Raw genomic sequence first — 113,130 nt, forward strand, 5'->3', positions numbered from 1 at the left:
ATGCGGGGCCTCCGTCAGGGCAGCAGGGTGGCGCGAAGGGGAGCACGAAAGGAGGTGCGAAAGGGGCGGGAAGCGGGCGCATTCTGGCGGGCCGAAAAGTATTTGTGAAATACTTAGTCAAGCTAGTTGCTAGCTGCATTGCATATAGCCATGGAATTCCGACAGCTGCGCTACTTCATCGGCGTGGTCGAGGCCGGCAGCCTGCTGCAGGCCTCCACCCGGCTGCATGTCGCGCAGCCGGCGCTGGGCCAGCAGATCGCCGCCCTCGAGCACGGCCTGGGCGCGCAGCTGTTCGAGCGCTCCAGCCGCGGCATGAGCCTTACCGAGGCCGGCCGCATCTTCCTGGAGCACGCCCGCGTCGTGCTGGCCGATGCCGACCGGGCGCGCGAGGCCGTGCGCAGCTCGAAGGCGGCACCCAGTGGCGCCGTGAGCCTGGGCCTGCCCACCACCGTGGGACTGGTGGCCACCGTGCCCCTGCTGAGCGCCTGCCGCGAGCGCTACCCGCAGATCAGGCTGCGCGTGGTCGAGGGCTACAGCGGCTTTCTGCGCGAATGGCTGCAAGCCGGCCGCCTGGACCTCAGCCTGCTCTACGGCGACGCCATCGACGCCGCACTCGCCAAACGGCCGCTGCTCGATGACCGCCTGGCACTCGTCACGTCAGCCGCCGGCAAGGCCCCGCCGCGCCGGCCCACGCTGCACGACCTGGCGCGCTGGCCCCTGGTGCTGCCCGGCCCCGACCACGGCCTGCGGCGCATCATCGACGACGCCTGCGGCCCGCTGGGCATCGCGCTCGATGTCGTGGCCGAGATCGAATCGCTGAGCAGCGTGAAGCGGGCCGTCGAGGCGGGGCTGGGCGCCACCATCCTGCCCAAGGGCTCGGTGGCCGAAGAGATCGCAGCCGGCCGGCTGCGCGCCAGCGACATCGCCAGCCCCGGCATGAGCCGCCGCGTGGTCTGTGCCACCAGCGTCACGCGCCCGGGCACGACGGCGGGCACGGCGGTGATGAACCTGGTCAGCGAGGTGCTGCGCCAGATGGTCGACGACGGCAGCTGGCCGGCGCGCTGGATAGGTGGGAAGACTGGCTGAATGCGGCCCGCCGCCTGCGCGCGCCCGCGCCCTTCCTTGCCTGTCCAATGCGGCCAGCCCCGCCACGAACTGGATCTCTGCAATACATGCGCTTCCGGGTTCGGGCGGCGCCTTGCGGCGGCAGCGCTCCAGCGCTGCGCGCCTCTCACGTTGCCGCAGCCTTTCCACCGCCAGGCAATCGCGGCCAGGAGGCCCGCCACTGGCTCATCCCATTCGAGCCAATTTCGGCCCCGCGTCCTTGAGTCGATGAGGGCGGCGGGCAGCCTCCTGGCATTTCACCCGGCATGCCCTCCCCCCGGCGACGACGCGAGGCCGCTTCGAGGCCTGTCAACCGGCATGCGCAACCGGATGTCGGCGGCATCCGATCGCGCTAGAGTCGCCGCTGATCGCAGCTTGGCGGCCAGGGCTGCAGTGACCAAGACGAGGATGCGCATGAAGCAGGCGGTGATCCGGTGTTCGGCGCGCTCGTCCCTTGCCGCCCTGACGGCCCTGTGCCTGCTGACCAGCGGCCCGGCGGCGGCGCAGACCGGCACCGAGCGCACGCAGGGCCTGCGCGACAACACGCCGCGCTGGCATGCCATTACGCAGGCGCGGCTGGTGCTGGCGCCGGGGCGTGTGGTCGAGGACGGTACGCTGGTGATGAAGGACGGCGTCATCGTGGCCGCCGGGGCTGGCGTGGCGGTGCCCGCCGGAGCGCGCGTCTGGGCGCTTGCCGGCCGCACCGTCTACGCCGGATTCATCGATCTGGCCAGCCCGCTGGGCCTGCCCGCGGCGCTCAGGCCCGCGGCATCCGCGCGCCCCGGCTTCGGCCCGTTCGCGGCTCTGCTACCGCCCGTGGGGCCGCGCCCGGCCGCACCGGCACCAACGGCCCGCGGCCTGGCCGCACGCAACGCAAGGGTGCGCGCCGAGCAGGACGTGGCGCAGCAGATCGACTGGAAGGCCGACGAGGTGCGCGCGGCGCGCGAACTCGGCTTCACCACCGTGCTGTCGGCGCCGGCCAACGGCGTGTTCCGCGGCCAGAGCGCGCTGCTGGCACTGGGCGCGCCCGACAGCGACGACCCGAAATCGCAGGTCATCGCGTCGCGCGTGGCCCAGCACCTGGCGTTTGAATCAGGTGGCGGGCGCGAAACCTATCCCACTTCGTTGATGGGTGCCATCGCCCTCCAGCGGCAGACCCTGCTGGACGCCCATTGGCAGGGCCGAGCCACGCTGGCCGCTGCGGCGGGATCTGCGGGAGCGGCGGGCGAGCGCATCGAGCCCAATGCCACGCTGCAGGCGCTGCTGCCGGTGCTGGACGGCCGCCAGCCGGTGATCCATGTCGCCGATGACGAGCAGGACTACCTGCGCATCGCCCGCCTGCGCGACGAGTTCAAGCTGCGCAGCGTGGTGCAGGGCAACGGGTATGAATACCGGCGCGCGGCGCAGCTGAGGGCGCTGGCCCTGCCGGTGATCGTGCCGCTGGCCTACCCGGCGCGACCCGAGATCGACAACCCCGACAGCGCGCTGGACGTCTCGTTGGCCGCGCTGCAGCACTGGGAGCAGGCGCCGTCCAACCTGGCGCTGATCGAACGCGCCGGCGTCAGCTTCGCCGTCACGGCTGCCGGCCTGCGCGACGCCCGGCGCGAGTTCTGGCCGCGCCTGCGCCAGGCCGTGCGACGCGGCCTGCCGGCCGAGCGGGCGCTGGCCGGGCTGACCACCGTGCCGGCCGGCCTGGTGGGCGAGGCCGCGCGCCTGGGCACGCTGGAGCCCGGGCGCATGGCCCACCTGGTGGTGGCGCGCGGCGACCTGTTCACCAGCGACGAAGCCGAGATCGAGCTGACCTTTGTCGACGGTCGCCCGCTGCCCACCGAAGCGGCCGAGCGCGCCGACCCGCGCGGCAGCTGGGCGGTGGACGGCAGCGCCGAGTTGTTGCAGATCAGCGGCACGCGCGCCGCACCGCGCCTGCAGCGCGACGGTAACCCGTGCGAGCTGGCCCCGCGCGGCAGCGACTGGGTGCTGCGCCTGCCCTGCGGCAGGCCCGAGGCACCCGGCGCACCGGGCGCCGGCCCGTCATCCACCATCGTTGCGCAGTTGCGCGGCGAGCGCTGGTCGGGCACGGTGCAGGTCGGCGATGGCCCGTTGCAGCCCTGGTCCGCCCGGCGCACAGCGGCCGCGGCGCCTGCGCCGGCGGCATCGGCGGCCGTGGCCCTGGCGGCGGCCGACGCGGCCGTCAAGCCGCCGGCCGCCCACTGGCCGGCCGGTGCCCTGGGTACCACGCTGCCAGAGCAGCCCGCGGTGGTGGTGCTGCGCAACGCCACGGTCTGGACCGTCGGCCCGGCCGGCACGCTGGCGCGCGCCGACGTGTTGCTGCGCGCGGGCAAGGTGGCCGCGGTGGGGCCGGACCTGGCCGCGCCACCCGGTGTACGGGTGATCGATGCCACCGGCAAGCACATCACGCCCGGCCTCATCGACGCCCACTCGCACATCGCGATGGCGCGCGGCATCAACGAGTCCAGCCACTCGGTGACGGCCGAGGTGCGCGTGGCCGATGTCGTCGATGCCACCGACATGACGATCTACCGCCAGCTGGCCGGCGGCACCACGGCTGCCAACGTGCTGCACGGCTCGGCCAACACCATCGGCGGGCAGAACCAGGTCATCAAGCTGCGCTGGGGCGGCGACGCCGCACTGCTGGCCTTCGAAGGCGCGCAGCCGGGCATCAAGTTTGCGCTGGGCGAGAACGTCAAGCGCTCGAACTTCGGCCCGGGCACGCGCTACCCCGGCACGCGCATGGGCGTGGAGCAGGTGCTGCGCGACGCCTTCGCGGCCGCCGAGGAATACGCCGCCGAATGGAAGGCGTTCCGCGCCGCCAGGGGCGGTGCCAGGCTGGAACCGCGGCGCGATCTCCAGCTCGAGACCCTGGTGGAGTTGCTGGAGCGCCGGCGCGCCATCCACGTCCATTCCTACCGCGCCGACGAGATCCTGATGTTCGCGCGCTTCGCCAAGGATAGGAAGCTCGAGGTGGCGGCCTTCCAGCATGTGCTGGAAGGCTACAAGGTGGCCGACGAGATGGCGGCCATCGGCGCGGGCGGTTCGACCTTCAGCGACTGGTGGGCCTACAAGATGGAGGTGGCCGATGCGATCCCGCACAACGCCGCATTGATGAGCCGCGCCGGCGTGCTGACCACGCTGAACAGCGACAGCAACGAACTGGGCCGGCGCATGAACACGGAGGCTGCCAAGGCGGTGAAGTACGGGGGCCTGGAGCCTGGGCAGGCGCTGGCGCTGGTGACGCTGAACGCCGCCCGGCAACTTGGCGTGGCCGCGCGCACCGGCTCGCTGGAGCCGGGCAAGGACGCCGACCTGGTGGTGTGGAGCGGGCCGCCGATGGCCACCACCAGCCGCGTCGAGCAGACCTGGATCGACGGCCGCCGCTACTTTGACCTGGCCAGCGACGCCAGCCTGCGCGAACGCGATGCGGCCGAGCGCGCTCGGCTGGTCACCGCGGCGCTGCGCACGCCGCGGCCACCCACCGGGGCGGCGGGCGAAAGGGGCGCAGGGGGAGGCGCCGCGCCTCCCGGCGCGGCCGCGCCGGCGCGGCCCACCTTCACCGACGGCCTGGCCTGGTTTCGCCTGTTCGACCAGGCCCGCGCCTTCCGCCACAGCTATGCCGACCAGGGCGCCTGGCACGAATGCACGGAGGACGCGCCATGAAGGGCCTCGGACATCGAGCATCGGCCTTCGGGCGCGCGCTGCCGCCTTTCGCGGCCAGCCTTGCGGTCCTGGTGCTGATCGGCAGCGGAGCGGCGCGTGCCGCAGACCATGTGCCGCCGCCGCCGCAGCGCCTGCCCCTGCTCGTCACCAACGCCGTGCTGCATCCGGTCAGCGGCCCGGTCATCGAGGGTGGCCGCATGCTGGTGGAACGCGGGCGCATCGTCGCGCTGGCCGGGCCCGGTCAACCGCTGCCCGCGCCCAGCTCACCGCCACAGGTGCTCGACCTGGGTGGACGCCATGTCTATCCCGGCTTCGTCGCGGCCAACACCGCGCTGGGGCTGGCCGAGGTCAGCTCGGTGGCGGCCACCGTCGATCTGCGCGAGGTCGGTCCGCTCAACCCCAACGCGCGGGCCCTGGTTGCCGTCAACCCCGACAGCGAACTGCTGCCGGTGGCGCGCAGCAACGGCGTGCTGGCCGCGCTGGCGGTGCCGGAAGGCGCGGCCGGCGGCGGCTTCTCGGGCACTTCGGCGCTCCTGCAGATGGACGGCTGGACCTGGGATGACATGGCCGTGCAGCGCGAGGTGGCGGTACACCTGGAACTGCCCTCGCTGCGCCTGGGCAGCGAGGTTCTGCGCGGGGCGCTGGAGCCCTTGGCCGAGGAGTTGCGCCGCTTCACCGCCCAGCGCCTGAAGCTCATCGACGAGGCCTTCGAGTCGGCCGCCGCCTATGGCCGCGCACGCGGCGCCGACCCGGCCCACCCGGCCGACCTGCGCTGGGAGGCCCTGCTGCCGGTGCTGCGCGGCGAACGGCCGCTGTTCGTGCAGGCCAACGAGCTGGCGCAGATCCGCCACGCGCTGGCGCTGGCCGAACGGCACGGCTTCAAGCTGGTCATCGTCGGGGGCGCGGACGCCTGGCGCATCGCCAGCGTGCTGCGCCAACGGCAGGTGGCGGTGGTCATCGCCGGCGTACACCGGCTGCCCCTGCGCCGCGACGAAGCCTACGACGAACCCTACCGGCTGGCGGCGCGGCTGGCCGAGGCCGGAGTCACCTACTGCATCGGCCGCACCGGCGGCGCCTTTGCGGCAGCGAACGAGCGCAACCTGCCCTACGAGGCCGGTACCGCGGTGGCCCACGGCCTGGCGCCCGATGAGGCGCTGAAGGCCATCACCCTGTACCCGGCGCAGATCCTGGGCGTGGCCGACCGGCTGGGCTCGCTCGCACCGGGCCGGCTGGCCAGCTTCATCGTCACCGACGGCGACCCGCTGCAGACCGAGACCCAGGTGTTGCGCGCCTTCATACAGGGCCGCGAGGTCGAGATCGGCAACCGGCAGACGCGACTGGCGGACAAGTACCGGCAGAAGTACGAGCAGCTGAAATCGCGCTGAGCCCGAAGCGCCCGCACCTGCGGCGCGTGCGCCAGGCCGGGCCGATATTCCAGTTCATCGCCAGCCCCGATGGCGCGCTCACTGCTGCGGCAAGCCCGCCTCGCCGAGCGTGTCGAGCAACTGCTCCAACTGACCGATGCAGGCCGGATCGAAGCTGCGTGCGAGGGTCACGCGCACGGCCTGCAGGCTGCAGAAGGCGGGGTGCTGGCGCAGCGCGATGACCCACTCATGCGCCTGCTCCAGCGCGCCCAGGCGCCAGGCGGCAACCGCGCCGACCATGTACAGCTGCCCGTACGAGGGGTTGACCGCCATGCCACGCTGCGCCTCCTGCAAGGCCGCCTGCGGGTCGCCGGTGGTCAGGTGGGCTTCAGCCCTCACGAAGTGCCAGATCACGCGCAGGGGCTCCAACGGGCTCAGCCCGAAGGCCTTGTCGCAGTGGGCCCGGGCCTCGTCGTGCCGCCCTTGCCGCTCCAGGGATTGGGCCAGCAGCCCATACGCGGGCGCGTAGGACGACGACAGCCGCAGGCAATGGCGCAAGGCCTCGTCGGCACGCTGCCGCTGCCCGCGGAAATGGCGGGCGGCCAAGGACAGCACATAGTGGGCATCGGGGTCGCGCGGATCGATTGCCACCGCGCGTTCGGCCTCGGCCAGGGCGCGCGCCAGTTGCTCGTCGCGCGGCTCGTCGCTCCAGCGGTAGTGGCCGGCGCGCCAGTCGGCATAGGCCAGGCACATCCAGCCCTGGCTCAGCTCGGGCGCCAGCGCCACGGCCGAGCGCGCCAGCCGCGTGGCGCGCTGGTTGGTGTCGGGCGTCTGCGCGCGGGCAAAGAGCTGCACCCAGGCCTGGGCGGCAAAGGCACGCGCCTGCACCTGGGCATCGCTGGCGGCCAAGGCAGCCTCCTGGCTGGCCAGGTCGTTGAGCTCGAAGCGCAGCGCACGCGCAAGTCGGCCCGCCACCCCCTGGGCCGTGGCATGCCAGGCATGGGTGGGCAGGGTCAGTTCATCGGCCCAGGTCTGCGTGCCGCGCCGGCCATCGACCACCTGTACGCCCACATGCAGCATGTCGCCGTGCTGCTCGAGCTGGCCGTCCACCACATAGCGAACGCCCAGGTCGCGGGCCAGTTGCTGCGGCGGCGGATGCCGCTGTCCGAAGGTCAGCATGGTGCCCAGGGCCACCACCACCAGACCCGGCTGGCGCGAGAGCTCGGAGATCAAGGCGCCGGTGAGGCTTTCGCTGAGAAACGAGAGCGGCTCGGGCAGGCCCCGCATCACGAACGGCAGCACGGCCACCGAGCGCGGGCCCAGCCGGGGCTCCGCCGCTTCCGCGGGCAGGATGCTGGTGCGCGCAGCCATCGCTGGCGCCGCTTCGGGCGTCACCGCCGTGGCCAGGCGGTAGCCCTTGCGGGGCACCGTGGCAATGTGATCGGCTCCCAGTACCTTGCGCAGCAGCGCCACGGCGTCGTAGAGCGAACTGGGTGTGACGATCAGGCCCGGCCACACGGCCTCCAGCAGGCGATCTGGCGGGACCACCTCCCCGCCAGCCTGTGCCAGCACCGTCAACAGCCGCATGGCGCGCGGCTCGAGCTTGTGGACCTGGCCGAGCCCCGCCACTTCGTCGCGCGAGGTGTGTACCTGCCACGGGCCGACGCTGAATCGATCAGCCAGGGGATAGCGAGGAAGATGCGCCACCGTCGGAACTATAGGCGCCAGTTCAGGCTCGAGGCTCGAGGTTCGAGGCCCCGCCTGAGAGAACCCCGAGAAATCCTTGAGGCCCGGCTCAGCCCAAGCAGGGCGCCGCACGCCACCATGGCCTCACCCCAAAATTGGAGAACGACATGCACCGCCGAACCCACCTGTTGCTGGCCGCCGCCCTGGCGCTGGCCACCGGCCCCGGCCTGGCCGCGGCGCAAGTCCCGGCCCCGGGCACCTACCCCAGCAGGCCCGTCCGCCTGGTCGTGCCTTTCCCGGCCGGCACGGCGCCCGATGTGCTGGCCCGGCTGATCGTCCCGGCCCTGGCCGAATCGATGTCGGCCACCGTGGTGGTGGAGAACGTGCCCGGCGCGGGCGGCACCATCGGCGTGGACCGCGTCGCCAAGTCGGCCCCCGACGGCCACACCTTGCTGCTGTCCGGCGACGCCGCGCTGGTGCTGGCCGGTGGTGCCTACGGCATGAAGCCGCCCTACGAGACGCTGCGCGACCTCGCGCCCATCGCGCAACTCATCATCACGCCCAACGTGCTGGTGGTGGCCAACGACGTACCGGCGCGCAATGTGGCCGAGTTGGTGGCGCTGGTGCGCAGCCAGCCGGGCAAGTTCAGCTATTCGTCGGCAGGCATAGGCCTGTCGCAACACCGCGCCGGCGAGCTGATGAACAGCATGGCCGGCCTGGACATGGTGCATGTGCCCAACCCCGGCAACCCCTGGATGGAGGTGCTGGCCGGGCGCACGCAGCTCATGTTCGGCAACATCGCGGTGGCACTGCCGTTCATCAGGGACGGCAAGCTGCGCGGCCTGGCAGTGACCTCCACCACGCGCGCCGCCGCGGCGCCCGAGCTGCCCACGGTCAGCGAGAGCGGGCTGCCCGGCTTCGAATCGCTGTCCTGGTTCGGCGTGCTGGCGCCAGCCGGTACGCCACCCGCCGTGCTGCAGCGGCTGGAGGCGGAACTGCAGCAGGCCATGGCCACGCCGGCCATGAGGGACCGCCTGGCGTCCATGGGGGCAATGCCCGGGGTCCAGAACGCGGCCGGCTTCACCGAGGTGATCAAGAACGAGATCAAGCGCTGGGCGCCGAAGCCGGGGGCGGCCGGAGCGGCGGCCGCCCCGACATCTGCGGCCCCTTCCACCATCGCCCAGAAGCCCTGAGCGCGGCGGGCCGGGCCATGCTGCTCTCACTGGGCCATGTCACGGTGCGCAGCGCCGACTTCGAACGCACCGAGCGCTTCTATGGCGATCTGCTGGGCCTGCGCATCGGCCCCCGCCCGGCCATTGCGGTGCCCGGTCGCTGGTTCTACATCGGCGACCGGGCGGTGCTGCATGTGCTGCCTCGCGCGGCCGGGGCGGCAGCGGGTACCGGGGGCGCCATCGATCACTTCGCCTTCGAAGCCGATGAGCTTCCCACGTTCCAGCGCAGGCTCGAAGCCGCCGGCCAGGCCTTTGAGGGCAGCCTTCTGGCGGACAGCCACATATGGCAGGTCTTTCTCACCGACCCCGACGGCGCCCGCGTCGAGATCAGCTTCAGGATGCCGGCGCACTAGAGGCCTGGCGATGTGCGCCCGCGGCCGGCAGGGGCCTGGCAAGCGGGTCGCCACGACAGCGGCTTCATCACAGGGTCGAGGCCGATGCCCGTAGCCGCGGGCGGGCGGGCCGGCCGCTTCGCGCCGCACTTCGCGCGTCGGGCAGCGGCCCCCACTCCCGCCTTCTTGAGTACTGCTTTGGTACTCTGTTGGCAGCACCAAGAAAAAAGCACCTGGCGTTGCCGCCAGGTGCCTGTTTTCTCTACCGGATTTGGTAGGCGCGAATGGACTCGAACCATCGACCCCCACCATGTCAAGGTGGTGCTCTAACCAGCTGAGCTACGCGCCTGCAGAACCCAGGACTATACACAAGTTTTAGCGGCCCTCATTTGCGGCGGACGTGACGAACTCCCGCCACGCGTGCGATCTGGGCCAGCACCTGGGCCAGGCGGGCGACGTCCGGGGCCTCCACCGTGAGCGTCATCCAGGCCGTGCTGCGGTCGCGCGCCGATTCGGTGTGGGCGCCGGTGACATTCATCTTCTCGCGCGCAAAGACCTCGCTGATGTCGCGCAGCAGGCCGGGCCGGTCGGCGGCCTCGATCAGCACGTCCAGCGGGTAGACGCTCGTGCGGTCGCGCTCGGCCGTGCCCCAGCCGACCTCGATGACGCGGTCGGGCGAGACCTCGGCCATGTGGCGGAAATTGCTGCAGTCGCGCCGGTGCACGGCCACGCCGCGGCCGCGCGTGACGAAGCCGCCGATGGCATCGGGCGGGGCCGGGCGGCAGCAGCGCGCCAGCGTCGTGAGCAGCGAATCGATGCCCACCACCAGCACGCCGCCGCGCCCGCCGCCGGCCTCGGCCTTGGACTTGTGCAGCGCGATGCCGGGCTCGGCCGGCGCGGCCTCGGGCGGGCGCAACAGGTTCTCGATGTGGCGCAGCGAATACTCGTCCTTGCCCACCACCTCGAACAGCGCATCGGCACTGTCGAAGCCGAGCTGGGCGGCCAGCGCATCGCGCTCCATGGCCGTGCGGCCCTCGCGTTGCAACAGCTTCTCTACCGCCTCGCGGCCGCGGGCGATGGTCTGCTTCTCGGCCTGGGCGTTGAACCAGGCGCGCACCTTGGCGCGCGCCCGCGGGCTGGCCAGATAGCCCAGTTCGGCGTTGAGCCAGTCCAGCGAGGGCCCGCCCTCCTTGGCCGCCACCACCTCGACGGTCTGGCCCGACTTGAGCGCGGTGTTCAGCGGCACCATGGCGCCATCGACGTGCGCGCCGCGGCAGCGGTGGCCGAGATCGGTGTGCAGCGCGTAGGCAAAGTCCACCGGCGTGCCGCCCACGGGCAGGTCGATGATGGTGGCCTGGGGCGTGAAGACATAGATGCGGTCGCTCGCCGCAACCTGCTGGGCCGGAGCGCCAGGGCCGGAGGCCGCGCCGGCATCGGCCTGGGCGCCCGAGAAATCGCGCTCCCAGGCCAGCAGCTCGCGCAGCACGGCCAGCCGCGCCTGGGCGACGCGGTCCTCGAAGTCGCCGGCGGCGCTGACGCCCGCATAGCCCCGCACGCCGGCCTCCTTGTACATCCAGTGCGCGGCGACGCCATGCTCGGCGTGCTCGTGCATTTGGCGCGTGCGGATCTGCACCTCGATGGGCCGGCCGTCGACGCCCAGTACCACCGTGTGCAGGCTCTGGTAGCCGTTGGGCTTGGGGCGCGCGATGTAGTCGTCGAACTCGCCGTCCACCGGCTTCCAGGCCTCGTGGACACGCGCCAGCGCCGCATAGCAGGCGGGCACGTCGGCCACTACCACGCGCAGCGCGCGTGCGTCGAAGACGCGCGCAAAGGCGAGGTTCTTGCCCTGCATCTTTTTCCAGATGCTGTAGAGGTGCTTGGGCCGGCCCTGCACATCGGCTCCGATGTCGGCCGCCGCCAGCAGCGTGGCCAACTCGACGCGCGCCGCCACCACGCTGCGCTCGCGCTCGGCCCGCTTCTCGTCGACCAGGCGCGCCATGCGCAGGTATTCATCGGGCTGCAGGAAGCGGAACGAGAGGTCTTCCATCTCCCACTTGATCTGCCAGATGCCCAGGCGGTTGGCCAGCGGCGCGAAGACCTGCAGCGATTCGGTGGCCAGCTCGCGCGGACAGGGCCGCTTGGTGGCGGCATACCAGCGCAGCGTCTGCAGCCGGCTGGCCAGGCGCAGCAGCACCACGCGCAGATCGCGCGAGAAGGCCAGCAGCATCTTGCGCACGCGCTCGGTCTGGCCGGCGCGCTCGGCCACGCCCACCTGGGCGGCGCGGGCGGCGCGCTGGATCTGCACCAGCTTTCGGGTCAGAGCCACCAGGCTGGCATAGCTCTCGCCGAAGGCCTTGCGCACCACGTCTTCGGGGCGCTGCAGGTAGTCGCCGGCGTAGACCAGATAGGCGGCAGCGCAAAGCGTGGGCGCGGCACCGATGCCGCGCAGCACGGCGGCCGTGCCGTCGGCATGGCCCAACGCGTCCTCGCCGGTGTCCAGCGGCTGGCCGGCCAGCAGCGGCTCGGCAAAGGCGCGCGCACGCTGCACCGGGTCGGGCTCGGCCAGCGTGCCCGGCGGCGCCACCTCGGCCAGATGGACGATGGCGGCCGTGCCGTCGCCAGCGGCCTCGTCCAGCGCGGTCTTCATGGCCTCAGCCTCTCATCAGCCCGGCGCGCGCAGGAAGTCGACCACCAGCGCTACCTGGTCGGGCGCCACCAGGGTGGGCGCGTGGCCGATGCCGGCCAGCTCAACCAGGCTGGCGCGCGGACCGCGCTCGGTCATCTCGCGCGCCGTGGCCTCCGACAACACGTCGGACTCGGTGCCCCGCAGCAGCAGCGTGGGTGCCGCGATGCGGTCGTAGCCGGCCCAGAGGATGGCCTCGCCGGCGGCCGCGATCTCGGGCGTCAGCGTGCGCACCGGCTCGGCAATGGCGGGGTCGTAGTGCAGCTTGAAGCCGTCGCCATCGGGCACCAGCATGGGCGCGGTGAGCGCCAGCCACTGCTCGCGCGTGTGCGGGCCGAAGCCGGGCGAGATGGCCCACAGCGCGTCGGCCGCTTCCTCCAGCGTGTACCAGTGCGCCGGCTGGCCGAGGTAGCGCTTGAGCCGGTCGAGGAAGCGGGTCTCGACGCGCGGGCCCACGTCGTTGAGCACCAGGCGCCGCACCAGGCGCTGGCCGGCGCCGTCGGCCAGGCTTGCCAGCACCATGCCGATGAGGCCGCCCATCGAGGTGCCGACCCAGTCGACCTGGGCCACGCCCAGGCGGGCCAGCAGCGTCACCATGTCGGCCACATAGGTGGGCAGGCCGTAGGCGCGCGGGTCGGCCAGGCGCTCGCTGCGGCCGCGGCCGACGACGTCGGGGCAAACCACGCGGTAGTCACCTTGCAGCGCACGCGCCAAGGTGTCGAAGTCGCGGCCCTGGCGCGACATGCCGTGTACGCAGACCAGCACGCGCGGATTGGCCGCGTCGCCCCATTCCCAGTACGCCATGCGGTGCAGGCCGCGGGCGTCGATGCAGGCGATGTGGTTCAGGCGCGGTTCTGACATGGTGGGCTCGGGCACGGGGCAATCGCGGCATGGTATCAACCGCGGCCGGGTTCATTTCCGGTTGCGGCCGGCGCCGAAAGACATGTAACAGATGGTCAAGAATCCGGGGTCGACAGTGAAACCGCGGCCCACAATGCGGCTGTTACATTTTCGGAGCCCTCCTCTATGACAGCCACCGTCAACGCCCGGCCCGACCGCATCGTCGTGGTCGATGACGATGCGCGCATCCGCGACCTGCTGCGCCGCTATCTTTCCCAGGAAGGCTTCGACGTGCTGCTGGCCGAGGACGCCAAGGCGCTGAACCGCGTGCTCACGCGCGACACCGTCGACCTCATCGTGCTCGACCTCATGCTGCCGGGCGAGGACGGCCTGTCGATCTGCCGCCGCCTGCGCGCCGCCAACGACCAGACGCCCATCATCATGCTCACGGCCAAGGTCGAGGATGTCGACCGCATCGTCGGCCTCGAGGTCGGCGCCGACGACTACCTGCCCAAGCCCTTCAACCCGCGCGAACTGCTGGCGCGCATCCACGCCGTGCTGCGCCGCCGCCCGGCGCCCGAGGCCCCCGGCGCACCCAGCAAGGAGGCGCAGATCGTCAACTTCGGGCCCTTCGAGTTCGATCTCTCGCTGCGCAAGCTCAGCAAGAACGGCGAGCAGATCGCCCTCACCACCGGCGAGTTCAGCATGCTCAAGGCCCTGGTGCGCCACCCGCGCCAGCCGCTTTCTCGCGACAAGCTGGCGCAGCTGGCGCGCGGGCGCGAGTTCGAGCCCTTTGATCGCAGCCTGGACGTGCAGATCTCGCGCCTGCGCAAGATGCTCGAGCCCGACCCGGCGCAGCCGCGCTACATCCAGACAGTGTGGGGCGTAGGCTATGTCTTCGTTCCGGACGGCACCAACTAAGCGCTCGCGGTGCCTCGCCGGCTCTTCCTCGGCCTGAGCCTCTTCTGGCGCACCTTCTTCCTGCTGGCCATGCTGCTGGCAGGGGGCATCGTCGCCTGGGTGACGACCTTGCGCGCGCTCGAGCTCGAGCCGCGGGCGGTGCAGTCCGCGCAGCAGACGGCGGCGCTGGTCAACGTGGCCCGCGCCGCGCTCAAGCAGAGCGACGGCATCAACCGCGTCGCCCTGCTCAAGAGCCTGGGCTCGCAGCAGGCGGTGCGCGTGGCGCCGCGCGAACCCAGCGACGAGTGGGAGCCCTACGAGATCGACCGCTTCACGCGCCGCGTCGCCGCCGAGTTGCGCGCCGTGCTGGGGCCGGGCACGGTGGTGGCGCGCAGCGTCAACGGCCGCACCGCCATGTGGGTGGGCTTCATCATCGAGCGCGATGCCTACTGGCTGCAGGCCGACGCCGCCGCCGCACCCATCAGCGGCGGCACCTGGATGGTCTGGATCGGCACGGCGCTGCTGGCCACGCTGCTGGGCGCCGCGGTCAGCTCGCGCCTCATCAACAAGCCGCTCAAGCAGCTGTCCTTCGCGGCCAGCCGCGTGCGCGAGGGCGACCTGGATTCCCAGCTCGACGAGAACACGCTGACGAGCGAGATCCGCGAGGTCAACCGCGGCTTCAACCGCATGGCGCGCGAACTGGCGCGGGTGGAGGAAGACCGCGCCGTGATGCTGGCCGGCATCAGCCACGACCTGCGCACGCCGCTGGCACGCCTGCGCCTGGAAGCCGAAATGAGCGTGCATGACGAGGAAGCCAAGAAGAACATGGCGCTCGACATCGACCAGCTCGACGCCATCATCGACAAGTTCATGGACTATGCGCGGCCGGGCGAGTCGCTGCTGCGCCCGGTCAACGTGGCCCAGCTGATCGAACGCGAGGCCTCGGCCTTCCGCGACCCCTCGCAGATCCGCATCGTCATCCGCGTCGCGCCCGACCTCGACGTGCTGGCCGACGAGACCGAGCTCGGCCGCGTCTTCCTCAACCTGTTCGAGAACGCGCGCCGCTACGGCCGCGGCACCTACACCGGCATCGCCGACGTGCTGGTGACCCAGGGTAGGACCGGGCCCTGGGCCATCATCAGCGTGCGCGACCAGGGCCCCGGCGTGGCGCCCGAGAAGCTGCCCCAGCTCACCACACCCTTTTTCCGCGGCGACGCGGCACGCACCGCGGCCACCGGCGCCGGCCTGGGCCTGGCCATCGTCGAGAAGGCCATGCACCGCATGGGTGGCACGCTGGAGCTGGCCAACGCACCCGACGGCGGCCTGGTGGCCCATCTGCGGCTGCAACGCGTCGATTGAGCACGCCGACGATGGCGGCGGCGCGGCGCATCCGCTAAGCTGGCGCGATGCCTGTCCTGCTGCCCCCTGCCTGCCTGGACTACGCCCTCTGTGCCGTGGGCGCGGCGGACGATGGCGAGGGCTACGAGCCGCTGCCGGGCCCCTGGGATGCCGCTGGCGTGGCGCGAACGCTGGCGCCGGCCCTGCTCGATGCCCGGCTGCTGGCCGAATTGCGCCACTTGGCCTGGGCCCATGGCAACGGCACCGACTTGTCGCGCGTCGATGACCACCGGCTGCTGGCGCTGATTGCCGCGGCGGTGGCGGGCGGACGCCTGCAGCTGTGCCGCCGCGTCGAGGCCATGGCCGAGGCCGGCATTGCCGCCGAGGCCGGCATCGGCGGCGGTGGCGGCAAGGCCATCGCGCCGCCGCCCGGCACCGAGTCGGCGCCGCCGCCCCCCAGCCGCGCCCCCGCGGCGCCGCCGCGTCCACCGCCACCACCCGCCCCGGCCCCGCCAGCGCCGCCGGCCGTCGAAGTGGAAATCGCCATCGATGAAGCCGCCCAGGCCGCCGTGCTGCGCGAGGCGTCGCGCGACGGCGTGCCCTTCTGCGCCGAATGCGAGAAGCGCCGCCTCGAGCAGGAAGCGGCCCTGGCCTGACGATGGACACCGCCATCCGCGAACGCCTGCAACAGGCGCTGTTTCCCAGCGGCAGTTCTCTCGGCACGACGCGCTCCCTCAGCGTCTGGGCCGTGCTCGACGGCGCCCGCGACCCCGCCATCCACCGCGCCCTTTTTGAGTCGCGCCTGGAGCACCGCTGCCTGTTCACCGGCCGCGGCGGCCTCCTCTCGCGCGAGCTGGAACTGGCGGCGCCGCAGCTGGTCGAGCTGCCGCCAGGCCACGCGCTGGGCCTGCGCCTGCTGGACGAAGGCTGGGGCCAAAGCTGGGGCATCTGGCTGCGCATTGCCGACCCGTCCAACCTGCGCCACCACCTGCGCACCCTGCTGCGCGTGCAGGACGAGGACGGACAGCGCATGCTGTTTCGCTGGTACGACCCGCGCGTGCTGCGCCTGTACCTGCCGACCTGCACGCCCGACGAGTTGCGCCAGTTCTTCGGCCCGATCGACAGCCTGATGCTGGAGGCCGAGGGCGGCGCCGGGCTGATCGAATACCGGCGCCACAACGGCCTGCTGCAGCAGCGGCGGCTGAGTCTGGCCGAGGCGGCGGAGCCTGATCGCGCCTGAGCCGGGCAGATCGGGCCTTGTCAGCCCAGCTCCGGCTCCAGCCGCAGCAGCAGGCACACCGCACGCGCCTCGATGGCGCGGCCCTCGCCCACCGGGCCCATCTTCTCGGCCGTCTTGGCCTTCACGTTCACCGCATCGGCGGCCAGCCCCAGGGCCTGGGCGATGCTCTGACGCATGGCCGGGATGTGGGGCGCCAGGCGCGGCGCCTGGGCGATGACGGTGCTGTCGATGTTGATCAGCCGGTAGCCGGCGGCGACCACGCGGCGCGCCGCCTCCTGCAGCAACTGGCGCGAATCGGCGCCGCGAAAGGCGGGGTCGGTGTCGGGGAAGTGGCCGCCGATGTCGCCCAGTCCGGCGGCGCCGAGCAGGGCATCGGTGATGGCGTGCAGCAGCGCGTCGGCGTCGGAGTGGCCGAGCAGGCCATGCGTGTGCGGGATGGTCACGCCGCCCAGCACCAAAGGGCGGCCGGCGACGAGCTGGTGGGTGTCCCAGCCCTCGCCGATGCGCAGTGAGGCCAGGTTCATCGTCTTGTCTCCAGCAGGCGGGCGGCGAGCGCGAAATCGGCCGGCCAGGTGAGTTTGAGGTTTTCCAGCTCGCCGGCCACCAGCTTGGGCGCCAGGCCCAAGGCCTCGATGGCGCTGGCCTCGTCGGTGACCTCGGCCGTTGCACCATCCAGCGCCCGCTGCAGCAGGCCAAGGCGGAACATCTGCGGCGTCTGCGCCGCCCATTTGCCGGCGCGCGGCACGGTGGCGACGGCGCGGCACTCGGATTCCTGCTTGAGGGTGTCGGCCAGCGGCAGCGCCAGCAAGCCGCCCACGCCATCGTCACGGCAGGCCGCGATCAGGCGCTGCACCCAGGCCGGCCGCAGCAGGCAGCGCGCGGCGTCATGCACCAGCACCCAGTCGTCGTCGTGTACGCCGCGGCGCTGCAGTTCGGCCAGGCCGGCAGCCACGGTGGCGGCTCTCGAGGCACCGCCGCAGCGCGCCACCCAGGCACGTTCGCCGTTGAAGGCCTGCACGGCGGCTTCGAAAAAGGTGTCGTCCGGCGCCAGCACCACCAGCGTGGCGGCCAGTTCCGGCACCGCGGCCAGGGCCTGCAGCGTGTGCGCCACCACCGGCTGGCCGCACAGGCACTCGTACTGCTTGGGCCCGGCCGTGCCGGCGCGCTGGCCCACGCCGGCGCAGGGCACGAGGGCATAGAAGAGCGGGGCGCGGTCCATGGGAGGGCGGATTCTAGAATCCGTGCCTCCACGCCCCGCCGCGCCCATGCCAACCCCGGCCGGGGCGGCAGGGGCTTGCTGCAAGTCCGCCACCGATGCACCTGCCTTCCATCGCGCCCGGCAAGCGCTACACGCTGCCACGCCCCGTGGGTTCGGGCGACGCGCTGCTGCTGGCGCGGCTGGCGCGCAGCCATGCCGACGCCCAGCGCCTGCTCGCCGTCTTCACCGCCGAACCGGCCGACGCGCCGCGCCTGGCCGATGAACTGCCCTTCTTCGAGCCCGGGCTGCGCGTGGCCGTCTTCCCCGACTGGGAGACCCTGCCCTACGACAACTTCAGCCCGCACCAAGACCTCATCAGCGAGCGCCTGGCCACGCTGTGGCGCATCCACAGCGGCGAGGTCGATGTCGTGCTGCTGCCGGCCAGCACCGCGCTTACCCGGCTGGCGCCGCCCGCCTTCCTGGCCGGCACCACCTTCCACTTTCGTCAGAAGAGCCGCCTCGACGAGGCCAGGCTCAAGGCCCAGCTCACGCTGGCCGGCTACCAGCATGTGAGCCAGGTGGTGTCGCCGGGCGAGTACGCGGTGCGCGGCGGCCTGATCGACCTGTTTCCGATGGGCTCGCCCCAGCCCTACCGCGTCGACCTCTTCGACGACGAGGTTGACAGCATCCGCACCTTCGATCCCGACAGCCAGCGCAGCCTCTACCCGGTGCCCGAAGTGCGCCTGCTGCCCGGACGCGAGTTTCCGATGGACGAGGCGGCGCGCACGGCCTTCCGCGCCCGTTGGCGCGAGAAGATCGAGGGTGACCCGACACGCGCCCGCGTCTACAAGGACATCGCCAGCGGCATCGCCAGCGGCGGCATCGAGTACTACCTGCCGCTGTTCTTCGACGAGACGGCGACGATCTTCGACTACCTCGGCGCCGGTGGCAGCCACCCGGCAGCCCTGGTGCTGCACGGCAAGGTGGACGAGGCGCTGGAGCGCTGGTGGGCCGACACGCGCGAGCGCCACCGCTTCCTGCAGCACGACCCCGAGCGCCCGCTGCTGCCACCGGCCGCCGTCTTCATGCCGGCCGAGGAATTCTTCGGCCGCACCCAGGGCCACGCCACGCTGTCGCTGCGCGGCTCTGACGCCACCGGCGCCAAGGAGCCAGACGCGCCGCTGGCCTGGGCCCGCCCGCTGCCCGATCTCTCGCTTGAGCGCGGCGGCACCGACCCGATGGGCGCGCTGGAAAAGCACCTGGCCGCCACCGCCCACCGCGTGCTGCTGCTGGCCGAGAGCGAGGGCCGGCGCGAGAGCCTGCTCGAACTGCTGCGCGACCGCGGCATCCGGCTGCCCACCACGGCCACGCTGGCCGAGTTCATGGCCGGCGACGAGAAGCAGGCCATCGCCGCGGCGCCGCTTGCCGAGGGCTTTCACTGGTTCGAGCCCGAAGCCGGCATCTCGATCCAGTTTGTCACCGAGACCGAGCTCTTCGCGACCACGCCGCAGACGCGGCGCCGGCGCAAGCAGGAGCAGGTCAGCAATGTCGACGCGCTGATCAAGGACTTGTCGGAGCTGAAGGTGGGCGACCCGGTGGTCCACCTCAACCACGGCATAGGCCGCTATCAGGGCCTGGTCAACATCGACATCGGCGAAGGGGCGAGCGAGTTCCTGCACCTCGAATACGCCGACAAGGCCACGCTTTACGTGCCGGTGGCCCAGCTCCACCTGATCAGCCGCTACACCGGCGTCAGCGCTGACGAGGCGCCGCTGCACAAGCTGGGTTCGCCGCAGTGGGACAAGGCGCGGCGCAAGGCCGCCGAGCAGGTGCGCGACACCGCCGCCGAACTGCTCAACCTCTATGCCCGCCGCGCCGCACGCGAGGGCTTTGCCCACCGCTTCAGCCCGCAGGACTACGAGGCCTTTGCGACTTCCTTCGGCTTCGAGGAAACCGCCGACCAGCGCGCCGCCATCCACGCCGTGATCCAGGACATGGTGAGCCCGCGGCCGATGGACCGCCTGGTGTGCGGCGACGTCGGCTTCGGCAAGACCGAGGTGGCGCTGCGCGCCGCCTTCGTGGCGGTACACGGCGGCAAGCAGGTGGCCATCCTGGCGCCGACCACGCTGCTGGCCGAACAGCACTGCCAGACCCTGGTCGACCGCTTCGGCAAGTGGCCGGTGAAGATCGCCGAGTTGTCGCGCTTTCGCAGCCCCAAGGAAGTGAAGACCGCGCTCGAAGGCATCGCCGACGGCAGCGTCGACATCGTGGTCGGCACGCACAAGCTGCTGTCGAGCGACGTCAAGTTCGCGCGCCTGGGGCTGCTCGTCATCGACGAGGAACACCGCTTCGGCGTGCGCCACAAAGAGGCGATGAAGGCGCTGCGCGCCGAGGTCGACGTGCTCACCCTCACCGCCACGCCGATACCGCGCACGCTGGGCATGGCGCTCGAAGGCCTGCGCGACCTGAGCGTCATCGCCACCGCGCCACAGCGGCGACTGGCCATCAAGACCTTTGTGCGCAATGAGGGCAGCGGCGTCATCCGCGAGGCCGTGCTGCGCGAGTTGAAGCGCGGCGGCCAGGTCTACTTCCTGCACAACGAGGTCGAGACCATCGAGAACCGGCGCCAGAAGCTGGCCGAGCTGCTGCCCGAGGCGCGCATCGCCGTCGCCCACGGCCAGATGCCCGAGCGCGAACTCGAGCGCGTGATGCGCGACTTCGTCGCCCAGCGCCACAACCTGCTCTTGTGCAGCACCATCATCGAGACCGGCATCGACGTGCCCAGCGCCAACACCATCGTGATGAGCCGGGCCGACAAGTTCGGCCTGGCACAGCTGCACCAGTTGCGCGGGCGCGTCGGCCGCAGCCACCACCAGGCCTATGCCTACCTGCTGGTGCCCGACGTCGAGGGCCTCACCAAGCAGGCGGCGCTGCGCCTGCAGGCCATCCAGGAGATGGAAGAGCTGGGCAGCGGCTTCTACCTGGCCATGCACGACCTCGAGATCCGCGGTGCCGGCGAAGTGCTGGGCGAGCACCAGAGCGGCAACATGATGGAAGTGGGCTTCCAGCTCTACAACGACATGCTGGCCGAAGCGGTGCGCTCGCTCAAGGCCGGCCGCGAGCCCGACCTGCTCAACCCGATGGCGGCCACCACCGAGATCAACCTGCACGCACCGGCCCTGCTGCCCGACGCCTATTGCGGCGACGTCCACACCCGGCTCAACCTCTACAAGCGCCTGGCCTCGGCCGAGAAGCCCGAGCAGATCGATCTGCTGCTCGAGGAGATCACCGACCGCTTCGGCAAGCTGCCCACCCAGGGCCAGACCCTCTTCGACACCCACCGCCTGCGCGTGCTGGCCAGGCCCTATGGCGTGGTCAAGATCGACGCCGGCCCCAGGTTGATGAACGTGACCTTCCGCCCGCAACCGCCCATCGACGCGCGCCGCATCATCGAGCTGGTGCAGAAGAACCGCGCCATCAAGCTGGCCGGCAACGACAAGCTGCGCATCGAGCGCGAGATCGCCACGCCGGCCGAGCGAGCCCACTTCATGCGTGATTTGTTGCGCAGCCTGGGTCCGCCTGTGGCGACGGCCGGGGGCTGACCCCCGCGGCTCGGGGCTTCAGGAAAGACCCTGCAGCGCTTAGGGTGCAGCCTCGATCCTTTCGCACCTGGGCACCCCATGCACCTCCGTTCGATCAAGTCGCTGGCCGCACTGGCCCTGACCCTCGCCGCCCCGTGGGCCAACGCCGGCATGCTGGGCAGCCTGGCCACCATCGGCTACCACTACGAGAGCACGCATTACACCGACAGCCTGCTCGTCGGCGCGGGTGCCGAGGTCACCTGCCCCACCGGCGCGTTCTCGATGTGCTCGGCGCTGATCGCGGCCACGCAGACGGTGGATGTGGGTGAGAACTATCTCGCCTACAACTTCACCAGCACCACCGGCAACACGTCGGGCTTCAACGACGTCACTCCCAGCTACTTCGTCTTCGACGACCTGCAGCCGGGTGGCGACATCACGGGTTTCACGCTGTCGACCAACATCGCCGGCCTGGACGCGGCAAGGGTGAGCTACACGGTGAACGGCGTGCATGTCGACATGCACGGCCTGCCCCTGGGCATGGCGGGCAGTTTCCGCATCGAGCTGGTCACCGCCGGGCAGGCCCTGCCCGAGCCGGCTTCGGCGGCGTTGGCGGCGCTGGCGCTGGGTGGGCTGGCCCTGACGCGCCGCCGCCGCTGACGCGCTGCGGCCAGCCGCCGGCGCGGCGGGATAATCGGGCCACCCCGACCCGACCCCGCCCGCCCTTGCCCCAAGAAGTTGCCCCTGGCCTGTTCGTGCGCGGCTTCGCGCCGCCGCTGAATCTGGCCGATTTCGCCCTCGTCGCCTTCGACATGGACTCGACGCTGATCAGCATCGAGTGCATCGACGAGATCGCCGCCGCGGCCGGCCGCAAGGCCGAGGTCGCGGCCATCACCGAAGCCGCGATGCGGGGCGAGATCACCGACTACCGCGACAGCCTGATGCGCCGCCTGGCCCTGCTGCGCGGCGTCCACGAGGAAGCGCTGGCTGCCGTCTACGAGCAGCGGCTGCGCCTGAACCCGGGCGTGGAGGCCTTTGTCGCCGCCTGCCAGGCCGCGGGCCTGCGCACGCTGCTGGTCTCGGGCGGCTTCACGTATTTCAGCGAGCGCGTGCGCCGGCGCCTGGGCCTGGACTTCGCGCGGGCCAACCACCTGGAGATCGACGACGGCCGCCTCACCGGCCGCCTGGTTGCACGGCCGTGGGGCGACGTGGTCGACGGCGCCGAGAAGCGGCGCACCTTGCTGGAAGTGGCCGAGTTGATGGGCATAGCCACCGAGCGCGTCATCGCCGTCGGCGACGGCGCCAACGACCTGCCGATGATGGCCGTAGCCGGCCTGTCCATCGCCTACCACCCCAAGCCCGCGGTGCGCGCGCAGGCCATGATCAGCATCGACAGCGGCGGCATGGACCGCGCACTGGAACTGCTGCGCTGATTGACGCCGGGGCGCGGGCCGCGCCTCTAGGGGTTGAAGACCAGCAGCACGCGGTGTGTGCGCTCGGCCGGCAGCGGGTCGTAGCGCCACTGCTGCAGCGCCTCCACCACATAGCGCTGGATCTGGCGGGGCACCGGCGGCAACAGGGTCACGGTGGCCACGCTGCCGTCGGTGCGTATCGTCAGATCGGCCTGGACATCGGGAAGCCGCCCCAGCTCGCCCTGCACACGCACCGGGATGATGGGTTCGACCATGATCACCAGTTGGGGCCTGGCCTCCGGCATCGGGGCCGGTATGGGTGCCGCCGCCTGGGGCAGCGCCGGCAGGTCGGCCACGGCCGGCGCGGGCGCCACCCGGCTGGCCAGGGCCGGCACCGGCGTCGCCGTTGCATGGCCTTGCAGCGCCGGGTCGCTGAGCGTGGCCTCGTTGACCGGCGGCGCAGCAGGTGGCGCCGGTCGTGGGCTGGCGGCGGCGGTGGCGGGCACGGCGGCGGCGGTGGCGGGCACGGCGGCGGCCACGACCGGCACGGTGGCAGGCGCGGCACCCGGTGCAGGTGCGGGCTGGGCCCGCGCGGCCGGGGCGGCGGCGCCTGGCGCGGCCTCGTTGTCGCGGCCCTTGGGACGCGCCTTGCCGGCCTCGAGGATCACGCGCATCGGATTGGCGGCCTGCCGTTGGGCGCGTGCCATCGCGGCCGAGGCCGCCTCGGCCGCGGCGTCGGCGCGCGCCGGTGCGGTCTGGGCATGCAGCGCCGGCACCAGAAGCAGCAGCGCAGCCGCAAGCGCCAACAACGCGAACGGCGCACAACAGGACGCGGCGCCCGCGGCAGGCATGGCACGCGCGGCACAACGGACAAGGACGGTACTGCTGGGACTCATGGCGGCTCTGGAGCAATGCCTGGGTGAGAGGGCCGCGGCCGGGCGGAAGGGTGAGGGCGCCACGATTCTAGGGAGCGCACCCGGACAAACCAGCTAACGCCGGCCCTGGCGCGTTTCTACGATGCCACGGGTCCAACCCCCACCCAGACAAGGAAAACCATGACCCAGCCGACCAAGTACCTGCTCGACGAGAGCCGGATGCCCACCCATTGGTACAACATTGCCGCCGACCTGCCGACGCCGCTGGCGCCGCCGCTGCACCCGGGCACGTTGCAGCCGCTGGGGCCCGACGACCTGGCGCCGTTGTTCCCGATGGAACTCATCCTGCAGGAGGTGAGCACCGAGCGCGAGATCGCCATTCCCGAGCCGGTGCGCGAGGTCTTCAAGCTCTGGCGGCCGGCGCCCCTGGTGCGCGCCCACCGGCTCGAGAAGGCCCTGGGCACGCCGGCCAAGATCTACTACAAGTACGAAGGCGTCTCGCCGGCCGGCTCGCACAAGCCCAATACCGCCATCCCCCAGGCTTGGTACAACGCCCAGGCCGGCGTGAAGAAGCTCACCACCGAGACCGGCGCCGGCCAGTGGGGCTCGTCGCTGGCCTTTGCCGGTGCGCTGTTCGACATCGAGGTGCAGATCTTCCAGGTGCGCGTCAGCTACGACCAGAAGCCCTACCGGCGCGCGCTGATGGAGACCTATGGCGCGACCTGCATCGCCTCGCCTTCGAACCTGACCCACTCCGGCCGCGCCATCCTGGCAGCCCATCCCGACCACCCCGGTTCACTGGGCATCGCCATCAGCGAGGCGGTAGAAGTGGCCGCCACCCACGCCGACACCAATTACGCGCTGGGCTCGGTGCTCAACCATGTGCTGATGCACCAGACCATCATTGGCCAGGAAGCGATGTTGCAGCTGGAGATGGCCGGCGACGACCCCGATGTCATCGTCGGCTGCACCGGCGGCGGCAGCAATTTCGCCGGCATCGCCTTCCCCTTCCTGGGCCAGCAGCTGCGCGGTGGCGGCAAGACCAAGCAGCGGCGCATCGTCGCGGTGGAGCCAGCGGCCTGCCCCAGCCTGACACGCGGCAGGTTCGCCTATGACTTCGGCGACACCGCCCACCTGACGCCGCTGACCAAGATGCACACCCTGGGCAGCACCTTCACGCCGCCGGGCTTCCACGCCGGCGGCCTGCGTTACCACGGCATGGCACCTCAGGTGAGCCACCTCAAGGACCTGGGCCTGATCGAGGCCGTGGCCTACCCGCAGAACGCCTGCTTCGAGGCCGGCGTGCTGTTCGCCCGCGCCGAAGGCATCGTGCCCGCGCCCGAGGCCAACCACGCGGTCAAGGGCGCCATCGCCGAGGCGCTGCGCTGCAAGGCCGAGGGCCGCAGCGAGGTGATTCTCTTCAACCTCTGCGGCCACGGCCACTTCGACATGAGCGCCTACAGCAACTACCACGCCGGCAAGTTGGTCGACCAGCCCTACGACGAGGCCGAGCTTGCAATGGCACTGGCCGGGCTGCCCTCGGTGCCGGCCTGATGCCCTGCCCCCGCTGACGCTGGCGGGGCCGCGCCCCGTCAGCGCAGTTGGCGGGCCAGGAAGGCCTCGAGCCGGCGTGCAAAGTCGAGCCGCGTCTCGAGCTTGAGCCAGCCGTGGCCCTCGTCGGGGTATTCCACCCACTCCGGTGGCCGGCCGGCGCTGGTGAGCGCATCGCGCATGCGCTTGCCGTGGACCGGCGCCACCCGCCAGTCCGAGCCACCGATGGCCATGAACAGCGGCGCCTTGATGCGCTCGGCGTGCAGCACCGGCGTCACGCTCTCCAGCATCGCCAGATCCTTGACCGGGTCGCCGATGAGGACCGGGAATGAATACTCGCGCGACTCGTCGGTGAAATCGTGGTCAACCCGCCACTGGAACATCAGCCGCGGGTCGGTGACCGCCACCCAGGCGGCACCACAGCGATAAAGCTCGGGGTGGCGAATCAGGCCCATCAGCGTGGCATAGCCGCCGTAGCTGGCGCCGGCAATGCACACGCGCTTCGGGTCGGCCAGGCCCTTGGCCACTGCCCACTGCAGGGCATCGGCCACGTCGTCCTGCATCGCCTGCCCCCATTGCCTGAAGCCGGCACGGTGGTGGGCCGAGCCGTAGCCGGTGCTGCCACGAAACTCGGGCTCGATGACGAGGTAGCCGCGCGAGGCCAGGAACTGCGCGTCGTCGTTCCATTCCCAGCTGCGCCCGCGCACCCAGGGGCCGCCATGCACCAGCATCACGGTGGGCAGTGGCGCCTTGGCATTGCCCTGCGGGCGCGTCAGCCAGATCGGCAGTTCCAGGCCGTCGCGGGCGGCGATGCGTTCGAAATCGGTCTGCGCCATGCGTGCCGGGTCGATGCCCATGCGCACGTCGATGACCTTGTCCCAGCGGCCACTGGCGGCATGGTGTACCCAGAGCTGGCCAGGGTCGGTGTCGGACCAGGCCCGCGCCAGCGTCACGCGGTCGGGTCGGTCGCAGCGGCGGCAGTTCAGCCTCACCACCCGCCCCGGCAGGCGCTTTTCGGCCTCGGCCTGCAGCGCGGCCATGCCGGGATCGAACCAGACGGTGGACTCGGCATCGGTGAGCACGCGCACGCCCAGGGCCTTGCCGCCCAGCGTCTCGCTGACGATGTAACCGTTGAAGTCGAAGCCCTTGGTGCGCACCAGGGGTTCGGGCCGCGGCTTGCCGGTCTCGAAGTCGAAGGTGGTGAGCACCGTGGTGCCGGCCTTGCCCTCGGGCCGCGAGACGTAGAGCTTGCCCTCGCTGTCGATGAAGCGCGGCCGGAACGGGGCCGTCAAGCTGTCGTACTCGGCGATGCGCCGCCAGGCCGCGTCCGGCGCATCGCGCCAGTGCAGCGCGGTGCGGCCCTGGTGCTCGGTCTGCACCAGGCGCGGCTCGCCGCGGGCATCGAAAAGCCAGCGCCTTGCATGGTCGGGGGCACCCAGGGCCAGCGACGAGGTTCTGCGCGTGGTGACGTTCAGGCGCAGCGGCAGCACGGTGGCGCGTGAGCCCGCCGCGCCCCAGACGCTGCGGCCGACGACGACCTCGTCGCCGCCGCCGTCGGGCACATGCAAAAGGCCGTGGCTGGTGTCCAGCGGCTCGCGCCCGGGGCGGGCACCCTCGGTGACGAAGGCCAGCGAAGACTTGACCAGCAGGTTCAGGTCTTCGCCGGTGCGCTTGACGCTGAAGAGGCCGGGGCCGAAGCGCTGGTCGCCGCTGCCACGCTGGCTGTCGACGAGGTCGAAGACCAGGCGCTCGTCGTTGACCCAGTAGAAATCATCGACGTCGGCGTCGATGAACTTGGCCGCCATGCCCACGGCCTTGAGCGTTTCGAGATCGATGACGGCCAGCCCGATGCGCGAGGCGCCATAGCCGGTGGAAATGGCCAGCCAGCGCCCCGAGGGCGAGAGCTGAGCCCGGTTGACATCGGGCGCGCGGTAGAAGACCTCAGCGGGGATGAGACCCGTGGCCGCAGTCGCGGGCGCCGCATCGGCGGCGAATGCAGGCGCCGCCGCCGCCGTCAAGAACGTGGCCGCTGCAACCCATTGCCGAATTCGCCTCATGCTCGCCTCCCCGGCCTCTGTGCGGGCCAGGCGCATTCTTGATCAGCCCGGCCGCTGAGGCATCAGCCGAATGCGCAAGGGGAGTCTTCAGCCCGCCAGCTGGGCCCAGACCTTGTGGCTACGGCGTGACATGCCCTTCGGGCAAATGTCAGCCTGCGCCGAAAACTTTGGGGTCAGGCAGAGAGTTGAGCCCAAAGTTTTTCAAGCCGCTTCACGCTCACCGGCTGCGGCGTGCGCAGTTCCTGGGCGAACAGGCTCACGCGCAGCTCTTCCAGCAGCCAGCGGTATTCGTCCATGCGCGCGTGGCCGGCACCCTTGAGCTCGGCCGTGCGGCGCAGCCAGCGCTGCTCCAGCGGGCGCAGCTCGGCCAGGCGGGCGGCGTCGCGCGCCGGGTCGGCGCGCAGCTTGTCCAGGCGCAGCACGACGCCCTTCAAATAGCGCGGCAGGTGCTGCAAGGCCGCCCACGGCGTGGTGGCCAGGAAGCGCTTGCCGACCAGGCGCTGCAGCTGGGCCTGCACGTCGTCGGCCACCTCGCGCGGCGCCTTGGCGTCCTTGAGCTTGCGCTGGGCAGCTGCATATTCCAGCAGCACGGCCTGGGTCTGGCGCGCCACCTCCTGGGCGATCAGCGCCATGCGGGCGCGGCCTTCGTCGATGCGGCGGCGGAAGGCGGCCTCGTCGGCGGGCAGCGGCTCGGCCAGGAAGGCGCGGTCCAGTGCCACATCGATGATCTGCTCGCGCAATTCCTCCATCGTGCCCAGGCCCATGTAGGCCGCGGCCATCTTCTGCAGCTCGGGGATGTTCTTTTCGAGGTACTTGAGCGGCTCGCGCAGCTGTAGCGCCACCAGCCGGCGCAGGCCCGCACGGTGGCGGGTGGCGGCTGCCTCGGGCTCGTCGAAGACCTCGATCTCGACGTGACTGCCACGGTCCAGCAGCGCCGGGAAGCCCACCAGCACCTGGCTGCCACGGCGGATTTCCATCAGCTCGGGCAGTTCGCCAAAGGTCCAGGCGGTGTAGCGCGCCGCCTCGGCGGGCGCGGCCGGGGCCGGCGGGGTGACGATCTGGGCGCTGACGCCGCGGCCGGATGAGGGCGTGGCGGCGGGCGCCGGCGCTGCGGCCGGAACCGCCGTCGTCTGCGCCAGCTTGAGCACCGCGAGCGCCTGGAAGGCGCTGCGCGCCTGCGCGCCCAGCTCGGCCTTGAGCCCGGCCAGGTCACGCCCCATCCCGAGCTGGCGCCCGTGCTCGTCGACGATGCGGAAATTCATGAACAGGTGCGGCTGCAGCTGGTCGAGCTTGAAGTCGTTGCGCTGCACCGCCAGCTGCGTGCGCTCGCGCACCGCCTTGAGCAAGGCCTCCATCAGGCTGCCCTGGGCGAAGGGCACGGTGGCGCAGAACTCGGCCGCGTAGTCGGGCAGCGGCACCAGGCGCGAGCGCGGGCGCTGGTGCAGGCTCTTCACCAGGGCCAGCACCTTGCCCTGCAGCATGCCGGGCACCAGCCATTCGCAGCGCTCCTCGCTGGCCTGGTTGAGGGCGTAGATGGGCAGGCTGACCGTGACGCCGTCCTTGGCGTCACCCGGCTCGTGCAGGTAGGCGGCGGCGCAGTCGATGCCGCCCAGCCGGATGCTGCGCGGAAAGGCGTCGGTGGTAATGCCGGCGGCCTCGTGCCGCATCAGCTCGTCGCGCGTCAGCTGCAGCAGCTGCGGCTGCTTCTTCACTTCCTCGCGGTACCAGCGCTCCAGCAGCGGACCGCTGCAGACCTCGGCCGGCAGCTGCTGGTTGTAGAAGGCGTGGATGAGGTCGTCGTCGATCAGCACGTCCTGGCGGCGCGCCTTGTGCTCGAGCTCCTCGACCTGGGCGATGAGCTTGCGGTTGTGCGCCAGAAAGGGCAGGCGCGTCTCCCACTCGCCGCCCACCAGGGCCTCGCGGATGAAGATCTGGCGCGCCGCCGCGGGGTCGACGCGGCCGAAGTTGACGCGCTTGTTGTTGTAGACGACCACGCCATACAGCGTGGCGCGCTCCAGCGCCACCACCTCGCCGGCCTTCTTCTCCCAGTGCGGCTCGAGCAGCTGGGTCTTCAGCAGGTGGCCGGCCACGGCCGGCAGCCATTGCGGCTCGATCGCCGCGATGCCGCGGCCGAACAGGCGCGTGGTCTCCACCAGCTCGGCGGCGATGATCCAGCGCCCCGGCTTCTTGCTCAGGTTGGCACCCGGGTGGCGCCAGAACTTGATGCCGCGCGCCCCCAGGTACCAGTCCTCGTCGTCGCTCTTGCAGCCGATATTGCCCAGCAGGCCGGCCAGCAGCGACAAATGCACCTGCTCGTAGGTGGCGGGCGCGCCGTTAAGGCGCCAGCCCTGCTCGGCCACCACCGTCATCAGCTGGCTGTGGATGTCGCGCCACTCACGCACGCGGCGCGGGCTGATGAAGGCATCGCGCAGGCGCTGCTCCTGCTGGCGGTTGGTGAGCTTGTGGCTGTCGACGCGGGCCTCCTTCTGCGGCCGTCCTTCTGGAGGATGACCATGCACGCCGCGGCCTTCCTCGATCCACTTCCAGAGCTTGAGCGTGCCCATGAACTCGGACTTCTCGTCGTCGAAGGGCTTGTGCTTCTCGTCGGCGGCGGGGGCCCTGTCGAGCGGGCGGTCGCGCACGTCCTGGCCGCTCAACGCGGCGGCGATCACCAGCACCTCAGTGAGCGCCAGGTGCTTGCGCGCCTCGAGGATCATGCGGCCCACGCGCGGGTCCAGCGGCAGCCGCGCCAGCTCCTTGCCGATGGGCGTCAGCTCGTTGGCCTCGTCCACCGCACCCAGTTCGGCCAGCAGCGCGTAGCCGTCGGCAACGGCCTTGCCCGGCGGCGCCTCGACGAAGGGAAAGTCCTCCACCGTGCCCAGGTGCAGCGCCTTCATGCGCAGGATCACCGCGGCCAGGCTGCTGCGCAGGATCTCGGGGTCGGTGAAGCGCGGCCGCGCGGCGAACTCGTCCTCGCCGTAGAGGCGGATGCAGATGCCGTTGGCGACGCGCCCGCAACGCCCGGCACGCTGCTGCGCCGCGGCCTGGCTGACGGCTTCCACCTGCAACTGCTCGACCTTGTTGCGCCAGCTGTAGCGCTTGACGCGCGCCAGGCCGGCGTCGATGACGTAGCGGATGCCGGGCACCGTGAGCGAGGTCTCGGCCACGTTCGTCGCCAGCACGATGCGGCGACCGTTGCCGGCCTCGAACACGCGGTCCTGCTCGGCCTGGCTCAGGCGCGCGAATAGCGGCAGGATCTCCGGCTGCGGCCCGCCGCGGCCGTGCGCCTGCTGCAGCAGGTGGCGGCGCAGGTGATCGGCGGTGTCGCGGATCTCGCGCTCGCCGGGCAGGAAGACGAGGATGTCGCCGGCCCCCTCGCGCCACAACTCGTCCACCGCGTCGGCGATGGCCTCGTCGAGGCCGTAGTCGCGCTTCTCTTCAAAGGGGCGCCAGCGCTGCTCCACCGGGAACAGCCGCCCCGAGACCATGATCACCGGCGCCGGCCCGCGCGCCGACTCGAAATGGCGCGCAAAGCGGTCGGCGTCGATGGTGGCCGAGGTGACCACCACCTTCAGGTCCGGCCGCCGCGGCAGCAACTGCTTGAGGTAGCCGAGCAGGAAATCGATGTTGAGGCTGCGCTCGTGCGCCTCGTCGATGATCAGCGTGTCGTAGGCGCGCAGCAGCGGGTCGCGCTCGGTCTCGGCGAGCAGGATGCCGTCGGTCATCAGCTTGACGCTGGCGCCGGGCTGAAAGCGGTCCTGGAAGCGCACCTTGTAGCCGACCACCTCGCCCAGCGGCGAATTCAGCTCGTCGGCGATGCGCTTGGCCACGCTGCTGGCGGCAATGCGCCGCGGCTGGGTGTGGCCGATCAGGCCGCGCCCGCCGGCCCCCAGGCCGCGGCCGAGTTCGAGCGCGATCTTGGGCAACTGGGTCGTCTTGCCCGAGCCGGTCTCGCCACAGACGATGATCACCGGGTGCTCGCGCAGCGCACGCGCGATCTCTTCGCGCCGGGCCGAGACCGGCAGCGCTTCAGGGTAGGTGATCGGCGGGACGGGGTGGGCCGGAGGCGCTGCGCGCGGGGCCCGGGTTTCGCTCACGGGGGGCGGATTATCTCCGCCCCGGGCATCACATCGAATAGGCCATGATGCTCAGCACCGCGCCCTGCGGGTCCTGCAGCACCGCCATGCGGCCGACGCCGGGGACATCCATCGCCGGCACCAGGGTCTTGCCGCCCAGAGCGGCGCACTTCTCGAGCACCGGCTCGACCTTGTCGACCGTGACATAGCAACCCCAGTGCGGCGGCATCGGGGGCGCACCGGGCGGCATGGCCATGATGCCGCCGACGGCGGTCTCGCCAACGTTGACGACGCGGTAGCCGCCCATGGCCTCGCCCATGTCCTTGGCCGTCCAGCCGAAGAGCTGGCTGTAGAAGCCCGCGGCGGCCGCGGGATCGGTGGTGACCAGTTCGCTCCAGCTGAAGGCGCCGTGGGTCTTGAAAACGTCCATTGCTGTCTCCGTCCTGTGGGGCCGCGATGTTGCGACAGCGGCCCCACAGCGTCAACGACACCGACGTGACACGGCACAATCGCAGCCCGATGAGCCTCGTGTTTCCCCACACCTTCGTGCCCTGGTTCCGCGCCGTGGCGCCCTACATCCACGCCTACCGGGGCAAGACCTTCGTCGTCGCGCTGGCGGGCGAGGCCATCGCCGCGGGCAAGCTCAACACCTTCGTGCAGGATCTGTCCATCCTGCACGCCATGGGCCTGAAGCTGGTGCTGGTACACGGCTTTCGCCCCCAGGTCACCGAGCAACTGGCGGCCAAGGGCCATGTCTCGCGCTATGCGCGGGGCATCCGCATCACCGACCCGGTGGCGCTTGACGCGGCGCAAGAGGCCGCCGGCCAGCTGCGCTTCGAGATCGAGGCCGCCTTCTCGCAGGGCCTGCCCAACACGCCGATGGCCAATTCCACCGTGCGCGTGGTGTCCGGCAATTTCCTCACCGCACGGCCCGTGGGTATCGTCGACGGCGTCGATTTCATGAACAGCGGGCTTGTGCGCCGCGTCGACCAGTTCGCGATCCGCCGCGCCATCGAATCGGGTGCGCTGGTGCTGCTCAGCCCCTTCGGTTTCTCGCCCACCGGCGAGGCTTTCAATCTGACCATGGAAGACGTGGCCACTGCCACCGCGGTGGCGCTGCAGGCCGACAAGCTGGTCTTCATGACCGAGATTGCCGGCATCCGCGAAAACCAGGACGACCCCGAGAGCGCCATCGACACCGAAATGGCGCTGGCCGACGCACGCCGCCTGCTCGAAACCCTGCCCACGCCGACCCAGCCCAGCGACACCGCTTTCTATCTGCGTTATTGCGTCAAGGCCTGCGAGAGCGGCGTCGAGCGTTCGCACATCCTGCCCTATGCCACCGACGGCGCGCTGCTGCTCGAGGTTTTCACCCATGACGGCGTCGGCACCATGGTCGTCGACGAGAAACTCGAGAGCCTGCGCGAGGCCGGTTCCGACGACGTTGGTGGCATCCTGCAATTGATCGAACCCTTCGAGCGCGACGGCACCCTGGTGCGGCGCGAGCGCAAGGAAATCGAGCGCGATATCGAGTACTACAGCGTCGTCGAGCACGACGGCATCATTTTCGGCTGCGCCGCGCTCTACCCTTATCCCGAGGCGCGCACCGCCGAAATGGCCGCGCTCACGGTGTCGCCGCTGAGCCAGGGCCAGGGCGACGGCGAGCGCCTGCTCAAGCGCATCGAGCAACGCGCCCGCGCCGCCGGCCACGAAAGCCTGTTCGTGCTGACCACGCGCACGATGCACTGGTTCATCAAGCGCGGCTTCGTTCCGGTCGATCCGGAATGGCTGCCCGAGGCGCGCAAGCGCAAATACAACTGGGACCGGCGCTCGCAGGTGCTGGTCAAACGTCTGATATCAGCCTGAGAGGAATCGCCATGGCACGTATGGTTCAGTGTACTTATCTCAAGAAGGAAGCCGAGGGGCTCGGGTTTTCTCCCTATCCTGGTGAACTCGGCAAGCGCATCTATGACCACATCAGCAAGGAGGCCTTCGAGATGTGGAAAAAGCACCAGACCATGCTTGTCAACGAGAACCGCCTCAATCTCGCCGATGCGCGCGCCCGCCAGTATCTGGCGCGGCAGATGGAGCAATTTCTGTTCGGCGGCGATGCCGACAAGCCTGCAGGGTTTGTGCCACCAGCGGCCTGAGGCTAACCTCTGAACTCCGGCGGGTTACCCAACAATCCCGGCATCGCCACTACGGCGGATCGGCAGTTTCCAGCCGCGCCGCACCCGGACTAACCCGCAGCAACCGGCACCACAAAGTAACGATTTGTCGGCAGCCGACTGGAAGATACTCGAATCCAGGTTATAGTTACTGGGTACATAACCTTCAAGGAGTTTTCCACATGTCCCAGCCCACCATCGCCGAACTGCTGGCCCAGAAGGCCGCCCTCGAAAAGCAGATTGCCGATGCCCAGCGCAACGAGCGCGCCGACGCCGTTGCCAAGGTGCGCGCGCTGATGGCCGAATATGGCCTCACGCTGGCCGATATCGGCAGCAAGGCCGCGCCGGCACCGAAGGCCGCCGGCAAGAAGGTCGCCGCCAAGTACCGTAATCCCGCCTCCGGCGACACCTGGTCGGGCCGTGGCCTGCAGCCCAAGTGGCTGAAGTCGGCGCTCGCCGGCGGCCGTTCGCTGGCCGATTTCGCGGTCTGATTCCCCGCTGCACCGGGCCTCGCAGTCCAAGCCCGGAGCAGGCACGATGGAAACCCCGGCCCCAGGGCGCAGCCGCATCGAGCAGCTGAACCACGCCAGCCGCCTGACGATGCGGGCCGCCCTGGTCGGCCTCGCGGCCCTTGTGCTTTCCTACGCCGGGCAACTCGGCCTGGCCATGAGCCCCTGGAACGCCATCGCGCTGCCCGCCGGCCTGGCCATAGGTGCTGGCTGGCGCTGGGGCCGCTGGATGCTGCCGGCCGCCGCCGCCGGCGTTGCTCTGGCCCTGCTGGGCACCGGCGCGCCCTGGGGCGCCGCGGGGCTGGCTGCCGTCATCGTGGGCGGCGCTCCACTGCTGGTGAACCTGCTGCTGCAGCAGTTCGGCTTCGACGCCCACCTCGAACGCCCCATCGATCTGCTGCTGGTGGCCACCGTCGTGCCGCTGGCCGGCGCCCTGCCCTCGGCCCTGCTGGCCGCCTCCTGGGCCACCGCAGCCACCGGCCGCTCGCCGCTGGTGAGCGTCGTCACGGGCTTTTTCATTCTCGGTGTCGGCATGGTCGGCGTGGCACTCGCCACGTTGGCCGCCGACCGCAGCGCGCTGCAGCATCTGCAGCCTGGTGCGCCACGCCGCGCCGCCGCGCTTGGTGTGTTGTCCGTGCTGGCGATGCTGGCGTTGCTGGCGCTGGCGCCCATGGCCCGCTCGCCAGTGGCCGCGCTCGCGCTCTTCGCGCCCCATGTGGTGCTGGCGGCGCTGGCGCTGCGGGGGCAGCTGGTCATCGCCGCCGCCGGCCTCATCCTGGCCGGCCTGATGGGCGCCGGACAGGCCCGCACCGGCCTGTCGCTGTGGTCCACCGACGGCAGCGTGCAGGCGGCGCTGGCGGCCTGGATAGGCTCGGCGCTGGCCGTGCTGCTCCTGTGCCACGCCGCCCGTGTCGACTGGCGCGGGCGCAGCCAGCGCTGGGAATGGGCGCTCGACGGCTCGCGCCTGGGCGTCGCCGACTGGCATCTGCAGCGCAACGAGAACTTCGCCTCGGGCGCCTGGCGCACCCTCACCGGCCATGGCGACCGCCAATGGACGCCGCAGCTGTGGCAGCAGCAGGTACACGCCGACGACCGGCCGCGCCTGGCCGAGGCCATTGCCTCGCTCGCCAGCGGCGCCGCCGGCCGCGGCCAGTTCGAGTTGCGCATGGCCGACGCCAGCGGCTGGCGCTGGCTCGAGGCCACGCTGATGGTGATCGAGCGCGACGGCAGCGGCGAGCCGGTGCGCCTGCTTGCCACCCTGGCCGACGCCCACGAGCGACATGTCGCGCAAGAGCGCCAGCTGATGTCGGTGAGCCTGTTCCAGCATCTGCATGAAGGCCTCCTGATCACCGACGCCGACCTGCGCGCGCTGGACGCCAACCCGGCCTACACCCAGATCCTGGGCGTGCCGCGCGAAGAGCTGCTGGGCAGCGTGCCCTCGCTGCTGCGCCCGGCGCCGGCCGACCCGGTGGCGCGCCAGCAGCGCGCCGCGATGTGGGCCGGCCTGCGCGACAACGGCAGCTGGCGCGGCGAACTGCTGGAACGCCGCCGCAGCGGCGAGTTCTGCACCCTGCAGGCCACCATTTCCACCGTGCTCGGGCCCCAGCTCGACCTGCGCTACCACGTCCTGGTGATTTCCGACATCACCCAGCAGCAGCAGCAGCGCGAACAGCTCGAGCGCCAGGCCCATTTCGACGAACTCACCCGCCTGCCCAATCGCGCCCGGTTGTCCCAGCTGCTCGACGACGCCATGCGCGCCGCCGACCGCGACGGCTACCTGCTCGTCGTCTGCTACCTTGACCTCGACCGCTTCAAGCCCGTCAACGACCGCTTCGGCCACGCCGCCGGCGACCGCCTGCTGGCCGAGCTGGCCGGCCGCATGCGCAGCGCACTGCGCAGCCGCGACAGCTGGGCCGACACCGCGGCCCGCCTGGGTGGCGACGAGTTCGTGCTGCTGCTGCGCGCCGGCACGCTCGAAGAAGCGCGCCTGGCCGTCGACCGCGTGCTGCGCGTGGTCTGCCAGCCCTATGTCGTCGACCCCGAGCACGACCCGGTGCAGGTCACGGCGAGCATGGGCGCCACCATCTACCCGCTGGACCGCAGCGACGCCGACACCCTGCTGCGCCACGCCGACCACGCGATGTACGGTGCCAAGCAGGCCGGCCGCAACTGCTGTCACTTCTTCGACCCCGAGCACCGCCGCCGCAACGAAGAACGCGTGATGGCCATAGGCCGCGTGCAGGAGGCGCTGGACAAGCAGGAGTTCGTGCTCTTCTACCAGCCCAAGGTCGACATGAAGAGCGGGCTCGTGCTCGGCTTCGAGGCCCTGCTGCGCTGGGACCACCCGCAGCACGGCCTGGTCGCGCCGATGCAGTTCCTGCCCCTGATTGAGCACACCGGCCTGTCGTCGCGCATCGGCGACTGGGTGCTGGCGCAGGCGCTCGAACACCTCTCGCAATGGCGGCGCAACGGCCTCGATATCTCGGTCAGCGTCAACATCTCGGCCCGCCACCTGCAGGAGCCCGATTTCGCGCTGCGCCTGTCCGAGTTGCTGGCCCGCCACGAAGACCCGCTGGCCGAACACCTCGAGCTGGAAATGCTGGAAACGGCGGCCCACGAGGACATCGACGCCACCTCGGCCCTGGTGGCGCGCTGCCAGAGCATAGGCGTGCGCTTCGCGCTCGACGATTTCGGCACCGGCTACTCCACCCTCACCTACCTCAAGCGGCTGCCGGTGGACGTGCTCAAGATCGACCGCAGCTTCGTCCATCACATGCTCGACGACGCGCAAGACCGCGCCATCGTCGAGGGCGTGATCGGCCTGGCACGCACCTTCGGCTGCACCGTGGTGGCCGAGGGCGTCGAATCGCCGGCGCAGGCGCGCACCCTGCTCGACCTGGGCTGCCAGATCGGCCAGGGCACGGGCATTGCCGCGCCCATGCCCTCGGCCCTGGTGGCCGGCTGGGTACACGACTACCGCGGCGTCTTCACGCTGGCGCCGGCCGCCGGCGCCGAGCCCGGAGCGGCGGCCAGGGCCTAGCCTAGACTTCGCCGGTGATTCCACCGGGCTTCGTACAAGAACTGCTGTCGCGCGTCGACGTCGTCGACGTCGTCGGCCGCCATGTCGAACTGAAGCGCGGCGGCGCCAACCTGATGGGGTTGTGCCCCTTCCATGCCGAGAAATCGCCCAGCTTTTCGGTCAATCCGGCCAAGCAGTTCTATTACTGCTTCGGCTGCGGCGCCGGCGGCGACGCCATCCGCTTCCTCACCGAGCACCTGGGCCTGAGCTTCGTCGAGGCGGTGCGCGACCTCGCCCAGGGCGCGGGCATGCAGGTGCCCGAGGAAGAGGTGAGCCCGGCCGAGCGCGAGCGCCGCGACACGTTGCGCCAGCGCCGCCACACCATGGGCGAGCTGCTCGAGCGCGCCGCCGTCTTCTACCGCGGCCAGTTGCGCGGTGCCGCCGGCGCGGTGGACTACCTCAAGCGGCGCGGCCTCACCGGCGCCATCGCGGCGCGCTTCGGCCTCGGCTATGCGCCACCGGGCTGGCACACGCTGGCTGGCGTCTTCGCAAACTATGACGACCCGCTGCTCGAAGAGGCCGGCCTGGTGCGCGCCCGCGAGGACGATGGCGAGGCGCCGGCCAAGGACCGCAGCCGCTGGGACTGGTTCCGCGACCGCATCATCTTTCCCATCCGCGGCGTCGGCGGCGAGGTCATCGGCTTCGGCGGGCGGGTGCTCGACGACGGCAAGCCCAAGTACATCAACTCGCCCGAGACGCCGCTGTTCAGCAAGGGGCGCGAGCTCTACGGCCTTTTTGAGGCGCGCCAGGCAGTGCGCGAGAAGGGCTGCGTGCTCGTCGTTGAAGGCTATATGGACGTGGTGGCGCTGGCGCAGAACGGCTTTGCCAATGCGGTGGCCACGCTGGGCACGGCCTGCACGGCGGACCATGTGCAGAAGCTTTTCCGCTTCACCGACGCCGTGGTCTTCAGCTTCGACGGCGACGCTGCCGGCCGCCGCGCTGCCGGCCGCGCGCTCGAGGCGGCGCTGCCCCACGCCAGCGATCTGCGCTCGGTGCGCTTCCTCTTCCTGCCACCCGAGCACGACCCCGACAGCTATGTGCGCGAACTCGGCGCCGCCGCCTTCGAGCAGGCCCTGGCCGAGGCCGTGCCTCTGTCGCTGCAGCTCATCGAGCAGGCCGCCGAAGGCGCCGACCTCGCCACCGCCGAGGGCCGCGCACGCATGCTGGCCCAAGCCAAGCCGCTGTGGCAGGCCCTGCCCGACGGCGCGCTCAAGCGCCAGCTGCTGCCCGAGCTGGCACGCCGCGCCCAGCTGGAGCTGAGCGACCTGCAGGCGCTGTGGGGCGAAAAGCCGGCCCCGGTCAAGCCCCCCGAGCGCCAAGGCCCGCTGCGGCTGATCCGGCGCGGATCGCTACGCATGGCGCCGGCCGGGCCGGCCGACATCGCGGTGCGCCTGCTGCTGCAGCATGCGGACTGGTGGGATCAGCTCGACGGCGACGACCGCCAGATGCTGCATGAGCTCGGCGGAGTCCACGGCGACATCGTGCGCTGGCTCGAGCGCGACATCGAGGACCACGGCCCCCGGACCTGGGCCACGCTGAACACGGCCCTGGAGGACGAACCGTTCGCCGACCCCGCGCGGGCCTGGGTGCGCGCCGGCCTGGGCGACGAGGACTACAAGCTCGACGGGCTGCAGCAAGTCGTCGCCGAACTGTGGCGCGAACTGCTCAAGCAGGAGGCCGACGCCATCGCCGCCGCCGCGCCCACGGCCGAGGATCTGCAGCGCTACAAGGCCATCATGGAACAGATTGCGGCGATCAAGACGACCCGCCTGCACCGGCCGCGATAGGCCCCGCAGCCGTGGTGCGCGGTATAATCCGCGGTTTATCGCAGCGGCAAGAGTGACAGCAGCAAGTCCTTCGAGATATTCGGGCCCCGACCACCCTCGCCAAGGGTTCTACAGGTCAAGCCAACCCGAGATCGACTCGCAAGGGCTGCCCATCGGATGAGTTCACGCGAACTTGCCAGCTCGACATGTGCGAGCCATCGCGCAGCGCCCTCGCCGGGCCGTGCGTCATGGCTGAAAGTTCCCGCCATTGTGGCCGGCTCCTTGCAGAGCCGGGCTGGTCGGGTTGTTTCCGGCGCATGTCGACACTCGCCCCTCTTATTGCAAGGACTCGCATGACCGCCAAGAAGCCCGCCGCCCCGACCGCCGCCGAGCCCACCGCCCAACCGGACGCCAAGCCTTCGGAAGCCAAGACCAAGCAGCCGGTCGAGCCCAAGGCCGCCAAGGCGGCCAAGCCCGCAGCGGCCGAGAAGGACACCAAGCCCGCGGCCAAGGCACCGGCCAAGACCGCCGCAAAGACTGCCCCCAAGGCGGCCGAAGGCGCAGAACCGGCCAAGGCTGCCAAGACGGCGAAGGCCGCGGCGCCGGCCAAGGCCGCAGAAGCTGCCACGCCGGCCAAGGCCGCCAAGGCTGGCAAGGCCGCAGCCAAGAAGACCACCGAGTCTGCCAAGAAGGGCGCGCCCCCGGCCGAGGAGGTTGACCTCGCCGACATCGAGGCCGATCTCGAAGGCGAGGTCGAGGTCGAGGCGGAAGCCGGGGTTGAGGTCGTCGAAGGCAAGGAAGTCAAGGCCAAGCCGCTGCGCATGAAGGTCAGCCGCGCCAAGGAGCGCGCGCTGATGCGCGAGTTCGGCCTCGACGAGACCGCGCTCACCGAAGAAGAAGCCACCAAGCGCCGCCAGGAGCTCAAGACGCTCATCAAGATGGGCAAGACGCGGGGCTTCCTGACGCACCAGGAGATCAACGATCACCTGCCCGAGAAGCTGGTCAACGAGGAAATCCTCGAGGCCATCGTGTCCATGCTCAATGACATGGGCATCGCGGTCTACGAACAGGCGCCCGACGCCGCCACGCTGCTCATCGCCGGCGGCGGCACCAGCACCGCCACCGAGGAAGAAGCCGAAGAGGCCGCCGAGGCCGCGCTGTCCACGGTAGACAGCGAGTTCGGCCGCACCACCGACCCGGTGCGCATGTACATGCGCGAGATGGGCACGGTGGAACTGCTCACGCGCGAGGGCGAGATCGAGATCGCCAAGCGCATCGAAGGCGGCCTGCAGGCCATGATGCTGGCCATCAGCGCGAGCCCGACGACGATTGCCGAGATCCTCTCGATGGCCGACAAGATCGCCGCCGGCGAGATGCAGATCTCCGAGGCGGTGGACGGCTTCATCAGCAGCGACGAGGCTGACGACTACGTCGCCGAGGAAGACTTCGACGAGTTCGACGAGGAAGACGACGACGACGGCGCAGGCGGCAGCAAGGCGCTGACCAAGAAGCTCGAAGAGCTGAAGAAGCAGGCGCTGGAGAAGTTCGCCACCCTGCGCCAGCACTTCGACCGCATGCGCAAGGCCTACGAGAAGGAAGGCTACAAGACGCCGACCTACAACAAGGCCCAGCACCAGATCAGCGAAGACCTGATGACGATCCGCTTCACGGTCAAGACGATCGAGAAGCTCTGCCACATCCTGCGCAGCCAGGTCGACGACGTGCGCCGCTACGAGCGCGAGATTCGCCGCATCGTGGTCGACAAGTGCGGCATGCCGCAGGACCACTTCATCAAGACCTTCCCGCCCAATGTGATGAACCTGAAGTGGGCCGAGAAGGAGATCGCCCTCGCCAAGCCCTACAGCCCCATCCTGCAGCGCAACCTGCCCGCGGTGCAGGAGCTGCAGACCAAGCTGGCCGACCTGCAGAGCCGCGCCGTCGTGCCGCTGGACGACCTGAAGGAAATCAACAAGAAGATGAACGAGGGCGAGAAGGCCTCTCGTGACGCGAAGAAGGAGATGATCGAGGCCAACCTGCGCCTGGTGATTTCCATCGCGAAGAAATACACCAACCGCGGCCTGCAGTTCCTTGACCTCATCCAGGAAGGCAACATCGGCCTGATGAAGGCGGTGGACAAGTTCGAATACCGCCGCGGCTACAAGTTCAGCACCTACGCCACCTGGTGGATCCGCCAGGCCATCACGCGGTCCATCGCCGACCAGGCGCGCACCATCCGCATCCCGGTACACATGATCGAGACGATCAACAAGATGAACCGCATCTCGCGCCAGCATCTGCAGGAGTTCGGCTACGAGCCCGACGCGCCGACGCTGGCCGAGAAGATGGAGATTCCCGAGGACAAGATCCGCAAGATCATGAAGATCGCCAAAGAGCCGATCTCCATGGAAACGCCGATCGGCGACGACGACGACAGCCACCTGGGCGACTTCATCGAGGACACCAACAACGTGGCCCCGGTCGACGCCGCCATGCAGGCCGGCCTGCGCGACGTGGTGAAGGACATCCTCGACAGCCTGACCCCGCGCGAGGCCAAGGTGCTGCGCATGCGCTTCGGCATCGAGATGAGCACCGACCACACGCTGGAAGAAGTGGGCAAGCAGTTCGACGTGACGCGCGAGCGCATCCGCCAGATCGAGGCCAAGGCCATCCGCAAGCTCAAGCACCCGAGCCGCTCGGACAAGCTGCGCACCTACCTGGACAACCTGTAATCAGGTTGGCCGGGTAGGTGGCGCCGTAGGCGCGGCGATGGCGCAGCCAGCGCCACGCAGCCTGCGCCGAAGGCACAAGCTGCGCACCTACCTGGACAACCTGCAATCAGGTTGGCCGGAGCATCCCTGTCGGCTGTAAGCCGGGTGCATCGTCTCGTGCGCTAGCCTCGCTGCGCCAGTGGGCGCCCGCCCGCCGGCGCATCCATCGCACGAGGACTCCCATGAAGACCCACCACGCCGCGGCGCTTGCCGCGCTGGCGCTGCTGTGCAGCCAGGCCGCCACGGCCGCCGACAGCAAGGACGAGCAGATGAAGAAGCTGGCCGCCACCGCCGGCTGCGTCACCTGCCACAGCATCGAGCCGGGCAAATCCGGCCCCGATGGCCTGGCCCCGGTGGGCCCGGCCTGGAAGGACGTCGCCGCCAAGTACAAGGGCGACAAGAAGGCGCTGCAGGCCCTCACCCACACGGTGATGGAGGGCTCCAACCCCTACAACAGCCACTGGAAGGGCAAGGTCAGCGGCCTGGCCATGCCGCCCAATGCCGTGGCCATCAAGGAGGCCGACGCCAAGAAGCTGGTCAGCTGGATCCTGGCCCTGCCACAGTGAGCCCCGCGGCGGCGGGTGCCAGCCACCCCGCCGTCGTAGGCGCTTTTTTGGACGCAGCTGGGCGCGGCTACACTTTCCCCCGATGACCCGCATCTCAGACCGCACCGTCCTCTTCGCCGATCTGCGCGGCAGCACGGCGCTGTTCGAGACCCTGGGCAATGCCGAGGCGACCTCGGTCGTCACGCACTGCATCAATGCGCTCGGCGTGCCCGTCGCGGCCCAGGGCGGCCACGTCGTCAAGACCCTGGGCGACGGCCTGATGGCCGTTTTCGAAGGGCCGACAGCGGCCGTGCAGGCGGCCATAGGCCTGCACGACGTGCTTGACAGCATCGTCTCGCGCAGCAGCGAGCGCGGCGCCTCCACCGGCCTGCGCGCGCTGCGCCTGCAGGTGGGCGCGGCGCGCGGCGAGGTGGTCGAGATGTCGGGCGACTGCTTCGGCGACGCCGTCAACGTGGCGGCGCGCCTGCTCGACCACGCCGGCGACAACGAGACCCTGGTCACGGTCGAGGTGCTGCAGGGCCTGACGCTCGATCTTCGCTCGCGCTTTCGCAGCCTCGACCGCCTGGTGCTGCGCGGCCGCGTCGAGCCGGTGCAGGTGCATGTGATGGGCGGCCGCCGCGGCGCCGGCGATCTGGCGGTGACGCAGTTCGGCGATGTCGGCATGGTGATGGAGCCCGACGGCCTGCGCCTGATGTGGGGCGGCCAGCAGCGTGTCTTCGCCAGCCAGCAGATGCCGGTGGTGCTGGGCCGCAGCCCGCAGGCCACCTTCTGCGTCGACGACTCGCGCGTCAGCCGCTCGCATGCGCGGGTCGACTGGCACAGCGGCAGCTTTCAGCTCACCGACCTCAGCTACAACGGCACCTATGTGCGCTTCAACGACGGTGAGATCGTGAGCCTGCGCCGCGGCAGCTGCACGCTGCACGGCAGCGGCATGGTCGGCCTCGGCGGCACGCCCAGCGACCCGGGATCGGCCTGCGTCTCCTTTGACGTGCTGCGCTTCGCCGAGACCCAGCCGCAACTGCCGACCGATTTCCGCTGAGCGATGCAGACCCCCGTTTCCCGGCCCGCCCGGCCTCGCTGCGCGGTGGGCGGATGAGCTTCCGCCCCGAACCACCCTACCGCCATGGCCAGGGCGCGCGCACCGCGGTGCTGCTCGTCAACCTGGGCACGCCGGAAGCTGCCACCGCGCCGGCGCTGCGCCGCTACCTGGCCGAGTTCCTGAGCGACCGGCGCGTGGTGGAAATCCCGCGCCTGGTCTGGTGGCCCATCCTGCACGGCATCATCCTGCGCACGCGGCCGGCGAAGTCGGCGGCCAAGTACGCCAGCGTCTGGATGAAGGAAGGCTCGCCGCTGGCCGTCTGGACCCAGCGCCAGACCGCCGCCCTGGCCGCGCGGATGGCAGCCGACGGCAGCCAGGTTCTCGTGCGCCACGCCATGCGCTACGGCCAGCCCGCCGTGCCCGAGGTGCTGGACGCGCTGCGCGCCGAGGGCGCCACGCGCGTGCTGGTGTTGCCGCTGTACCCGCAATATGCAGCCGCCACCACCGCCAGCGTGGCCGACAAGGTGATGCAGTGGGCACAGCAGGCGCGCTACATGCCGGAGCTGCGCTTCGTCGGCGAATACCACGACGACCCCGGCTATATCGAGGCCCTGGCCGCCCGCCTGCGCGCCCACTGGCAGGCCCACGGCCGCGCCGAGCGCCTGGTGCTCAGCTTCCACGGCCTGCCCGAGCGCAGCCTGCACCTGGGCGACCCCTACCACTGCCAGTGCCACAAGACGGCACGCCTGCTGGCCGAGGCGCTGGGCCTGGCGGCGGGCGAGGTGCAAGTCACCTTCCAGAGCCGCTTCGGCAAGGCCAAGTGGCTGGAGCCCTATACCGAGCCGACGCTGAAGGCGCTGGGCGCCCAGGGCGTGAAGTCGGTCGACGTGATGTGCCCCGGCTTCGTTGCCGACTGCCTGGAGACGCTGGAAGAAATCGGCCAGGAGGTGCGCGACGCCTTTCTCGGCGCCGGTGGCGAGAGCTTCCGCTACGTGCCCTGCCTCAACGACGACGCGGCCTGGATCGCCGCACTGGCTGCCCTGGTCGAGCGCCATCTGCAGGGCTGGGACACGCGCAGCAGCCCCGACCCCGCCACGCTGCGCCAGAGCCGCGAACGCGCCCTGGCGATGGGCGCCAAGGCCTGAACGGCCGACAGGCGAGATGAAGACCAAGCCTGGTGCCTCGAATGCGCCCGCCGCGACACCCGGCCTGCGCCTGGACAAGTGGCTGTGGGCGGCCCGCTTCCACAAGACGAGGGCGCTGGCGGCCGACGAGATCGCCCACGGCCGCGTCAGCGTCAACGGGCAAGCCGCCAAGGCCTCGCGCGAGGTGCGCGTGGGCGACCGCATCGAGCTGCGCCAGGGCCCGCTGCTGCGCACGCTGGACGTGCGCGGCCTGAGCGCACTGCGCGGCCCGGCCCCGGTGGCGCAGTTGCTCTACGAGGAGACGGCGGAGAGCATCGCCGTGCGGCAGAAGGCCGCCGAGCAGCGCCGCCAGGGCGTGGAGCCGGCCAGCAGCATCGAGCAGGGGCGGCCGACCAAGCGGGATCGGCGCCAGTTGGCCGACTGGCAGCGCTGGAGCGCCAGCATCGACGAGCGCTGAAACCCCGCTGACCGCGCGGTTTCGACAAATGTGACCGTCGGGCCCTTGAAGCCGGGGCCGCCATCCCCATGTCCGCCCCAGTCCTTCCACAAGCAGCCATGACACAAACCCCCGACCAGAACCCGGCGGCCCCGGAAGCCGCGCCCGCAGACCCCGCCAACGCCCCCGCCACCGCGGCCACCCCGCCCACCCTCGAAGCGCAACTGGCCGAACTGCAGGCCCGGCACGCCGAAGCCTCCGACGCCTTCCTGCGCGCCAAGGCCGAGGCCGAGAACACGCGCCGCCGCGCCGACGAAGAAGTGGCCAAGGCGCGCAAGTTCGCCATTGAGGCCTTTGCAGAAAGCCTGCTGCCGGTGAAGGACAGCCTGGAGGCCGCCATCGCCATCCAGAATGCCACGCCCGAGCAATTGCTCGAAGGCACGCACGCCACGCTGCGCCAGCTCAGCCAGGCGCTCGAGCGCAACCGCGTGGTGCAGATTGCGCCCCCCGCCGGCACCCGCTTCGACCCCCACCAGCATCAGGCCATCAGCGTCGTGCCGGCTGAGCAGGAGGCCAACACCGTGGTCGCCGTGCTGCAAAAGGGCTATCTCATCGCCGAGCGCGTGCTGCGCCCGGCCCTCGTCACGGTGGCCGCGCCCAAATAGCGTCGTCCACAGCGCCGCGCCCTTGAAAGCCGGCCACTTATCCACAACTCCAAGACAGCGAAACCACTCCCTCGGAGAAAAGACATGGCAAAGATCATCGGCATCGACCTGGGCACCACGAATTCGTGCGTGGCCATCATGGAAGGCAACACCACCAAGGTGATCGAGAACAGCGAAGGTGCGCGCACCACGCCCTCCATCATTGCCTACCAGGAGGACGGCGAGGTGCTGGTGGGCGCCAGCGCCAAGCGCCAGGCCGTCACCAACCCGCGCAACACGCTGTACGCGGTCAAGCGCCTGATCGGCCGCAAGTTCACCGAGAAGGAAGTGCAGAAGGACATCGACCTGATGCCCTACAAGATCGCCGCGGCCGACAACGGCGACGCCTGGGTCGAGGTGCGCGGCAAGAAGTTCGCGCCGCCGCAGATCAGCGCCGAAGTGCTGCGCAAGATGAAGAAGACCGCCGAGGACTACCTGGGCGAGGAAGTCACCGAGGCCGTCATCACGGTGCCGGCCTACTTCAACGACAGCCAGCGCCAGGCCACCAAGGACGCCGGCCGCATCGCCGGCCTCGAGGTCAAGCGCATCATCAACGAGCCCACCGCGGCGGCCCTGGCCTTCGGCCTCGACAAGCACGGCAAGGGCGACCGCAAGATCGCCGTCTTCGACCTCGGCGGCGGCACCTTCGACATCAGCATCATCGAGATCGCCGATGTCGACGGCGAGAAGCAGTTCGAGGTGCTGTCCACCAACGGCGACACCTTCCTCGGCGGCGAGGACTTCGACCAGCGCATCATCGACTACATCGTGGCCGAGTTCAAAAAGGAACAAGGCGTCGACCTGACCAAGGACGTGCTGGCGCTGCAGCGCCTGAAGGAAGCGGCCGAGAAGGCCAAGATCGAACTCAGTAACAGCACCCAGACCGACGTCAACCTGCCCTACATCACGGCCGACGCCACGGGGCCCAAGCACCTCAACATCAAGCTCACCCGCGCCAAGCTCGAGAGCCTGGTCGACGAGTTGATCGCGCGCACGATCGAGCCCTGCCGCATCGCCGTCAAGGATGCCGGCGTCAAGCTCACCGAGATCGACGACGTCATCCTGGTCGGCGGCATGAGCCGCATGCCCAAGGTGCAGGAGAAGGTGAAAGAGTTCTTCGGCAAGGAGCCGCGCAAGGACGTCAACCCCGACGAGGCCGTGGCCGTGGGCGCCGCCATCCAGGGCCAGGTGCTGGCCGGCGACCGCAAGGACGTGCTGCTGCTCGACGTGACGCCGCTGTCCCTGGGCATCGAAACGCTCGGCGGCGTGATGACCAAGATGATCAAGAAGAACACGACCATCCCGACCAAGTTTGCCCAGACCTTCAGCACCGCCGACGACAACCAGCCGGCGGTGACGATCAAGGTCTACCAGGGCGAGCGCGATCTGGCGGTGGGCAACAAGAGCCTGGGCGAGTTCAACCTCGAAGGCATCCCGCCGGCGCCGCGCGGCCTGCCGCAGATCGAGGTCACCTTCGACATCGACGCCAACGGCATCCTCCACGTCAGCGCCAAGGACAAGGGCACGGGCAAGGAGAACAAGATCACCATCAAGGCCAACTCGGGCCTGTCCGAGGCCGAGATCGAGAAGATGGTCAAGGACGCCGAGGCCAATGCGGCCGAGGACGCCAAGAAGGTCGAACTGGTGCAGGCGCGCAATGCCGCCGACGGCATGATGCACTCGGTGAAGAAGAGCCTGGCCGAGCACGGCGACAAGCTGGATGCGCCCGAGAAAGAGAAGATCGAGGCCGCCATCAAGGACGTGGAGGCCGCGCTCAAGGGCGACGACAAGGCCACCATCGAGGCCAGCACCGAGAAGCTGATGACCGCAAGCCAGAAGCTGGGCGAAAAGATGTACGCCGACGCCGCGGCCGCAGCCGGTGCCGAAGGCGCTGCCGCCGGGCCCCAGGCGGGTGCCGAGGCGCCCAAGTCCAAGCCCGCCGACGACAACGTGGTGGACGCCGACTTCAAGGAAGTGCGCAAGGGCTGAAGCCCCTGCCGCGCCGCGTTCGAGGCCCCGGAGCAGTCCGCGGCCCTGAACGCGGCGGTTTCATTTCTAGCTGGCACCTGAGGGAACCATGGCCAAGCGCGACTTCTACGACATCCTGGGCGTGGCCAAGAATGCCACCGACGACGACATCAAGAAGGCCTACCGGCGCCTGGCGGGCAAGCACCACCCCGACCGCCACCAGGGCGACGACGCCAAACAGGCCGAGGAGAAGTTCAAGGAGGCCAAGGAAGCCTACGAGATGCTCTCCGACCCGCAAAAGCGGGCCGCCTACGACCAGTACGGCCACGCCGGCGTCGACCCCAATATGGGCGCCCGCGGCGGCGCCGGGCCCGAGGGCTTCGGCGGCTTTGCCGAGGCCTTTGGCGACATCTTCGGCGACATCTTCGGCGGCGGCGGCGGCGCCACCGGCGGCCGCCGCACGGGCGGCGGGCAACAGGTCTACCGCGGCAGCGATCTCAGCTACGCGATGGAGATCACGCTGGAGGAGGCCGCCTTCGGCAAGGACACGCAGATCCGCGTGCCCACCTGGGAGACCTGCGACACCTGCAAGGGCAGCGGCGCCAAACCCGGCACCAGCCCCAAGACCTGCACCACCTGCAATGGCGCCGGCACGGTGCATCTGCGCCAGGGTTTCTTCAGCATCCAGCAGACCTGCCCGCACTGCCACGGCAGCGGCAAGATCATCCCCGAGCCCTGCATCACCTGCAGCGGCGCGGGCAAGATCAAGAAGCAGAAGACACTGGAAGTGAAGATCCCCGCCGGCATCAACGAGGGCATGCGCATACGCTCGGCGGGCAATGGCGAGCCGGGCACCAATGGCGGCCCGCCGGGCGACCTGTACATCGAGATCCGCGTCAAGCAGCACGAGATCTTCGAGCGCGACGGCGACGACCTGCACTGCTCGGTGCCGGTGGGTCTGACCACCGCCGCGCTCGGCGGCACGCTGGAAGTGCCCACCCTGGGCAGCAAGGCAGAAATCGACCTGCCCGAGGGCACCCAGCACGGCAAGACCTTCCGCCTGCGCGGCAAGGGCATCAAGGGCCTGCGCTCGAGCTATCCGGGCGACCTCTACTGCCATGTGGCCGTGGAGACGCCAGTCAAGCTCACCGAGCACCAGCGCAAGCTGCTCAAGGAACTCGACGAGTCCTTTCGCAAGTCGGGTGACCGCCATTCGCCCAATGCCAAGAGCTGGACCGACCGCGTGAAAGACCTGTTCAAGTAGCCGCCGTGGGCGGCCGATACACCGGCTGGGGCATCCAGGCCCCCGCCGCCATGCCTCCCGCCAGCCCTAGCGCCATTGCTTGCACCCGCAGAGCCACCCTCCGCTCGGGGAGCGCCACGCCGTGATCGACCGCGACATCCACCTGGCGCGGGCGCTGCTGGTCGAGGGCAACGCCATGCTGCGCAGCGTGGCCGCGGTGCAGTTGCGCGACACCGGCGTCGGCCAAGTGACGACGGTCAGCCGCGTCAAGGAAGCGCGCCTGGCCATCGAGCGCGAACACTTCGACATCGTCATCTGCAACCGCGAGTTCGAGGGCTCGGACGACAACGGCCAGGACTTGCTCGACGAACTGCGGCGCGAGGGCCAGTTGCCGCACTCCACCGTCTTCCTGATGGTCAGCTCGCAGGCGACCTACCTGCAGGTGGTCGAGGCGGCCGAGGGCGGGCTGGACGGCATCCTGGTGCGCCCCTATACCGGCGCCCTGCTCGCCGAACGCCTGATGGAAGCACGCCGCCGCAAGCGTGAGCTGGCCGACGTGCTGCAGGCCCTGGACAGCGGCCAGACCGAGGTGGCGCTGGCGCGCGCCCTCAAGCGCTTCCAGGAGAAGAAGGACTACGCCGTCTACTGCGGTCGCCTGGTGGCCGAGCTGCTGATGCGGCTGAACCGGCCCGAGGACTCGCACAAGGTCTTTGCCAAGCTGGCCGAGCCCAAGCAGGCAATCTGGGCGCGGCTGGGCATGGCGCGTGCCGAGATTGCCGCCGGCGACCTGGCGCAGGCGCGCAAGAGCATCGCCTCGGTGCTGGCCGACGACCCTGGCTCGGCCGACGCCCACGACCTGGCCGGCCGCATCCTGGTCGAGCAATGCAATTTCGACGGTGCGCTGGACGAATACCGCCAGGCCGCCAACATCACCCCCGGCTGCCTGCTGCGGGCCCAGCACGCCGGCGCGCTGGCCTTCTACCAGGGCCAGGGCGCCGAGGCGCTGAAGTTTCTGGAACGTACCGTGAGCATGGGCCTGCAGTCGCGCCTCTTCGACGCGCTGAGCCTGTTGCTGCTGGCACTGCTGCGCCTCGACTCCGGCGATGCACAGGGTGTGATCGCAGCGCGCGAGCATCTCAAGCGCCTGCGCCTGCGCGCCCCCGAGGTTCAGCGTCTGGCGCGCTTCGGCCTCGCCATCGACGTGTTGACGGGCCTGGCCGGCGCCTCGCCCGAGGCTGCGCTGGCACCCTTCGAGGCCCTTGCGGCCCAGGTCGGCGACGACGACTTCGACCTCGAGGCCGCCAATATGCTGCTGGCCACCGCGGCCCGCATGCGAGCCGGACTGCGGGCCGCAGAAGCCCAGGCCGCGATGGTCGAGCGCATTGCGCTGCGCTTTTGCGTCTCCAAGGCCATGACCGAGGTGCTGCTGGCCTCGGCCCGCCGTGCCGAACCGGCGCAAAGCCAGATCCGCACCGCCCAGGCCCAGGTGCTGGCGCTATCGGCCCAGGCCATGGACGATTCGCTCAAGGGCGATCAGGCGGGGGCAGCGCGGCGCTTGCTGGAAGCGGGCGAGCGCACGCTCAACGCCAAGCTGCTGGAAATGGCCGGCGTGCTGGCGCGCCGCAACGCCGCCGCGATACCCGAGGCCCAGGCGCTGATGGCGCGCTCGGCCGAGTTGCTGAAGAAGAGTTGCCAGGCCACCAACCATATCGCCGGCATCCAGCGCGCAGGCCACTCGCTGGGTGGCCTGAAGCTGCGCGGGCGCACCGATGACAGGCCCGACGCGGTGGTGGTGTAGCGCCGGCCCAGCCACCTCCAGCATCGCCATCACGGTCACTCGGCCGGATCAGAACAGCTCGCCCTGCCCCGCCACTCTCGGGGGCGGCCGGAAGAGCGAGAAATCGAAGCCGGCGCGCTCACGGTCCAGGCCAAGGCGGGCACAGGCCGCCACAAAGCGGCGCCGCAGCAGTTGCGCCCAGACACCCTGCCCCGTCATGCGGCTGCCGAAGCGGCTGTCGTTGTCCTGGCCGCCGCGCATCTCGCGCACGCGCGCCATGATGCGCGCCGAGCGCTCGGGTACATGCTGCTCGAGCCACTGCTGGAACAGCGGATTCACCTCCCAGGGCAGGCGCAGCACGATGCTGAAGGCCGAACCCGCCCCGGCATCGGCGGCGGCCTGCAGGATGCGCTCGAGTTCGGGCTCGTTGAGGAAGGGGATCACCGGCGAGACGCTCACCCCCACAGGCACGCCGGCACGCGCCAGGGCCTCGATGGTGCGCAGACGGCGTTGCGGCGCGGCGGCGCGGGGTTCGAGCTTGCGCGCCAGTTCGCCATCCAGCGTGGTGATGGAAACATAGACCGCCGCCATGCGCTGGGCCGCCATGGGTGCGATGAGGTCGAGGTCGCGCTCGACCAGGCTTGCCTTGGTGATGATGGAAAACGGATGGCGGGCCGCGGCCAGCACCTCGATGACCCCACGCGTGATGCGCAGCCGCCGCTCCACAGGCTGGTAGGCGTCAGTGACCGAGCCGATGTTCAGCTGCAGCGGCGCATAACCGCGCGCCGAGATCGCCTCGCGCAGCCTCTCGGCGGCGTTGACCTTGGCGACGATGCGCGTCTCGAAATCCAGCCCCGGCGAAAGATCGAGATAGCTGTGCGTGGGCCGCGCATAGCAATAGATGCAACCATGCTCGCAGCCGCGGTAGGGGTTGATGGAGAGGTCGAAGCCGATGTCGGGCGAATCATTGCCCGAGAGGATGCGGCCCACCTTCTCTTCGAAGACCTGGGTGCCGGGGGCCGAACGCGCCTCGGCCACGCCTTGCGCCAGCGTGCCCCAGCCGTCGTCGCAGGCCTCGCGGCCTTCGCGGCTGTAGCGGTGGGCCAGTGCCCAGGCGGTGCCTCTGCCCTTGAGGGCGCCCACCGGCGCCACAGCCAACCAGGCGTCGGCCGCAGGGGATGATGCGGGTTCTGGTGCAGCTTCGAAAGGCATGCTGTAAATATATACAGCCCCATTTCACCCCGCAAGGCCGCTGCCGCCCACCCCGGCGACACCAGGGTCAGTATTCGCTGCCGCCCCCGCTGCTGCTGCCGGGCGCCAGGTTGTCGAACTTGGTCAGCGGCTTCAGGAAGGTCAGCTTGACCGTGCCCACCGGGCCGTTGCGCTGCTTGGCGATGATGATCTCGGCCACGCCCGGCTCCTTGCTCGCTTCCTTGGTGTAGTAGTCGTCGCGGTAGATGAACATGATGATGTCGGCATCCTGCTCGATGGCACCCGACTCGCGCAGGTCGCTCATCATCGGCCGCTTGTCGGTGCGCGTCTCGACGCTGCGGTTGAGCTGCGACAGCGCGATCACCGGGCACTGCAACTCCTTCGCCAGGGCCTTGAGTCCGCGCGAGATCTCGCCCAGTTCGGTGGCGCGGTTCTCATCACTGCCGCCGCTGCCACTCATCAGCTGCAGGTAGTCGATGACGATCAGGCCCAGGGTGCCACCGAACTGCCGCGCCATGCGGCGGGCGCGTGCGCGCAATTCGCCGGCATTGAGACCGGCGGTCTCGTCGATGAACATCTGCACCTTGCCCAGGCGCTCCACGGCCTCGGCCAGGCGGCCCCATTCGTCATCGGCCAGGCGGCCGGTGCGCAGGTGCTGCTGGTTGATGCGGCCCAGCGACCCCACCATGCGCAGTGCCAGCTGCGAGGCACCCATTTCCATCGAGAACACCAGCACCGGCAGCTCTTCCTTCACCGCGACGTGCTCGGCAATGTTGAGCGCGAAGGCGGTCTTGCCCATCGAAGGCCGCGCGGCCAGCACGATGAGATCGCCCTTCTGCATGCCGGCGGTCATGCTGTCGAGGTCGTAGTAGCCGGTGCGCACGCCGGTCACGTCCTCGGCGCCGTTCTCGGCCAGCTCGTTGACGCGGTCCAGCAGCGAGACCACCAGCTTGTCCATGCCCTGGAAGCCCTGGCGCTGGCGCGAGCCCTCCTCGCCGATCTCGAGGATCTTGCGCTCGGCCTCGTCGAGGATCTGGGCCACCTGGCGGCCCTCGCGGTTGAAGGCGGTGGTGGCGATCTCGTCGCTGGCCGCCACCAGCTTGCGCAGCACGGCGCGCTCGCGCACGATCTCCGCATAGCGCCGCATATTGGCGGCACTGGGCACGCTCTGCGCCAGCGCATTGAGATAGGCCAGGCCGCCGCAGTCGTCGGCGCGGCCGCTGCTCTGCAACTGCTCGAAGACCGTGATCACGTCGGCCGGCCGGCTGTGCTGCACCAGGGCCGCGATGGCGCCGAAGATCAGGCGGTGCTCGTAGCGGTAGAAGTCGGTCTCGGCCAGCAGCTCGGCGGCGCGGTCCCAGGCCAGGTTGTCGAGCAGCAGGCCCCCCAGCACGCTCTGCTCGGCCTCCACAGAATGTGGTGGCACGCGCAGGCGGGCGATATCGTCGTCGCGGGTCGGGGCGCTGTCGCGCGGGTCGATCAGGGTGCTCATGGTTTCGACGCTGGTGGAGGCTGACTGCCGTCTCGGCAGCTTAGTGCAAGGCTCGGAGGCGCCTGTGGGCAAGCCTGTGGATCGCCGGTGTGCGGCCTGTGGGAATGCGCGGCCCGCAATGAAAAAGGCCGGCTGACAGCCGGCCTTTGGTGCGCGAGGGCGGGGCTCAGTCGACCTGGGCCACCACCTGCACCGTCACCTCGACGACGACATCGCCGTGCGGCGCCACCGACACCGTGTGCTCGCCCACATTCTTGAGCGGGCCGTTGGGCAGGCGCACCTGGGCCTTGGCGATGGCCGTGCCGGCCTTGCTCAGGGCCTCGGCGATGTCGGCATTGGTGACCGAGCCGAACAGGCGGCCGTCGACGCCGGCCTTCTGCGCGATGCGCACCGTCTTGCCGGCGAGCTGCTCGCCCACGGCCTGGGCAGCAGCCAGCTTGGCAGCGGCGGCCTTTTCGAGTTCGGCGCGGCGGCCCTCGAATTCCTTGATCGCGGCCTCGGTGGCGCGGCGCGCCAGCTTGGTCGGGATCAGGAAGTTGCGGGCATAGCCCTGCTTGACCTTGACCACGTCGCCCAGATCACCGAGCTTGGCCACCTTGTCGAGAAGAATCACTTGCATGGCGGGCTCCTCAGACCTTGTGCTGGTCGGAATACGGCAGCAGCGCGAGGAAGCGGGCACGCTTGATCGCGGTGGTCAGCTGGCGCTGATAGAAGGCACGCGTGCCGGTCAGGCGGGCCGGCGTGATCTTGCCGTTCTCGCTGATGAAGTCGCGCAACACGTCGATTTCCTTGTAGTCGATCGACTCGACATTGGCGACGGTGAAGCGGCAGAAACGCTTGCGGCGGAACAGCAGCGACTGGTTGTTGCGCTTGGGGCGCTTGTCCTTGGAAAAACGACCTTTACCACGGGGCGGGGGCATAGTCAGCTCCTACTGAAAACTATCGATCCGGATGGGTTCGGTGCGGGCGTCGGGCTCGACCGAGGTGATATGGAACAGCAGGCCACGTCCGTTGCGGGTGCTGGTGATGAAGCCGGCAAAGATGCAGGCCGACCCCAGCGCCAGCGGCAGCAGGCCCTGCGTGACAGCCCCTATGGCCACCGCGCGCATCTCCATCGAGACCTTGCGCGGCTGCCCGTCTTCGCTGACCTCGGATTCGTGCTTCAAGCCCAGATCCAGGGCCGGCAGACCGGCGGGGGTGAAACGCGTGGCCGCCCGCTCCACCAGCGCGGCCGCAAGAACCAGACGGTTCATCGTGGCGCGCCGGCAGCCTTGGACGGCAGGCCTGGAATCAGGCCGAAGCCTCCTGGCGCTCCTTGCGAGCCTCTTCGCGCTCGACCGCCTTCATCATGATGGACGGGGTGGTCTCGGCCTTGGGCTTGGCCACCGTGAGGTGGCGCAGCACGGCGTCGTTGAAGCGGAAGCCCGTCTCGAGCTCGGTCAGCACCGCGTTGTCGCACTCGATGTTGAGGCACAGGTAGTGCGCCTTCACGAGCTTCTGGATCATGTAGGCCAGCTGGCGCCGGCCCCAGTCTTCAACGCGATGCACCTTGCCGCCGCCGGCGGTGACCAGGCCCTTGTAACGCTCCAGCATGGCCGGAACCTGTTCGCTTTGATCCGGATGGATCAGCAGAACGATCTCATAGTGACGCATGAACACTCCTTGTGGATTCCGGCCTCGCGCCAGCGCCCGTGAAAAGGCGGCGGCAACGGTGACGGGGGGTGGAAGCTGCCCCGATGCGTCAACATGGCGGGTGCAGCAAGGAAAGCCGAAAATTATAGCATCCGACAACAGCCGCACCCCAGGGCAGCCGGGTGGTGCGCCCATCAGGCTTCGTCGGGGCCGGGGGCGCGCAGCGCGTCGACAAAGGCATCGGCCTGCTCATCGGGTGCGCGAGTGAGCAGGCTCGCGATCACCAGCGCAGCCAGCCCCGCCGGCACCCCGAAGACACCAGCCGCGGCGGCATCGATGCCCAACCACAGCGAGCCCCCCGCATTGCCGGCCAGGCCGAACAGCGAACGCAGCCAGGCCAGGTTGACGACCATGTAGCCGCCGCAGACGGCCAGGCCCACCAGCATGCCGGCCACCGCGCCGGCGCGGTTGGCGCGGCGCCAGAAGATGCCCATCACCAGCGCCGGGAAGAAGGCCGCCGCCGCCAGCGAAAAGGCGGCCGAGACGAACTGCAGGATGTCGGCAATCTTCAACGAGGCGATCAACGCCGCCAGCAGCGCCACCACCATCACCAGCATCTTGGACGCGATGACGCGCGAGACCGAGGCCGCGCCAGGGTTGAAGACGCGGAACCAGACATCGTGCGAGAGCGAATTGGCGATGGTCAGCAGCAGGCCGTCGGCGGTGGACAACGCGGCCGCCAGGCCGCCGGCGGCGACCAGGCAGGTCACCCAATAGGGCAGGCCGCCGATCTCGGGCGCTGCGAGCACGATGATGTCGCCGCCCATGAACAACTCGCCCAGTTGGAGGATGCCGTCGGCATTGATGTCGCGCACCGTCAGCAGGTTGGGGTCCAGGCGCGACCAGCGCGTCACCCAGGCCGGCAACTGGTCGATGGGCAGGCCCACCAGGTTTTCGAGCACCTCGAACTTGACGATGGCGGCCAGCGGCGGCGCGGCCACGTAGAGCAGCACAATGAAGAAGAGCGACCAGGCCACCGAGACACGCGCCTGCGCAGGCGTTGTGGTGGTGTAGATGCGCGTCAGCACATGGGGCAGTGCCGCCGTGCCCAGCATCAGGCAGAGCATCAATGCGATGAAGTTGATGCGCGCGCTGTCAAAGCGGGCGCCGCTGGCCGTGTCGCCTTCGGCGCCACCGGCGGCGAAGGGCTGGGCGTGTCGCGGCATGCCGGCCAGGGGTTGGGCGTGGGTCAGCGCGGCGTCGCGGTCGCGCAGGTACTGGGCACGCGCCTGGGTCTCGGTGCGCGGGCGTTGCAGGTACTCTCGCTCGGCGCGCTGGATCTGCACCAGCGGCGCACCCTCGGCACGCAGGTGGGCGATCTGGCGCGCCAGCACCTGCGCATCGGCGGCCATGGAGCCGCGCACGTCCTCGAGCTTGCGGTCGATCTCGGCGGCACGCAGGCGCAGCAGCCGCGCCACCTCGAGCTCGGCCGGATCGGTCAGCAGTTGCTGCTCGCGCTGGTGGACGCGCTCGAGCTGGCTGCCATAGGCCACGGCCGGGAACGGGTTGCCCGTCTGCTCGAAAGACAGCCAGGTCAGCGGCACCAGGTAGGCCACGATCAGCACCAGGTACTGTGCCACCTGGGTCCAGGTGACGGCGCGCATGCCGCCCAGGAAGGAGCACACCAGCACGCCGCCCAGCCCGACGAAGATGCCGAGCTCGAAGCCAAAGCCGGTGAGGTGCGAGGTGATGAGGCCGACGCCGTAGATCTGCACCACCAGGTAGACGAAGGACACACCCACCGCGGACGCGGCGCCGATCAGCCGCGGCATCAGGCCGCCATAACGCGCACCCAGGAAATCGGGGATGGTGTATTGGCCGTAGCGTCGCAGATAGGGCGCCAGCAACAGTGCCACCAGGCAGTAGCCGCCGGTCCAGCCCAGGATGTAGGCCAGGCCGGCAAAGCCCTGCAGGTAGAGCACGCCGGCCGTGCCTATGAAGGACGCGGCCGACATCCAGTCGGCGGCGGTGGCAGCGCCGTTGTACATGGCCGGCACGCGCCGCCCGGCGACGAAGTATTCGGCCTCGTCGGAGGTGCGGCAAAGAAAGCCTATGCCGGCATAGACGGCCACCGTCATCACCAGGAAGGTGGCGCCTATCCAGCCGCGCGGCAAGCCCAGGCGCTCGGCCGTGGCCAGCGCCAGCGTGAGCGCAGCCAGGGCCAGCAGGAAGAGCCCGTAGCGAGCTGCCATGCGGCGCGACAACGAGCGTTCGGCCGCGCTTGCGCCCCCCACGCTCATTCAGTGCCCCTGGGGTCGGCCTCGGGCGCACCGGCGTCGCGGCAACGCCGCTCGAGCCGGTTCATCACGACGATATAGACGACGATGAGGGCCAGGTAGAGCCCCAGCAGGCCCTGGGCCGCGAGCCAGTAGCCCAGCGGCACGCCGGCCACCCGCCAGCCGGTCATGGCGTGGGCGAACCAGGGGCCCAGCAGATTGGCCAGCAGCCACACCAGCAGCAGCAGGCCGGTGAGCTTGCGCGTGCTGCGCCACAGGCCTTGTTGTCGAGCTTCGAGCATGCGGCGCATTCTCCCTCACCGGGTGACGGCAGGCGGGGCCACCGGGGAGGCTGACGCGCATCACCCGAGGGGTTATCGATACCTAGGAAAACCCGCTTCGAACACGCAAGGCCCCAGGGGCCGCCCGCCTTGTCAGATTCCGGTCAGGTGGCCTGAAAAGACTGCAATTTCACCAGGGCACCGCCTTGGTGCAGCCGTACACAGACAAGGAGACCATGACATGGCCATCGCCGACAACAGAATGAGCGCGCACGCCAAGGCGGGCCCGCGACCGATGACGCCAGAGGAACGAAGCGTGATCTTCGCCTCGTCGCTGGGCACCGTGTTCGAGTGGTACGACTTCTATTTGTTCGGCGTCATGTCGGCCATCATCGCGGCCAACTTCTTCACCGCGCTCGACCCCGCCACGCGCGACATCTTCACCTTGCTGGCCTTTGCGGCCGGCTTCGCGGTGCGCCCGTTCGGTGCCATCGTTTTCGGCCGCCTGGGTGACCTGGTGGGCCGCAAGTACACCTTCCTGGTGACCATCCTGATCATGGGCCTGTCGACCTTTCTGGTCGCCTTCTTGCCCACCTATGCCAGTTGGGGCATCGCAGCACCCATCGCGCTGATCGCGCTGCGCCTGCTGCAAGGCCTGGCACTGGGCGGCGAGTACGGCGGTGCCGCCACCTACGTGGCCGAGCACGCGCCGCACGGCAAGCGCGGCGCCTACACGGCCTGGATCCAGACCACCGCCACCGTGGGTCTGATGCTGGCGCTGATGGTCATCCTGGGCACGCGCACCTACCTCGGCGAGAAGGAATTCGCGGCCTGGGGCTGGCGCATTCCGTATGCGATGTCGGGCATCCTGCTGGCCGTCTCGGTGTGGATACGCCTCAAGCTCAGCGAGTCGCCGGCCTTCGCGCGCATGAAGTCCGAGGGCAAGACCTCGAAGGCACCGCTCACCGAGTCCTTCGGCCAGTGGTCCAACCTCAAGATCGTCATCCTGGCGCTGATCGGCGGCACTGCCGGCCAGGCCGTGGTCTGGTACACGGGCCAGTTCTACACCCTCTTCTTCCTGCAGTCCTTCCTCAAGGTCGACGGCCCGACGGCCAACGTGCTGATCGCCGTTTCGCTGATCCTGGGCACGCCCTTCTTCATCGTCTTCGGCGCGCTGTCCGACAAGATCGGCCGCAAGCCCATCATCATGGCCGGCTGCCTGCTCGCGGTGCTGACCTACTTCCCGCTCTTCAACGCGCTCACCACCTACGCCAATCCCAAGCTGCAAGCGGCAATCCAGAAGTCGCCGGTGAAGGTCGAAGCCCCCTCGGGTGACTGCAACCTGATCCTCAACCTCACCGGCACGGCCAAGTTCACCACCGCCTGCGACCTGACCCGCACCTTCCTGGCCAACTCCGGCGTCAACTACGACAAGGTCGAGGTCGCCGGTGCCGCCATCGCCACCGTCAAGGTGGGCGACAAGGCCATCGTGGGCTATGCCGCCACCCAGCCCAATGCCAAGGACGAAAAGGCGCGCTTCGAGAAGGAAGTGCGCGAGGCGCTGAGCGCCGCCGGCTACCCGGCCAAGGCCGACCCGATCTCGGCGGGCAGTGGCAACTGGTGGATGCTGGTCGGCATCCTGACCATCATGGTGATCTACGTCACCATGGTCTACGGCCCCATCGCGGCGATGCTGGTCGAGTTCTTCCCGACCCGGATCCGCTACACCTCGATGAGCCTGCCCTACCACATCGGCAACGGCTGGTTCGGCGGCTTCCTGCCGGCGATCTCGTTTTCCATCGTGGCCGCCCAGGGCAACATCTACAGCGGCCTGTGGTACCCCATCATCATCGCGTCGATGACCTTCATCGTGGGCACGCTGTTCGTCAAGGAAACCAAGGACGTCGACATTTACAAGAACGACTGACGGACTCAACGCCACGCGCCTCCCGTGCGCGTGGCCCCCGGGGTGGTACACCCGGGTGAGCACTGCGCGCGCCTGGCGTGCAGTGCTTACCTACAGATCGAGAGCCGCCAGACCATGTGGAAGATTGCCGTCGCCTTCGTCGCCTTCGCGGCGCTTGCCCTGTTCATCCTGCAGAAGTCGGGCGGCGACGTCGATCTCGGCGGCGAAAAGCACGATGTCGGCGCCGGTGCGGCAGCGCCAGCGGCCTCGGCCGCCTCGCACTGAAGCCGCTACCGGCCTTCAGCCCAACAGTTCGCGCGCTCGCAACTCCAGCACGCGCGCCACTTCGGCGCCGCTGGCCTTGGCCAGGGCCTTGTTGAAGTCGGGCATCAGGGCCAGAAGGTCGGCCCGCGTGTAGCACTTCTCGAGCTTGAGCGTGAAGAGAAACGCGCGAAAGCCGAGCAGGTCGACCGCGGTGTCGTTCATGAACTTCTGCGTCACGCGAAAACGCTCGCCCTCGTCCACCGTGGGCAGCGCAGCAGCCGCTGCTGCGGCCGGCACAGCCGGCGCCGCCGCACGGGTGGCGGCCATTGCGGCGATGAGGCCGAGGTCGACCAGCATCTGCACCGCGTCATCGGGGGCACCGATGGTGGCTGCAGCGGCCTGCAGTTGCGCGGCAGTGCGCGTGCCGTCCACCATGATCAGCAAAGTACGCAGACGCTGCGGCAGCCGGCGATCGCGCGAACGCATCTCCTCGCTGCCGGCCGGGGTCTTGGCGAAGATCTCGCTACCGTCCATTCGCCACCTGGTTACTTCTGACCGTGCTTGTGCGGCCTTGCGGCGGCGGTGGGCAGGCCCACCGTCCGCATTTCCCTGGCACGCATCGTAACCGCGCCAAGGGAATCATTCTCAGCTGGATTGCCCTGCCAGGCGTTGCCAGGTCTCGACCACGCTGTCAGGGTTGAGCGAAATCGAGGCAATGCCCTCGCGCGCCAGCCAGTCGGCGAAGTCAGGATGGTCGCTGGGCCCCTGGCCGCAGATGCCGACGTACTTGCCGTGGGCGCGGCAGGTGGCGATGGCGCGGGAGATCAACGCCTTGACCGCCGGGTCGCGCTCGTCGAAGTCGCTCGCCAGTTGCTCCAGGCCGGAATCGCGATCCAGGCCCAGGGTGAGCTGGGTGAGGTCGTTGGAGCCTATGGACATGCCGTCGAAGTGCTCGAGGAACTGCTCGGCCAGGATGGCGTTGCTGGGCACCTCGCACATCATGATCAAACGCATGCCATCGACGCCGCGCGCCAGGCCGCGATCAGCCAGCATCTGTGCCACCTGGCTGGCCTGTCTCACGGTGCGCACGAAGGGCACCATGATCTCGACATTGCTGAGGCCCATCTCGCCGCGCACGCGCTTGAGCGCCTCGCACTCCATCGCGAAGGCATCGCTGAACTCGCCGCTGATGTAGCGGCTGGCGCCGCGGAAGCCCAGCATGGGGTTCTCTTCGTCGGGCTCGTAGCGGGTGCCGCCGATGAGCTTGCGGTACTCGTTGCTCTTGAAGTCGGACAGGCGAACGATTACCGGCTTGGGCCAGAAGGCGGCGGCGATGGTGCTGATGCCCTCGGTGAGCTTGTCGACGTAGAAGGCGCGCGGGCTGGCGTGGCCGCGCGCCACCGACTCGACCGCTTTCTTCAGGTCGGGGTCGATGTTCGGGTAGTCGAGGATGGCCTTCGGGTGGACCCCGATGTTGTTGTTGATGATGAATTCCAGCCGCGCCAGACCGACGCCGGAATTGGGCATCTGGGCAAAGTCGAAGGCCAGCTGAGGATTGCCCACGTTCATCATGATCTTGACCGGGCAATACGGCATCTCGCCACGCGCGACATCGCTCACTTCGGTCTCGAGCAGGCCGTCGTAGACGTAGCCGGTATCGCCCTCGGCGCAGGATACGGTGACCAGGGCGCCCTCGCTCAGGCTCTCGGTGGCGTGGCCACAGCCGACCACCGCCGGGATGCCCAGCTCGCGCGCAATGATGGCCGCATGGCAGGTGCGGCCACCGCGGTTGGTGACGATGGCCGCGGCACGCTTCATCACCGGCTCCCAGTTGGGGTCGGTCATGTCGGCCACCAGCACGTCGCCCGGCTGCACGCGGTCCATCTCGGCCACGCTGCGCACCAGGCGCACCGTGCCCGTGCCCACTTTCTGGCCGATGGCCCGCCCCTCGGCCAGCACAGTGTTCTTGGCGCGGTCGCCCTTGATGCGCCAGCGCTGCTCGACGCGGCCTCCGGCCTGGCTCTTCACCGTCTCGGGCCGCGCCTGCAGGATGTAGAGGTGGCCGTCGACGCCGTCCTTGCCCCACTCGATGTCCATGGGGCGGCCGTAGTGCTGCTCGATGATCAGCGCAAAGCGGGCCAGTTCGGTGACGTCGGCATCGTTCAGCGAATAGCGGTTGCGCTGCTCGGGCGGCGTGTCGATCACCGTCACCAGGCGGCCGTGGGCGGCCTTGTCGGCGGCGCTGGCGAACTCCATGCGCTGCAGCTTGGAGCCGAGCACGCGGCGTATCACCGCCGGGCGGCCGGCGCGCAGCGTGTGCTTGTGGACATAGAACTCGTCGGGGTTGACGGCGCCCTGCACCACCGTCTCGCCCAGGCCGTAGCTGGCGGTGATGAAGACGACGTCGGCAAAGCCGGATTCGGTGTCGATGGTGAACATCACGCCGGCCGAGCCAAGGTCGCTGCGCACCATGCGCTGCACGCCGGCCGACAACGCCACGTCGGCATGGGCAAAGCCCTTGTGGACGCGGTAGCTGATGGCACGGTCGTTGTAGAGAGAGGCGAAGACCTCCTTCATGCGGTGCAGCACTTCATCAATGCCGGTGACATTGAGGAAGGTCTCTTGCTGGCCCGCGAACGAGGCATCGGGCAGGTCTTCGGCGGTGGCCGACGAGCGCACGGCAAAGCTGGCCCGCGCGGCCTCGGGGCCCTCGCCCACCAGCAGCTTGAACTGCGCGCGGATGGCCGCTTCCAGCGCCGGCGGGAAGGGGGTGTCGAGCACCCACTGGCGGATGCGCGCACCGGCCGCGGCGAGCGCGCGCACGTTGTCGACATCGAGCGCGTCGAGCTCGGCCTGGATGCGCTGCTGCAACCCGCCGTGCAGCAGGAACTCGCGGAAGGCGTGGGCCGTGGTGGCAAAACCGCCCGGGACGCGCACGCCGCTGGCGGCAAGCTGGCTGATCATTTCGCCGAGCGAGGCGTTCTTGCCGCCCACGATCTCGACGTCGGTCATCCTCAGTTGTTCAAATGGGGCCACCAGGGCGGTGGCCAGGGCGGCTTGCGGCGTGTGAGTAGACATGGGAAAGCTCCGTGATGTGGGAAAACCGGTGCTTCCGCATGGGCGCGCGCAGACGAGGCGGGCGGCTGTCCGGGGCTGGCGTGGCGCCGCGCCCGCCGCCGCCGAATGGCGCGGAACAAGGGGCTTTGCAGGCAGGTCACGTGAGGGCCGGAGGGCGGAATGATCGAATCATTCTAAGGAGTTCTTCCCTATGATGGTCTTCAGGCCGGCCTGGCCTGCACCGCCAAGAGCGCGACATCCATGACCGAGCGCACCGTTTTCTTCGTCTCCGACGGCACCGGCATCACGGCCGAAACCTTCGGCAATTCCATCCTCAACCAGTTTCCGGCACGCCCGCGCCATGTGCGGCGACCCTTCATCGACACCGTCGAGAAGGCAGCGCGCGTGGTCTCGGAGATCAACGCCACCGCGGCCAGCGAAGGCCGGCGCCCCATCGTCTTCATCACCCTCGTCAACGACGAGGTGCGCGCGATGGTCACCGGCGACCACTGCAAAGGCCTGGTGTTGGACATGTTTCGCACCTTCGTCGAACCGCTGGAAGTGGAGTTCGGCGTCAAGAGCAACCACCGCGTCGGCCGCTTCTCCGACGCCAGCCAGAGCCAGGAGTACCACGACCGCATCGAGGCCATCAACTTCAGCCTGGCCCACGACGACGGCCAGAGCGCGCGCAACCTCGACGTGGCCGATGTCATCCTGCTCGGCGTCAGCCGCAGTGGCAAGACGCCGACCAGCCTGTACCTGGCCATGCAACACGGCATCAAGGCCGCCAACTACCCGTTGATCCCGGAAGACTTCGAACGCGGCCGCATGCCCGGCGCGCTGATGCCGCACCGGCGCAAGTGCTTCGGCCTCACGATAGACCCGACCCGGCTGGCGCAGATCCGCAACGAGCGGCGGCCTGGCAGCAAGTACGCGGCGCTGGAGAACTGCCGTTACGAGATCAACGAGGCCGAGGCCATGATGCGGCGCGAGGGCGTGTCCTGGCTGTCGTCCACGCACAAGTCCATCGAGGAAATTGCCACCACCATCCTGCGCGACCTGCGGCCCGACCGGCTGGTGTATTGATCCCCCCGAAGCGCCTTCGGCGCCTCCCCCCAGGGGGCGCCGCTGGCGGCCCGGCGGAGCCGGATCCGCGGCGGCCGCTTGATGGAACGAGGCGGCGGGCCCGTTAGCGCCGCGCCGATTCGTAAAGGCAGACCGCCGCCGCGGCGGCGACGTTCAGCGATTCCTCACCGCCCGGCTGCGGTATGCGCAGCTGCAGCGCGCAACTCGCCAGCAGCGTGGCCGAGACGCCCTGCCCTTCATGGCCCAGCACCCAGGCGCAGGGGCGCGGCAGCTCGGCCCGCGGCAGCTCGGCACCGCCGTGCGAGCTGGTGGCGACCAGCTTGACCTGCAGTGCGGTGAGGGCCGCCTCTTCCAGACCTTCGATCAGGCGCAGGCCGAAGTGCGCGCCCATGCCGGCGCGCAGCACCTTGGGCGACCACAGCGCCGCCGTGCCCTTGAGCGCCAGCACCTGGCCCGCGCCGAAGGCCGCGGCGCTGCGCAGGATGCTGCCGACATTGCCGGCGTCCTGCACGCGGTCGAGCACCACGCTGGCGGCGTGAGGGTCCAGGGCCGGAGGCGGTGGCAGCTCGATCACGTAGCCGATGCCGGTGGGTGATTCGAGCCCGCTGATGCCGGCAAACAGAGCCGGCGGCAGCAGGGCCACGCGCTCTGCCCAACCGGCCAGTTCGCGCAGGCCCGGCTGCTCCCAGGCCGCTTCGCTGACCACCGCCTGCAGGGCAGGCCCGCCCCGCGTGCGCAGCGCCGCGCACAGGTGCTCGCCCTCGATCCACACCTGGCCGACACGACGGTAGGCGCCGCCGTCCTGGGCCAGGCGGCGCAACCGCATCAGCAGCGGGTTGTCGCGCGAGCTGATGCGGGTGGGCTCGACCGTGCTCATCGCTGCTCTGCGGCGGCGCGCACCGGCGCGAAGCTGAGCCGGTGCTCGACGCAGGGGCCGTTTGCGCGCAAGGCCTCGAGGTGGGCCGCCGTGGGATAGCCCTTGTGCGCTGCAAAGCCATAGGCCGGATGGGCCTCGTGCAGTTCCAGGCAAAGGCGATCGCGGTGTACCTTGGCCAAGATGGAGGCGGCCGAGATGGCGGCCACCCGCGCGTCGCCTTTCACGATGGCCGCCACCGGCATGGGCAGCACGGGCACGCGGTTGCCGTCGACGACCACACGCTGCGGGCGCAGCCTCAGCCCGGCCACGGCGCGCTGCATCGCCAGCAGCGTGGCCTGCAGGATGTTGAGGCGGTCGATCTCGGCCACGCTGGCGCTGGCGATGGAGCAGCACAGGGCGCGTGCGCGGATCTCGTCGAACAAGGCCTCGCGGCGGCGCGGCGCAATGGCCTTTGAATCGCCCAGGCCGCGTATGGGCTGCAGCTCGTCGAGGATGACGGCCGCCGCCACCACCGGGCCGGCCAGCGGGCCGCGGCCGGCCTCGTCGACCCCGGCCACCAGGCCCGGCTGGTCCCAGCCCAGGCCCAGCTGTTCAAGCCTGAAGGATTTGCGCGAGGGCATCGGTGGCGCAGCGCGCGGTGTCGCGCTTGAGCAGGTGGTGCAGGTCGGTGAAACGGCGCTCGAGAGCGGCGCTGGCGGTGGCATCGTCCAGCCAGCGCGCCACCGCACGCGCCAGCGGCGCCGGCGCGCAATCGCCCTGGATGAGTTCGGGCACGACGAAGTCACGGCTCAGGATATTGGGCAGGCCGACCCAGGGCTGGTAGCGCATGCGCTTCATGAGCTGCCAGCTCAGCGGGTGCATCCGATAGCCGATGACCATGGGCCGCTTGAACAGCGCCGCCTCCAGCGTGGCGGTACCGCTGGCGATCAGGGTCACGTCGCAGGCCGCCAGTGCTGCGTGCGACTGGCCGTCCAGCACCTGCACGGCCAGGCCCGGCGCGTGGGCGGCGATCAGCGGATCCAGCATGGCGCGCAAGCCCGGCGCCACCGGCAGCAGGAAGCGCAGCCCAGGGCGCTCGCGCTGCAGCAGCACGCAGGCCTGCAGGAAGGCCGGCGCGATGTACTGGATCTCGGAGCGGCGGCTGCCCGGCAGCACCGCCACCACAGCATCGCTTTCCGACAGGCCCAGGGCGGCGCGCCTGGCAGCGCGCGGCGGCTCCAGCGGGATCGCATCGGCCAGCGGATGGCCGACGTAGCTGGCCGCCACGCCGTGGGCACGCAGCAGTTCCGGCTCGAAGGGAAACAGGCACAGCACATGGTCCGCGCTGACCGCCATCTTGCGGGCACGGCCACCACGCCAGGCCCAGATCGAGGGGCAGACGAAGTGGACGCTCTTGATGCCGGCGGCCTTGAGCCGCGCCTCGAGGCCGAGGTTGAAATCGGGCGCGTCGACGCCGATGAAGGCCGCCGGCCGCTCCTGCAACAGCCGCGCGGCCAGCGCCTCGCGGATGGCCGAGATCTCGCGGTAATGGCGCAGCACCTCGACATAGCCACGCACTGCCAGCTTCTCGTGCGGCCACCAGGCGGCAAAGCCCTGCTCAGCCATGCGCGGGCCGCCGATGCCGACTGTCTGCAGGCCGGGCCAGCGCTGGCGCAGACCACCCAGCAGCAGGCCCGCCAGCAGGTCGCCCGAGGCTTCGCCAGCCACCATGGCTATGCGCATCGGCAGGTCTAGCGCGCGATGCCGCGGGTGGAAGCGGCCAGGAAGGCCAGCAACTGGGCCACGTCGGCGTCGCCGCCTTCCACGGTGTCGGCCAGCGCCGTGATCGCCTCGCGCGCCTTTTCGAGCGTGAGGCCTTCGCGGTAGAGCAGGCGGTGCATCTGCTTGACCAGCGCAATGCGTTCACGCGAGAAGCCACGCCGCTTCAGGCCTTCGGCATTGATGCCGGCCACGCCCAGCGGGTTGCCCGTGGCCGTCATGAAGGGCGGCACATCCTGCGAGACATGGCTTTGGAAGCCCAGCATCACATGGGCGCCGACCTTGCAGAACTGGTGGATGCCCGAAAGGCCGCCGACGATGGCCCAATCGCCCACCTGTACATGACCGGCCAGCGTGGCGTTGTTGGCCAGCACCGTGTGGCTGCCGACCTGGGCGTCGTGGGCGATGTGCACGTAGGCCATGATCCAGTTGTCATCGCCGACGCGGGTGATGCCGGCGTCTTGCACCGTGCCGCGGCTGAAGGTGCAGAACTGGAAGATGGTGTTGCGGTCGCCCACGACCAGCTGCGTAGCCTCGCCGCGGTACTTCATGTCCTGGGGGGCACAGCCCAGCGCCGCGTGGGCGTGGATGGTGTTGTCGCGGCCCAGCGTGGTGGGGCCCTCGATCACGCAGTGGGCGCCGATGCTCGTGCCCGCGCCCACCGTGACGCCGGGGCCGATCACGGCATAGGGGCCGACCGTCACGCCGGCGGCAAGATCGGCGCCAGCGTCGACGATGGCAGTGGGATGGATGGACGGCATGGGCGGAACAGGCGGCAGGCCGGCGCTCAGGCCACCTTGCGCATCGTACACATCAGGTCGGCCTCGCAGGCGAGCAGGCCGTCCACCGTGGCGCGCGTCTTGTAGCGGAAGATGCCGGCCTTCACGCGGTCGATCGCGGCCTCGAGAATGAGCTGGTCGCCGGGGCCCACCGGACGCTTGAAGCGCGCGTTGTCGATGCCGGCGAAATAGACCACCGTGTCCTCGCCCGCCGCCGTGTCCATCGACTCGAAGGACAGCAGTGCCGCGGCCTGGGCCAGGGCCTCGAGCATCAGCACCCCCGGCATCACCGGCCGCGCCGGAAAGTGGCCCGGGAAGAAGGGTTCGTTGATGGTGACGTTCTTGAGCGCCCGGATGCGCACGTTCTTCTCGATCTCGAGCACGCGGTCGACGAGCAGAAAGGGGTAGCGGTGCGGCAGTTTGCGCAGGATGTATTGGATGTCCATGTCTTCTCAGTTCTTGCGCTCGAGGGCCCGCAGGCGGTCGCGCAGCGCGTGCAATTGCCGCAGCGTGGCGGCGTTCTTCTCCCACGATGCATTGTCATCGAAGGGAAACGCGCCGCTGTAAACACCCGGCTTGTGGATGGAGCGCGAGATCAGCGTCGCTGCGCTGATGTGTACGTGGTCGACGATCTCGAGGTGGCCCAGGATGATGGCGCCGCCGCCGGCGGTGCAGTGGCGGCCTATGCGCGCGCTGCCGGCCACGCCCACGCAGCCGGCAAAGGCGCTGTGGGCGCCGACGCGCACGTTGTGGCCGATCTGCACCAGGTTGTCGAGCTTGACGCCGTCCTCGAGCACGGTGTCTTCGAGCGCACCGCGGTCTATGCAGGTGTTGGCGCCGATCTCGACGTCGTCGCCGATGGCCACGGCGCCGAGCTGCTCGATCTTCTCCCAGCGGCCCTGGTCGGGCGCGAAGCCGAAGCCGTCGGCGCCGATCACGACGCCGCTGTGCACGATGCCGCGGGCGCCGATGCGGCAGCCATGGCCCAGCGTGACGCGGGGCTTGAACACGGTATGGGCCCCAACCTCGGCGCCCTCGCCCAGGCTGGCATGGCTGCCTATCACCGCGCCAGCGCCTACGCGTGCGCCGCGGCTGATGAAGGCCAGCGGGCCTATGGATGCATCGGGGGCGATCAGGGCGCCCTCCTCGACCACCGCGCTGGCGTGCACGCCGGCCAGCGGCGCGCGCCTGGCCTGGGCGGCCCACCACTGCGTGAGTCGGGCAAAGGCCAGGTAAGGGTCGGCGCAGATGATGGCGGCGCCCCGCGCAGTCGCAGCCTCGCGCGAGGCCGGTGCCACGATCACGCAGCCAGCCTGCGTGGTGGCCAGCTGGGCCTGGTAGCGCGGGTGCGAGAGAAAGCTGATGCAGCCGGCGTCGGCCTGCTCCAGCGGCGCGATGCGCCGGACCTGGAGAGTCCCGTCGCCGACCAGATCACCGCCCAGCAGACGGGCCAGATCGGCCAGGCGCGCACGGACCTCGGTCACGATGGCGGCGCACCCGGCAGCGGCGCTTACTTGCCCGCGGCCGGCGTCGCGTTGAGAACCTTGATGACCTTGTCGGTGATGTCGACGCGGGTGCCGGCGAACACCACTTCCTGCAGGATGAGGTCGTACTTCTCGCTGTCGAAGATCTGCTTGATGACGCGGTTGGCGCGTTCGACCACGGCGGCCAGCTCTTCGTTGCGGCGCTGATTCAGGTCTTCCTGAAACTCGCGGCGCTTGCGCTGCAGGTCGCGGTCTTGTTCGACGAGTTCGCGCTGGCGGCGGTTTTTCTCGCTCTCGGAGACCGTGGGCGCATCCTTCTCGAACTTGTCGGCCGCCGTCTTGAGCTTGGCCGCAATGTCGTTGAGCTCCTTCTCGCGCTTACTGAACTCGGCCTCGAGCTTGGTCTGCGCCGCCTTGGCCGGCGTGGCCTCGCGCAGCACGCGTTCGCTGTTGACGTAGCCGATCTTGAGTTCCTGGGCGGCGGCTGGGGCCGTGGAAGTGGCCAGCAGGGAGAAGGCGGCGAGTGCGGTAAGGGCGAACGTCTTCATCAGAAGGCAGTCCCGATCTGGAATTGGAAGCGTTGGATTCTATCGTTGCGCTGCACCTGCAATGGCGTGCCCCAGCTCAGCTTGAGCGGACCCACCGGCGAGATCCAGCTCAGGCCCAAACCGGCCGAGGCGCGCAGCGAAGCGGTGGTGGCCTTTTCATGCTCGCGCCAGACATTGCCCATGTCGTAGAAGGCAAAGATGCGCAGCGAACGGTCGTTGCCGGTGCCGGGCACCGGGAAGTACAGCTCGGCATTGGCATTGAAGCGCTTGGCGCCACCGATATAGGAGCCGGTGGGGTCGATCACGCCCAGCGAGCCCTGCTCGAAGACGCGCACCGTGCCCAGGCCGCCGCCGTAGAAGTTCTTGAACACCGGGAAGGGCTTGCCGCCGAGGCCGCGGCCCAGGCCCAGTTCGGCGTTGACGCCCAGCGTCAAGCGGGCCGGCAGGCTCCAGTATTCCTGGTACTGCAGATTGGTCTTGAGATAGCGCACCTCGCCGGCGAAGCTCCACTCGAAGAACAAGCGCTGGTAGCGGCCCGTGCTGGGCGCGAGAAGGCTGTCGCGGCCATCGCGCGCCCAGCCCAGCGTGGTGGCGAAGGCGTCCGTGGTGGAACCGTAGAGCGCGCGGTAGTTCAGCCAGGCCAGCGGCAGGCCGACGGAGGTGCCGAGCTCGGTGCGCTCCCAGCCCAGGCCCAGGAAGACGGTGTCGTATTCCGAGAAGGGGATGCCGAAGCGCGCCGAGGCGCCCGGCGTCTTCAGGTCGTAGCTGTCGCCGAGGAAGTTGATCGGGCGCGAGGTGCGGTAGAAGGCGTCCAGGGCGAGCGAGACGCCGTCCACCGTCCAGTAGGGATCGACCGTGCTCACCACCAGGGTGCGGTTGCTGCGGCCGGTGTTGACTTCCAGGCCCAGGCTCTTGCCCGAGCCAAAGGCGTTGTCCTGCTTGATCGAGGCCGAGAAGGTGAGCTTCTCGGCGTTGGAGTAGCCCGCGCCTATGGCCAGGTTGCCGGTCGGTTTCTCGGTCAGCGTGACGACGAGATCGACCTGGTCGGGTGCGCCGGCAACCTCGCTGGTCTCGATGTCGATTTCCTTGAAATAGCCCAGGCGGTCAACGCGCTCCTTGGACAGCTTGATGAGGCCGCCGTCGTACCAGGCCGATTCAAGCTGGCGGAACTCACGCCGTATCACCTCGTCGCGGGTGCGCGTGTTGCCGGCCATGTCGACGCGGCGCACGTAGACGCGGCGCTGCGGCTCGGCCGCGAACACCACCACCACCTGGCCGGTGGCGCGGTCGATCTCGGGCCGGGACTCGACGCGTGCGAAGGCATAGCCGTACAAGCCCATGCGGTCGGTGAACCGGCGCCCGGTCTCGGTGACGGCGTCGCCGCGGTAGGGCTGGCCCGGGCGCAGCAGCACGAGCGAGCGGAACTCGTCTTCCTTGCCCAGGAAGTCGCCTTCCAGCCGCACCGAGGTGACGGTGTAGGGCTGGCCTTCCTTGATCGAGATGGCGATCGATATCGTCTGCTTGTCGGGCGAGATCGTGACCTGGGTCGACTCGATGGCGAACTCGAGGTAGCCGCGGTTGAAGTAGTAGGCGCGCAGCTTCTCGAGGTCGGAATTGAGCTTGGTGCGCGAGTAGCGGTCGGACTTGCTGTACCAGCTGAACCAGCCGCTGGGGTTGAGCTCGAACAGTTCGAGCAGGGTCGATTCCGACATCACGCTGGCGCCGGCGATGCGGATGTCGCTGATGCGCGCCGCCTCGCCCTCGGTCATCGTGAAGGTGACGTTGACGCGGTTGCGCTCGATCGGCGTCACCGTGGTCACGACCTCGGCGCCGTAGAGGCTGCGGCTGAGGTATTGGCGCTTGATTTCCTGCTCGGCGCGGTCGATCAGCGCGCGGTCGAAGGGCAGGCCTTCACCGATGCCAGCGTCGCGCAGGCTCTTGGTGAGCGGCTCCTTGTCGAACTCCTTCAGGCCGACGAAGGCGATGTTGGCAATGATGGCGCGCTCCTCGACCACCACCACCGCCACCTGGCCCTCGATCTCGATGCGCACGTCCTTGAACAGGCCGGTGGCAAAGAGCGCGCGCAGCGCCGCCGAGCCCTTGTCGTCGGTGTAGGTGTCGCCGATGCGAAAGGGCAGCGCAGCGAACACCGTGCCCGGGTCGGTGCGCTGCACGCCCTCGATGCGGATGTCCTGGATGACGAATGACTGGGCAGCGAGCACCGGGGCCGCGGCCAGGGACGTCGCGGCCACAACAACAAGGGCCGCGGCGGGGCGCAGCGGCCCGAACAGGGAGACAGGGAGCATGAGCGCTTCAGTGCAGGCCCAGCAGGCGGGCCACGTCGTTGAACAGGGCGACAGACATCATCAGCAGCAGCACGACGATGCCGCCGCGTTGCAACCGGGCCAGCCACAGGTCGGAGACCGGGCGCCCGGTGACGCCCTCGAAAATGTAATACATCAAATGGCCGCCATCGAGCATGGGCAGGGGCAGCAGATTGAGCACGCCCAGGCTCACGCTGACCAGGGCCAGGAAGCCCAGGTAGTAGGCCAGTCCCTGCTGCACCGACTGGCCGGCGTAGTCGGCGATGGTGATGGGGCCGCTGAGGTTCTTGAGCGAAGCCTCGCCAATGAGCATGCGGCCCATCATCCTGACCGTCAGCGCCGAGACATCCCAGGTACGCGTCACCGCCTGCACCAGGCCTTCGATGGGCCCGTGGCGCACCGTCACCATGGCCGGCGGCAGGCCGACGAAGGCGTCGATCCGCGCGATTGTTTTTTCGCCATCGCGCATCACGCGCGGCGTCAGCGGCAGCTCGATCAGGCGGCCGCTGCGCTCGACGCGCCAGACCATGGGCAGCGGCTGGCCATCGCGCACGCTGGCGCGGATGCGTTCGCGCAGCGTCTGCGCGTCGCTGACGGCCATGCCATCGACATCGACGACGCGGTCGCCGGCCTTGAGCCCGGCGGCATCGGCCGGCCCGCCGGGCTTGACTTCACCCAGCACCGGCTCGCTGAAGAGCCCGGCCAGGCCGGCCTTCTTGATGAAGCCGGCGTCGACCTCGCGCGGGTCGACCCCGCCCAGGTCCAGCGCCACCGTGCGCGGGCCGCGGCCGTCGCGGTCAGTCACCTGCAACTGCAGGCGCTGGCGCTGGGTGGCGGCCTGGGTGACCTGCCAGCGCAGGTCGGAGATCGAGCGCACCTCGGTCCACTCGCCACCCTCGCCCGCGGTGGCCCGCACCCAGTCGCCGCCACGCAGGCCGGCGCGTTCGGCCAGGCTGGCGGCCGGCGGCGGCGCCAGCACGGCCTTGGGCTCGTCCAGGCCAATCCAGTGCGCCGCGGCGTAGAGCAGCACCGCCAGTCCCAGATTGGCCAGCGGCCCGGCCGCGACGATGGCAGCGCGTTGCCACAGCTTCTTGCGGTTGAAGGCGCGCGGCAGGTCGGCCGCCGCCACGTCACCTTCGCGCTCGTCGAGCATGCGCACATAGCCGCCCAGTGGCAGCGCGCAGACGACGAACTCGGTGGCCTCGGCCGAGCGCTGGCGCCGCCACAGTACGCGGCCGAAGCCGACCGAAAAGCGCAGCACCTTCACATCGCAGGCCACGGCGACGCGGTAGTGGCCGTATTCGTGGATGACGACCAGGATGCCCAACGTGAGCAGAAAGGCCAACAGCGTGGTGATCAAGCGGACAGTTCCTTGATCAGGCGACCGGCCAGCGCACGAGCGCGGCGGTCGAGATCGAGCAGGTCTTCGAGCGTGTGGTCGGCCCCGAGACCGGGCGGCAGGGCTTCGAGCGTGTGGGCATTGACCTTGTGAATCGCCGTGAAGGCAATGGTTCCGGCCAGGAAGGCGGCCACGGCTTCTTCGTTGGCGGCGTTCAGCACGGCGGTGGTGCCGGCACCGGCGCGCAGCGCGTCCCAGGCCAGGAATAGGCCGGGGCAGCGGCTGCGCTCGGGCGCCTCGAAGGTGAGCGCGGCAAGTTGCAGGAAATCCAGGCTGGCGGCGCCGGATTCAATGCGCTCGGGGAAGGCAAGGCCGTAGGCGATGGGCACCTTCATGTCGGGCGTGCCTAGCTGCGCCAGCACCGAGGCGTCACGGCACACCACCATCGAGTGGATGATGCTTTGCGGATGGATGACGACGCGGATACGCTCGGGCTCGAGGTCGAACAGCCAGCGTGCCTCGATGACCTCGAGCGCCTTGTTCATCATCGTTGCCGAATCGACCGAGATCTTGCGCCCCATCACCCAGTTGGGATGGGCCACGGCCTGCTCGGGCGTCACGTCATGCAACGAGGCATGCTCGCGCTGGCGGAAGGGCCCGCCGCTGGCGGTGAGCACGATGTGGTCGATGCGCTGGGCCCAGGTGCGGCGGTCCTCGGGCAGGCACTGGAAAATGGCCGAGTGCTCGCTGTCTATAGGCAGCAGGGTGGCGCCACCCTCGGCCACGGCACGCATGAAGAGCCCACCACCGACGACCAGGGCCTCCTTGTTGGCCAGCAGCAGGCGCTTGCCGGCGCGTGCCGCCGCCATGCAGGCGGGCAGTCCGGCGGCGCCGACGATGGCGGCCATCACCGCATCGACCTCGGGCGCGGCGGCCATCTGGCACAGCGCCTCGGGACCCACCAGCACCTCGGTGGCGAGGCCCGCGTCTTTCAAGCCGCGGCGCAACTCGGCCGCGCCGGCCTCGGTGGCGACGACGGCGATGCGGGGGCGGAACTGGCGGCACTGCGCCAGCAGCAGGTCGACGCGGCGCTGAGCGCTGAGGCCGAAGACCTCGTATCTATCGGGATGACGGGCCACCACGTCCAGCGTGCTGACGCCGATGGAACCGGTCGAGCCCAGGATGGCAAGCCTCTGGCGCATGGTCGTCAATGTCCTCCGAGCGAGGCCAGGGCCAGCGCCACCGGAAGCACCGGAAGCAGCGCGTCGACGCGGTCGAGCACGCCGCCGTGGCCGGGCAGCAGGCTGCTGCTGTCCTTGGCCCCGGCCGCGCGCTTGACCAGCGATTCGATGAGATCGCCCATCACGCTGAGCCCGCACAGCGCCGGCAGGGCCAGCGCCAGGCCCACCGGCCCGAGGGCGCCATAAAGCCGCGTGTAGAGGCTGGCGCTGTCGAAGCTGGAGCGGCCGTCGAGCCAGATCCAGAACATCGCCAGCAGCGCCACGCCGGCCATGCCCGACCACACGCCCTCCCAACTCTTGCCCGGGCTGATGGACGGCGCCAGTTTGCGGCGGCCGAAGGCGCGTCCGCCGAAATAGGCGGCGACATCGGCCATCCACACCAGGCACAGCACCGAGAGCAGGAAATTGATGCCGATGGCGCGAGCCTGTGTCACAGCCAGCCAGGTGGCCACCAGCGCCGCCAATCCCAGCCCCCAGCGCGCCGCGCGTGGCATTTGGGGCCAGGCCGCGGGGCCGCTCTTGAGCGCCAGGCTGCCCGCCACCACCCAGAGAACCAGCGCGCCCCACCAGACGGCCGGCGACACCTTGAGGACGCCGCCCAACACCACCAGCAGTGCCAGGCCCACGGCCGCCACGGCGGCGCCCATGGCCAGCGCGAGCGCGGCCGGCGCCTGGTTGAGGCGGCCCCATTCCCAGCCGCCAGCGGCAATCAGCGCCAGCATCAGCAGCGCAAAGGGCCAGGGGCTGGCGGCCGAGAGCGCCGCGAGCAGCAACGCCACGAGCACGAGCGCGGTGACGATGCGCTGACGCAGCATGGGCTCAGCCCGCGACCACGGTATTGGGCGCAATGCCCCCGAAACGCCGGTCGCGTGCGGCAAAGGCCGCCAGCGCGGCATCGATCTCGGCCTCGCCGAAATCGGGCCACAGGCATTCGGTGAAGAACAGTTCCGAATAGGCGGCCTGCCAGAGCACGAAATTGCTGATGCGCATCTCGCCGCCGGTGCGGATGAAGAGATCGGGGTCGGGCGCGAAGGACAGGGCCATGTTTCGCGACAGCCACTGTTCGTCGATCTGCTCGGCCGGCACGCCCTGCTCGATGGCGCGGCGGCAGGCCTGGACCACGTCCCAGCGGCCGCCGTAGTTGAAGGCCACGGCCAGCGTGATGCGGCGGTTGTCCTGAGTCAGCTTCTCGGCATGTTCCCAGGCCTGGCGCAGCTTGTCAGACACCGCCGAGCGGTCACCGACAATGCGGATGCGCACGCCGTCGCCGGCCATCTTGGTGAGGTACTTGGACACCGCCACCAGCACCAGGCTCATCAGGCCCGAGACCTCTTCGGTCGGGCGCTTCCAGTTCTCGGACGAGAAGGCGAACACCGTCAGGTACTCGACGCCGCGGTCGGCAAAGACGTTGACCGCGCGCACCAGCGCATCGACGCCTTGCTTGTGGCCGAAGAAGCGCGGCATGAAGCGCTTGCGCGCCCAGCGGCCGTTGCCATCCATCACCAGGGCGACGTGGCGCGGCACTGCAGGCGCTTCGGCCGCGGCGCCCGCGCTGGAGCCCGCGGCGTGGGAAGTCTCGGACATCGGGGGTGGGTGCCGGGGTGGATGGCCGTACTCAGACGGCCATCACCTCGGCTTCCTTGCCGTGTACCAGGCGGTCGATCTCGGCGATGGTGCGGTCGGTCAGGCGCTGCACCTCGTCCTGCGCGCGGCGCTCGTCGTCCTCGGCGACTTCCTTGTCCTTGAGCAGCTTCTTCAGATGCTCGTTGGCCTCGCGGCGCACGCTGCGCACGGCGATCTTGGCCTCTTCACCGGCATGGCGCACAACCTTGGTCAGCTCCTTGCGGCGTTCTTCGGTGAGGGCCGGCATCGGCACGCGCAGCAGGTCGCCCTGGGACGAGGGGTTGAGGCCCAGGTCGGACTCGCGGATGGCCTTCTCGATCTTGGCGCCCATGCCCTTTTCCCAGGGCTGGACGGTGATGGTGCGGGCGTCGAGCAAGGCCACGTTGGCGACCTGGCTGATGGGCACCGAAGAACCGTAGTAGTCGACATGCACCTGGTCGAGCAAGCCCGGGTGGGCGCGCCCGGTGCGGATCTTGTGCAGTTCGTTCTTGAGCGCCTCGACCGACTTGCCCATCTTGGTCTCGGCGGTCTTCTTGATGTCGGGGATGGTGTGCGTACTCATGCGCGGGGGCTCTCCTCAAACATGCACCAACGTGCCTTCGTCCTCGCCCATCACCACGCGCTTGAGCGCGCCGGGCTTGAAGATGCTGAACACCTTGATCGGCAGCTTCTGGTCGCGGCACAGGGCAAAGGCGGTCGCGTCCAGCACCTGCAGGTTGCGCGAGATGGCCTCGTCGAAGCTGATGCTGGTGTAGCGCGTGGCGCCGGGGTCTTTCTTGGGATCGGCACTGTAGACGCCGTCCACCTTGGTGGCCTTCAAGACCACCTCGGCACCGATCTCGGCGCCGCGCAAGGCAGCGGCAGTGTCGGTGGTGAAGAAGGGGTTGCCGGTGCCGGCGGCAAACACGACGACCTTGCCTTCCTCGAGGTATTGCAGCGCCTTGGGGCGCACATAGGGCTCGACCACCTGGTCGATGGCAATGGCCGACATCACGCGTGCCGTCATGCCTTCCTGGCGCATGGTGTCGGCCAGGGCGAGCGCGTTCATCACCGTGGCCAGCATGCCCATGTAGTCGGCGGTGGCGCGATCCATGCCCACCGAACCGCCGGCCACGCCGCGGAAGATGTTGCCGCCGCCGATGACCACCGCCACCTCGACACCCAGCTGCGTGACCGCCTGCACCTCCTGCACCATGCGCACGATGGTGGCGCGGTTGATGCCGTAGGCGTCGTCGCCCATCAGGGCCTCGCCCGACAGCTTGAGCAGGATGCGCTTGTAGGCGGGCATCGGATGGACTCCTCCAGGAAAGACAGCAGTGTAAGGGGCACCCCTCGCCGGCAGGGCCGGCGAGGGGTGCCGGACAGGCGCTTACTGCGCCTTGGCCGCGGCGACCTGGGCCGCCACCTCGGCGGCGAAGTCGTCGACCTTCTTCTCGATGCCCTCACCCACCACGTAGAGGGTGAAGCCGGCCACCTTGGTGGCCTTTTCCTTGAGCATCTGCTCGACCGTCTGCTTGTCGTTCTTGACAAAGGTCTGGTTCAGCAGCGAGACCTCCTTGAGGAACTTCTGCACCGAGCCTTCGACGCGCTTGGCGACGATCTCGGGCGACTGCGCCGCCTTGCCTTCGGCCACGGCCTTGGCGCTGTCCTCGGCAGCCTTCTCGGCGGCAACGCGGCGCTCGACCTCGATCAGCTCGGCCGCCACATCGCTGGTGGCCAGGGCCTTGGGCTTCATTGCGGCCACATGCATGGCCACATCCTTTGCGGCGACGTCGTCACCCGTGAACTCGACCAGCACACCGATGCGCGTGCCGTGCAGGTAGCTGGCCAGCTTGCCGCCGCCGGCATAGCGCTTGAAGCGGCGCACGGCCATGTTTTCGCCGATCTTGCCGATCAGGCCCTTGCGCACGTCCTCGACCGTGGGGCCGAAGCCGTCCTGCGCCAGCGGCAGGGCCGACAGCGCAGCCAGGTCGGCCGGGTTGTGGGCGGCCACCAGCTGGGCGGCGGCCTGGGTGAAGGCCAGGAAGGACTCGTTCTTCGAGACGAAGTCGGTTTCGCAGTTGACCTCGACCAGGGCGCCGGTGGCGCCGTCCACCGCGGCGGCGACCACGCCCTCGGCGGTGATGCGCGAGGCGGCCTTGCTGGCCTTGCTGCCCAGCTTGACGCGCAGGATCTCTTCGGCACGCGCGGCGTCGCCGTCGGCCTCGGTGAGTGCCTTCTTGCACTCCATCATCGGCGCGTCGGTCTTGGCGCGCAGCTCGGCCACCATGCTTGCAGTGATTGCGGGCATTGGAATCTCCTTCAAAAAGCGGTCACCCACCGGGCCGGACGGCGCGGTGAGCAGGTGCGGCAGCAACGGCCCCGGCGCCGACAGGCGCACGAGGCCGCAGCGGCCCGCGATCAGGACTCTTCTTTGACTTCGACGAAGTCGTCGCCACCGGCCACGGCCTGCACGACCTCATGGGTGGCGTTGGCCCTGCCTTCGAGCACGGCATCGGCCACGGCCTTGGCGTACAGAGCCACGGCCTTGGCGGAGTCGTCGTTGCCGGGGATGACGTAGTCGATGCCCACAGGCGAGTGGTTGGTGTCGACGATGCCGATCACCGGAATGCCCAGCTTCTTGGCCTCGGCCACGGCGATCTTGTGGTAGCCGACGTCGATGACGAACATGGCGTCAGGCAGCGCGCCCATGTCCTGGATGCCGCCGATGTCCTTCTCGAGCTTGACCAGTTCGCGCTCGAACAGCAGCGCTTCCTTCTTGATCATCGCCTCGGTGCCAGCTTCCTTGGTGGCCTGCATGTCCTTGAGCTTCTTCAGCGAACCCTTGACGGTCTTGAAGTTGGTCATCATGCCGCCCAGCCAGCGCTGGTCGACGTAGGGCATGCCGCAGCGCTGGGCTTCCAGCGCGATGACCTCGCGCGCCTGGCGCTTGGTGCCGATCATCAGGATGTTGCCGCGCTTGCCCGCGAGCTGGCGGATGAACTTCATCGCTTCCTCGAAGAGCGGCTGCGTCTTCTCAAGGTTGATGATGTGGATCTTGTTGCGATGGCCGTAGATGTACGGGGCCATCTTGGGGTTCCAGAAGCGCGTTTGGTGCCCGAAATGGACGCCGGCTTCCAGCATTTCACGCATGGAGACAGTCATGGAAAGTCCTAAGGTTGAGTCTAGAATCCCGCCGCTTCATCGGGCCCGCGCCGCAGCTCTGCAAGAGCTGCTCGACGGGGCCGCGACACCTTGGTTCGGCTGGGTTCGCGATTGGTCTGCCGGCATTGGCGGCCCGGGCAACAACAAGCGGCAATGAGGGTGGACACCCGGGGCTGGTCAACCGTTTGGCGACCACACCCCATCAATTCCATCCCGCACTGCACTGCTGCAGCCGACCTCCACTGAGGCAAACCCAATGAGTTTAGCATGCACCGCGGCCCTGGCCGCCGACCGAGGCTGCCGATGCGCGTAGCCCTCGTCGGCGCCGGCATCGTCGGCGTCACCACGGCCTATGAGCTGGCCGCCCTCGGCCATGAGGTCACCGTCTTCGAGCGCCGCGGCAGCGTTGCGGCCGAGGCCAGCTTTGCCAATGCCGGCGTCGTCGCGCCGGGCTACGTCACGCCCTGGGCGGCGCCGGGCATGTCGATCAAGGTGCTGCGCCACCTCTTCGCCCGCCACGCCGCGGTGCGCTTCGGTGGCGCCTCGGCCCTGGCCCAGTTGCCCTGGATGTGGCGCTGGTGGCGCGCCTGCCGCCCTGCCGCCTACGGCCCCAATCGCGCCGCCATGCACCGCCTGGCGAGCTTCAGCCGCGAGCGCATGCTCGAGCTGACGCGCAGCCTGCGCCTGGACTACGAACAGATGCCCGGTTGGACCGTGCTGCTGCGCGACGAGCGCGAGCTGCGCGGCGCCCAGGCCGGCCTGGCCCTGCTGCGCGAACTGGGCGTGGCGCACGACGTCGTGGACGGCACACGCGCACGCCAGCTCGAGCCCGGACTCAACCCCGAGACACCGCTGCACGCCGCCATCCACCTGGCCCAGGACGGCGTCGGCAACTGCCGCCAGTTCGCCCATCTGCTCAAGGCCGAGGCCCAGCGCCTGGGTGCCGTCTTCCGCTTCGACGCCTCGGTGCGCAGCCTGGCACCCGGCACGCGACCGGCGCTGCAGCTGGTCGAAGGCAGCATCCATGAAGCCGAGGCCATCGTCATCTGCGCCGGCGTGCAGGCCAATGCGCTGCTGGCCGGCATAGGCTGCCGGCTGCCGCTGGCGCCGGTGTACGGCTATTCGATCACGGCGCCGCTGCGCCACATGGAAGGCGCGGCCCACCACGCGCCGCGCGCCGCGCTGATGGACGAACGCTACAAGGTGGCGATCTCGCGCCTGGGCATGCGCGTGCGCGTCTCCGGCAGCGCCGAGATCGGCGGCACGCTCGAGCACAAGAACCCGGCCGCGCTGCGCACGCTCTACAAGGTGCTGGACGACTGGTTCCCTGGCGCCGTGCTGGTGCGCGAAGCCCAAGCCTGGAAGGGCGCGCGGCCCATGCTGCCCGACGGCCCGCCGGTGCTGGGCGAAAGCGGTGCGCCCGGCATCTGGCTCAACCTCGGCCATGGCTCCAGCGGCTGGGCCCTGGCCTGCGGCTCGGCGCGGGTGCTGGCCGAGCGGCTGAGCGGCCGTGCGGCGCCCATAGACACCGGCCGGCTGACCCTGGCCCGCTTGCGCGGTGAAGGCTGAAGACACGCCTGACAATCGCGGCATGAGGCCACCCGGCGACATCCTGCACATCACGCCCCGAAGCGGGCCCTGGCCGCTGCACGATGCCGCCGCCTCGCGTTCGGTCGAGCAGGTGGCGCTGGCGGCCCATGCACCCCATGTGCTGATGGCCCTCGCCGGCCTTGCAGTGGCGCGGCTGGCGCTGGCGCTGGCGCCGCACGCAGCGCGCATCCGGGTCTGGGCCGGGCCCGGCAACAACGGCGGCGATGGCCTTGTCGCGGCCCGACACCTGCACCAGGCCGGCAAGGCCGTGAGTGTGGACTTCATTGGCGACAGCGCCCGTCTTCCCTTCGATGCCGCCCAGGCCTGGCGCGAGGCCATCGCGGCCGGTGTGCCCATCGCTACGGCGACCTGGGGACCGGACGCGGGGCCGCCGCCCGATCTGGTGATCGACGCGCTGCTGGGCATAGGCAGCACGCGCGCACCGGCCGGCGCCATGGCCCAGGCCGTTGCGGCAATGAATGCGGGAACAGCACCTGTGCTGGCGGTCGACATCCCCACCGGCCTGCACCCCGACAGCGGCGCGCCACTGGGCGAAGCCGCCGTGCGCGCCACCGCCACGCTGGCACTGCTGACCCTCAAGCCCGGCTGCTTCACCGGCCAGGGCCGCGATTTCGCTGGTGACGTCTGGCTCGCGCCACTGGGTGTGACGACGGCCGATGGCGCAACGGCCAGGCTGATCGGAGCACCCGCCAACGTCCCGCGCCCGCATGCGTCGCACAAGGGCAGCCAAGGCGATGTTGCCGTGGTCGGCGGGGCAGCGGGCATGGCGGGCGCCGCCTGGCTGGCGGCACGCGCCGCGCTGGCCGCCGGCGCCGGACGCGTCTACTGCAGCCTGCTGGACGAGGACGCAGCGGGCCTGGACCCGCTGCGGCCCGAACTGATGGCGCGTGCGCGCTGGTGGGCGTCGCCGCCCGCCGTGCTGGCGCAGGCCACCGTGGCCTGCGGCTGCGGCGGCGGCGAGGCCATCCACGCCGCCCTGCCCCTTCTGCTGCAGCACGCGGGCCGCCTGCTGCTGGACGCCGATGGCCTGAATGCCCTCGCCGCCGATGCCGCGCTGCAAGCTGCGCTGCGCACGCGCGCCGGGCGCGGGCTGCCGACCCTGCTGACACCCCACCCGCTGGAAGCCGCGCGGCTGCTCAATGCCACCGTCGCCGCGGTGCAGCGCGACCGCCTGGCTGCGGCGCGCGAGCTGGCGGCGCGGCTGGCGGCCACCGTGCTGCTCAAGGGCTCGGGCAGCGTCATAGTGGCGCCGGGCGAGTCGCCCTGGATCAACCCCACCGGCAATGCTGCGCTGGCCACCGCCGGCAGCGGCGACGTGCTGGCCGGCTGGGCGGCCGGGCTGTGGGCGCAACAGCCCGCGGCCTCTGCCCGCGAGATCGCCGTGATGGCCGCCTGGCAACACGGCAACGCCGCCGACCGCCATGCCCCGGCGGCACGCGGCGCACCGCTGCGCGCGAGCGATCTGGTCGAGGCCCTGGCGGCGCGCTGAAGCGCCGGCCCGGCTAGGCGGGCTGCGGCCCTCCGTAGCCTTCGACGATGACGACATCGGCCACCGACACCGGCCGCCTCAGCGCCAATGCAGCCTGGTATTCGGGCGATTGGTAGCAGGCCAGCGCGGCGTCATAAGAGGGGAACTGAATCACCACATGGCGCGACCGGCCCTGCCCTTCGGCGATCTGGAAGCGGCCGGCACGCACCAGGAAGCGGGCGCCGTACTTGCTGAAGGCCGCGGCATTGGCCGCCACATAGGCCTTGTACTGCTCGGTGTCGGCGACATCGACGCTGGCGATCCAGTATCCGTGGGTCATGGCTTGCTCCTGGCGATGTGAGGGTGGTGGCCCCGTTCAGCGTCGCGTGCGCGGCTTGGGCGCCGGCCGGGCCGGGCCCGGTTTGCGCGAGCGCCGCGCCGGCTCGGAGCCGGCCGCCTTGCCCTGGTAGCTGCGCGTGGCCTTCTTGGCGGCGCGATCAGCGTTGCGCACGGTCGCCAGCTCTTCGGTGGCCGAGGCCGGCGTCGGCGTGGCGCGCGGCTTCTCGCCCCGCGCCAGCAGCCTTTCGGCCTCGCCCTCGCGCACCATGCGGAAATCGATCTTGCGGCCGTCGAGGTCGACGCGGCTGACCTGCACCCGCACGCGCGTGCCGATGCCATAGCGGATGCCGGTGCGCTCGCCACGCAGTTCCTGGCGCGCTTCGTCGTAGCGGTAGTACTCGCCGCCCAACTCGGTGATGTGGACCAGGCCCTCAACGTAGAGCGCGTCCAGCGTGACGAAGAGGCCGAAGCCGGCCGCCGCGCTGACCGTGCCCGAGAACTCCTCGCCCAGGTGCTCGCGCATGTAGCGGCACTTGAGCCAGGCCTCTACATCGCGGCTGGCCTCGTCGGCGCGGCGCTCGTTGGCGCTGCAATGGCCGCCGGCGGCCTCCCACAGCGCCATCTCCTGCGACGGCGGCTTGCCCTGCAGCTTGGCCGGCTTGCCGCCCCGGCGCAGCTCGGGCACGCGCGTCTTGTCACTGGCCACCAGGTGGTAGCGGCGGCCGGCCAGCAGGGCCTTGATGACGCGGTGTACCAGCAGGTCGGGATAGCGCCGTATCGGGCTCGTGAAGTGGGTGTAGGCCTCGTAGGCGAGGCCGAAATGGCCGCTGTTGGTGGCGGTATAGATGGCCTGCTGCATCGAGCGCAGCAGCAGGGTGTGGATCTGCTGCGCGTCGGGCCGGTTGGCCGTGGCCTGGGCGATGGCCTGCATCTCGCCCGGCTTGGGATCGTCGCTCAGTTGCACGCCCACCAGGCCCAGCGCGCGAAGCTGGGCCTGCAGCGCGATGCGCTTCTCGGGCGTCGGGCCCTCGTGTACGCGGTACAGACAGGGGTGCTCGGCGGCGGCGATGAAGTCGGCGGCGCAGACATTGGCCGCCAGCATGGCCTCCTCGATCAGGCGGTGCGCCTCGTTGCGGGTGCGCGGCACGATCTTCTCGATGCGGCCGTTGTCGTCGCAGACGATCTGCGTCTCGGTGGTCTCGAAATCGACCGCGCCGCGACGGGCGCGCTGTTTGAGCAGGGCGCGGTAGACCTCGTGCAGGTGCAGCAGGTGCGGCACCAGGTCGGCCCGTGCCGCCGCCTCGGGCCCGCGCGTGTTGGCGAGCACCGCTGCCACCTCGGTGTAGGTCAGGCGCGCCTGCGAATTGATGATGGCCGGGTAGAACTGGTAGGCCTCGACCTCGCCCTCGGCCGTGACCACCATGTCGCAGACCACGGCCAGGCGCTCGACCTGGGGGTTGAGCGAACAAAGGCCGTTGGACAGCTTCTCGGGCAGCATGGGGATCACGCGGCGCGGGAAGTAGACCGAGGTGGCGCGCTCGTAGGCGTCCTCGTCCAGCGCCTCGCCAGGCTTCACGTAGTGGCTCACGTCGGCGATGGCCACCAGCAGGCGCCAGCCATTGACGGCGCTCTTGCCGCGGCCTCGCTTGAAGGGCTCGCAGTAGACGGCGTCGTCGAAGTCACGCGCGTCCTCGCCGTCGATGGTGACCAGGGCCACGTCGCGCAGGTCGACCCGCTGCTTGCGGTCGGCCGGGCGCAGCTTGTCGGGCAGGGCCGCGGCCTGGGCCAGGGTCTCGGGGCTGAACTGGTGCGGCACCTCGTACTTGCGCACCGCGATCTCGATCTCCATGCCGGAGTCGTCGATCTCGCCCAGCACCTCGGCCACGCGGCCCACCGGCTGCGAATGGAGCGAGGGTGGCTCGGTCAGCTCGACCGACACCACCTGCCCCACGGCAGCGCTGGCGGTGGCGTTCTTGGGGATGAGAATGTCCTGGCCATAGCGGCTGTCCTCGGGCGCAACGATCCATTGCCCGCCCTCGTGCAGCAGGCGACCGATGATGGGCGTCTTGCGGCGCTCGAGGATGTCGAGCACGCGGCCCTCGGGCCGGCCCTTGCGGTCGTAGCGCAGCACGCGAACGCGCACGCGGTCGCGGTGCAGCACGGTGCGCATTTCCTGCTGCGACAGGTAGATCCAGGGCTCGCCCCCATCGGTGACGACGAAGCCGTGGCCGTCGCGGTGACCCTGCACGGTGCCCTCGATTTCGGCCATCAATGCGGGGCCGGTGTTGGAGGGGCTTGAAATGATCTTGTTCTTGATGATATAGTCCTTAGTTCCTGAGGGCAGGCACACACCGAGAGATGTGGTCAGCTCCCAAGCCCAGATGGCGGAATTGGTAGACGCACTAGTTTCAGGTACTAGCGCTTAACGGCGTGGAGGTTCGAGTCCTCTTCTGGGCACCAATCTGAATGGCCGGCATGTTGCAAAGCATGCCGGCCTTTTCAATTCTGGCGCCGCTTTCAGAGGTCGCAGCGGCACGCAAGGCGGGTGGCCGGAATGCCTTCAGACGGCAAACTTCCGCGCCAGCCCGTCGGGCCGCAGGTTGTCGTACTCTTCGAAGGGCTGGTGGATCCACGGGCTCGTGGGCAGCGTCTCGACGTAGTAGTCGGGCGTGTAGGTCGAGACCCCCTTGACCCAGATGACGCCGGCGCGCAGCTCGCGGATGGACGGCATGCCGCGCAGCCGATCGACCACTGCGCGCAGCGTGTGGCCGGTGTCGGCCAGGTCGTCGATCAGCAGCACGCGGCCGGCCAGTTCGCCCTTGGGCATGGTGATGTACTTGGCCAGGTCCAGCCGGCCCTGGATCGTGCCGGCCTCGGCGCGGTAGGAACTGGTCGACATGATGGCCAGCGGCTTGTCGAACACGCGCGACAGCACATCGCCCGGCCGCATGCCGCCGCGCGCCAGGCAGATGATCTGGTCGAACTCCCAGCCGGAGTTATGCACCTTGAGCGCCAGGCGCTCGATCAGCATGTGGTACTCGTCCCAGGACACGTACAGGTGCTTGCCATCGTCGGTGAGCATGGGCTTGGTCCTCTGTCGTTCTTGCGGGGTTCAGGCGCGGAAAGGGTGGCGCAGCAGGATGGTGTGGACGCGGTCGGGGCCGGTCGACACCATGTCGATGGGCACGCCGATCAGCGCCTCCATGCGTTCGAGGTAGCGCCGCGCCCGCGCCGGCAGCTGCTCCCAGTTGGTGAGGCCGGCGGTGGTCTCGCTCCAGCCCGGCAGCGTCTCGTAGACTGGCTCGCAGGCGGCAATTTCGTCAGCGTCCAGCGGCAGCACGTCGAAGCTCCGCGCCCCCAGCTTGTAGCCGGTGCAGATGCGGATCTCCTCCAGGCCGTCGAGCACGTCGAGCTTGGTGATGCACAGGCCCGAGACGCCGTTGATGATCATCGAGCGCTTGAGCGCCGCGGCATCGAGCCAGCCGCAGCGGCGCGCCCGCCCGGTGACGGTGCCGCGCTCCTGGCCCACGGTGGACAGGTGATGGCCCACGGTGCCGGCGGTATCGATGTCGAGCTCGGTCGGGAAGGGCCCGCTGCCCACGCGCGTGGTGTAGGCCTTGGTGATGCCCAGGATGTAGTGCAGCATGCCCGGCCCTACGCCGGCACCGGCGGCGGCGTTGCCGGCCACGCAGTTGCTGGAGGTGACGTAGGGGTAGGTGCCGTGGTCGATGTCGAGCAGCGTGCCCTGGGCGCCCTCGAACAGCAGGTTCTGGCCCGCCAAGTGGGCATTGAAGAGCTTGTAGCCGACATCGGCCATCAGCGGCTTGATCTGCTCTGCGGCGGCCATGGCGTCGTCGAGCATGGGCTGCAGCGGCAGCGCCTGGGCGCGCAGCACATTGGTCAGCTCGGCGTTGCGCAGTTCCAGCAATTCGCGCAGCTTGGCTTCGAAGCGCGCCGGGTGCTTGAGATCCTGCACGCGCAGCGCGCGCCGCGCCACCTTGTCCTCGTAGGCCGGGCCTATGCCCTTGCCGGTGGTGCCGATCTTGCCGCTGCCGCTGGTTTCGCGCAGCGCCTCGCGGGCGCGGTCGACCTCGACGTGGAAGGGCAGGATCAGCGGGCAGGATTCCGACAGGAAGAGGCGCGAGCGCACATCGATGCCCAGGGCCTCGATGCGGCCAATCTCGGTGATCAGGTGGGCTGGGTCGACAACCACGCCGTTGCCGATGTAGCAGGCCACGCCGTCGCGCATCACGCCCGAGGGGATGAGCTGCAGCGCCGTCTTGCGGCCGGCGATGACCAGGGTATGGCCGGCGTTGTGGCCGCCCTGGAAGCGGACCACGCCCTGGGCATGGTCGGTCAGCCAGTCGACGATCTTGCCCTTGCCCTCGTCGCCCCACTGGGTGCCCACGACAACCACATTGCGTCCGGCGGCGGGCCGGAAGGCTGCTTGCGTATTCATTCTTTCCTTCTCGAAGATTTCAGTCTGCCGCCTGAGGCCGGGCGAGCGAACGCAGCACCCACTGCCCGCCCTCCAGCACCAATTCGCGGTCGATGTCGAAGGCCTGGGTCTCGGGCTCGTGGCCCGGCAACACGGCCAGCACGGTTTCGCCGGCCTCGCGCAGGCGGCGCACGGCAGTGCGCAGGCCGGCGTCCTCGCCCCAGGGCGCGCGTACCGCTGGCGGCGCCGACGAGCGGCCGGCCACCTCGGACAGCGCCTTGAGGTCGAGGTTGAAGCCCACCGCCGGCCGGTTGCGGCCGAACACCGCGCCAACCTCGTCGTAGCGGCCGCCGCGCGCCAGCGCGTCGCTGCAGCCAGCGCCGTAGATCGCGAAGCGCGGCCCGCTGTAATAGGCATAGCCGCTCATGTCGGAGAGGTCGAAGCCGATGCGAACCTGCGGAAAGGCCGCGCGCAGATGCGTGGCCAGCCACTGCAGCTGTTCCAGCGCAGCCAGCACCAGAGGCCGCGCCGGCAGTTCGCGCCGCGCAGCCGCCAGCACCTCGTCGCCACCGTACATGCGCAGCAGCGCGAGCAGGCCGGCGCGCACCACGTCGGGTAGGCCGGCAGTCAACGCTACAAGTGCCGAGGCGTCCTTCTCCGACAGCGCCTGCACCAGTTCGTTCAGCTGAGCCGGAGCCAGCGTCACGCCGGCCAGAACACCGCGCAGCACGCGCGCATCGGCGAGGTCGATCACCAGCGAGCCGGCGCGCGCCTCGAGCAGGCTGTCCAGCGCCAGCTCGGCGGCCTCCAAGTCGGCCTCGAGACCGGCATGGCCGAAGATCTCGGCACCGAACTGCAGCGGCTCGCGCGAGGCCGAAGGCCCGCCCGGCCGCGTGTGCAGCACCGGGCCGCAGTAGCACAGCCGCGTCACGCCCTCGCGGTTGAGCAGGTGGGCGTCGATGCGCGCCGCTTGCACCGTGGTGTCGGCGCGCAGGCCCAGCATGCGTCCGCTGAGCTGGTCGACCAGCTTGAAGGTCTTGAGATCGAGTTCACGGCCGCTGCCTGAAAGCAGCGACTCCAGGTACTCCATGAGCGGCGGCATGACCAGCTCGAAACCATAGCCGCGCGCGCGGTCGAGCAGGGCCCGACGGAGTTCCTCGATACGCCGGGCCTGCCTGGGCAGGACATCGGCGACATGCTCGGGCAGCAGCCAAGCAGACAGCATGCAATGCACCGGTGATGAAACCGGCATTGTAGGCGCCGGGCCGACCACAGGCTGACGCGGCAGGCCTATCGAAACACCACCAGCATGAGCAGGCCTATGACCATGCTGGTGAGGCCGACGAAGCGCAGCTGGCCGTCGCTGAGCTTGGTGGCCTGCTCGAAGATGCGGCGCCAGCCACCCGGGTTGAGAAAGGGCAGCAGGCCTTCGAACACCAGCACCAGGGCCAGTGCCATCAGCAGCGAATCGCCCACGCCGGTCGTGCAGGCTTACTTGCGCGCCGCCGGCGATGCCGCAGCCGGCGCGGACCCCGAGCCCCGCATGGCGCGGAAGAAGTCGCTGCCCGAGTCGAGCACCATCACGTCGCCCTTGCTGCGGAAGGTGGCGCGGTAGGCCTCCAGGCTGCGGTAGAACTGCGCGAACTGGGCATCGCGGCCGAAGGCATCGGCATACAGGGCCGAGGCCTTGGCATCACCCTCGCCCTTGATCTTCTGCGCGTCGCGGTAGGCCTCGGCAATGATGACCTCGCGCTGGCGGTCGGCGTCGGCGCGGATCTTCTCGCCCTCGGCCGCGCCCTGGCTGCGCAACTCATTGGCGACCTGCTTGCGCTCGGACTCCATGCGGCGGTAGACCGAATCGGTGATGTCGGCGACGAAGTCGACGCGCTTGATGCGCACGTCGACGATCTCGATGCCAAAGCTCTTGGCCTCGTCGGCCAGGCGGGTGCGCACATCGAGCATGACCTTCTCGCGCTCGGTGGCGAGGACGCCGCGCACATCGCGCCGCGTGATCTCTTCGTTGAAGGCCGCCTGCACCACGGGAGCGAGGCGGCTTTCGAGATTGCGGAAATCGGCGCCGTTGTTGCGAATGAATTGCTTGGGGTCGGACAGCCGCCACTTCACCAGCCAGTCGATCACCAGGCTCTTCTTCTCGGCCGTGAAAATGGGGCGGGTCTCGGGGCTGTCCAGCGTCTGCACGCGGCGGTCGAGGAAGACGACGTTCTGGAACGGCGGCGGCAGCTTGAACTTGAGCCCCGGCTCGGTGATGACGTCCTTGATCTCGCCCAGGGCGTAGACCACGCCGACCTGGCGCTGGTCGACCACGAACAGTGTGCTGGCAACCAGCATCAGCGCGATCAGCGCGCCGGCAACGATGAGTCCGATACGGTTCATATGCCCTGCCCGCCTTCAGCGGCCTTCACGGTCACGGGTGCGCGCGCCGTCGCGCGAGCGGATGTCGATGCTGGTCGAACTGGTGGGCTCTGACGGGCCGCCGGTCGCCGGCACCGTGGGCGTTGCCGCGGGTGCCGCGGCCGGCACGCCGGCCTGCTGCAACAGGCGATCAAGCGGCAGGTAAAGCAGGTTGCTGCCCTGGCGGCTGTCAACCATGACCTTGCTGACGTTGGAATAGACTTGCTGCATGGTCTCGATGTAGAGGCGGTCGCGCGTCACCGCGGGCGCTTTCTGGTACTCGGTCAGCACCGAGCGGAAGCGCTGCGCATCGCCCTCGGCCTGGGCCACCACCCGCGAGCGGTAGCCCTCGGCCTCCTCGGCCAGGCGCGACGCCGTGCCGCGCGCCTTGGGGATGACATCGCTGGCATAGGCCTGGCCTTCGTTCTTGAAGCGGTCGCGGTCGGCCGTGGCCTTGACGGCGTCGTTGAAGGCGGCCTGCACCTGATCGGGCACCTGCACGTTCTGCATGTTCACATTGCCCACCACGATGCCGGCCTTGAGGCGGTCCAGCTGGGCCTGGATGGACTTCACCAGATCGGCGGCGATGGCGTCACGCTGCTCGTAGAGCACCTGATCGACGCGGCTCTTGCCGACGATCTCGCGCACCGCCGATTCGGCGGCCATCACCACCGCCTCGTCGGGGCGGTTGTTCTCGAACAGGTAGGCGCGCGCATCGGCGCGGCGGTACTGCACGGTGAAGCGGATGTCGACGATGTTCTCGTCCTGCGTCAGCATCGACGAATCGCGCAAGCCCGTGGCCTGCACCACCGAGCTGCGGCCCACATCGACCGACTGCAGCTGCGACACAGCAACGATTTCGTGCGCCTGCACCGGATAAGGAAAGCGCCACTGGAAGCCGGCGTCCTTGGTCTGGCTGTACTTGCCGAAGGTGGTGACCACCGCCTGCTGGCCTTCCTGCACGATGAAGAAGCCGCTGCCCAGCCAGATCAGCACCGCTACCGCGCCGATGAGGCCGGCGCCTATGCCGGCGCTCTTGAAATCGGGCTGAAAGCTGGGGCCACCGGGCGGCCGCTCGTCGGGCCGGCCGGGGCCGCGGCCACCGAAGAGGCCGCTGAGCTTGCGGTTGAAATCGCGCCACAGCTCGTCCAGGTCGGGCGGGCCGTCGTGGCGGTTGTTGTAGACATAGGCCGGCGTGCGCGCGATCCGCGTGCGCCAGGCGGCAGCCAGCCAGGTGCGCAGGGCCGCTACAGCCGCTGCAAACCGCGTGGCCAGGGAAGAGTCGTCGGTGTCACGCATGCGGATGCAATGTGAGGGGCAAGTGGGTTTCGGCGGCCACGGCGGCTGCCGCGTCGTCGGTAGATGGGGTGGTGCGGCCACCGTTCAAGCGGCCCGCGGCCAGTTCGGCGATGGCCAGGCGCAACAGTTCAAGGCCCTGGCTGCTGCGCGCGCTGACGTAAACGCGGCGGCGGCGCAGGCCGGGGTGGACCTCAAGCCAGTCGGAAGGTTCCCGCGGCTGCTGGTTTTCATCGAGCAGGTCGACCTTGTTGCAGACCAGGATCTGCGGCACGCCGGCGGCGCCGATCTCGTCGAGCACGCGCTCGACCTCGGCTTGCTGCTCGGCCCATTGCGGGTTGGCCACGTCGATGACGTGCAGCAGCAGATCGGCCTCGGCGGCCTCCTGCAGCGTGGCCTCGAAGGCCTCGACCAGCTTGTGCGGCAGGTCGCGGATGAAGCCCACGGTGTCGGACAGCGAGACCGAACCCAGGGCCTCGCCCAGCCACAGCGAGCGCGTGGTGGTGTCCAGCGTCGCGAACAATTGGTCGGCGGCATAGGCACGCGCCTTCACCAGCGCGTTGAACAGCGTCGACTTGCCGGCATTGGTATAGCCCACCAGCGAGACGCGAAAGCTGCCGCGGCGCTCGCGCGCCTTGCGCTGGGTGCCGCGCTGGCGCTTGACCTTCTCGAGCCGCTCTTTGACGCTCTTGATGCGGTCGCCGATCATGCGGCGATCAAGTTCGATCTGCGCCTCGCCTGGGCCGCCGCGCGTGCCGATGCCGCCGCGCTGGCGCTCAAGGTGGCTCCAGCGCCGCACCAGGCGCGTGGCCATGTACTGCAGCCGCGCCAGTTCGACCTGCAGCTTGCCCTCGTGGCTTTGCGCACGGTCGGCAAAGATGTCGAGGATGAGCGCCGTGCGGTCGGCCACCGGCACGCCGAGATGGCCTTCGAGATTGCGCTGCTGCGCCGGGCTCAGGGCCTGGTCGAAGATCACGCCATGGGCCTCGGTCGCGGCGACCATGGCCTTGATCTCGTCGGCCTTGCCGCTGCCGACGAAGAGCGCCGGATCGGGTGCGCGGCGGCGCGCGATGATGCGCGCCACGGCCACATCACCGGCCGACGCCGCGAGCAGCGCCAGTTCGTCCAGCGTGTCGTCGAAGCCCGGCGCGCTGCCGATGGCCACGCCCACCAGCACGGCGCGTGTCGGCTCGTCGGCGCGTGCGGCGGCCGAAGCGGAAGCGGCGCTCAAGGTTGGCGGCGGCTTGCGAAAGCGATCAAGCGGGTGCGATCAAGCCGGGTCGCTGCTCTCTGCAGGGTGAAAGTTGACCGCGCGGCTGGGCACGACGGTCGAGATCGCGTGCTTGTAGACCATCTGGGTCACAGTGTTGCGCAGCAGCACCACGTACTGGTCGAAGGACTCGATGTGGCCCTGGAGCTTGATGCCGTTGACGAGGTAGATCGACACCGGCACATGCTCCTTGCGAAGCAGGTTCAGAAAAGGATCCTGCAAAAGTTGGCCTTTGTTGCTCACGATATGCTCCGTGTTGAGAAGACAGCGAAGACCTCACCTTATCACAGGGGGCCTGCTGCCCAGGGTTTCCACCGGGAATCGGCTTATTCGCCCTTGTTGTCGAACGGGTTGCTGGCCGAGCGCATTTCAATACGCACGGGTGTCCCCACCAGCTTGAAATGCTCGCGCAGCCGGCCTTCGAGAAAGCGCTTGTAGCTGTCGGGCACATGGTCGAGCGAGGTGCCGTGGATCACTACCAGGGGCGGGTTCATGCCGCCCTGGTGGGCATAGCGCATCTTCGGGCGGAAGCGCCCTTCGCGGCGCGGCGCCTGGTGCTCGGCGGCCTCGTGGATCAGGCGCGTCAGCACCGGCGTGCTCATCTTCACCGTGGCCGAGGCATGGGCCTGCAGGATGGCCTTCCACACCGCCGACAGGCCGGTGCGGCGGATGGCCGAGATCTGCAGCACCGGCGCGAACTTCAGGAAGGCCAGCCGGGTTTCGATGGAGCGCTGCAGCGTCTGGCGCTGGTAGTCGTCGGTGGCATCCCACTTGTTGACGGCCAGCACCACGGCGCGGCCCGATTCGAGGATGTAGCCGGCGATGTGGGCGTCCTGGTCGGTCACGCCCTGGGTGGCGTCAAGCAGCAGCAGCACGACATTGGCATCGGCGATGGCCTGCAGCGTCTTGACGACCGAGAACTTCTCGATCGCCTCGAAGACCTTGCCGCGGCGGCGCAGGCCGGCCGTGTCTATCAGTTCGAAGCGGCGGCCGTCGCGCTCGAAGGGCACATGGATGGCGTCGCGTGTGGTGCCGGGCTGGTCGAAGGCGACCAGGCGCTCCTCGCCCAGCCAGGCATTGATCAGCGTGCTCTTGCCGACATTGGGCCGGCCGGCCACCGCCAGGCGTATCGGGGCATCGGCGTCGGGCTCGGCGCCTTCGGCGTCCTCGTCGAACGGAAAGGCCTCCAGCGCCGCCTCGAGCAGGCTGCGTATGCCCTGGCCATGGGCCGAGGAAATGGGGTGGGGGTCGCCGATGCCCAACTCGTGGAATTCAGCCAGCAGCGGCGAATCGACCATGCCCTCGGCCTTGTTGGCCGCCAGCAGCACCTTCTTGCGCTGGCTGCGCAGGTAGTTAGCGATGTCGTGGTCCATCGCCGAGAGGCCGGCGCGCACGTCGACGACGAAGATCACCGCATCGGCCTCGGCCACCGCCTGCTTGGTCTGTTTGGCCATCTCGGCCACCACGCCGCTGGGCTTCTCGGGTTCGAAGCCGCCGGTGTCGACGACGATGAACTCGCGCGGGCCCAGGCGTGCGTCGCCGTAATGGCGGTCGCGCGTGAGACCGGCATAGTCGGCCACGATGGCGTCGCGGCTCTTGGTGATGCGGTTGAACAGCGTCGACTTGCCGACGTTGGCGCGGCCGACCAGGGCAATGACCGGCTTGATCACGGGGCGGCGCTCAGTTGGGGCGGAAGGCGTAGAGCCCGCCGTTCTTGGTGACGACGAGCAGGGTAGCGCCCGACAACACCGGCGTGCCGAGCACCGCGCTGCCATCGGTGGGCAGGCGCAGTTGCTGGGCGCCGGTGGCGCTGGCCAGGAAGTGTACGAAGCCCTCGCTGTCGCCGAAGACCACCGCCGGGCCGACGGCCAGGCCTCCGGAGAGGCTGCGGTAGAGGAACTTCTCGTGGTTCCAGACAACATCGCCGCTGCTGGCGCTCCAGGCGGTCAGGCGGTCACTGGCGTCGGCGCCGTAGACGCGCTCGTCGTCGCCGCCCACGGCATTGGCGCCGCCGGTGCTGCGCGACCACAACACGGCGGCCCGGGCTGCATCGACGCAGGCCACGGCCGACTGGAAGGCGCGGGCGCAGACCCGGTCACCCACGCGCGCCGGCGGGCCCACCAGGTCGGCCAGGCGCTCGACCTCGTTGGTGCCGCGCGGCGAGGCCATGGGCAGATCCCACTGCACCGTGCCGCGCAGCGGGTCTAGCGCCACCAGGCGCGCGCCCTGCCCCACCAGCAGCGTGTCGCGGAAGGCCGCCAGCAGCCCCGGCTGAGCCAGGGTCAGGGCCTCGCCGGGGCGCTGCATCGTCCACAGGCGGCGGCCGTCCAGCGCGTCGAAGGCATGGACCGCGCGGTCCACGCCCATCACGAAGACGCGCTCGCCGGCCACCAGGGGCGGAGTCACCACGGCCGAGGGCACGCGCTTGCGCCAGACCTCGCGCCCGCTGTCCAGCGTGACGACCTCGTTGCCGCGCGTCACCACGCTGACGAAGCGGCCGTCGCTGCCCACGCCGGCGGCCACCGGCGCACCGATGCGGGCCCGCCAGCGCACAGCGCCGTTGTCGGCCTGCAGCGCGAGCACATCGCCATCTGCAGTGGCGACGAAGAAGAGGCCCTCGCGCGCCGCCGGCACGATGAGCGGGCCGACATTGCCGAAGCGCGCGTTCCAGACCTGGCGCCCGGCGATGCGGGGCTCGTATTGCTCCAGCGGCGTCGGCTTGGGCCGGTCGGTCGAACAGGCAGCCAGCAGCACCAGCAGCGCAGCCGCCAGTGCGGCGCGCGGCAAGATCACGGCGCGGTCCCGGAGGCCGCGGCCTGCGGCGGCGCCGGCGGGGCGCCCAGGGCCGTGAGCTTGGCGTCGATCAGGGCGCGGTAATCGACCTTGGCGTCCATGGCCTTGTAGGCGGCCTGGTAGGCGGCCAGCGCCTCGGCCTTCTTGCCCTGGGCCAACAACACGTCGCCGCGGCGGTCGTCGACCAGGCCTTCGAAGCCCTCGGACTTGGCACCGTCCAGCGTCTTGAGCGCCTCGTCGTGCTGCTTGGCATCGGCCTGCAGCGCCGCCAGGCGCAGCTTGGCCAGCGAGCGGATCTCGGCCTCGCCCTTTTCGGCGGCCCAGGCCAGCGTGGCCTTGGCGGCGTCGAGCTGCTTCTTCTCGAACTGCACGCGGGCAGCCAGCAACGCGCCCTGCTGGGCATAGGCGGTGGCCGGGAAACGCTCGCGCAGGTCGTTGAAGACGCGGCCGGTCTTGTCGGCGTCGCCGGCCTGGGCCGCGCGCTCGAGGTCGTCGAACATCGCGCCGGCGCGGAAGCCCTGCTCGCGCTGCCAGTACTGCCAGCCGTTCCAGGCCGCATAGGCGCCCAGGGCCAGCACCAGGGTCCAGGTGACCAGGTTGCCGTACTTGTTCCAGAACGCCTTGAGGGCGTCGAGTTGCTCCTGCTCCTGCAGGTCGAGTTGTGTGGCCATGGTCAGGGTAGCGGAAAGGTCCGCGATTATGCGTTGAGGAGGTCGTGCGCCCAGGCGGCGGCATCGGCCAGCGATCGTGTGGTCTGCACGGCGGCGGCATCGCCCCCGCGCAGCGGCTTGAGCGCGACTTCGCCGCGGGCCAGCTCGTCGGGCCCGAAGATCAGGGCCCAGCGCGCGCCGCTGGCATCGGCGCGCTTGAATTGCGATTTCATGCTGCCCATGCCGTCACGGGCAGCGGCATGCATCAGCACCGCCACGCCCGCGGCGCGCAGGGCTTCCAGCACCGGCAGCACGCGCGGCAGCGTGGCCGCGTCGGGCAGCACGGCATAGGCATCGGGCGCGGGCGGCGGCGGCTGGATGCCGGCGGCCTCGAGCAGCAGCATCAGCCGCTCCAGGCCGAGGCCGAAACCTATGGCCGGAGCCGGCTTGCCGCCCAGGGTCTCGATCAGCTGGTCGTAGCGGCCTCCGCCGCAGACCGTGCTCTGGGCGCCCAGCAGCGGGCTGATCCACTCGAAAACGGTGAGGTTGTAGTAGTCCATGCCGCGCACCAGGCGCGGGTTGACGCTGTAGGCCAGGCCCGCGGCGTCGAGCACGGCGCGCAGCGCGGCCAGGTGGGTCAGCGATTCGGCGCCAAGAAAGTCGATCAGCTTCGGCGCCGCATCGACCACCGCTGCCATCGCCGGGTTCTTGGTGTCGAGGATGCGCAGCGGATTGCTGTGCAGGCGCCGCCGCGCGTCTTCGTCCAGTTGCCCGGCGTGGTCCTGGAAGTGGGCGATCAGCGCCGCACGGTGGGCGCGGCGCTCCTCGGGCTGGCCCAGGCTGTTGATCTCGAGCCGGATGTCGCGGCCTTCGACCAGGCCCAGTTCGCGCCAGAAGGCGCGCAGCATCAGGATCAGCTCGGCGTCGACATCGGGCCCGGCGTGGCCCAGGGCCTCGACGTCGAGCTGGTGAAACTGGCGCGAGCGGCCCTTCTGAGGGCGCTCATGGCGGAACATGGGGCCCAGCTGCCAGATGCGCAGCGGGCCGTTGTAGAGCGCGTTGTGCTCGTTGATGGCGCGCACGATGCCGGCCGTGGCCTCGGGGCGCAGGGCCAGCGCGTCGCCGTTCATCGCGTCGGTCCAGGCGAACATCTCCTTTTCGACGATGTCGGTCACCTCGCCCAGGCCGCGCACGAACAGCGGCGTCGGCTCGACGATGGGCGTGCGCAGGTTGCGGTAGCCGTAGCGCGCGAGCAGGCCGCGCGCCTTGGCTTCCATCCATTCCCAGCGCGCCGCCTCGTCGGGCAGCAGGTCATTCATGCCTTTGACGGCGACTATTTTTTCGGCCATGGTCTTTGGGTGCCCGGCCTGCGCCGGGCTTGCTGTCAGCGCGGCGAGGCCGCCACGCCGCCGAAGCGGCGCTCGATATAGCTCTCGACGATCTTGTGGAATTCCTGCGCGATGCCCTCGCCGCGCAGCGTGAGTGCCTTCTCGCCGTCGATGAAGACGGGCGCGGCTGGCGCCTCGCCGGTGCCGGGCAGGCTGATGCCGATATCGGCATGCTTGCTTTCGCCGGGGCCGTTGACGATGCAGCCCATCACCGCCACCTTGAGGCCTTCGACGCCCGGATAGCGCGCCTTCCACACCGGCATCTGCGCGCGCAGGAAATCGTCGATCTGCTTGGCCAGTTCCTGGAAGGTGGTGCTGGTGGTGCGGCCGCAGCCCGGGCAGGCAGTGACGCTGGGGTTGAAGGTGCGCAGGCCCAGGCTTTGCAGGATCTCCAGCGCCACCACCACCTCCTGCGTGCGCGCCTCGCCCGGCTGCGGCGTGAGGCTGACGCGGATGGTGTCGCCGATGCCCTCCTGCAGCAGCACGCCCAGCGCAGTGGCGCTGGCCACCGTGCCCTTGGTGGCCATGCCGGCCTCGGTGAGACCCAGGTGCAGCGCGTAGTCACAGCGCCGCGCCAGCGCCCGGTAGACCGAGATCAGATCCTGCACGCCGCTGACCTTGCAGCTGATGATGATGTTGTCGGGCTTGAGGCCCAGCTCGCGGGCCACCTCGGCCGAGCTGAGCGCCGACTGCACCAGGGCCTGGTACATCACCTGCTTCACGTCCAGCGGGCGGGCACGTTGCGCGTTGCTGTCCATCAGCTCGGCCAGCAGTTCCTGATCCAGGCTGCCCCAGTTGACGCCGATGCGCACCACCTTGTCGTACTTGGCCGCGGCCTCGACCATCATCGCGAACTGGCGGTCGCGCTTGTCGCCCTTGCCCACGTTGCCGGGGTTGATGCGGTACTTGCTGAGGGCCTGGGCCATGGCCGGAAAGTCGGTCAGCAGGCGGTGGCCGTTGTAGTGGAAATCGCCCACCAGCGGCACCACGATGCCCATGCGGTCGAGCTGCTCGCGGATATAGGGCACGGCCGCTGCGGCCTCGGGCGTGTTGACCGTGATCCGCACCAGTTCGCTGCCGGCCAGGGCCAGTTCCTTGACCTGGATCGCCGTGCCGATGGCGTCCACGGTGTCGGTGTTGGTCATGGACTGCACGCGCACCGGCGCGTCGCCGCCGACGGTGACGACATGCTCACCCCAGGCCACGCGCGCCTGGCGCGAGCGGCGCGGCGCCGGGGCAGCGGCCTCGATGACGTCGATGTCGTCGGCAGCGTTCATCGCGGGGCCTCCGGGCACGGAGCTCATCATTGAAGTTCCAGCCGCGCGACGTTGTCGCGCGTGCGGCTGGCAAGGTCGACCGGCTGGCCGCGAAACATCAGCTGGGTCGTCGCGGCATTGCCGATGGTCAGGCGTATCGGCAGCGCGCCATCAAGGCCCACGCTCTCGCCCGGCTGGACGATGCGCGACAGCAGCAGCTGGCCGCGGGCGTCGCGCACTTCGACCCACGACGGCTCGCTGCAGCGCAGTTGCACGACACCGGCCGGCGCACCGGCGGCCAGGGCCGCCGAAGCGGCCGGCTCGGGCGGCGGCGCCGAGAACACCGTTTCGCCGGCGGGGGGCGGCAGAGCCGCGGCTTGCGACGGTTCGGCGGCCGCAGCGACGGCGGCCCCCGAGGCCGGCGGCTCTGGCGCCACGGCCACCGCACTGGCCGCAAGGGACGGCGCGCTGGCGGGCAAGGCAGCCGGCACCGCAGCCAGGCGCGCGCTCAGCAGGCCAGGCGGCAGCAGGTAGATCACGATGGCCGCCAGCAGCAACGCGCCCGCGGCCCAGACCAGGGGCATCACCGCGCCCACCGAAAAGCCGGGCACGCCGTAGCCGGGGCGCTCGCGGAAGGGCTCGTTGATGTCGCCACCCACGCCTTCCAGCGCCGCCGTGGCGGCGGCCGGCAGGCGGTCGAGCACCGGGCGCGGGTCGATCTTGAGCGTACGGCAGACGGTCTGTGCCAGCGCGCGCACGAAAGTGGCGTCGGGCAGTTCGTGCCAGCGGTCGTGTTCGAGCGCCTCGAGCTTGCGCGGTGCCACCTTGATGGCGGCAGCCAAGGCCGCAATATGCAGCCCTTGGCGCTCGCGGGCGGCGCGCAGCAGTGCGCCCGCGCTCTCGGGCGCGGTAGGTTCAGTCGTCAAATCGGCCACTTTCGAACTGGAAGGTCTCCGAGGCTTGCGGATAGCGCTCGCGCAGCTGTTTGCCCAAATCCTTGAGCGCCTCGAGGTTGCCGACGCGGCGCTCGATGCGCGCCGCCAGCCAAAGGCTTTGCGCCGACATCAGCTCGGGCACGGCATTGATGCGGCGCACATAGAAGCGGGCGCGCTCGAGCTCGCCGCGGCGCATCAGCACATCGGCCAGGTTGTAGGCGGTGACCGGATTGGAGGGGTCGAGCTCGTAGGAGCGCGCCAGCGAGCGCTCGGCCTCGGCCCACTGGGTGGCACGCGCCTGGCAGACACCGCGCGCCAGCAGGGTGCGCGCGCTGTCGCGGTACTGCGGCTGGGCCAGTGCGCGCTCGAACAGCACGTCGGCCTCGGCGTAGCGTTGCTGCTGGCAGAAGTGCCAGGCGTAGTTGTGCAGATGGCCGCCATCCTGCGGCGCCAGCTGGATGGCACGCTGGAAGCTCTCGTCGGCCAGGCGCATATCGCCCATGCCGGCCTGCACCAGGCCGCGCAGCGCATAGGCGTCAGCCAGGTCGGGCTTGGCCGCCAGCGCGGCCTTGATCTCGTCCAGCGCGGTCTTGTACTGGGCGCGGCCGTAGTAGGCGGTGGCCAGCTCGAGGCGGGCCTGGGCGCGGCGCACCGGATCAGGCGGCTCGCTGGGCGTGGCGATCTCGCGGCCGTCGGGGCCTTGCGTAACCGTGGTGCAGGCGGCCAGCACGCCGATCAACAGCCCGGCAAGAACGAAGCGCAGCCCCGTCATCGCGCCGCCCCGGCCACCGCAATGGGGATCAGCTCGCGGCGGCGCGCCAGCCGCGCCGGTGCGCCGGTGCGGTCCTGCACCTCGCCGGCGAGCTGGCCGCAGGCGGCATCGATGTCGTCGCCGCGTGTCTTGCGGATGGTGGTCACGATGCCGGCGTCCTGCAGCACCTGGGCAAAGGCCAGCACGCGCTCGCGCGGCGAGCGCTTCAGGCCCGAGGCCGGGAAGGGGTTGAAGGGGATGAGGTTGAACTTGCAGGGCACGCGGCCGACACGCCGGCTGGCCGGCGCCTGGCCGCTGACCAGCTGCACCAGCTCGTGAGCCAGTTCGGGCGTGTCGTTAACGCCGTCGAGCATGCAGTACTCGAAGGTGACGAAGTCGCGCGGCGCCTTGTCGAGATAGCGCACGCAGGCATCGAGCAGGGCCTCGATGCCGTCTTTGCGGTTGAGCGGCACCAGCGCATCGCGCAGCGCATCGTTGGGTGCGTGCAGCGACACCGCCAGCGCCACCGGGCAGTCTTCGCGCAGGCGGTCGATCATGGTCACCATGCCCGAGGTCGAGACCGTGACGCGGCGGCGCGAGAGGCCGTAGCCGTGGTCGTCGAGCATGGTGCGCAGCGCCGGCACCAGGGCGGCGTAGTTCTGCAGCGGCTCGCCCATGCCCATCATCACCACATTGTCGATGGCGCGCTCGCCCTCGGCCAGACCCAGGCTGCGGCGCAGCCGGTGCTCGGCAAACCAGAGCTGGCCGACGATCTCGCCGGTGGTGAGGTTGCGGCTGAAGCCCTGGTGACCAGTGCTGCAGAAACGGCAACCGACGGCGCAGCCGGCCTGCGAAGAGACGCACAGCGTGCCGCGGTCGGCTTCGGGGATGAACACAGTTTCCACCGCATTGCCGTGGCCGACATCGAACAGCCACTTGGTGGTGCCGTCGGTCGAGACGTGCTCGCTGATCAGCGGCAGCGCGCGCACCTCGGCCACTTCGGCGAGTTTTGTGCGCAGCGACTTGGCGAGGTCGGACATGGCGGCGAAATCGCCGGCGCCCTTCTGGTGGATCCAGCGGTAGAGCTGGGTGGCGCGGAAGCGCTTCTCGCCCAGGCCGTCGCAGAAGGCCGCCAGACCCTCGAGATCGAAGTCGAGCAGATTGGCGGCCACGACAGGCTTAGCGGCTGTAGACGTTCATGCCGGGAAAGAAGAAGGCGATCTCGACCGCCGCCGTCTCGGGCGCGTCGGAGCCATGCACGGCATTGGCGTCGATGCTGTCGGCGAAATCGGCGCGGATCGTGCCCTTCTCGGCCTTCTTGGGGTCGGTGGCACCCATCAGCTCGCGGTTCTTGGCGATGGCGCCTTCGCCTTCGAGGGCCTGGATCATCACCGGGCCCGAGACCATGAAGCCAACCAGGTCCTTGAAGAAGGGACGCGCCTTGTGGACGGCGTAGAAGGCCTCGGCCTCGCCCTGCGACAGGTGGGCCATCTTGGCGGCCACGACCTTGAGGCCGGCGCCTTCAAAGCGGGCGTAGATCTGGCCGATCACATTCTTGGCCACGGCGTCGGGCTTGATGATCGAGAGGGTGCGTTCGATGGCCATGAAAAGTTCTCCTGAAATCAAAGACTTGGCAAAGCCTTTGATTGTAGCGTGGCGGCGCGTCAGCGGCCCCGTCCACCGCGACCGCGGCCGCGCTGGCCACCACCACCACCATTGCCACCATGACCGCCCGAGGGGCCATTGCCGCCGCCCTGGCCGCCCCTTCCACCACCACCACCACCGCCGCCACCACCGCCCTTGCGCCCGCCGCGGCCACCGCCGCCGCCCGCGCCCTTGCGGTGAAAGGCATTGGCGCCGATGTAGCCCACCGAGGTCTTGAGCGGATCGGGGATGGTGGTCGGGTCGGCCGGCTCGTCGCGGCCATGGCCGGCCTTGGCGAAGCGCTTGTCGTAGGTCTGCTGCAGCGGATTGGGAATCGGCCCGTCGTCCGGGATCTCGCGGCGCTGGCTGCGTTCCAGCTGGGCGGCGCGCTTGTCGTAGGTCTGCAGCAGCGGGCTCGGGATCGGGCCGTCCTCCGGGATCTCGCGGCGCTGCTGGCGGTCTAGTTGCAGCGCGCGCTTGTCGAAGGTCTGTTGCAGCGGGTTGGGAATGGCACCGCCCTCGCCGGGCTCCGGCCGCGGGCCGCGCTCGGGCCGCGGGCCGCGGTCGGCGCGCGGGCCTCGCTCGGGCCGCGGACCCCGTTCGGGCTTGGGGCCCCGCTCGGGCCGCGGCCCCCGGTCAGGGCGCGGGCCGCGGTCGGCGGCACGGTCGGGCGCTCGATCCTGGGTGCGTTCCTGGGCGCGATCAGGCGCGCGGTCCGGGCCACGTTCGCCCGCCTCCTTGGCGCCACCCTTGCGGCCGCGGCGGTTGCGGCCACGCCGGGCCGGGCCGGCATCGCCCTCGGCCTCGGCGGCCTGGGCACGCGGCCCGCCGGCCAGACGGCGCAGCGCGCGCAGGTCGTGGTCATCGAGATCGACCCAGACGCCGCGCTTCAAGCCGCGCGGCAGCACCACCGAGCCGTAGCGGATGCGGATCAGGCGGCTCACGGCATGGCCGACGGCATCGAAGAGCTTGCGCACCTCGCGATTGCGGCCCTCGGTGATGACGACGCGGTACCAATGGTTGACGCCCTCGCCGCCACCGTCCTCGATGCTCTTGAAGGCGCAGCGCTGGCCTTCGATCTCCACGCCTTCGAGCAGGCGCGCACGCGCCGCTTCGTCGAGCACGCCGAGCGAGCGCACCGCGTACTCGCGCTCGACGCCGAAGCGCGGGTGCATCAGCTGGTTGGCCAGTTCGCCCGAGTTGGTGAACAGCAGCAGGCCTTCGGTGTTGATATCGAGCCGGCCCACCGATTGCCACTTGCCCTGGGGCAGGCGCGGCAGGCGGCGAAAGACGGTAGGACGCTGCTGCGGATCGTCGTGGCTGACCACCTCACCGGCCGGCTTGTGGTAGGCCAGCACGCGCGGCGGCGGCGGCGCGATGCGGTAGCGCACCGGCTTGCCATCGACCTGGATGCGGTCGCCGAAGGAGATGCGCTGGCCGGTGTGGGCCGGCTCGCCGTTCACGGTGATGCGGCCCTCGACGATCATCTGTTCGAGGTCGCGCCGCGAGCCGACGCCGGCCTGGGCCAGCACCTTGTGCAGCTTGGGCGCGTCGGGCTCGGCGGCCAGCACGCGGCGCGGCGGCAGGGCCGCGGCAGCGCCTTCGGCACCTTCGGCTTGCTCGGCCGCGGGTTCGATGTCGAACGCGCCCGACAGCACCTCGGCGAAGACCTCGGACGGATCGGCCGGTGGCGTGCGCGACGGGGCCGGCTGCGCGGCGTCGGCTGACTCGGCCGCCACATCAGCCTCGGCCGCGTGGCCCTCGCCTTCGGCTCCGTCAGCCGGCAGCGCGCCTTCGCCCTCGCCTTCACGGGCCCGTTCGCCGCCCCGGCGGCCACGGCGGCGGTGGCGGCCGCGGCGGGCACCGCGCTCGTCGGCGCCGACAGCATCGCCTTCAGCCGCGACCGGTTCGGCACCAGGTGCCGCCGCCTCGGCGGCAGGGGCGTCCACCGCAGCCGCCGGGGCGGCGCCAGACACAGGCTCGGCACGAACGGCGGGCGCTGGCTCCGGTTGAGGCGCAGCCTCGGCCGAAGGCGCCATGGCTGCAGGGGCAGGGGCCGCGTCGCCCGCCGCCATCGCGTCGCCGCCATCGGTGACAGCCGCCACGGTCTTGCGCGGCGCCCGCTTGCGCTTGGGCTTGGCCGGTGGCGCGTCGGCAGCGCCCTCCCCGGCCGCCACGGGCAGGTCTTCAGGGGTCACGGAATCGGCTTCGGAAGCGTTCATGGAGGGGTGCCGGTGGCGGTCGGGGGAGCGGTCAGGGTGTCCGCGTCGGCGCTGGGCGCGACCGCGGGAGTGGGTTCGGCGAGGCGTTCGGGCGCGGCTGCCGCGGAAGGGACGGGCGCGGGATCAACCGCGGCCTCGGCTGGAACTTGGCCATCGGGCCCGGCTTCGGCTTCGAGGGCCAAGCTGCCTTGCCCGTCTCCGAGCAGCGTGGGCGCGTCGTCCAGGGCGGCGAAGGCTGCGGGCGTCAGCTCGCTGCCGGGGCCGGATATCTCGGGCAGCTGGTCCAGGCTGGCGAGGCCCAGGTCGTCGAGAAACTGGCGCGTCGTGGCATAGAGCGCCGGCCTGCCCGGGGCCTCGCGGTAGCCGATGGCCTCGATCCAGCCCCGGTCTTCAAGCTGCTTGACGATGTTGCCGCTGACGGTGACACCGCGGATGTCCTCGATGTCGCCGCGCGTCACTGGCTGGCGGTAGGCCACGATGGCCAGGGTCTCGAGCGCCGCGCGGGAATACTTGGGCGGCTTCTCGGGATGCAGGCGGTCGAGATAGACGCGCATTTCGGGCCGGCTCTGGAAGCGCCAGCCGCTGGCCAGCGCCACCAGCTCGACGCCGCGGCCCTGCCAGTCCTGCACCAACTCATCGAGCAGGCGGCGCAGCGTGTCCAGGCCCACCTCGCCCTCGAACAAGGCCTTCATGTCGTGCAGCGGCAGCGGCGCGCTGGCGCAGATCAGCGCCGTCTCGAGGACTCTCTTGGCCTCAGCTGTGTTCATCGAACTGCGTCGGGGGGTAGCCCCCGGTGCACCGGGGGTCTGGGTGAAGCCGGATCGCGCCGGATTCTTCGGGGGTTCGGGCCCCGCGAGGCCAGGGGCCTGAAGGCGCGGGGGGTACGCACGGTCCGGCAGGGCCGGGACGGGGCAGCGGGTCGAACAGGCGCGGCACTCAAAGGCACCAGCAGCACTGCGAATGGCGCATTGTAGCCGTGCAGCCGGCTTGCGCGCCCGGGCAATCCCTGGAATCTCCGCCTCAGCCTGCGCCGCCCGTCACGACGGCCCAGGCGGCGGCGAAATCGGCCGGGGGCGGGCAATCGAAGGCCAGTGCCGCGCCGCTGATCGGGTGGGCCAGGCGCAGCTCGGTGGCGTGCAGGGCCTGGCGCGTGAGGCCCAAAGCCGCACGGCCGCCGTAGACGGCATCGGCCACCAGCGGATGGCCGCGCCAGGCCAGGTGGACGCGGATCTGGTGCGTGCGGCCGCTGTGCAGGGTGCAGCTCAGCGCGCTGATGGCGTCGCGAGCGGCGCGGCATTCGACATCGGTGCGCGCCGGCTTGCCGCCCGCCACCACGGCCATGCGCACGCGCACCTGGGGGTCGCGGCCTATGGGCGCGTCGATGCTGAAGGCGGGCTCGGCCGGAACGCCGTGGGCCAGGGCCAGGTAGCGCCGATGCACCTGGCGCGCCGCGATGGCGCGCACCAGGGCGGTGACGGCCGGCAGCGTCTTGCCGACCATCATCACGCCCGAGGTGTCCTTGTCGAGCCGGTGCACGATGCCGGCGCGTGGCAGGTGAGCGGCGCCCTCGTGATGGGCGAGCAGACCGTTGAGCAGCGTGCCGGACCAGTTGCCCGGCGCCGGATGGACCACCAGGCCGGCCGGCTTGTCCAGCACCAGCAGGTGTTCGTCCTCGTACAGCCGGGCCAGCGCCATGGCCTGCGGGCGGAAGGCGCGGCTTTCCTCGGTGGGCACGAGTTCCAGGCGCAGCAGCTGGCCGGCACGCAGGCGGCGTGAGGCTGTGGAAGAGACGACGCCATCGACCTGCACATGGCCGCGCTCAATCAGGCCTTGCAAATGGCTGCGCGAGAACTCGGGCGCCAGTTCCACGAGACCCAGATCCAGACGCTGGCCATGCTGGGCGGCACCTACGGCCGCACGGCGCAGCTCGGGGGCCGCATCGGGGTCGAACTCAGCGGCCTCGGGTGCCGGGGACGCTGGCGCCACCTCGGCGCCAGGGGGGGCCTCCCTATAATCCGCGGCTCTCCGACCCACCGGCACCTTTCGCGATGACCGTTCAAATGTTGTGGCGCCCTGCGCTGATGGCCCTGCTGGCGCTGACACTGCAGCTCGCGGGCTGCGGCTCCACGCCCAAGGACGAAGGCGCCGCCACGACGGCGGAGCGATTGTACAAAGAGGCCCTGGAGGACATGGAGTCGGGCAGCTACGAGCGCGCCATCAAGTCCTTCGAGCGCGTCGAAGGCCTGGCCGCCGGCTCGCTGCTGGCGCAGCAGGCTCTGCTCAACGCCGCCTACCTGAGCTGGCGCAGCGGCGAGAAGGCGCAAGCGCTGGCCGCGGTCGAGCGCTTCATCAAGCTCAACCCCTCCAGCCCGGCGCTGGACTACGCGCTCTACCTGCGCGGGATCATCAACTTCAACGACAACCTGGGCCTGCTGGGCTCGCTGGCCGGACAGGACTTGGCGGAGCGCGACCAGCGTGCCTCGCGCGATGCCTTCCAGGCCTTCAAGCAGTTGGTCGACCAGTTCCCGGCCTCGGGCTATGCCGCCGACGCGCGCCTGCGCATGGGCCATATCGTCAACACCCTGGCCTCCTACGAGGTGCATGTGGCGCGCTACTACCTGCGCCGCGGCGCCTATGTGGCGGCGGCCAACCGGGCCCAGGGTGCGCTGTCGGAGTTTCCGCAGACGGCCGCGGCCGAAGAGGCGCTGACCATCCTGGTGCAGAGCTACGCCAAGCTCGAGCTCACCGCCCTGCGCGACGACGCCGAGCGCGTGCTGCGCCTGAACTACCCGAACAGCGTCTTCCTGAACGACGGCAAGGTCGCGGGCAGCAAGCCCTGGTGGAAGCTCTGGTAGCCCATTGAAAGCGGCGCGGCGGCGGCCGCGGGCGAGCCGCGCTCAGTGCGCCGCGGCCAGCTCGGCCAGCCAATCCAGCGCCGCGGCCTCGTCGGCCAGGCGCCGCATGGGCGGCAGTGCCGCCAGCAGGCGGCGGCCATAGCGCATCTGCGCCAGCCGCGGGTCGCACAGCACGAGCAGGCCGCGGTCGGTCTCGCTGCGGATCAGGCGCCCGGCGCCCTGCTTGAGCGTCACCGCCGCCTCGGCGACGAAGTATTCGTCGAAGGGATTGCGGCCCTGCTCGCGCAGCTGGCGTACGCGCGCCTCGACCAGCGGGTCGCCGGGCGGTGGAAAGGGCAGCTTGTCGATGAGCACGCACTGCAGCGCGTCGCCCGGCATGTCGATGCCCTCCCAGAAGCTGGCCGAGCCGACCAGCACCGAGCCGCGGCCGTCGCCATAGCGCTGCAGCAGCGCGCGCCGCGGCTCGCTGCCCTGTACCAGCACCGCCAGACCCTGGGCCTCGGCCTGGTCACGCAGGGCCTGGGCCACGCGCGGCAGCACGCGCAGCGTGGTGGTGAGCACGAAGGTGCGTCCGCCCAAGGCGCCGGCGCAGCGCCCGGCCAGGGCGCCGACGGCCTCGGCATGGCCGTCGGCATTGGGCAGCGGCATGCGCGAGGGCACCCAGACGCAGGCCTGGCGCGCATAGTCGAAGGGGCTGCCGACGCGCAGCTTGGCCGCGTCTTCCAGGCCGCAGGCGCCTGAAAACCACGACAGCGCCTCGTCGTCGCCCAGCGTCGCCGAGGTGAAGATCCAGGCCTTGGGCGCCTTCTCGCGCTGCTCGGTAAGCATGTCACGGATGTCCAGCGGCGATTCGACCAGGCGCGCCTGCTGCGGCGAGAGATCGATCCAGCGCACGCGCCCGGCATCGGCTGCGACGCCGAACTGCGCCGCCAATGCCGCCAGCGTGGCGGCACGCTGTTCGAGCTTGGGAAAATCGGGCGCCGCCTCGGCCACACCGGCCAGCGCCTCGGCCGCGGCGCGCGCCGCTGCCACCAGATCCTGCAGCGGCGCGGACAGGCCCTCGGCGCATTCCTCCCAGCGCCGCTTGAGCATGCCGCGCGGCTCGCGCATCTCGCCGGCTGCGGCCAGGCGCAGCTGGCGCGCCGCCTGCTCGATGCCGGCCTGCAGCTCGGCCCAGGGCTGCAGGCCGCGGGCGTGCTGCAGGCCGGCCGCCAACAGGTCGCGACCGAGCTCCAGCGCCTGGCCGGTGGCCAGCGTGGTGCCGAGAAACTGGATGCCAGCCTCGGCCAGCTGGTGGGCCTCATCGAAGACCGCGGCGTCCACCGTGGGCAGCAGTTCGGCGACGCCACTGTCGCGCAGCGCCAGGTCGGCAAAGAAGAGGTGGTGATTGACGACCACCAGGTCGGCGGCCATGGCCTCGCGCCGCGCCTGGTTGACGTGGCAGGCGCGGTGCTCCGGGCATTCGGTGCCGAGGCAGTTGTCGCGCGTCGAGGTGACGAGCGGAATCACCGGCGAGCGCTCGTCCAGGCCCTCGATCTCGGCCAGGTCACCGCTCTTCGTGGCCTGCGCCCAGACCTGCACGCGATGCAGTGCGCGCACGGCAAAGCGGTCGGGCAGATGGGCCTCGGTCTCGGCCTGCTGCAGCCGCCAGCGGCAGAGGTAGCTGGCGCGGCCCTTGAGCAGGGCCATGCGCACCGGCACGCCCAGGGCCTCGCGCAGGCGCGGCAGGTCGCGCAGGAAGAGCTGGTCTTGCAGGCTCTTGGTGGCGGTGCTGACCAGGGCGCGCCGGCCCGATAGCAGCAGCGGCACCAGGTAGGCAAAGGTCTTGCCGACGCCGGTGCCGGCTTCGGCCACCAGGGCCTCGCGCTGCTCGACCGCCTGCGCCACGCGCGCCGCCAGCTCGTCCTGCTGGGGCCGTGGCATGAAGCCTGGTTCGGCACGCGCGAGGGGGCCGTCGACGGCAAAGGCCCGGGCCACGGCCGCGGCGAGCGCGGCAGCGCTGTCACTCACGCCGGCTCGGGCGGATCGAGCTCGCACTCGAGCCGGGCGATCTGGTCGCGCAGGGCCAGGCGGCGCTTCTTCAGGCGGCGCAGCGTGATCTCGTCGGCCGGGCGGTCGAGCATGTTGCGGTCGATGAGTTCGTCGAGATCGGCGTGTTCGATGCGCAACTCGATGAGGCGGCGCTGCGGGGAATGCAGGTTCTCGTCCATTGCTGCACGAAGGGGGGTCTGCGGCGAGTTTATATTCGTCGCCATGCCACCCGTCGCTCCGTCCTTCCGTTTCAGTGCGGCCACCGGCCTGCACAAGGGTGATCGCGCCTACCAGCAGGACCAGGTCGAGATCATCGTCCATCCCAAGGCGCAGGGCGCGGTGCTGGGCATCGTGGCCGACGGCATGGGCGGCAAGAGCGGCGGCCGCAAGGCGGCCGACCAGGTGATGCTGACCGCGCGCCAGATCTTCGAGCGCTTCGTGCCCAGCGAGGACGACGCCGGGCTGCTGCTCAAGCAACTGGTGACCGAATCGCACCTGATGATCAAGCTCACCGCCATCACTGCGGAAGAAGAGCCGCACAGCACGGTGGCGGCCTTCTACATCGGGCCTCATCTCGACTGCGACATCGTCCACGCCGGCGATTCGCGTGTCTACCACTACCGCGGCACCGAGATGATGCGCCGCACCATCGACCATTCCTTCGTGCAGCGCCTGGTCGACGAAGGCAAGATCAGCGAAGAGGCCGCCAACACCCACCCGCAGTCCAACCTGCTGACAGGCTGCCTGGGCACCCATGCCGAGCCGCCGGTGGCGCTGTGGCACATCGACAGGCTCGAGTTCGGCGACACCCTGCTGGCCTGCAGCGACGGCCTGTGGCACTACTTCACGCCCAAGGAAATGGGCGCCATCCTGCACGCCCTGCCCCCGCGCGAGGCCGGCGAGATGCTGATCAGCAAGGCACGCCAGCGTGCCCGCGGGGGCGGCGACAACCTCTCACTGGCCTTGGCGCGGGTCGATCCGCTGCGCTGAAACTCAACGCGGTGCCGAGGCCGGCACCTGCACCGTGGGCAAGGCCTGCGGCTTCTTGCCCCGTGCCGCCTGCTCGGCCAGACGACGGGCGATGCGCGCCTGGGTCTGACGCGCCTCTTCGCGGCGGCGCTCGGCTGCGCGCGCCCGCTCGGCTGCCGCGGCGGCCTGGGCTGCGGCGTGGTCGCGCAACTTCACCTGAGGCCTTTCGGCATGGGGCGCGGCCGATGCGGCCACGCCGGGTGCCGGGATGGGCAACAGGGTGGGTGCGGAGCCGGCGGGCGGGCGCGTGGCGGCGGCGGCCTGCTTGGCGGCGATGGCCTCGCGGCGCTGCTGGGCGCGCCGCTGGCGCTCGGCCTCGTCGATGCGCAGTTCGCGGTCGCGCAGCGGCGCCAGTTCGGTGCGCTTGCGCGCCTTGGCCTCGTCCATGCAGGCGGTGACGGCAAAGCGCTGGGCGCACTCGCGCACAGCCGCGGCATGGCGCTCTTTCACGACGCTGCGCTCCTCGGCGATGCGGGCGCGGCCGTCGTCGTCTGCGATCGCCCCCGATGCAGCCGTGACGGCCAGCAGCGCGGCCAGCTGCAGCAGCACAGACCTGTTCATCAGGTGAGCGAGGTGTCGACCTCGCGCCGAGCGCGCGCCAGGTACTCGGTCGACTGCATCTCGTGCAGGCGCGAGGCGGTGCGCGGAAACTCGTGCGCCAGCGGGCCTTCGGTATACAGGTCATCGGCCGGCGCCGCAGCCGACATCACCAGCTTGACGTTGCGGTCGTAGAGCACGTCGACCAGCCAGGTAAAGCGGCGAGCCTCGCTGGCCATGCGCGGTGACATCGCGGGCACGTCCGAGAGCAGCACGGTGTGGAACTGGGTCGCGATCTCGAGGTAGTCGTTCTGCGAACGCGGCCCGCCGCAGAGGATGCGGAAATCGAACCAGACGACACCACCGGCGCGGCGCAAGGACTGCAGGCTGCGATGTTCGATCTGCAGCACCGGGTCTTCGTCGCGCGCCTCGGCCAGCTCGTCGAAGGCCTGGGCCAGTGCCGCATCGGCCGCGGCGTCCAGCGGCCAGTGGTACATGCGGATGTGCTCGAGCGTGCGCTGGCGGTAGTCGGTGCCGGCATCGACGTTGACGACCTCGAGGTGCAGCTTGAGCAGCGCAATGGCGGGCAGGATGCGGTCGCGGTGCAGGCCGTTGGGATAGAGCGCGTCGGGCTCGAAATTGCTGGTCGTGACGATGCTCACGCGATTGGCGAACAGCGCCTCGAGCAGGCGGTGCAGGATCATCGCGTCGGTCACGTCGGAGACGTGGAACTCGTCGAAGCAGATCAGGCGGAAGCGCCGCGCGATGCGCTTGCCCAGTTCATCCAGCGGGTTGACCGTGCCCTTGAGATCCTGCAGCTCGCGGTGGACCTCGCGCATGAACTCGTGGAAATGCAGCCGCGTCTTGCGCGTGAGCGGCACGGCGCGGAAAAAGCAGTCCATCAGGAAGCTTTTTCCCCGCCCCACCCCGCCGTGCATGTAGACACCGCGCGGTATGGGCGGGCGCACCAGCAGCTTGGCCAGCGCATTGCGCCGGCGTGCCTTGTAGTCGGCCCACTCGCTCTCACAGCGCTCGAGCGCGACCACGGCGCCCAGTTGCGCCGGGTCGCTCTTGTAGCCGCGCTCGGCGAGCGTGGCCTGGTAGAGCTCCCGGACCGTCACGCGCGCTGGAAGTTAGAAGTTCAGCGTGCGCTTGTCGACGGCCAGCGCGGCTTCCTTGGTGGCTTCCGAGAGCGACGGGTGGGCGTGGCAGATACGGGCGATGTCCTCGCTGCTGGCCTTGAACTCCATCGCCACCACGGCCTCGGAGATCAGTTCGCTGGCCAGCGGGCCAACGATGTGAACGCCCAGAATCTCGTCGGTCTTGGCATCGGCCAGGAACTTGACCATGCCGGTCGTGTCACCCAGCGCACGCGCTCGGCCGTTGGCCAGGAAGGGGAAGGTGCCGGCCTTGTAGGCGGCGCCGCGCGCCTTGAGCTGCTGCTCGGTCTCGCCCACCCAGGCGATCTCGGGGCTGGTGTAGATGACCCAGGGGATGGTGTTGAAGTTGACGTGCCCGTGCTGGCCGGCAATGCGCTCAGCCACGGCCACACCTTCTTCCTCGGCCTTGTGCGCCAGCATCGGGCCGCGCACCACGTCGCCCACCGCCCACACGCCAGGCAGGTTGGTGCGGCACTCGTCGTCGACGACGATGCAGCCGCGCTCGTCGAGCTTCAGGCCCACGGCCTCGGCATTCAGGCCGGCCGTGTTGGGCACGCGGCCGATGCTGACGATGAGCTTGTCCACCGCCAACGTCTGCGCCTGGCCCTTGGCATCGGTGTAGGCAACGCTGACGCCTGCATCCGAGTTCTTGACCTCGTCGACCTTGACGCCGAGGTTGATCTTCAGGCCCTGCTTGGTGAAGGACTTGAGCGCCTCCTTGGCGATCTGCTCGTCAACCGCGCCCAGGAAGGTGGGCAGGGCCTCGAGCACGGTGACCTCGGCGCCCAGGCGGCGCCAGACCGAGCCCATTTCCAGGCCGATGACGCCGCTGCCGATCAGGCCCAGCTTCTTGGGCACGGCGGAGAGCGCCAACGCGCCGTTGTTGCTGAGGATGTTGACCTCGTCGAAGGGCGCGCCCGGCAGCGCACGCGCGTTCGAGCCGGTGGCCACGATGACCTGCTTGCCCTTCAGCACCTCGTCGCCGGCGGCGATCTCGTAGCCGCCGTCGGCGGCCTTGACGAACGAAGCCTTGGCCGAGAAGAAGGCGACCTTGTTCTTCTTGAACAGGTAGAGGATGCCTTCGTTGTTCTGCTTGACCACGTTGTCCTTGCGGGACAGCATCTTCTTCACGTCGATGCTGAGGTTGTCGAGGCCGATGCCGTGGTCGGCAAAGGCGTGCGCCGCATGGTGGTAGTGCTCGCTGCTCTGCAGCAGGGCCTTGCTCGGGATGCAGCCGACGTTGGTGCAGGTGCCGCCGGGCGCGGGGTCGCCCTTCTCGTTCTTCCACTTGTCGATGCAGGCCACGCTAAAGCCCAGCTGGGCGGCGCGGATGGCAGCGATGTAGCCGCCGGGGCCGGCGCCGATGACGATGACGTCGAATTGCTTGGTGCTCATGATTGACTTTCGGATGTGATGAAGTCGGTCGGATTCCGTCGCGAGCGGCCCGAGCACGGGTCGAGCAGCGCAGCCGTACACCCGTACGGCGAGCAGCGCAGGCCCGCGATCGGGCCGCGCAGCAGGAAGACGGCCGGCTTCAGATGTCGAACAGCAGGCGCGCGGGGTCTTCCAGCGCTTCCTTCATCGTCACCAGGCCCAGCACGGCTTCGCGGCCGTCGATGATGCGGTGGTCGTAGCTCATCGCCAGGTAATTGATCGGGCGCACCACGACCTGGCCGTTCTCGACCATGGCGCGGTCCTTGGTGGCGTGTACGCCCAGGATGGCCGATTGCGGCGGGTTGATGATGGGCGTGCTCAGCATGGAGCCAAAGGTGCCGCCATTGCTGATGGAGAAGGTGCCGCCGGTCAGCTCGTCGATGCCGAGCTTGCCGTCCTTGGCCTTCTGGCCGAACTCAGCGATCTTCTTCTCGATGTCGGCGAAGCTCATCTGGTCGGCATTGCGGATCACTGGCACCACCAGGCCGCGCGGTGAACCGACCGCGATGCCGATGTCGAAATAGCCGTGGTAGACGATGTCGTTGCCGTCGACGCTGGCATTGATGACCGGGTACTTCTTGAGCGCGGCCACGGCGGCCTTGACGAAGAAGCTCATGAAGCCGAGCTTGACGCCGTGTTCCTTCTCGAACTTGTCCTGGAACTTCTTGCGCATCTCCATCACCGGGGCCATGTTCACTTCGTTGAACGTGGTCAGGATGGCGTTGGTAGATTGCGACTGCACCAGGCGCTCGGCGATGCGGGCACGCAGGCGCGACATCGGCACGCGCTGCTCGGGGCGGTCACCCAGGTTGGCGGCCGAGGGCGGCGCGGCCACGGCCGGCAGCGGCCTGGCCACCGCGGCAGAGACGGGCGCGGCCACCGGCGCGGCCGGCTTGGGCGCGGCGGCACCGCCAGCGATGGCACCCAGCACGTCGCCCTTGGTGACGCGGCCGTCGCGGCCGGTGCCGGGCACCGA

At 69.9% G+C, this 113,130-nt stretch carries 98 protein-coding genes and 2 tRNA genes (2 of these 100 running past the window's edge); 35 read left to right on the forward strand and 65 right to left on the reverse strand.

Features of this window, described 5'->3' with window-relative positions; all coding sequences use genetic code 11:
• A protein-coding gene (locus JMV16_RS03190) for a MaoC family dehydratase N-terminal domain-containing protein (protein WP_201492685.1) crosses the window boundary here: on the reverse strand, nt 1-2 show a 2-nt sliver of it. It extends 841 nt beyond the left edge of the window; only 2 of the gene's 843 nt are visible here; the start codon is cut by the window's left edge — 2 of its three bases fall inside, at nt 1-2; its stop codon lies beyond the left edge, outside the window.
• Between the two features lie 148 nt (nt 3-150).
• Between JMV16_RS03190 and JMV16_RS03195 the strand changes: the two genes are divergently transcribed.
• The 3 genes from JMV16_RS03195 to JMV16_RS03205 all read left to right on the forward strand — a co-directional run bounded on the left by JMV16_RS03195 (nt 151) and on the right by JMV16_RS03205 (nt 6,164).
• On the forward strand, nt 151-1,086 hold the full coding sequence (locus JMV16_RS03195) for a LysR substrate-binding domain-containing protein (protein ID WP_201492686.1): 936 nt from the start codon (nt 151-153) through the stop codon (nt 1,084-1,086).
• Between the two features lie 432 nt (nt 1,087-1,518).
• Complete coding sequence (locus tag JMV16_RS03200; protein WP_201492687.1) at nt 1,519-4,779, forward strand: amidohydrolase family protein; 3,261 nt, start codon at nt 1,519-1,521, stop codon at nt 4,777-4,779.
• Entirely contained in the window at nt 4,776-6,164 is a 1,389-nt protein-coding gene (locus JMV16_RS03205) for an amidohydrolase family protein (RefSeq protein ID WP_201492688.1), read from the forward strand. The genes JMV16_RS03200 and JMV16_RS03205 overlap by 4 nt, the downstream gene beginning before the upstream one ends.
• A 78-nt stretch (nt 6,165-6,242) precedes the next feature.
• Here the strand turns inward: JMV16_RS03205 and JMV16_RS03210 are convergent, their stop codons facing one another.
• Nucleotides 6,243-7,850 (reverse strand): winged helix-turn-helix domain-containing tetratricopeptide repeat protein, encoded by a 1,608-nt coding sequence (locus JMV16_RS03210; RefSeq protein WP_201492689.1) that lies wholly within the window; start codon nt 7,848-7,850, stop codon nt 6,243-6,245.
• A 146-nt stretch (nt 7,851-7,996) separates the two neighbouring features.
• Here JMV16_RS03210 and JMV16_RS03215 point away from each other — a divergent pair, with 146 nt between their 5' ends.
• Both JMV16_RS03215 and JMV16_RS03220 read left to right on the forward strand, forming a co-directional pair.
• Complete coding sequence (locus tag JMV16_RS03215; protein WP_201492690.1) at nt 7,997-9,022, forward strand: tripartite tricarboxylate transporter substrate binding protein; 1,026 nt, start codon at nt 7,997-7,999, stop codon at nt 9,020-9,022.
• Nucleotides 9,023-9,039: 17 nt separating this feature from the next.
• The gene (locus JMV16_RS03220; protein ID WP_201492691.1) at nt 9,040-9,414 is read left to right on the forward strand and encodes a VOC family protein; all 375 of its coding nucleotides are present in this window, start codon (nt 9,040-9,042) and stop codon (nt 9,412-9,414) included.
• Nucleotides 9,415-9,665: 251 nt separating this feature from the next.
• Here the strand turns inward: JMV16_RS03220 and JMV16_RS03225 are convergent.
• The 3 genes from JMV16_RS03225 to JMV16_RS03235 all read right to left on the reverse strand — a co-directional run bounded on the left by JMV16_RS03225 (nt 9,666) and on the right by JMV16_RS03235 (nt 12,937).
• Nucleotides 9,666-9,742: transfer RNA gene (locus JMV16_RS03225), tRNA-Val, on the reverse strand.
• A 36-nt stretch (nt 9,743-9,778) separates the two neighbouring features.
• A complete protein-coding gene (locus tag JMV16_RS03230) occupies nt 9,779-12,040 on the reverse strand; it encodes a RelA/SpoT family protein (protein WP_201492692.1) in 2,262 nt (753 codons plus the stop codon).
• A gap of 15 nt (nt 12,041-12,055) precedes the next feature.
• Nucleotides 12,056-12,937, reverse strand: a complete 882-nt coding sequence (locus JMV16_RS03235) for an alpha/beta fold hydrolase (RefSeq protein WP_201492693.1) — start codon at nt 12,935-12,937, stop codon at nt 12,056-12,058.
• A gap of 165 nt (nt 12,938-13,102) precedes the next feature.
• On the opposite strand from JMV16_RS03235, the gene ompR reads away from it, so the two are divergent.
• From ompR to JMV16_RS03255, 4 genes are all read left to right on the forward strand, one after another.
• Nucleotides 13,103-13,837 carry a two-component system response regulator OmpR gene (gene ompR, locus JMV16_RS03240; protein ID WP_201492694.1) on the forward strand — a complete coding sequence of 245 codons (735 nt, stop codon included), beginning with the start codon at nt 13,103-13,105 and terminating at the stop codon, nt 13,835-13,837.
• Nucleotides 13,838-13,906: 69 nt separating this feature from the next.
• Nucleotides 13,907-15,175, forward strand: coding sequence for a sensor histidine kinase (locus JMV16_RS03245; protein WP_201492832.1), 1,269 nt, complete (start codon nt 13,907-13,909; stop codon nt 15,173-15,175).
• Between the two features lie 47 nt (nt 15,176-15,222).
• Nucleotides 15,223-15,810, forward strand: a complete 588-nt coding sequence (locus JMV16_RS03250) for a hypothetical protein (protein ID WP_201492695.1) — start codon at nt 15,223-15,225, stop codon at nt 15,808-15,810.
• Between the two features lie 2 nt (nt 15,811-15,812).
• A complete protein-coding gene (locus JMV16_RS03255; protein WP_201492696.1) occupies nt 15,813-16,394 on the forward strand; it encodes a DUF4123 domain-containing protein in 582 nt (193 codons plus the stop codon).
• A gap of 20 nt (nt 16,395-16,414) precedes the next feature.
• Here JMV16_RS03255 and ispF read toward each other — a convergent pair whose 3' ends face one another.
• Nucleotides 16,415-16,918, reverse strand: coding sequence for a 2-C-methyl-D-erythritol 2,4-cyclodiphosphate synthase (gene ispF, locus JMV16_RS03260; RefSeq protein ID WP_201492697.1), 504 nt, complete (start codon nt 16,916-16,918; stop codon nt 16,415-16,417).
• Nucleotides 16,915-17,613: a 2-C-methyl-D-erythritol 4-phosphate cytidylyltransferase gene (gene ispD / locus JMV16_RS03265; protein WP_201492698.1), complete on the reverse strand. Its 699-nt coding sequence runs from the start codon at nt 17,611-17,613 to the stop codon at nt 16,915-16,917. The genes ispF and ispD overlap by 4 nt, the downstream gene beginning before the upstream one ends.
• A gap of 95 nt (nt 17,614-17,708) precedes the next feature.
• Here ispD and mfd point away from each other — a divergent pair, with 95 nt between their 5' ends.
• From mfd to serB, 3 genes are all read left to right on the forward strand, one after another.
• Nucleotides 17,709-21,194, forward strand: coding sequence for a transcription-repair coupling factor (gene mfd, locus JMV16_RS03270; RefSeq protein ID WP_201492699.1), 3,486 nt, complete (start codon nt 17,709-17,711; stop codon nt 21,192-21,194).
• A 78-nt stretch (nt 21,195-21,272) separates the two neighbouring features.
• On the forward strand, nt 21,273-21,833 hold the full coding sequence (locus JMV16_RS03275; RefSeq protein ID WP_201492700.1) for a hypothetical protein: 561 nt from the start codon (nt 21,273-21,275) through the stop codon (nt 21,831-21,833).
• A gap of 65 nt (nt 21,834-21,898) precedes the next feature.
• The gene (gene serB, locus JMV16_RS03280) at nt 21,899-22,606 is read left to right on the forward strand and encodes a phosphoserine phosphatase SerB (RefSeq protein ID WP_201492701.1); all 708 of its coding nucleotides are present in this window, start codon (nt 21,899-21,901) and stop codon (nt 22,604-22,606) included.
• 26 nt (nt 22,607-22,632) lie between these two features.
• Here the strand turns inward: serB and JMV16_RS03285 are convergent, their stop codons facing one another.
• The gene (locus JMV16_RS03285; protein WP_201492702.1) at nt 22,633-23,394 is read right to left on the reverse strand and encodes a hypothetical protein; all 762 of its coding nucleotides are present in this window, start codon (nt 23,392-23,394) and stop codon (nt 22,633-22,635) included.
• A 246-nt stretch (nt 23,395-23,640) separates the two neighbouring features.
• Between JMV16_RS03285 and JMV16_RS03290 the strand changes: the two genes are divergently transcribed.
• Nucleotides 23,641-25,014, forward strand: coding sequence for a TrpB-like pyridoxal phosphate-dependent enzyme (locus JMV16_RS03290; RefSeq protein WP_201492703.1), 1,374 nt, complete (start codon nt 23,641-23,643; stop codon nt 25,012-25,014).
• A 38-nt stretch (nt 25,015-25,052) separates the two neighbouring features.
• Here the strand turns inward: JMV16_RS03290 and JMV16_RS03295 are convergent, their stop codons facing one another.
• The 3 genes from JMV16_RS03295 to JMV16_RS03305 form a co-directional block, all read right to left on the reverse strand.
• Nucleotides 25,053-27,068 (reverse strand): alpha/beta hydrolase family protein, encoded by a 2,016-nt coding sequence (locus JMV16_RS03295; protein WP_201492704.1) that lies wholly within the window; start codon nt 27,066-27,068, stop codon nt 25,053-25,055.
• A gap of 173 nt (nt 27,069-27,241) precedes the next feature.
• Complete coding sequence (gene hrpA, locus JMV16_RS03300) at nt 27,242-31,165, reverse strand: ATP-dependent RNA helicase HrpA (protein WP_201492705.1); 3,924 nt, start codon at nt 31,163-31,165, stop codon at nt 27,242-27,244.
• A gap of 28 nt (nt 31,166-31,193) precedes the next feature.
• On the reverse strand, nt 31,194-31,574 hold the full coding sequence (locus tag JMV16_RS03305) for a VOC family protein (RefSeq protein ID WP_201492706.1): 381 nt from the start codon (nt 31,572-31,574) through the stop codon (nt 31,194-31,196).
• Nucleotides 31,575-31,663: 89 nt separating this feature from the next.
• Between JMV16_RS03305 and argA the strand changes: the two genes are divergently transcribed.
• The 14 genes from argA to JMV16_RS03375 all read left to right on the forward strand — a co-directional run bounded on the left by argA (nt 31,664) and on the right by JMV16_RS03375 (nt 50,333).
• Nucleotides 31,664-33,010 (forward strand): amino-acid N-acetyltransferase, encoded by a 1,347-nt coding sequence (gene argA, locus JMV16_RS03310; RefSeq protein WP_201492707.1) that lies wholly within the window; start codon nt 31,664-31,666, stop codon nt 33,008-33,010.
• A gap of 11 nt (nt 33,011-33,021) precedes the next feature.
• The gene (locus tag JMV16_RS03315) at nt 33,022-33,294 is read left to right on the forward strand and encodes an oxidative damage protection protein (RefSeq protein ID WP_201492708.1); all 273 of its coding nucleotides are present in this window, start codon (nt 33,022-33,024) and stop codon (nt 33,292-33,294) included.
• A gap of 200 nt (nt 33,295-33,494) precedes the next feature.
• Nucleotides 33,495-33,803 carry an H-NS family nucleoid-associated regulatory protein gene (locus JMV16_RS03320; RefSeq protein ID WP_201492709.1) on the forward strand — a complete coding sequence of 103 codons (309 nt, stop codon included), beginning with the start codon at nt 33,495-33,497 and terminating at the stop codon, nt 33,801-33,803.
• Nucleotides 33,804-33,849: 46 nt separating this feature from the next.
• Entirely contained in the window at nt 33,850-36,861 is a 3,012-nt protein-coding gene (locus JMV16_RS03325) for a GGDEF domain-containing phosphodiesterase (RefSeq protein WP_201492710.1), read from the forward strand.
• A 14-nt stretch (nt 36,862-36,875) separates the two neighbouring features.
• On the forward strand, nt 36,876-38,687 hold the full coding sequence (gene dnaG / locus JMV16_RS03330) for a DNA primase (RefSeq protein ID WP_201492711.1): 1,812 nt from the start codon (nt 36,876-36,878) through the stop codon (nt 38,685-38,687).
• A gap of 332 nt (nt 38,688-39,019) precedes the next feature.
• Nucleotides 39,020-41,395, forward strand: coding sequence for an RNA polymerase sigma factor RpoD (rpoD, locus tag JMV16_RS03335; RefSeq protein WP_201492712.1), 2,376 nt, complete (start codon nt 39,020-39,022; stop codon nt 41,393-41,395).
• A 221-nt stretch (nt 41,396-41,616) separates the two neighbouring features.
• Entirely contained in the window at nt 41,617-42,000 is a 384-nt protein-coding gene (locus tag JMV16_RS03340) for a c-type cytochrome (RefSeq protein WP_201492713.1), read from the forward strand.
• Between the two features lie 82 nt (nt 42,001-42,082).
• Nucleotides 42,083-43,039 (forward strand): adenylate/guanylate cyclase domain-containing protein, encoded by a 957-nt coding sequence (locus JMV16_RS03345; protein ID WP_201492714.1) that lies wholly within the window; start codon nt 42,083-42,085, stop codon nt 43,037-43,039.
• A 53-nt stretch (nt 43,040-43,092) separates the two neighbouring features.
• Nucleotides 43,093-44,184 (forward strand): ferrochelatase, encoded by a 1,092-nt coding sequence (gene hemH, locus JMV16_RS03350; RefSeq protein WP_201492715.1) that lies wholly within the window; start codon nt 43,093-43,095, stop codon nt 44,182-44,184.
• A 16-nt stretch (nt 44,185-44,200) separates the two neighbouring features.
• Nucleotides 44,201-44,641: an RNA-binding S4 domain-containing protein gene (locus JMV16_RS03355; protein ID WP_201492716.1), complete on the forward strand. Its 441-nt coding sequence runs from the start codon at nt 44,201-44,203 to the stop codon at nt 44,639-44,641.
• Nucleotides 44,642-44,739: 98 nt separating this feature from the next.
• Entirely contained in the window at nt 44,740-45,285 is a 546-nt protein-coding gene (gene grpE, locus JMV16_RS03360) for a nucleotide exchange factor GrpE (RefSeq protein ID WP_201492717.1), read from the forward strand.
• Nucleotides 45,286-45,324: 39 nt separating this feature from the next.
• Nucleotides 45,325-47,313: a molecular chaperone DnaK gene (dnaK, locus tag JMV16_RS03365; protein ID WP_255511408.1), complete on the forward strand. Its 1,989-nt coding sequence runs from the start codon at nt 45,325-45,327 to the stop codon at nt 47,311-47,313.
• Nucleotides 47,314-47,401: 88 nt separating this feature from the next.
• Nucleotides 47,402-48,556, forward strand: a complete 1,155-nt coding sequence (dnaJ, locus tag JMV16_RS03370; RefSeq protein WP_201492719.1) for a molecular chaperone DnaJ — start codon at nt 47,402-47,404, stop codon at nt 48,554-48,556.
• Nucleotides 48,557-48,677: 121 nt separating this feature from the next.
• Nucleotides 48,678-50,333 (forward strand): response regulator, encoded by a 1,656-nt coding sequence (locus JMV16_RS03375; protein ID WP_201492720.1) that lies wholly within the window; start codon nt 48,678-48,680, stop codon nt 50,331-50,333.
• Nucleotides 50,334-50,381: 48 nt separating this feature from the next.
• Here the strand turns inward: JMV16_RS03375 and JMV16_RS03380 are convergent, their stop codons facing one another.
• The 8 genes from JMV16_RS03380 to JMV16_RS03415 form a co-directional block, all read right to left on the reverse strand.
• Nucleotides 50,382-51,524, reverse strand: coding sequence for a PA0069 family radical SAM protein (locus JMV16_RS03380; RefSeq protein WP_201492721.1), 1,143 nt, complete (start codon nt 51,522-51,524; stop codon nt 50,382-50,384).
• Nucleotides 51,525-51,591: 67 nt separating this feature from the next.
• Nucleotides 51,592-53,016, reverse strand: coding sequence for a replicative DNA helicase (dnaB, locus tag JMV16_RS03385; protein WP_201492722.1), 1,425 nt, complete (start codon nt 53,014-53,016; stop codon nt 51,592-51,594).
• Nucleotides 53,017-53,182: 166 nt separating this feature from the next.
• Nucleotides 53,183-53,635 carry a 50S ribosomal protein L9 gene (rplI, locus tag JMV16_RS03390; RefSeq protein ID WP_201492723.1) on the reverse strand — a complete coding sequence of 151 codons (453 nt, stop codon included), beginning with the start codon at nt 53,633-53,635 and terminating at the stop codon, nt 53,183-53,185.
• A 10-nt stretch (nt 53,636-53,645) separates the two neighbouring features.
• Nucleotides 53,646-53,936 (reverse strand): 30S ribosomal protein S18, encoded by a 291-nt coding sequence (rpsR, locus tag JMV16_RS03395; protein WP_201492724.1) that lies wholly within the window; start codon nt 53,934-53,936, stop codon nt 53,646-53,648.
• Between the two features lie 9 nt (nt 53,937-53,945).
• Nucleotides 53,946-54,269: a primosomal replication protein N gene (gene priB, locus JMV16_RS03400; protein WP_201492725.1), complete on the reverse strand. Its 324-nt coding sequence runs from the start codon at nt 54,267-54,269 to the stop codon at nt 53,946-53,948.
• 37 nt (nt 54,270-54,306) lie between these two features.
• On the reverse strand, nt 54,307-54,669 hold the full coding sequence (rpsF, locus tag JMV16_RS03405) for a 30S ribosomal protein S6 (RefSeq protein WP_201492726.1): 363 nt from the start codon (nt 54,667-54,669) through the stop codon (nt 54,307-54,309).
• A gap of 173 nt (nt 54,670-54,842) precedes the next feature.
• A complete protein-coding gene (locus JMV16_RS03410) occupies nt 54,843-56,948 on the reverse strand; it encodes a sodium:solute symporter family protein (protein ID WP_201492727.1) in 2,106 nt (701 codons plus the stop codon).
• Nucleotides 56,945-57,226, reverse strand: coding sequence for a DUF4212 domain-containing protein (locus JMV16_RS03415; RefSeq protein WP_201492728.1), 282 nt, complete (start codon nt 57,224-57,226; stop codon nt 56,945-56,947). The genes JMV16_RS03410 and JMV16_RS03415 overlap by 4 nt, the downstream gene beginning before the upstream one ends.
• A gap of 241 nt (nt 57,227-57,467) precedes the next feature.
• On the opposite strand from JMV16_RS03415, the gene JMV16_RS03420 reads away from it, so the two are divergent.
• Together JMV16_RS03420 and JMV16_RS03425 are read left to right on the forward strand one after the other, a co-directional pair.
• On the forward strand, nt 57,468-59,132 hold the full coding sequence (locus tag JMV16_RS03420; protein ID WP_411565008.1) for an MFS transporter: 1,665 nt from the start codon (nt 57,468-57,470) through the stop codon (nt 59,130-59,132).
• 114 nt (nt 59,133-59,246) lie between these two features.
• Nucleotides 59,247-59,396, forward strand: a complete 150-nt coding sequence (locus tag JMV16_RS03425) for a hypothetical protein (RefSeq protein ID WP_201492730.1) — start codon at nt 59,247-59,249, stop codon at nt 59,394-59,396.
• Between the two features lie 15 nt (nt 59,397-59,411).
• Here the strand turns inward: JMV16_RS03425 and JMV16_RS03430 are convergent, their stop codons facing one another.
• Both JMV16_RS03430 and ppsA read right to left on the reverse strand, forming a co-directional pair.
• The gene (locus JMV16_RS03430; RefSeq protein ID WP_201492731.1) at nt 59,412-59,909 is read right to left on the reverse strand and encodes a hypothetical protein; all 498 of its coding nucleotides are present in this window, start codon (nt 59,907-59,909) and stop codon (nt 59,412-59,414) included.
• A gap of 111 nt (nt 59,910-60,020) precedes the next feature.
• Complete coding sequence (ppsA, locus tag JMV16_RS03435; RefSeq protein WP_201492732.1) at nt 60,021-62,453, reverse strand: phosphoenolpyruvate synthase; 2,433 nt, start codon at nt 62,451-62,453, stop codon at nt 60,021-60,023.
• A gap of 240 nt (nt 62,454-62,693) precedes the next feature.
• On the opposite strand from ppsA, the gene JMV16_RS03440 reads away from it, so the two are divergent.
• Nucleotides 62,694-63,518 (forward strand): pyruvate, water dikinase regulatory protein, encoded by an 825-nt coding sequence (locus JMV16_RS03440; protein WP_201492733.1) that lies wholly within the window; start codon nt 62,694-62,696, stop codon nt 63,516-63,518.
• A 103-nt stretch (nt 63,519-63,621) separates the two neighbouring features.
• Here JMV16_RS03440 and JMV16_RS03445 read toward each other — a convergent pair whose 3' ends face one another.
• The 16 genes from JMV16_RS03445 to rpsB all read right to left on the reverse strand — a co-directional run bounded on the left by JMV16_RS03445 (nt 63,622) and on the right by rpsB (nt 78,635).
• Nucleotides 63,622-64,395 (reverse strand): TrmH family RNA methyltransferase, encoded by a 774-nt coding sequence (locus JMV16_RS03445; RefSeq protein WP_201492734.1) that lies wholly within the window; start codon nt 64,393-64,395, stop codon nt 63,622-63,624.
• The gene (rnhB, locus tag JMV16_RS03450; protein ID WP_201492735.1) at nt 64,392-65,015 is read right to left on the reverse strand and encodes a ribonuclease HII; all 624 of its coding nucleotides are present in this window, start codon (nt 65,013-65,015) and stop codon (nt 64,392-64,394) included. The genes JMV16_RS03445 and rnhB overlap by 4 nt, the downstream gene beginning before the upstream one ends.
• On the reverse strand, nt 64,987-66,117 hold the full coding sequence (gene lpxB, locus JMV16_RS03455; RefSeq protein ID WP_236580327.1) for a lipid-A-disaccharide synthase: 1,131 nt from the start codon (nt 66,115-66,117) through the stop codon (nt 64,987-64,989). The genes rnhB and lpxB overlap by 29 nt, the downstream gene beginning before the upstream one ends.
• A gap of 8 nt (nt 66,118-66,125) precedes the next feature.
• Nucleotides 66,126-66,914, reverse strand: a complete 789-nt coding sequence (lpxA, locus tag JMV16_RS03460) for an acyl-ACP--UDP-N-acetylglucosamine O-acyltransferase (protein WP_201492736.1) — start codon at nt 66,912-66,914, stop codon at nt 66,126-66,128.
• Nucleotides 66,915-66,940: 26 nt separating this feature from the next.
• Nucleotides 66,941-67,378, reverse strand: coding sequence for a 3-hydroxyacyl-ACP dehydratase FabZ (gene fabZ, locus JMV16_RS03465; RefSeq protein WP_201492737.1), 438 nt, complete (start codon nt 67,376-67,378; stop codon nt 66,941-66,943).
• A 6-nt stretch (nt 67,379-67,384) separates the two neighbouring features.
• Nucleotides 67,385-68,416 (reverse strand): UDP-3-O-(3-hydroxymyristoyl)glucosamine N-acyltransferase, encoded by a 1,032-nt coding sequence (gene lpxD, locus JMV16_RS03470; RefSeq protein ID WP_201492738.1) that lies wholly within the window; start codon nt 68,414-68,416, stop codon nt 67,385-67,387.
• Between the two features lie 26 nt (nt 68,417-68,442).
• On the reverse strand, nt 68,443-68,964 hold the full coding sequence (locus JMV16_RS03475) for an OmpH family outer membrane protein (protein WP_201492739.1): 522 nt from the start codon (nt 68,962-68,964) through the stop codon (nt 68,443-68,445).
• Nucleotides 68,964-71,270, reverse strand: coding sequence for an outer membrane protein assembly factor BamA (gene bamA, locus JMV16_RS03480; RefSeq protein ID WP_201492740.1), 2,307 nt, complete (start codon nt 71,268-71,270; stop codon nt 68,964-68,966). The genes JMV16_RS03475 and bamA overlap by 1 nt, the downstream gene beginning before the upstream one ends.
• A 7-nt stretch (nt 71,271-71,277) precedes the next feature.
• Nucleotides 71,278-72,648: an RIP metalloprotease RseP gene (gene rseP, locus JMV16_RS03485; RefSeq protein ID WP_201492741.1), complete on the reverse strand. Its 1,371-nt coding sequence runs from the start codon at nt 72,646-72,648 to the stop codon at nt 71,278-71,280.
• Complete coding sequence (gene ispC, locus JMV16_RS03490) at nt 72,645-73,829, reverse strand: 1-deoxy-D-xylulose-5-phosphate reductoisomerase (RefSeq protein WP_201492742.1); 1,185 nt, start codon at nt 73,827-73,829, stop codon at nt 72,645-72,647. The genes rseP and ispC overlap by 4 nt, the downstream gene beginning before the upstream one ends.
• Nucleotides 73,830-73,834: 5 nt before the next feature.
• The gene (locus tag JMV16_RS03495; RefSeq protein ID WP_201492743.1) at nt 73,835-74,683 is read right to left on the reverse strand and encodes a phosphatidate cytidylyltransferase; all 849 of its coding nucleotides are present in this window, start codon (nt 74,681-74,683) and stop codon (nt 73,835-73,837) included.
• A 4-nt stretch (nt 74,684-74,687) separates the two neighbouring features.
• Nucleotides 74,688-75,452 carry a polyprenyl diphosphate synthase gene (gene uppS, locus JMV16_RS03500; RefSeq protein ID WP_201492744.1) on the reverse strand — a complete coding sequence of 255 codons (765 nt, stop codon included), beginning with the start codon at nt 75,450-75,452 and terminating at the stop codon, nt 74,688-74,690.
• 31 nt (nt 75,453-75,483) lie between these two features.
• Complete coding sequence (frr, locus tag JMV16_RS03505; RefSeq protein ID WP_201492745.1) at nt 75,484-76,053, reverse strand: ribosome recycling factor; 570 nt, start codon at nt 76,051-76,053, stop codon at nt 75,484-75,486.
• A gap of 15 nt (nt 76,054-76,068) precedes the next feature.
• Nucleotides 76,069-76,779 carry a UMP kinase gene (pyrH, locus tag JMV16_RS03510; protein ID WP_201492746.1) on the reverse strand — a complete coding sequence of 237 codons (711 nt, stop codon included), beginning with the start codon at nt 76,777-76,779 and terminating at the stop codon, nt 76,069-76,071.
• Nucleotides 76,780-76,860: 81 nt separating this feature from the next.
• Nucleotides 76,861-77,781, reverse strand: a complete 921-nt coding sequence (tsf, locus tag JMV16_RS03515; protein WP_201492747.1) for a translation elongation factor Ts — start codon at nt 77,779-77,781, stop codon at nt 76,861-76,863.
• 110 nt (nt 77,782-77,891) lie between these two features.
• Nucleotides 77,892-78,635, reverse strand: a complete 744-nt coding sequence (rpsB, locus tag JMV16_RS03520) for a 30S ribosomal protein S2 (RefSeq protein ID WP_201492748.1) — start codon at nt 78,633-78,635, stop codon at nt 77,892-77,894.
• A 303-nt stretch (nt 78,636-78,938) separates the two neighbouring features.
• On the opposite strand from rpsB, the gene JMV16_RS03525 reads away from it, so the two are divergent.
• On the forward strand, nt 78,939-80,204 hold the full coding sequence (locus JMV16_RS03525; RefSeq protein WP_201492749.1) for a D-amino acid dehydrogenase: 1,266 nt from the start codon (nt 78,939-78,941) through the stop codon (nt 80,202-80,204).
• 22 nt (nt 80,205-80,226) lie between these two features.
• Complete coding sequence (locus tag JMV16_RS03530; protein ID WP_201492750.1) at nt 80,227-81,735, forward strand: NAD(P)H-hydrate dehydratase; 1,509 nt, start codon at nt 80,227-80,229, stop codon at nt 81,733-81,735.
• A 13-nt stretch (nt 81,736-81,748) separates the two neighbouring features.
• Here JMV16_RS03530 and JMV16_RS03535 read toward each other — a convergent pair whose 3' ends face one another.
• Nucleotides 81,749-82,054, reverse strand: a complete 306-nt coding sequence (locus JMV16_RS03535; protein ID WP_201492751.1) for a DUF1330 domain-containing protein — start codon at nt 82,052-82,054, stop codon at nt 81,749-81,751.
• A 36-nt stretch (nt 82,055-82,090) separates the two neighbouring features.
• The gene (rnr, locus tag JMV16_RS03540) at nt 82,091-84,322 is read right to left on the reverse strand and encodes a ribonuclease R (RefSeq protein ID WP_201492752.1); all 2,232 of its coding nucleotides are present in this window, start codon (nt 84,320-84,322) and stop codon (nt 82,091-82,093) included.
• A 106-nt stretch (nt 84,323-84,428) separates the two neighbouring features.
• Between rnr and JMV16_RS03545 the strand changes: the two genes are divergently transcribed.
• A tRNA-Leu gene (locus JMV16_RS03545) sits at nt 84,429-84,513 on the forward strand.
• A 100-nt stretch (nt 84,514-84,613) separates the two neighbouring features.
• On the opposite strand, the gene JMV16_RS03550 is transcribed toward JMV16_RS03545, so the two are convergent.
• The 20 genes from JMV16_RS03550 to JMV16_RS03640 all read right to left on the reverse strand — a co-directional run bounded on the left by JMV16_RS03550 (nt 84,614) and on the right by JMV16_RS03640 (nt 105,094).
• Nucleotides 84,614-85,135, reverse strand: a complete 522-nt coding sequence (locus tag JMV16_RS03550) for a phosphoribosyltransferase (RefSeq protein WP_201492753.1) — start codon at nt 85,133-85,135, stop codon at nt 84,614-84,616.
• Nucleotides 85,136-85,165: 30 nt separating this feature from the next.
• On the reverse strand, nt 85,166-86,512 hold the full coding sequence (locus JMV16_RS03555; RefSeq protein WP_201492754.1) for an adenylosuccinate synthase: 1,347 nt from the start codon (nt 86,510-86,512) through the stop codon (nt 85,166-85,168).
• Between the two features lie 19 nt (nt 86,513-86,531).
• Complete coding sequence (locus tag JMV16_RS03560) at nt 86,532-87,716, reverse strand: ATP phosphoribosyltransferase regulatory subunit (RefSeq protein ID WP_201492755.1); 1,185 nt, start codon at nt 87,714-87,716, stop codon at nt 86,532-86,534.
• Nucleotides 87,717-87,781: 65 nt separating this feature from the next.
• The gene (locus tag JMV16_RS03565; RefSeq protein WP_201492756.1) at nt 87,782-87,967 is read right to left on the reverse strand and encodes a DUF2065 domain-containing protein; all 186 of its coding nucleotides are present in this window, start codon (nt 87,965-87,967) and stop codon (nt 87,782-87,784) included.
• A gap of 15 nt (nt 87,968-87,982) precedes the next feature.
• Nucleotides 87,983-88,885: a protease modulator HflC gene (gene hflC / locus JMV16_RS03570; protein WP_201492757.1), complete on the reverse strand. Its 903-nt coding sequence runs from the start codon at nt 88,883-88,885 to the stop codon at nt 87,983-87,985.
• Between the two features lie 15 nt (nt 88,886-88,900).
• Nucleotides 88,901-90,202, reverse strand: a complete 1,302-nt coding sequence (gene hflK / locus JMV16_RS03575) for an FtsH protease activity modulator HflK (protein WP_201492758.1) — start codon at nt 90,200-90,202, stop codon at nt 88,901-88,903.
• A complete protein-coding gene (gene hflX, locus JMV16_RS03580) occupies nt 90,195-91,430 on the reverse strand; it encodes a GTPase HflX (protein WP_236580328.1) in 1,236 nt (411 codons plus the stop codon). Before hflX ends, hflK begins: the two co-directional genes overlap by 8 nt.
• Before the next feature lie 39 nt (nt 91,431-91,469).
• Nucleotides 91,470-91,712, reverse strand: coding sequence for an RNA chaperone Hfq (hfq, locus tag JMV16_RS03585; protein WP_201492759.1), 243 nt, complete (start codon nt 91,710-91,712; stop codon nt 91,470-91,472).
• Nucleotides 91,713-91,795: 83 nt separating this feature from the next.
• Nucleotides 91,796-93,136: a ribosome biogenesis GTPase Der gene (gene der / locus JMV16_RS03590; protein WP_201492835.1), complete on the reverse strand. Its 1,341-nt coding sequence runs from the start codon at nt 93,134-93,136 to the stop codon at nt 91,796-91,798.
• A gap of 13 nt (nt 93,137-93,149) precedes the next feature.
• Nucleotides 93,150-94,262: an outer membrane protein assembly factor BamB gene (gene bamB / locus JMV16_RS24105; protein WP_236580329.1), complete on the reverse strand. Its 1,113-nt coding sequence runs from the start codon at nt 94,260-94,262 to the stop codon at nt 93,150-93,152.
• A complete protein-coding gene (locus JMV16_RS24110) occupies nt 94,259-94,933 on the reverse strand; it encodes a YfgM family protein (RefSeq protein WP_236580330.1) in 675 nt (224 codons plus the stop codon). The genes bamB and JMV16_RS24110 overlap by 4 nt, the downstream gene beginning before the upstream one ends.
• A gap of 26 nt (nt 94,934-94,959) precedes the next feature.
• Nucleotides 94,960-96,261 (reverse strand): histidine--tRNA ligase, encoded by a 1,302-nt coding sequence (hisS, locus tag JMV16_RS03600; RefSeq protein WP_201492760.1) that lies wholly within the window; start codon nt 96,259-96,261, stop codon nt 94,960-94,962.
• A gap of 35 nt (nt 96,262-96,296) precedes the next feature.
• On the reverse strand, nt 96,297-97,577 hold the full coding sequence (gene ispG / locus JMV16_RS03605) for a flavodoxin-dependent (E)-4-hydroxy-3-methylbut-2-enyl-diphosphate synthase (RefSeq protein WP_201492761.1): 1,281 nt from the start codon (nt 97,575-97,577) through the stop codon (nt 96,297-96,299).
• A gap of 26 nt (nt 97,578-97,603) precedes the next feature.
• On the reverse strand, nt 97,604-98,491 hold the full coding sequence (locus JMV16_RS03610) for a helix-turn-helix domain-containing protein (RefSeq protein ID WP_411565006.1): 888 nt from the start codon (nt 98,489-98,491) through the stop codon (nt 97,604-97,606).
• The gene (pilW, locus tag JMV16_RS03615; RefSeq protein WP_201492763.1) at nt 98,472-99,263 is read right to left on the reverse strand and encodes a type IV pilus biogenesis/stability protein PilW; all 792 of its coding nucleotides are present in this window, start codon (nt 99,261-99,263) and stop codon (nt 98,472-98,474) included. Before pilW ends, JMV16_RS03610 begins: the two co-directional genes overlap by 20 nt.
• Nucleotides 99,260-100,414 carry a 23S rRNA (adenine(2503)-C(2))-methyltransferase RlmN gene (rlmN, locus tag JMV16_RS03620; protein WP_201492764.1) on the reverse strand — a complete coding sequence of 385 codons (1,155 nt, stop codon included), beginning with the start codon at nt 100,412-100,414 and terminating at the stop codon, nt 99,260-99,262. The genes pilW and rlmN overlap by 4 nt, the downstream gene beginning before the upstream one ends.
• 7 nt (nt 100,415-100,421) lie before the next feature.
• Complete coding sequence (gene ndk / locus JMV16_RS03625) at nt 100,422-100,847, reverse strand: nucleoside-diphosphate kinase (protein ID WP_201492765.1); 426 nt, start codon at nt 100,845-100,847, stop codon at nt 100,422-100,424.
• Between the two features lie 59 nt (nt 100,848-100,906).
• Entirely contained in the window at nt 100,907-103,108 is a 2,202-nt protein-coding gene (locus JMV16_RS03630) for a pseudouridine synthase (protein WP_201492766.1), read from the reverse strand.
• On the reverse strand, nt 103,105-103,875 hold the full coding sequence (gene scpB, locus JMV16_RS03635; RefSeq protein WP_201492767.1) for an SMC-Scp complex subunit ScpB: 771 nt from the start codon (nt 103,873-103,875) through the stop codon (nt 103,105-103,107). The genes JMV16_RS03630 and scpB overlap by 4 nt, the downstream gene beginning before the upstream one ends.
• Before the next feature lie 253 nt (nt 103,876-104,128).
• Entirely contained in the window at nt 104,129-105,094 is a 966-nt protein-coding gene (locus JMV16_RS03640) for an RluA family pseudouridine synthase (protein WP_201492768.1), read from the reverse strand.
• Between the two features lie 74 nt (nt 105,095-105,168).
• On the opposite strand from JMV16_RS03640, the gene JMV16_RS03645 reads away from it, so the two are divergent.
• A complete protein-coding gene (locus JMV16_RS03645; protein ID WP_201492769.1) occupies nt 105,169-105,963 on the forward strand; it encodes an outer membrane protein assembly factor BamD in 795 nt (264 codons plus the stop codon).
• Between the two features lie 42 nt (nt 105,964-106,005).
• Here the strand turns inward: JMV16_RS03645 and JMV16_RS03650 are convergent, their stop codons facing one another.
• Together JMV16_RS03650 and JMV16_RS03655 are read right to left on the reverse strand one after the other, a co-directional pair.
• Nucleotides 106,006-107,886, reverse strand: a complete 1,881-nt coding sequence (locus tag JMV16_RS03650; protein WP_201492837.1) for an ATP-dependent DNA helicase — start codon at nt 107,884-107,886, stop codon at nt 106,006-106,008.
• Between the two features lie 83 nt (nt 107,887-107,969).
• Nucleotides 107,970-108,173 (reverse strand): YdcH family protein, encoded by a 204-nt coding sequence (locus JMV16_RS03655; RefSeq protein ID WP_201492770.1) that lies wholly within the window; start codon nt 108,171-108,173, stop codon nt 107,970-107,972.
• Between the two features lie 43 nt (nt 108,174-108,216).
• On the opposite strand from JMV16_RS03655, the gene JMV16_RS03660 reads away from it, so the two are divergent.
• The gene (locus JMV16_RS03660; RefSeq protein ID WP_201492771.1) at nt 108,217-108,984 is read left to right on the forward strand and encodes a PP2C family protein-serine/threonine phosphatase; all 768 of its coding nucleotides are present in this window, start codon (nt 108,217-108,219) and stop codon (nt 108,982-108,984) included.
• A 3-nt stretch (nt 108,985-108,987) separates the two neighbouring features.
• Here the strand turns inward: JMV16_RS03660 and JMV16_RS03665 are convergent, their stop codons facing one another.
• The 4 genes from JMV16_RS03665 to odhB all read right to left on the reverse strand — a co-directional run.
• The gene (locus JMV16_RS03665; protein WP_201492772.1) at nt 108,988-109,584 is read right to left on the reverse strand and encodes a hypothetical protein; all 597 of its coding nucleotides are present in this window, start codon (nt 109,582-109,584) and stop codon (nt 108,988-108,990) included.
• Nucleotides 109,584-110,681, reverse strand: coding sequence for a cell division protein ZapE (zapE, locus tag JMV16_RS03670; protein ID WP_201492773.1), 1,098 nt, complete (start codon nt 110,679-110,681; stop codon nt 109,584-109,586). Before zapE ends, JMV16_RS03665 begins: the two co-directional genes overlap by 1 nt.
• A gap of 12 nt (nt 110,682-110,693) precedes the next feature.
• Nucleotides 110,694-112,115, reverse strand: coding sequence for a dihydrolipoyl dehydrogenase (gene lpdA / locus JMV16_RS03675; RefSeq protein ID WP_201492774.1), 1,422 nt, complete (start codon nt 112,113-112,115; stop codon nt 110,694-110,696).
• 139 nt (nt 112,116-112,254) lie between these two features.
• Nucleotides 112,255-113,130, reverse strand: partial view of a 2-oxoglutarate dehydrogenase complex dihydrolipoyllysine-residue succinyltransferase gene (odhB, locus tag JMV16_RS03680; RefSeq protein ID WP_201492775.1) — the 3' portion only. It continues 396 nt past the right edge of the window; the window shows 876 of its 1,272 coding nt (coding positions 397-1,272); its start codon lies beyond the right edge, outside the window; its stop codon occupies nt 112,255-112,257.

It is taken from the genome of Rubrivivax sp. A210 (assembly GCF_904426505.1).
Lineage (GTDB): Bacteria > Pseudomonadota > Gammaproteobacteria > Burkholderiales > Burkholderiaceae_C > Rubrivivax.

What these genes read in the sequence shown, in the direction of transcription:
- JMV16_RS03195 (WP_201492686.1), top strand. Translation starts at nt 151, where the DNA reads ATGGAATTCCGACAGCTGCGCTACTTCATCGGCGTGGTCGAGGCCGGC.
- JMV16_RS03200 (WP_201492687.1), top strand. Translation starts at nt 1,519, where the DNA reads ATGAAGCAGGCGGTGATCCGGTGTTCGGCGCGCTCGTCCCTTGCCGCC.
- JMV16_RS03205 (WP_201492688.1), top strand. Translation starts at nt 4,776, where the DNA reads ATGAAGGGCCTCGGACATCGAGCATCGGCCTTCGGGCGCGCGCTGCCG.
- JMV16_RS03215 (WP_201492690.1), top strand. Translation starts at nt 7,997, where the DNA reads ATGCACCGCCGAACCCACCTGTTGCTGGCCGCCGCCCTGGCGCTGGCC.
- JMV16_RS03220 (WP_201492691.1), top strand. Translation starts at nt 9,040, where the DNA reads ATGCTGCTCTCACTGGGCCATGTCACGGTGCGCAGCGCCGACTTCGAA.
- JMV16_RS03230 (WP_201492692.1), bottom strand. Translation starts at nt 12,040, where the DNA reads ATGAAGACCGCGCTGGACGAGGCCGCTGGCGACGGCACGGCCGCCATC.
- JMV16_RS03235 (WP_201492693.1), bottom strand. Translation starts at nt 12,937, where the DNA reads ATGTCAGAACCGCGCCTGAACCACATCGCCTGCATCGACGCCCGCGGC.
- ompR (WP_201492694.1), top strand. Translation starts at nt 13,103, where the DNA reads ATGACAGCCACCGTCAACGCCCGGCCCGACCGCATCGTCGTGGTCGAT.
- JMV16_RS03245 (WP_201492832.1), top strand. Translation starts at nt 13,907, where the DNA reads ATGCTGCTGGCAGGGGGCATCGTCGCCTGGGTGACGACCTTGCGCGCG.
- JMV16_RS03250 (WP_201492695.1), top strand. Translation starts at nt 15,223, where the DNA reads ATGCCTGTCCTGCTGCCCCCTGCCTGCCTGGACTACGCCCTCTGTGCC.
- JMV16_RS03255 (WP_201492696.1), top strand. Translation starts at nt 15,813, where the DNA reads ATGGACACCGCCATCCGCGAACGCCTGCAACAGGCGCTGTTTCCCAGC.
- ispF (WP_201492697.1), bottom strand. Translation starts at nt 16,918, where the DNA reads ATGAACCTGGCCTCACTGCGCATCGGCGAGGGCTGGGACACCCACCAG.
- ispD (WP_201492698.1), bottom strand. Translation starts at nt 17,613, where the DNA reads ATGGACCGCGCCCCGCTCTTCTATGCCCTCGTGCCCTGCGCCGGCGTG.
- mfd (WP_201492699.1), top strand. Translation starts at nt 17,709, where the DNA reads ATGCACCTGCCTTCCATCGCGCCCGGCAAGCGCTACACGCTGCCACGC.
- JMV16_RS03275 (WP_201492700.1), top strand. Translation starts at nt 21,273, where the DNA reads ATGCACCTCCGTTCGATCAAGTCGCTGGCCGCACTGGCCCTGACCCTC.
- JMV16_RS03290 (WP_201492703.1), top strand. Translation starts at nt 23,641, where the DNA reads ATGACCCAGCCGACCAAGTACCTGCTCGACGAGAGCCGGATGCCCACC.
- JMV16_RS03295 (WP_201492704.1), bottom strand. Translation starts at nt 27,068, where the DNA reads ATGAGGCGAATTCGGCAATGGGTTGCAGCGGCCACGTTCTTGACGGCG.
- JMV16_RS03305 (WP_201492706.1), bottom strand. Translation starts at nt 31,574, where the DNA reads ATGGACGTTTTCAAGACCCACGGCGCCTTCAGCTGGAGCGAACTGGTC.
- argA (WP_201492707.1), top strand. Translation starts at nt 31,664, where the DNA reads ATGAGCCTCGTGTTTCCCCACACCTTCGTGCCCTGGTTCCGCGCCGTG.
- JMV16_RS03315 (WP_201492708.1), top strand. Translation starts at nt 33,022, where the DNA reads ATGGCACGTATGGTTCAGTGTACTTATCTCAAGAAGGAAGCCGAGGGG.
- JMV16_RS03320 (WP_201492709.1), top strand. Translation starts at nt 33,495, where the DNA reads ATGTCCCAGCCCACCATCGCCGAACTGCTGGCCCAGAAGGCCGCCCTC.
- JMV16_RS03325 (WP_201492710.1), top strand. Translation starts at nt 33,850, where the DNA reads ATGGAAACCCCGGCCCCAGGGCGCAGCCGCATCGAGCAGCTGAACCAC.
- rpoD (WP_201492712.1), top strand. Translation starts at nt 39,020, where the DNA reads ATGACCGCCAAGAAGCCCGCCGCCCCGACCGCCGCCGAGCCCACCGCC.
- JMV16_RS03340 (WP_201492713.1), top strand. Translation starts at nt 41,617, where the DNA reads ATGAAGACCCACCACGCCGCGGCGCTTGCCGCGCTGGCGCTGCTGTGC.
- JMV16_RS03345 (WP_201492714.1), top strand. Translation starts at nt 42,083, where the DNA reads ATGACCCGCATCTCAGACCGCACCGTCCTCTTCGCCGATCTGCGCGGC.
- hemH (WP_201492715.1), top strand. Translation starts at nt 43,093, where the DNA reads ATGAGCTTCCGCCCCGAACCACCCTACCGCCATGGCCAGGGCGCGCGC.
- JMV16_RS03355 (WP_201492716.1), top strand. Translation starts at nt 44,201, where the DNA reads ATGAAGACCAAGCCTGGTGCCTCGAATGCGCCCGCCGCGACACCCGGC.
- grpE (WP_201492717.1), top strand. Translation starts at nt 44,740, where the DNA reads ATGACACAAACCCCCGACCAGAACCCGGCGGCCCCGGAAGCCGCGCCC.
- dnaJ (WP_201492719.1), top strand. Translation starts at nt 47,402, where the DNA reads ATGGCCAAGCGCGACTTCTACGACATCCTGGGCGTGGCCAAGAATGCC.
- JMV16_RS03380 (WP_201492721.1), bottom strand. Translation starts at nt 51,524, where the DNA reads ATGCCTTTCGAAGCTGCACCAGAACCCGCATCATCCCCTGCGGCCGAC.
- dnaB (WP_201492722.1), bottom strand. Translation starts at nt 53,016, where the DNA reads ATGAGCACCCTGATCGACCCGCGCGACAGCGCCCCGACCCGCGACGAC.
- rplI (WP_201492723.1), bottom strand. Translation starts at nt 53,635, where the DNA reads ATGCAAGTGATTCTTCTCGACAAGGTGGCCAAGCTCGGTGATCTGGGC.
- rpsR (WP_201492724.1), bottom strand. Translation starts at nt 53,936, where the DNA reads ATGCCCCCGCCCCGTGGTAAAGGTCGTTTTTCCAAGGACAAGCGCCCC.
- priB (WP_201492725.1), bottom strand. Translation starts at nt 54,269, where the DNA reads ATGAACCGTCTGGTTCTTGCGGCCGCGCTGGTGGAGCGGGCGGCCACG.
- rpsF (WP_201492726.1), bottom strand. Translation starts at nt 54,669, where the DNA reads ATGCGTCACTATGAGATCGTTCTGCTGATCCATCCGGATCAAAGCGAA.
- JMV16_RS03410 (WP_201492727.1), bottom strand. Translation starts at nt 56,948, where the DNA reads ATGAGCGTGGGGGGCGCAAGCGCGGCCGAACGCTCGTTGTCGCGCCGC.
- JMV16_RS03415 (WP_201492728.1), bottom strand. Translation starts at nt 57,226, where the DNA reads ATGCTCGAAGCTCGACAACAAGGCCTGTGGCGCAGCACGCGCAAGCTC.
- JMV16_RS03420 (WP_411565008.1), top strand. Translation starts at nt 57,468, where the DNA reads ATGAGCGCGCACGCCAAGGCGGGCCCGCGACCGATGACGCCAGAGGAA.
- JMV16_RS03425 (WP_201492730.1), top strand. Translation starts at nt 59,247, where the DNA reads ATGTGGAAGATTGCCGTCGCCTTCGTCGCCTTCGCGGCGCTTGCCCTG.
- JMV16_RS03430 (WP_201492731.1), bottom strand. Translation starts at nt 59,909, where the DNA reads ATGGACGGTAGCGAGATCTTCGCCAAGACCCCGGCCGGCAGCGAGGAG.
- ppsA (WP_201492732.1), bottom strand. Translation starts at nt 62,453, where the DNA reads ATGTCTACTCACACGCCGCAAGCCGCCCTGGCCACCGCCCTGGTGGCC.
- JMV16_RS03440 (WP_201492733.1), top strand. Translation starts at nt 62,694, where the DNA reads ATGACCGAGCGCACCGTTTTCTTCGTCTCCGACGGCACCGGCATCACG.
- JMV16_RS03445 (WP_201492734.1), bottom strand. Translation starts at nt 64,395, where the DNA reads ATGAGCACGGTCGAGCCCACCCGCATCAGCTCGCGCGACAACCCGCTG.
- rnhB (WP_201492735.1), bottom strand. Translation starts at nt 65,015, where the DNA reads ATGCCCTCGCGCAAATCCTTCAGGCTTGAACAGCTGGGCCTGGGCTGG.
- lpxB (WP_236580327.1), bottom strand. Translation starts at nt 66,117, where the DNA reads ATGCGCATAGCCATGGTGGCTGGCGAAGCCTCGGGCGACCTGCTGGCG.
- lpxA (WP_201492736.1), bottom strand. Translation starts at nt 66,914, where the DNA reads ATGCCGTCCATCCATCCCACTGCCATCGTCGACGCTGGCGCCGATCTT.
- fabZ (WP_201492737.1), bottom strand. Translation starts at nt 67,378, where the DNA reads ATGGACATCCAATACATCCTGCGCAAACTGCCGCACCGCTACCCCTTT.
- JMV16_RS03475 (WP_201492739.1), bottom strand. Translation starts at nt 68,964, where the DNA reads ATGAAGACGTTCGCCCTTACCGCACTCGCCGCCTTCTCCCTGCTGGCC.
- bamA (WP_201492740.1), bottom strand. Translation starts at nt 71,270, where the DNA reads ATGCTCCCTGTCTCCCTGTTCGGGCCGCTGCGCCCCGCCGCGGCCCTT.
- ispC (WP_201492742.1), bottom strand. Translation starts at nt 73,829, where the DNA reads ATGCGCCAGAGGCTTGCCATCCTGGGCTCGACCGGTTCCATCGGCGTC.
- JMV16_RS03495 (WP_201492743.1), bottom strand. Translation starts at nt 74,683, where the DNA reads ATGCTGCGTCAGCGCATCGTCACCGCGCTCGTGCTCGTGGCGTTGCTG.
- uppS (WP_201492744.1), bottom strand. Translation starts at nt 75,452, where the DNA reads ATGTCCGAGACTTCCCACGCCGCGGGCTCCAGCGCGGGCGCCGCGGCC.
- frr (WP_201492745.1), bottom strand. Translation starts at nt 76,053, where the DNA reads ATGAGTACGCACACCATCCCCGACATCAAGAAGACCGCCGAGACCAAG.
- pyrH (WP_201492746.1), bottom strand. Translation starts at nt 76,779, where the DNA reads ATGCCCGCCTACAAGCGCATCCTGCTCAAGCTGTCGGGCGAGGCCCTG.
- tsf (WP_201492747.1), bottom strand. Translation starts at nt 77,781, where the DNA reads ATGCCCGCAATCACTGCAAGCATGGTGGCCGAGCTGCGCGCCAAGACC.
- rpsB (WP_201492748.1), bottom strand. Translation starts at nt 78,635, where the DNA reads ATGACTGTCTCCATGCGTGAAATGCTGGAAGCCGGCGTCCATTTCGGG.
- JMV16_RS03525 (WP_201492749.1), top strand. Translation starts at nt 78,939, where the DNA reads ATGCGCGTAGCCCTCGTCGGCGCCGGCATCGTCGGCGTCACCACGGCC.
- JMV16_RS03530 (WP_201492750.1), top strand. Translation starts at nt 80,227, where the DNA reads ATGAGGCCACCCGGCGACATCCTGCACATCACGCCCCGAAGCGGGCCC.
- JMV16_RS03535 (WP_201492751.1), bottom strand. Translation starts at nt 82,054, where the DNA reads ATGACCCACGGATACTGGATCGCCAGCGTCGATGTCGCCGACACCGAG.
- rnr (WP_201492752.1), bottom strand. Translation starts at nt 84,322, where the DNA reads ATGGCCGAAATCGAGGGCACCGTGCAGGGTCACCGCGACGGCCACGGC.
- JMV16_RS03550 (WP_201492753.1), bottom strand. Translation starts at nt 85,135, where the DNA reads ATGCTCACCGACGATGGCAAGCACCTGTACGTGTCCTGGGACGAGTAC.
- JMV16_RS03555 (WP_201492754.1), bottom strand. Translation starts at nt 86,512, where the DNA reads ATGAATACGCAAGCAGCCTTCCGGCCCGCCGCCGGACGCAATGTGGTT.
- JMV16_RS03560 (WP_201492755.1), bottom strand. Translation starts at nt 87,716, where the DNA reads ATGCTGTCTGCTTGGCTGCTGCCCGAGCATGTCGCCGATGTCCTGCCC.
- hflC (WP_201492757.1), bottom strand. Translation starts at nt 88,885, where the DNA reads ATGAACCGTATCGGACTCATCGTTGCCGGCGCGCTGATCGCGCTGATG.
- hflK (WP_201492758.1), bottom strand. Translation starts at nt 90,202, where the DNA reads ATGCGTGACACCGACGACTCTTCCCTGGCCACGCGGTTTGCAGCGGCT.
- JMV16_RS24110 (WP_236580330.1), bottom strand. Translation starts at nt 94,933, where the DNA reads ATGGCCACACAACTCGACCTGCAGGAGCAGGAGCAACTCGACGCCCTC.
- hisS (WP_201492760.1), bottom strand. Translation starts at nt 96,261, where the DNA reads ATGGCCGAAAAAATAGTCGCCGTCAAAGGCATGAATGACCTGCTGCCC.
- ispG (WP_201492761.1), bottom strand. Translation starts at nt 97,577, where the DNA reads ATGAACGCTGCCGACGACATCGACGTCATCGAGGCCGCTGCCCCGGCG.
- pilW (WP_201492763.1), bottom strand. Translation starts at nt 99,263, where the DNA reads ATGACGGGGCTGCGCTTCGTTCTTGCCGGGCTGTTGATCGGCGTGCTG.
- ndk (WP_201492765.1), bottom strand. Translation starts at nt 100,847, where the DNA reads ATGGCCATCGAACGCACCCTCTCGATCATCAAGCCCGACGCCGTGGCC.
- JMV16_RS03630 (WP_201492766.1), bottom strand. Translation starts at nt 103,108, where the DNA reads ATGAACGCTTCCGAAGCCGATTCCGTGACCCCTGAAGACCTGCCCGTG.
- scpB (WP_201492767.1), bottom strand. Translation starts at nt 103,875, where the DNA reads ATGAACACAGCTGAGGCCAAGAGAGTCCTCGAGACGGCGCTGATCTGC.
- JMV16_RS03645 (WP_201492769.1), top strand. Translation starts at nt 105,169, where the DNA reads ATGTTGTGGCGCCCTGCGCTGATGGCCCTGCTGGCGCTGACACTGCAG.
- JMV16_RS03650 (WP_201492837.1), bottom strand. Translation starts at nt 107,886, where the DNA reads ATGCCACGGCCCCAGCAGGACGAGCTGGCGGCGCGCGTGGCGCAGGCG.
- JMV16_RS03655 (WP_201492770.1), bottom strand. Translation starts at nt 108,173, where the DNA reads ATGGACGAGAACCTGCATTCCCCGCAGCGCCGCCTCATCGAGTTGCGC.
- JMV16_RS03660 (WP_201492771.1), top strand. Translation starts at nt 108,217, where the DNA reads ATGCCACCCGTCGCTCCGTCCTTCCGTTTCAGTGCGGCCACCGGCCTG.
- JMV16_RS03665 (WP_201492772.1), bottom strand. Translation starts at nt 109,584, where the DNA reads ATGAACAGGTCTGTGCTGCTGCAGCTGGCCGCGCTGCTGGCCGTCACG.
- lpdA (WP_201492774.1), bottom strand. Translation starts at nt 112,115, where the DNA reads ATGAGCACCAAGCAATTCGACGTCATCGTCATCGGCGCCGGCCCCGGC.